Raw genomic sequence first — 113023 nt, 5'->3', positions numbered from 1 at the left:
TGCCCGGCAGGATCGGCACGTCGCAGCCGGCGGCGTCGACGCGGTCGCGGAGCCGGAAGTAGTCCTCGGCCCGGAAGAACATCTGGGTGATCGCGTAGTCGGCGCCGGCCCGGCACTTCTCGATGAAGTGGCGGGTGTCGCTCTCGATGTCGGGCGAGCGCGGGTGCTTGTAGGGGAAGGCGGCCACGCCGACGCAGAAGTCGCCGTAGGCGCGGATCATCCGGACCAGGTCGGCGGCGTACTCGACGCCGTCGGGGTGCTTGACCCACTCCCCCATCGGGTCGCCGGGCGGGTCGCCGCGCACGGCGAGGATGTTGCGCACGCCCGCGGCGGCGAACCGCCCGATCAGGTTGCGCAGCTCGGCCTGCGAGTGGTCGACGGCGGTGAAGTGCGCGACGGGGGTGAGGGTGGTGTCGGTCGCGATCCGCTCGACGATGTCGACGGTCTTGTCCCTGGTGCCGCCGCCCGCGCCGTAGGTCACCGACACGAAGGTCGGGTGCAGGGGCTCCAGCTCGCGGATCGTCCGCCACAGGTTCCGGGCGCCCTTGTCGGTCTTGGGCGGGAAGAACTCGAACGAGAACGAGCGGCGGCCGGTGGCCAGCAGCTCTCGGACGGTGGGGGGCCGGTCGAGGCGTGCGCGCATCCCCCAAGCCTACAGAAGGGCCCGGAACCGCCGATCCGCGTGACGCTCGCCACAGGACACGGGCGTTATGTACCTATTTCCGAAGATCGAGTGACTTCTCACGTTTTCGCGGTGAGGTGAAAACCGCCCAGGTGGATACGATCGCCGCATGTCGACCAGCCGTATCCGCAAGGAGGTCGACGAGGCGCTGCTGGGCTTCGTCGACCGGCAGCGCCCCGCCCTGCTCACCATCAGCGACGACCTCGCGCCCATGCTGTCCGCCCTGGACGCGCTGCTGGGCGGCGGGAAGCGGCTGCGTCCCGCGTTCTGCTACTGGGGGTGGCGCGCCGCGGACGGCGAGGACGTCCCCGGCATCGTGGCCGCTGCCGCGTCCCTGGAGCTGCTCCAGGCGAGCGCGCTGATCCACGACGACGTGATGGACTCCAGCGACACCCGGCGCGGCCAGCCGTCCGCCCACCGCAGGTTCGAGGCCATGCACGCCGCGCAGGACTGGCCGGGCGACGCGGAGGCGTTCGGCGGCGGCGCCGCGATCCTGCTCGGCGACCTGTGCCTGGCCTGGTCGAGCGAGATGTTCGAGACGTGCGGGCTGGACGGCGAGAGCCGCCGCCGCGGCCGGGCCGTCTACGACCTGATGCGCACCGAGGTGATGTGCGGCCAGTACCTCGACATGCTGGAGGGCACCCGCCGGGAGGCCAACGTCGCCACGGCGCTGCGCGTGGTGGAGTACAAGAGCGCCAAGTACACGATCGAGCGCCCGCTGCACCTCGGAGCGGCGCTGGCCGGCGCCCGCCCCGGCGTGACGGCCGCGCTCACCGGCTACGGGCTGCCCCTCGGCATCGCGTTCCAGCTCCGCGACGACGTGCTCGGCGTGTTCGGCGACCCGGCCGAGACCGGGAAGCCCGCCGGCGACGACCTGCGCGAGGGCAAGCGGACCGTGCTGGTGGCCCTCACCCTGGAGCGCGCGTCCGCGGCCCAGGCCGCGGCCCTGAGGGCCCGGCTCGGCGATCCGGCCCTGGACCGGCCGGGCGTGGACGGGCTGCGCGCGATCATCGAGGAGACCGGCGGCCTCGCCGCCTGCGAGGCCATGATCGAGCGGTACCTGCGGGAGGCGGAGGAGGCGCTGCGGGCGGCCCCGATCACCGCCGAGGCGCGGCAGGCCCTCGCTGACCTCGCCGTCGCCGCCACCACCCGCATCACCTGAGCCCCGTTGGCACGATCCGGCCACCTTTCCCCGGCGGTCTAGAACTTTCCCACTGATTGGTGGCAGAAATGTCGCCATGTGCGCCGACAGCCCCGCGGACCGCGTGCCGCGCGTCGACCCGCTCCCCGAGGAGGAGTGGGACGACGTGCTCAAGGCCGTGGTCGCGACGACCGGGCCCCTGAACCTCTTCACCACGCTGGCCCGCCACCCGGGCCTGTTCCACTCCTGGATCGGGTTCGGCTCGCTGCTGCTGATGCGGGGGACGCTGCCCGGCCGGGACCGCGAGCTGGCGATCCTGCGGACGGCGCACCACCGGTCCTGCGGCTACGAGTGGGAGCACCACCGCGGGCTCGGGCTCGCCGCGGGGCTGACCGAGGCCGAGATCGCCGCCGTCCGGCTCGGCCCGGACGGGCACGGCTGGGGCCGCGGCGACCGGATGGTGCTGACCGCCGCGGACGAGCTGCACGAGCACGGGACGATCGGCGACGCGACGTGGGCGGAGCTGTCCGCCCGGTTCGGGGAGCGCGAGCTGATCGAGCTGGTGATGCTGATCGGCCACTACCACATGGTCGCGTTCACGCTGAACGCCCTCCGCGTCCAGCCCGAGGAGGGCACCGGCCCCGGAGAGGGGCGCTGATGCGGACGGGACGGTGGCTGCCGGCCGCGGCGGCGCTCGCGTCCGCGCTGGCCCTGGCGGCGGTGCCGGTGCCCGGTGAGGCGCGGGCGGCGCTCGGGCGCTGCGGCGACCCCGCCCAGCGGCCGTGGTGCGACACCGCGCTGACGCCGGAGCGGCGGACCGCGCTGCTCATGCCGGAGCTGACCGGCGACGAGAAGATCGCGCTGCTCGCGTCGGACGACCCCTTCGGCGGCCCGCTCGGCGGGTTCTTCGAGACGGCGCACGCGGACACCGCCGAGGGCATCGAGCGGCTCGGGATCCCGCCGGTGTACATGGCCGACGGCCCGGCCGGCGTGCGGCAGGGCAAGGCCACGGCGCTGCCCGCGCCGATCGCGCTCGCGGCGGGCTTCGACCGCGAGGCCGCCGGCCTGTACGGCGGGACGGTCGCGTGGGAGGCCCGGCACCGGGGCAACGACCTCGTCTTCGGGCCGACCGTCGACGTCCTGCGCACGCCCCGCAACGGCCGGACGTTCGAGGGCTTCGGCGAGGACCCCCACCTGTCGGCGACGCTGGGCGTGCCCTGGATCAAGGCCGCGCAGGACCGGGGCGTGATGACGTCGGTCAAGCACATGGCCGTCTACACGCAGGAGACCGACCGGTTGTCGCTCAGCATGAACGTCGACCCGCGGACGCTGCGGGAGATCTACCTGCCGCCGTTCGAGGCCGCCGTGAAGGACGGCGGCGCGGCGACCGTGATGTGCGGGTTCGGGAGGCTGAACGGCCGGTGGGCCTGCCAGGACGGCACCGTCCTGAACGGGATCCTGCGGTCGGAGTGGGGCTTCGAGGGCTTCGTGCCGTCCGACCACACCGCCGCGCAGGACACGGCCGACGCCGCCAACGGCGGTCTCGACATGGAACTGCCGATCGGCATGAAGTACAACGCGTTCCTGCTGAAGACGGCCGTCGCGCAGAAGAAGGTCACGCAGGCCGCCATCGACGGGCACGTCCGGAACATCCTGCGGACCATGTTCAGGTTCGGGCTGTTCGACCGCCAGGCGTACCCCAACGACCTCACTCGCATCGACCGGACGGAGAGCCGGACCGCCGCCCGGCGGATCGCGGAGGGCGGCATCACGCTGCTGAAGAACGACGGCGTGCTCCCGCTGAGGGCGCCGCGCTCGATCGCGCTGATCGGGCGGGCCGCGCGGGAGAGCCCGAGCGGGTTCGGCTCGGCGAAGGTCGTCCCGTTCACGGCCGTCAGCGCGCAGGACGGCATCACGCGCCGCGCGGGGGCCGGCGTGACGGTGACCTACACCGGCGGCGACGATCGCGCGGCGGCCGCCGCCGCGGCGCGCGGCGCCGACGTCGCCCTCGTGTTCGCCACCGACAGCCAGGGCGAGTTCTTCGACAAGTCCTGCCTGACGCTGGAGTGCGGCGAACCGCTCCGGGGCGACCAGGACGGGCTGATCTCCGAGGTCGCCGAGGCCAACCCGAACACGATCGTCGTCCTGAACACGGGCGGGCCCGTGCTGACGCCCTGGGCCGGACAGGTGAAGGGCGTCATCGAGGCCTGGTATCCGGGGCAGGAGGCGGGGAACGCCCTGGCGCGGGTCCTGTACGGGGACGTGGACCCGGGCGGACGGCTTCCCGTGACGTTCCCGGTCGAGGAGAACGACGCCCCGGCCGCCGCGAACCCCGCGCAATACCCCGGTGTCGGCAAGACCACGACGTTCTCCGAGGGCGTGTTCGTCGGCTACCGGCACTACGACGCCAAGGGAATCGCGCCGCGGTTCCCGTTCGGGCACGGCCTCTCCTACACCACGTTCGCCTACAGCGGGCTCACCGCGAGCACCAAGGCCGTGCAGGTGACGGTCATCAACACGGGTCAGCGGACCGGCGTCGCGGTCCCGCAGCTGTACATCGGCATGCCGTCGCCTGGCGTGGACGTCCCGCAGCCGCCCAAGCAGCTCAAGGGCTATGCCAAGGTCACGCTCGCGCCCGGCGAGAGCACGAAGGTGACGTTCCCTCTGTCTCCACGCTCGTTCGCCTACTGGAACGAGGGCGCGAAGGCATGGAAGGTCGCCGGCGGCTGCTACAAGATCATGGTCGGCTCGTCCTCCCGGCGGATCGAGCGCACGGGGACGCTCGGCGCCTGCGGCTGACGAGGAAGATCGAGGTTCCGCTGCCGTACCCGCCGGTTACGCGGTACAAATGAGGAAATCTTCGTCCGTCCCCGCCGAGTCGGAGTCCCCCAGTGCCGCACGACACCTCCCGCGGGAGGACGACCGTCCATCCCGCACGCGCCGCCGCCCGGCCCGGGCGCCCGGCCCAGCCCCACGGCGGCCGCGCCGGGCGTCCCGGCAAGCCGCGCCCCTCGCAGGCCCGCTCCGGGCAGGGGCGCGCCGGGCCGCCGCGCCCCGCGCAGAGCAGCCGGTACCTCACCGGCGGCGAGGCCGACGGCCCGCGGCTGCAGGAGGTGGTCGACGCCCGCGGCCCGCTCTCCGGGCCGCGGCTGCGCAAGGTCGCCGCGCGCACCGCCGCGGCGCTCGCGGCGATGCACCGCGCGGGGGTCGTGCACCACGACTTCAAGCCCGCCAACGTCCTGCTCGGCCCGGACGGCGCCAAGGTCGTCGACCTCGGCGCCGGGCGCCTCGCCGACGCCGCCGGGACGCCCGCCTACATGGCGCCCGAGCAGATCGAGGACGAGCCCGCCGGGCCGCCCGCCGACGTCTTCGCGTGGGGCGCGACGATGGTGTTCGCCGCGACGGGCCGGCCGCCGTTCGGCACCGGGCCGAGCACGGCCGTGATGCGGCGCGTCACGTCCCGCCGGCCCGACCTCGGCGAGATGCACGGCCCGCTGCGCGACCTCGCCGTCCGCTGCCTGGACAAGAACCCGGCCGCGCGGCCGACCGCGCCGCAGGTCGTCCGGGCGCTGCGGGAGGGCCAGGGCCCGGCGCCGAAGCCGCGCCCCACGAAGATCCCGCGCTACCGGTGGCGGATGATGGTCGCGCTCGGCGCGGTCATCGCCGCCGGGTTCGCGCTCGGCATGCTGTTCTGAGCGGCCCTCACCAGTGCGGCGGCCGGTCCTCCAGCAGGCGGGAGTCGTCGTCGCCGGCGCGCCACTCGCCCCATCCGGTGTCGGTGTCGTCGGACGTCTGGTCCGGCAGGATCTCCAGGTCGTCGTCCAGGTCGACCGGGCGGTCGTCGTCGGGTCCCACGTTCATGATCCCCATTGTCGGCGATCGGACCGGGCTGCCGCACCGTGATCCAGGTCAAACCCTGACCGCCCCCCGGGCGGCCGCCGGCGGGCTCAGCGGGCCAGCCGGCGGGCGAACTCCGCCGCGGCGGCGCCCGGGTCGCCGGCCTCGGTGATCGCCCGGACGACCACGACGCGGCTCGCGCCCGCGGCCAGGACCTCGTCCAGGTTGCCGAGGTCGATCCCGCCGATCGCGAACCAGGGCCGCGCGACCCGCTGCCCGGCGACGTACTCCACCAGCTTCGGGCCGGGGGCGGGGCGGCCGGGCTTGGTCGGGGTGGGCCACACCGGGCCCGCGCAGAAGTAGTCCGCGCCCGGCTCGGCGGCCGCCGCGGACGCCTGCTCGGGCGAGTGCGTCGACCGGCCGATCAGCATGTCGCCGCCGATGATCTCGCGGGCGGCGGGGACCGGCAGGTCGTCCTGGCCGAGGTGCAGCACGTCCGCGCGGACGGCGTGCGCCACGTCGGCGCGGTCGTTGACCGCCAGCAGCGCCCCGTGCCGGTCGCAGGCCGCGCGGAAGATCTCCAGGTAGGCCATCTCCTGCCGGGCCTCCAGGCCCTTCTGCCGGAGCTGGACGATGTCGACGCCGGCGCCGAGCACGGCGTCCAGGAAGCCGGGCAGGTCGCCGTGCCGCTCCCGCGCGTCCGTGCAGAGGTAGAGGCGGGCTCGGCTGAGCCGCTCGCGCAGCTCGACGGCGCGCGCGGAGGGCAGATGCCTGGACACGGCGGCGGACGTCCTTTCTCGCATGCGGTCGCGGGGCCGCGCGGCGGCACGGTGCCGGCGCGCGCGACCCCGCGATGGTGTCACGTGCGTTGCCGCCGGGCGGACCCGGCCCGCGGCCGCCTAGAAGGCGAGCGCCTGGGCGCGGCGGCGGACCTCGGTACCCCGGTTCTCCGTCAACGCCTCGACGGGAGTCCCCGGCAGGGTGTCGTCGGCGGTGAACAGCCACCGGATCGTCTCGACGTCGTCGAAGCCGGCGTCCGACAGCAGCGTCAGGGTGCCGGGAAGTCCCTTGACGACCTGGCCGTCCTTGACGAAGGCGGCGGGCACCATCGGCTCGCCGCCGCGGCGCACGGCCAGCAGGCGGTGCTCGCTGATGAGCTGCTTGATCCGGTTGGGCTTGATCCCGAGACGGTCAGCGGTCTCCTTCAGAGAGAGCCATTCGCCGGCGAGGGCGTCGGTCCGGGGGTCGAGTGCGCTGTCAACGGTTGCGTGCATCTGCGTCACGCCCCCTTGCTACCACGCCTTCGGAAGCCTCAAACCCCCTGCACAACCGTTAAGTGCCCTCGCCGATCGCTATCCGCGAACGGCCTGCTTGACGGGCACGTCCGGGTCGGCGATCGCCTCCGGATCCACCGGCGTCCCGGCGGCGATCACGCGCCTCGCCTGCACCAGGTCGCGGGGCCTGCCGACGGTGAGGATCGCGTCGAGGCGGTCGCCGGTCAGCCACGCCACGGCCCATTTCGGTCCGGCCGGGTCGCCGCGGTGGACGAGCCGCTCGGACACGGCGTGGCTGCCCGCGTACTGGACCATCCGGCCGAACTGCTCCGACCAGAAGTACGGGGCGGCGTCGTAGACGGCGTCCTGGCCGAGGAGGGCCGCGGCGGCCACGTCGGGGGCGTTGAGGGCGGTGTCCCAGTGCTCGACGAGGAGCCGCCGCCCGTACCGCCGCGACCACCAGGCCGCGCAGTCGCCGGCGGCCACGACGTCCGGGCGCGGGGAGCCGGGGTCCTCCTCGCCCGTGCAGGCGCGGAACGAGCCGTCGGTGACCACGCCGCGCTCCAGCAGCAGGCCGGAGCCCTCCAGCCAGTCCAGGACGGGCCGGACGCCGACGCCGACGACCACCTCGTCCGCGTCGATCCGGCCGCCGCCGGCGAGGGCGAGCCCGCCCTCCCGGACCTCCGCGACCTTGACGCCGGTGCGCAGCTCGACGCCGGCCTCGGCGTACCAGGGGGCGGTCAGCGCGCCGACCTCGGGCCCGATGGCGTTGGCGAGCGGGGTGTCGGCCGCTTCGACGACCGTGACCCAGCAGCCCTTCTTCGCCGCGGTCGTGGCGACCTCCGCCCCGATCCAGCCCGCCCCGACGATCACGATCCGGGCGCCGGGGACGAGCCGGGCCCGCAGGTCGCGGGCGTCCTCGATGGTGCGCAGGACGTGCTGGCGGCCGTCGCCCGGCAGCGTGATCGGGGCCGCCCCGGTCGCGATCACCAGGCCGTCGAAGGGCAGGTCGCCCGCCGTGGACGCGACGACGCCGCCGCGTCCGGGCGCGTCCAGCCGCAGGCCGGTGGCGCTCTCGCCGAGCAGCAGCTCGCAGCGCAGCGCGTCCCAGTCGGCGTCGACCGTCGTGTCGTCGGAGTCGCCCGCGAGGACGGCCTTCGACAGCGGCGGCCGGTCGTAGGGACGGTGCCGCTCCGCCGAGACGAGCGTGAGCGCGCCCTCGTACCCCCTGCTCCTCATGGCCTCCACGGCGCGCACGCCGGCAAGCCCGCCACCCACGACGATGACCCTCTGCATGAAGGCAACCCTAACCGGCGCCGGATTCCGGGTGGACACCTGTCCAGGCGAAGGCGCACGGCGACAAGGTCGTAAGGTAGGAGGCGGACAAAGAGCACAGAGCGCGGGAGTCCGGTACGACCGGGCTGAGAGGGCGGCTGAACGGGCCGCCGACCGCCAGACCTGATCCGGATCATGCCGGCGAAGGGAGCGCGCATGCAGATCGTCATCATCGGCGCCGGGGTCATCGGTCTCGCCACGGCCTGGCGGGCCGCCGCCGGCGGCGCCGCCGTCACCCTGGTCGACCCCGAGCCCGCCGGAGGCGCCTCGTCCGTGGCCGCCGGCATGCTCACCCCGGTCAGCGAGCTGACCTACGGCGAGGAGCCGCTACTGCGCCTCGGCCTCGCGTCCCGCGACCGGTACGGCGCGTTCGTCGCCGAGCTGGAGGAGCAGACGGGCCTGGAGACCGGCTACCGCACCGACGGGATCATCGAGGTCGCGTTCGGCCCCGACGACCTGGCCTACCTCGACGACCTGCGGCGCTTCCAGGAGAGCCTCGGGATCCCCGTCGAGACCCTGTCCGGCCGGGAGTGCCGGCGGGCCGAGCCGATGCTCGCGCCCGGCGTGCGCGGCGGGCTGCTCGCCCCCGAAGACGGCTCGATCGACCCGCGCCGCCTCACCCCGGCGCTGCTGGCCGCGGGCGAGCGACTGGGCGTCCGGCTCGTCCGCCGGCGGGCGACCGGGGTCGTGACCGAGCGCGACGCGGCGACCGGGGTGCGGCTGGACGACGGAACGGTCCTCCGCGCGGACCGGGTGCTGCTGGCCGCCGGCCCGTGGTCGGACGGCCTCGACGGCCTGCCCCCCGGGACCGTTCCACCCGTCCGCCCGGTGAAGGGGCAGGTGATCCGGCTCCGCGGCCGCACGCCCTTCCTCCGCCGGTCCACCCGCGGGCTCGTGAAGGGCTCGTCGGTGTACCTCGTCCCGCGCGCCGACGGCGAGGTCGTCCTCGGCGCGACGCAGGAGGAGCTGGGCTTCGACACCCGCGTCACCGCCGGCGGGCTCTGGGAGCTGTTGCGGGACGCCCGCGAGCTGCTGCCCGGCGTCACCGAGCTGGAGTTCGCCGAGGTCTCGGCCGGGCTGCGCCCCGGCTCCCCCGACAACGCGCCCGTGATGGGCCCGACCGCGCTGCCCGGCCTCTTCGTGGGGACGGGGCACTTCCGCAACGGCGTCCTGCTCACCCCGGTGAGCGCCGACATCCTGTCCGCGATGCTGCTGGACCGGCCCGTCCCCGAGCTCGCCGGGCCGTTCGCCCCCGACCGCTTCTCCCCCGAGGTGACCGCATGAAGGTGATCGTCAACGGTGAGCCGCGCGAGCTGCCCGACGGCGCGAGCGTGGCCGAGGTCGTCGCGACCGTCACCGCCGCCGCGTCCGGCGTGGCGGCGGCGCTGAACGACGAGGTCGTCCGGCGGGCGGAATGGGAGGCGACCGCGCTGCGCGAATCCGACCGCCTCGAAGTACTGACCGCCGTGCAGGGAGGCTGACCATGGCGACGACCACCGACCCGCTCGTCATCGCGGGCACCGAGCTCGGCTCCCGGCTGATCATGGGCACCGGGGGCGTGCCCAGCATGCGGGTGCTGCGGGAGGCGCTCACCGCGTCCGGGACGGAGCTGACCACGGTCGCGATGCGGCGGGTGGACCCGTCCGCGCGCGGCTCGGTGCTGGACGTGCTGAACGACTGCGGCATCCGGGTGCTGCCGAACACGGCGGGCTGCTTCACCGCCGGGGAGGCCGTCCTGACGGCCAAGCTCGCCCGCGAGGCACTCGGCACGGCCTGGGTCAAGCTCGAAGTGATCGCGGACGAGCACACGCTGCTGCCCGACCCGATCGAGCTGGTGGAGGCCGCCGAGCAGCTCGTCGCCGACGGGTTCACCGTGCTGCCGTACACCAACGACGACCCGGTCCTCGCGCAGCGCCTGGAGCGGATCGGCTGCGCCGCGGTGATGCCGCTCGGCTCCCCCATCGGCTCCGGCCTCGGCATCCGCAACCCGCACAACATCGAGCTGATCGTCGAGCGGGCGGGCGTGCCGGTGATCCTGGACGCGGGGCTCGGCACCGCCTCCGACGCCGCCCTGGCCATGGAGCTCGGCTGCGACGCGGTGCTCCTCGCGACGGCCGTGACCCGCGCGCGGCACCCGGACCGGATGGCCGCCGCGATGCGGCACGCGGTGGAGGCCGGGCGCCTCGCCCGCCTGGCCGGGCGGATCCCGAAGCGCCGCTACGCGCAGGCGTCCTCCCCCTTCGAGGGCCTCTCCACCTCGTAGCGACGCTAAAGGTTCCCCTGTAGAAGTATTCGCTGGACCTGAACACTCCGTGCCGTGAGACTGGGCCGGTCCACCGACGGCCCTGCCGCAACCCGGCAGGTCGCTTCGGTGTTCATGGAAACGACCCGAACCTAAAGGTGCGAGACATGCAGCAGGACAGCGGACGCGTCGACAAGCGCGCCATGGCGGCCGCCACGATCACGGTGGTGTTCTGGGCGTCGGCCTTCGTCGCGATCCGCAGCGCCGGCGCCGAGTACAGCCCGGGCGGCCTCGCCCTCGGCCGGCTCCTCTCCGGGACGGTCGTGCTCGGCGCGCTCCTGCTCGTCCGGCGCGAGGGACTGCCGCCCAGGGGCGCCTGGCCCGGCATCGTCACGGCGGGCGTCCTGTGGTTCGGCGCCTACATGGTCGCCCTGAACTGGGGCGAGCAGCTGGTGGACGCGGGGACCGCCGCCCTCGTCGTCAACATCGGGCCTATCCTCATCGCGCTCCTCGGCGGCTGGCTGCTGAAGGAGGGCCTTCCTCCCCGGCTGCTGGCCGGCATGGCCGTCTCCTTCGCCGGCGCCGCCGTGGTCGGGCTGTCGATGTCCGGCGAGGGACGCGCCTCCGTCGGCGGGGTACTGCTGTGCCTGTTCGCGGCCGTCACCTACGCGGCGGGCGTCGTGAGCCAGAAGCCCGCGCTGCGGCACGCCTCGGCGCTGCAGTTCACCGCGTTCGCGTGCGCGATCGGCGCGCTGGCCTGCCTGCCGTTCTCCGGGCAGCTGGTCTCCGAGGCCGCGCGCGCCCCGGCCGGCGCCACCCTCAACATGGTCTACCTGGGCGTCTTCCCGACCGCGATCGCGTTCACGACCTGGGGATACGCGCTGGCCCGCACGTCCGCGGGGAAGATGGGGGCCACCACCTACGCCGCCCCCGCCCTCGTCGTCGCGATGTCGTGGCTGTTCCTCGGCGAGGTCCCCGGCCTGATCACGCTGGCCGGAGGCGTCCTGTGCCTCGCGGGCGTGGGCGTCTCCCGCAGCACCCGCTCCCTCCGCCGCCGCGTCCCGCCCGTCACTCCGGAACCGGCCGTCCCGGCGAAATCCCCCCCGGGGCTCATCGATGCTCATACTCGCGAGTGATGAGAACCTCGCCGGTTCGGCCGTAAACTCGCACCGATGGACGCGACGGTTGCCGATCCACTCGTCGGGCGCGTGCTCGACGGGCGCTACCGCATTGAGTCCCGCATCGCGCGCGGCGGCATGGCCACGGTCTACGTGGCCCGCGACATCCGGCTCGACCGGGTCGTCGCGATCAAGGTGATGCACGCCGGGCTCGCCTCCGACGAGGACTTCGTCGCCCGCTTCATCGGCGAGGCCAAGGCCGCCGCGGCGCTGTCCCACCCGAACGTCGTCGCGGTCTACGACCAGCGCACCGACGGCGAGCACACCTTCCTGGTCATGGAGTACGTCCCGGGCCACACGCTCCGCGACGCGCTGAACTCGCTCGGCCGGCTCGGGCCGCGCGCCGCGCTGGAGATCATGATGCCGGTGCTGGCCGCCCTCGGCGCCGCGCACCGCGCCGGGCTCGTGCACCGCGACGTCAAGCCGGAGAACGTGCTGATCACCGAGGACGGCCAGGTCAAGGTCGCCGACTTCGGCCTCGCCCGGGCCGAGACCGCGAGCAAGATGACCAAGACCGGCATGATCATCGGTACGGTCGGCTACCTGGCCCCCGAGCAGGTGCTGGCGGGCAACGCCGACGTCCGCTCCGACGTGTACGCGGCCGGGATCATGCTGTTCGAGCTGATCACCGGGCACCTCCCCCACCAGGGCGACACGCCGCTCGCCGTCGCCTACAAGCACGTGAACGAGACCGTCCCGCCGCCGTCCAGCGTCGTCCCGGCCCTGCCCCCGCAGGTGGACGCCCTGGTCACCGACGCGACGAGCCACGACCCGGCGCGCCGCCCGCACGACGCGAACCAGTACCACGCCGAGGTCGCCGAGGTGTTCGGCGGCCTGCCCCGCGACTTCGACCGCCGCGTCGAGGAGGCCTCGCGCAACCCCACCAGCGTGTTCGAGGCGCCGCCCCAGGGGCGCACCGCCGTCCTCGACGCGACCACGATGCCGGCCGAGACACCCCGGCGCACCCGCACCGACCGCGCCATCGGGGTGCTGACCGGCCGGTACGTCCTGGTCGCCATCGGCACGCTCGCCGCGGTGATCCTCGGCTGGGCGGTCTGGTACCAGACGTCCGGCCAGTACGAGCACGTCCCGTCGTCGATCATCGGGATGAAGCTCGCCGACGCCCGCGACCAGCTGGAGTCCTCCGGCCTGGAGGTGCGGACCGCCAAGGCGGTCTACGACGACCGCATCCACAAGGGCGGCGTCGCCAAGTCCGACCCGCCCGCGGGCTCCCGCATCGCCAAGGGCGAGCCGGTCACGCTGACGCCCTCGAAGGGCATCACGCCGATCGAGGTGCCCGACGTCCGGGGCAAGACCCTCCCGGAGGCCACGCAGACCCTGGAGGACAAGGGCTTCAAGGTCGGCCGGACGAGCAACAGCCCCTCGCAGACGGTCGCCAAGGACAGGGTCATCGGCACCGACCCCGACGCCGGCGAGAAGCGCTCCCCCGACGACCCGGTCGCCGTCGTCATCTCCAGCGGGATGTCGATGCCCGACCTCGTCGGCGAGAACGGCGACGCCGCCGCCAACCAGCTGCGCTCGATGGGCCTGGACGTCACCGTCAAGAAGAGGCAGGTGGACGGCAAGGAGCCGAACACGGTGATCGAGCAGGCCCCCGGCGAGGGGACCGGCGTCTCCCGCGGCGACGACGTCACCATCGTCGTCAACAAGCGCGACTGCATCGTCGACGCGGGCCCCTTCCAGTTCGGCTGCGACGACGGCGAAGAGAAGAAGGTCCCCGTCCCGGACATGACCGGCCGCAGCGTGGACGACGCGAGGCGCGCCCTGGAGGACTCCGGCTTCCGGGTCAACGTGGCGGGCTTCGGCGGCGACAGGGTCCGGTTCCAGTCCCCGAACAGCGGCGAGGCCCCGCGCGGCTCAACCGTCACGATCTTCCGGGGCCCGTGACCGGCTAGGCTGAACCGGCCATGACCTCACCGAAGAGCCCCGTCGGGGCGCACGTTCCCGTGGCCGGCGGCCTCGCCACCGGCGGCCTGAAGTACGCCGCCGAGATCGGCGCCGAGGCGATCCAGGTCTTCGTCGCCAACCCGCGCGGCTGGGCCCTCCCCGAGGGCAAGCCCGCCGAGGACGCGAAGCTCCTGGAGCAGGACGTCCCCGTCTACGTCCACGCCCCGTACCTGGTGAACTTCGGCTCCCCCACGCCCGAGACGCTGGCCAAGTCCCTCGCCACGGTCCGCCATTCCCTCACCCGGGGCCGCGCCATCGGCGCCCGCGGCGTCGTCGTCCACACCGGTTCCGCGGTGACCCAGACCTACGACGCGGCCATGGCGCAGATCCACGAGCACGTCCTCCCCCTCCTCGAAGAGATCCCCGAGGACGGCCCCGACCTCCTCCTGGAGCCCATGGCGGGCCAGAACAACATGCTCTGCGCCAAGGTCCAGGACCTCGGCCCCTTCTTCGAGAAGCTCGAACACCACCCGAAGCTGGGCGTCTGCTTCGACGCCTGCCACGCCTTCGCCGCGGGCCACGACCTGGCCGCCCCCGGCGGCGTCAAGGACACCCTCGACGCCCTTGTGGCCACCGTGGGCGAGGGCCGCCTCAAACTGATCCACGCCAACGACAGCAAGGACCCCTGCGCCTCCGGCCGGGACCGCCACGAGAACATCGGCGCCGGCCAGATAGGCGAACCGCCTTTCGCCGACCTCTTCCGCCACCCCGCCGCGGCAGGCCTCCCCTTCCTCATCGAAACCCCAGGCCGAGCCCCCGCCCCCCACGCGAAAGACATAAAAACCCTGAAACACCTACGCGACACCTGACCCACCAGGCCCGGGGCACAAGTGCCAGGGCCAGAGCGCCAACCTTGAGCCCCCGGTCCCCTGGTCTAGCCGCAAGGGGCGAGCCAAGCGATCCGGACCACCCCGCCCCCCGCCACGCCGACCGCGCCCACTCAACAACCTCAGAGGTTGCGATCGCGCCCGAAGCCAGGGGCGAGCAAAGCGAGACCCGATCGCGCAGCGAGCCGCAAGGCGAGCCGAAGCGATCGGATAACCCGCACCCGCGGAACCACCAGCACCCACTACTGCACCGCCCCCAGCCCCCACCGCAACCACGCGACAACCTTGGGGCCGCGATCGCGTCCGAAGGCAGTTTCGAGCGAAGCAAGAAACTGATCGCGCAGCGAGCCGCAAGGCGAGCCGGAGCGATGCCAGCGATCGCCCGCTTTTATCGACGATGGAGGGCGCCCAGCGCCCGAAGGAGGAGAAAAAAGCAATAAATACGAGCTCGGGCGCCGCTGGACAACCCCCCGACTGTTCAGCGACGCCCGAGCCACAGGCCGCCGGATCCCACCCCCCCGGTACGGGATCCCGCGACTCACGATCCGGGTGAACCGGATCTCCGGATTTGCTCTTGCGGGAGGGTTCGCGGCCGGGGGCCGCCCGCCCCTCCGGAGCGGTGTGTCATTGAGAACACTAGAGGTGTGATGCCACGGTTGGACCCCTGGGAAGCACAAGGCTCGGTAAACGGTGCGTAGTCATAGACATGCGTAGCGTAGTCACGCGGTGAGCGGTCGGTTCGGGGGGACGAGCGGCCGCCGTGCTTCAGTGCGCGGGCGCGTCCTCGGGGAGGTGCAGCTTTCTCAGGGCGCGGTCGGCGCCGCGGGGGACGCGGTGGCGGGTCAGCAGGGACACCGCGACCATGGCGGTGAAGGCGGCCGGGACGACGATCAGGGCGGGCGCGGTGACGAGGGCCGCCGTCCAGCCCGTGCCGGCGCCGTGCAGCAGGCGGACGATGCCCGCGGTGACGGCGGCGCCGGCGCCGAGGACGAGTCCGGCGGCGGCCCCGGCGGCGGTGAGGCCGCGCCACCAGATGCCGAGGACGAGCAGCGGGCACAGCGTGCACGCCGAGACGCAGAGCGCGGTGGTGACGAGGCCGGCGGCGCTCTGCGGGCCGATCCTCGGCAGCAGGACGAGCGGTGCGCCGAGCGCGAGGACGACGCCGGCGCGGAAGGCGGTGATCCCGCCGCGGCGGACGCCCTGCGCGATCGTCCCGGCGATGGCGACGGCGAGCCCGCAGGACGTGGAGATGAACGCGGCGAAGGCGCCGGCCGTGATGAGGCCGGTGAGCAGGGCGCCGGCCGGTCCGGGCGTCATCCGCTGCGGGAGGAGCAGGACGGTCGCGTCGGTGTCGCCGGTCATCAGCAGCTCGGGCGCGTAGACGCGTCCCAGTGCCGCGTAGACGGTGGGGAAGACGTAGAACAGCGCGAGGAGGACCGGGATGAGGGCGGCCGTGCGGCGCGCGGCGCTCCCGCAGCCGTTGGTGTAGAAGCGCATCAGGATGTGGGGCAGCCCCATGGTGCCGAGAAGGACGCCGAGGAGCGCCGAGTAGGTGCCGAACAGCTCGTGGTCCTCGTCGCGGCCGAACGGCGTCGCCCACGCGTCGTCGGCTTGCAGGGGCAGGCGTTCGGCATGGGGCACGGCCGCGCCCTCGGGAAAGACCACCTCGGTCTCCCTGCCGATGGTGTGCCGGCCCTCGGTGAGGGTCACGGGCTCGCCATGGCGGCGGAGGCCGTCCAGCCTGCCCCGCGCGGTGACGGTGACCGGCACGGGGACGGTCACCGCGACGTCGGTGCGCACGTGGACGCGCGTCGTCCGGTCGAACCGCGGCGGGCCGTCGCCGAGGGGGGTGGGGGCGCCGTGCAGGTGCCAGGCGCCGAGCAGCGCCGCCGCGGACACCGCCACGGCGGCCAGCTTCACCCAGAACTGGACGGCCTGGACGGAGGTGATGCTCCGCATCCCGCCGCCGGAGCCGACGAGCAGGAACGTGACCGCGACCACGACGGCCCAGCCGACCCAGACCGGGGCGCCGGTCAGCACGCGCAGGGTGACGCCCGCCCCCTGGAACTGCGGCAGGAGGTAGAACCAGCCGATGCAGCAGACGCAGCAGGTGACGATGCGCCGCACGGCCGGGGAGCCGAGCCGCCATTCGGCGAAGTCGGAGACGGTGTAGGCGCCGGACCGGCGCAGCGGCGCCGTCACGAACGCCAGGAGCAGGACGTACCCGGCGGTCGCCGCGACCGGGAGCCACAGCATGTCGGCCCCGTAGGCGAGCACCAGCCCCGCGGTGCCGAGGAACGCGGCGGCGGAGATGTACTCGCCGCCGACCGCGGAGGCGTTCCACCAGGGGCTGACGCCCCGCGAGGCGACCCGCAGGTCGGACGTGGCGCAGGCCGAGCGGCGGGCGTGCGCGCCGAGGACGGCGGTCATGCCCAGCAGGGCGGTGAGCGCCGCCGCCGCGGCCGCCGCGGTCACCGCGGTCCCGCCGTCCCGGTGAGCTCGCGCTCGGCGCGTTCGGCCCGTCTCAGCTGGTGGAACGCCACCGCGATCCAGACCGGCTGGATGCCGAGCGCCAGGACGGCGCAGGACAGCGGGACGCCGCCCACGCGCGCCCGCGCGACCGCCGGGACGAGCGCCAGCAGCGCGGGCAGCCCCGTCACCACGGCCATGACGAACGCGCCGGTGCCGAGGGCGATCCGCAGCTGGGCGCGGATCAGGGCGCGCGCCTCCGCCTCCCCGGTCCGCGGACCGGGCGGCGCGCACGGCCGGCCGGGATGGGACGGGTCGCCCGGGTCGGCCCCGGACGGCTCCGGAGCGGTCGCCGGAGCTTCCGGCGGTGCGCCGCCGGAAGCTCCGGCGGTCACGGCGCGGCGCTCATCGCCCATCGCCGGCCTCCCCCGGGAGCGCGCCGTCCTCGCCCGGCTGGTGGAACCGGCGGACCAGCAGGTCGCGCACCTCGCGGGTGTGGCGGCGGCTGACCTGCAGCAGCTCGTCCCCGATCTGGACGGCCGCGCGGCCCCCGTCGAAGCGCAGCTCGGTGATGTGCGCGGACGCGACCAGGGTGCTGCGGTGGATGCGGATGAACCCGGCGCCCTCCCACCGCTTGGTCAGCACCGACAGCGGCATCCGGACGAGGTAGCCGCCGTCGGCGGTGTGCAGCCGGACGTAGTCGCCCTGCGCCTCGACGTGCGTGACCGTCCGGCGGGAGACGAGCCGGGTCCGCCCGCCGAGCTCGACGGGGATCATCTCGTCGGCGGGGTCGGGGGCGGCCTCCTCGGCGGGCGGGGCCGGGCGGTGCGCGGCCGCCGCCACCCGGCGGACCGACTCGGCGAGCCGCTCCGGCCGGACGGGCTTCAGCAGGTAGTCGAGCGCGCCCAGCTCGTAGGCGGTGACGGCGCAGTCGTCGTGCGCGGTCACGAACACCACGTGCGGCGGCTCGGCGAAGCCGGTCAGGAGCCGGGTGAAGTCGAGCCCGTCGAGGCCCGGCATGCGGATGTCCAGGAACACGGCGTCGAGGTGCTCTCCCTCCACGAGCATGCGGCTCAGGTCGCGCAGCGCGGACGAGGCGTCCCCCGCGCCAGTGACCCGCCCGATCCGAGAGTCCCTGCGGAGCAGGTACGTCAGCTCCTCCAGGGCGGGGCGTTCATCGTCGACCGCGAGGACGTGAAGCATGGGGGTGACTTTGCCGCGATTACCGTCTGTCCGCAATCGATTCCATGAAGTGAGTACCGCCCCCGGCGGCGGGGCGTCATTCCGGAAACACGCCGGGACGATACTTCGGGACGCGCAGATTGACCTTGGTCCCCGCACCGAGAGCGGTCTCGACGGTGAGCCCGTACTCGTCGCCGTAGACCTGGCGCATGCGCTCGTCGACGTTCGCGAGCCCTATGCCGGGGCCGCCGTCCTGCCGGGCCCGGGTCACCACGCTGCCCCAGCCGGTCGGGCCGGGGCGGCCGAGCGGCGCGGAGAGGATCTCCTGGAGCCGCTCGGGGTCCATGCCGACCCCGTCGTCCTCGACGCTGATCGCGGCCTCGGCGCCCGAGTCGCGCGCCACGATCGAGATGTGGAACGCCTCGCGCTCCCCCGCCATGCCGTGCCGGATGGCGTTCTCCACGAGCGGCTGGAGGGCGAGGAACGGGACGGCGACCGGCAGCACCTCCGGCGCGATCTCGACCCGGCAGCGCAGCCGGTCGCCGAACCTGGCCCGCTCCAGCAGCAGGTAGCGGTCGAGGGAGCGCAGCTCGTCGGCGAGGGTGGTGAAGTCGCGGGGGTTGCGGAAGGAGTAGCGGGCGAAGTCGGCGAAGTCGAGCAGCAGCCCGCGGGCCCGGTCCGGGTCGGTGCGGACGAACGAGGCGATCGTGGTCAGCGAGTTGTAGACGAAGTGCGGGGAGATCTGGGCGCGCAGCGCCCGCCGCTCGGCCTCGGCGAGCCGGACCCGGGCGGAGTCGAGCCCGGCCAGCTCCAGCTGCCCGGTGACGAGGCGGGCGGCCTCGCCGACCGCGCGGACGCGCGCCGCCGACGGGCCCTCCCAATAGGCGGCGAGCGCCCCCTCGACGCGTCCCTCGACGGTGAGCGGGGCGACCATCGCCGCCCGGACGCGGCACCCCGCGGAACCGCAGGCGAGCACCTCGGGCGCGATGACGCGGGGCCGCGCCGACGCGAGGACGGGCAGGACGTGCCCGACGGCGTCGGCGGCGTGGGCGCCGCGGCCCGCGCCGTCCCAGGCCAGCAGCCGGGGCGCGTCCCGTCCCGCGCCCTCGCCGGGGCCGGCGCCGCCGTCCGGGCCGGCCGGGGGGCGCACCGCGACGAGCGCGACCGCCTCGGCGCCGAGCAGCGCGCGGAGCCGCCGGGCCGCCGGGCGCGCCGCGTCCTCCGTCAGCCCGGCGCGCAGGGACGGGGCGGCGCGCGCCACCAGGTGGAGCGCGGCGAACGCCGCCGCCTCGCCCGGATCGGCGTGCGCGCGGCGCGGCGGGGGGAGCCGGCGGCGCAGCGCCCCGACCCCGGCGGCACCGGCGGCCGTGGCGCTCGCGACGGCGTCCGCGACGGACGGTATGCCCATGGCAACGTACGGTAACGGCTGCCGCCCGTCCAGGAGCGGTCGTTGCCCATTTACGAAGGTCTCGGATCGGCCACGGCCGCGCCCCGGCGGGCCCTCCGTCACAGCGGGGGCGACTCGCCCTCGTCCTCCTGGTAGGAGTAGCGCTGCTCGTACCACGGGTCGGCGACGTTGTGGTAGCCGCGCTCCTCCCAGAAGCCGCGCCGGTCCTTCACCAGGTACTCGACGCCGCGGACCCATTTCACGCTCTTCCACGCGTACAGGTGCGGGACGACGATGCGGACGGGGAAGCCGTGGTCGGGGCTGAGGCGCTCGCCGTCGCGGTGGGTGGCGAACATCGTCCCGTCGGCGAGGAAGTCGCTCATCCGGATGTTGGCGCTGTAGCCGTACTCGGCCCAGACCATCACGTGCGTGACGTCCGGCGCGGGCGGTGCCAGCTCCACGAACGCCGTGCCCGGGACGCCCTCCCACTCGTTGTCCGGGATCGTGAACTTGGTGACGCAGTGGAAGTCGGCGACCGACCGCTCCCTCGGCAGGGCGTCGAACTCGTCCCAGCTCCAGCGGTGCTGCTCCCCCGACTCGGTCGCGCCGAAGACCCGGAAGTCCCAGTCGTTGGGACGGAACTTCGGCACGGGGCCGTAGTGCAGGACGGGCCAGCCCCGGGGGACGTACTGGCCGGGCGGCAGATCGCGCGGCCGCGGTGCGGGCTGTTCGGGGTTGGTCATGACGCGGCCATCCTGCCATCCGGAGTGAGCTGAGCCATATCCGGGGGTCCGTGCGGGCCCCCGTCCCGGCGATCGGCTACGCTGAACCCGTGCGCAACGTCGTGTATCTGTTTTGGTTCGACCAGCCCGGACGGCTGGTCTGCCAGACGCTGCGCTGACAGACCACAGGCGAAAGCCCCGGGCCGGCCGGCCCGGGGCTTTCGTCGTCCCAGGGGCGGAGCCGGGTTCCCGGGCGTAGAGGAGAGGCAGCACACCCATGGTCGTCGTCATGGCCCCGGAGGCCAGCGAAGCGGATATCAAGGCCGTCGTCTCACTGGTCGAGACGGCGGGAGGCGACGCCTTCGTCAGCCGCGGGGTGGAACGGACCATCGTCGGGCTGGTCGGCGACGTCCAGCAGTTCGGCTCGCTGAACCTGCGCGGGATGCGGGGCGTCAGCGACGTCATCCGCATCTCGGCGCCGCACAAGCTGGTGAGCCGCGAGAACCACGCCGAGCGCTCGGTCGTCCGGGTCGGCGGCGTGCCGATCGGCCCCGGAACCATGACGCTGATCGCCGGCCCGTGCGCGGTGGAGACCCCCGAGCAGACCCTCGGCGCCGCGCAGATGGCGCAGGCCGCGGGCGCGACGCTGCTGCGCGGCGGCGCGTTCAAGCCGCGGACGTCGCCGTACGCGTTCCAGGGGCTCGGCGAGGCCGGGCTGCGCATCCTCGCGGACGTCCGCGCGGAGACCGGCATGCCGATCGTCACCGAGGTCGTGGACGCCGCCGACGTCGAGCTCGTCGCGTCCTACGCGGACATGCTGCAGATCGGCACCCGCAACGCGCAGAACTTCGCGCTGCTGCAGGCCGCGGGCGAGTCCGGCAAGCCGGTCATGCTGAAGCGCGGGATGAGCGGGACGATCGAGGAGTGGCTGATGGCCGCCGAGTACGTCGCGCAGCGGGGCAACCTCGACATCGTGCTGTGCGAGCGGGGCATCCGCACGTTCGAGCGGGCGACCCGCAACACCCTGGACATCTCCGCGGTGCCGGTGGCGCAGCGCCTCTCCCACCTGCCGGTCATCGTGGACCCGTCCCACTCGGGCGGCAGCCGCGACCTCGTCCTGCCGCTGACCCGCGCCGCCATCGCGGTCGGCGCCGACGGCGTGATCATCGACGTGCACCCGCACCCGGAGACCGCGCTGTGCGACGGGCCGCAGGCGCTGGTGGACGGTGATCTGCGCGAGCTGGCCAAGGTGGTCCGCGACCTGCCCCCGCTCGTCGGCCGCACCCTCACCCAGGCCCAGGACCCGGACGCCGTCCCCGCCTGATCCGCCGCCGCGGTATCGTCCCTTCCATGGCTTACTGGGCACCTGATTGCGGGCCGCCGCGCTCCTGACGGGGCGCGGCGACCGCAACTCCGCTGACGACCGGCACGGCCCGGCGCCGATCCGCGCGCCCGGCCGCGTCGTCCTGCGCCCCGGATCCGGAACCCCCTTCCGATTCGAGCTCAGGAGCCTTCTCCGTGTCACAGCACACGTCTCTTCGGCGTGCGACCGAAAAGCACGCTTCCTCCCGTAACCGGCGCGGCGGCGCCGACGTCCTGCTGGCGGCGTCCCTGTGGGGGACGACCGGGACCGTCCGCACCTTCGCCGACGGCGCGTCCCCGTACTCGATCGCGGCGATCCGCATCGTCGTCGGCGGCCTGCTGCTGCTCGGCCTCGCCGCGTCCACGCGCCGCGGCGCCGGGCTGCGCCGGCTGCTGCGCGAGCGCCGCAACCTGCCGCTCATCGGGCTGGGCGCGGTCGCGATCAGCGTGTACCAGACGGCCTTCTTCGTCGCCGCCGGGCGGACCGGCGTGGCGGTCGGCACCGTCGTCACGATCGGCGGCGCGCCCGTCTTCGCCGGCCTGATCGGGCTGGTCGTCCGGCGGTCGGCGCCGACGGGCCGCTGGATGCTCGCGACCGCCGGCGCCGTCGCGGGGTGCGCCCTGCTCGTGGGCGGCGGCCGGGACGCGGGCGCCGAGCCGCTCGGCATCGCGCTGGCCCTGCTGTCCGGGCTGTCGTACGCGGTGTACGCGACGGTGGCGTCCGTCCTCATCACCCGGGGCGAGGAGGACCGGGCCGTCGCCGGTGCCCTGTTCGGCACCGCGGCGGTCCCGCTCTTCGGGGTGCTGCTGGCCGGCTCGACGAGCTGGCTGGCGACGGGGACGGGCGCGCTCATCGCGCTCTACCTCGGCGTCGTCACGACGGGCGGCGGCTACCTGCTGTTCGCCCGGGGCCTGCGCACGACCCCCGCCACCACGGCGACGACGCTGACCCTGGCGGAGCCGGCGGTGGCCGCGGTGCTCGGCACCGCCGTGCTGGACGAGCGGCTCGGCGGCGCGGCGCTGGCCGGTCTCGTGCTGCTGGCGGTGAGCCTGGTGGTCCTCGTCGCGCCCGTCCGGCGGCGTACCACCGGAAAACGCGGCGGTAACGAATTGGTCTGAACCATTGGCCGGGCCGGGCGCGGCGAGGATGATGGCCGGCATGACAACGGGCGATGGTGACGCCGGGGGGCGGCTGTTCCCGGAGGATCTGGACGGCGTCGACCCGGTCGCCGCCGTGATGCTGGCGGACGCGTGCCGCGCCGCGTCCGCCTACCCGGAGCCGGTGGTGGTGGGCGCGCTGTTCACGGCCGCCGAGCGCGTCCCCGGCGGCTGGCAGATCGTGTGCCCGTGCGACCCGCTGCCGCAGGGCGCGCGGGAGCTGCTCGCCGTCCATCTGGAGGACCTCGCCGCGCTGTGCGGCGGCGCCGAGGCGCGCGTCCTGCTCGACGCGGCCCGGACGCTGCAGCGCGCACCGTCCGACGAGGTCGTCGCGGGCGCGCGGCGGTTCCGGATCGTGCGGATCGAGCAGCTGGTCCGCACCGGCCCGGACGGGCCGGAGCCGCCCCGGCCGACGGACCTGGACCCGCTGCCCGCCCGCCGCGTCCCGCTCGGCCGCCCGTACGACCTGCTGCCCGACGACGGCCCGGCGGCCGGCGGCGCGGCGGCCGAGCTGCTCCACCGGGTGCTGGACACGGCCGCCGCCGGGGGCGCCGAGCCGCCCGGCGCCTTCCTCACCCCGGTCGCGCTGGCGCCGGTCTTCACGGTCGCCGAGCGCGGCGAGAAGCGCTGGCGCCCCGTGGGCCGGCTGTACGACGCGCCGCAGCAGGCCCGCGACTCGCTGGTCACCTACTTCCGGCACGTGGTCCCGGCGGTGGAGAGCCCCGCCGCGACGGACCTCGAACGCTTCGCGGAGGCGGCGGAGCTGATGGAGGCCGAGACCCGCCGCAACGGCATCGCCGTCGCGGGCCGCCGCTTCCGCATCGTCCGCATCGAGCGCATCACCCTGATGGGCCCGGACGGCCCCGAACCCCCGCGCGCATCGGACTTCGACGCCCGCTGAGCGACGGGCGGAGCGGAGCGCCAGCGAAGCGGAGCCCGCCGCTCAGCGGGCTGCTCTTCCCCGGGGGGTGTGGGGGGTCGCCCCCCACAATGAATCGCTGAGCGACGGGCGGAGGCAAGCGCCAGCGGACCGGAGCCCGCCGCTCAGCGGGGCCGCTCTTCCCCAGGGGGTGTGGGGGTCGCCCCCCACAATGAATCGCTGAGCGGGTGTGTTCAGGCGGGTTGGTCGGTGTAGGCGGGGCGGTGCTCCTGGACGGACTCGGCGAGCTGGTCGGCGAGTTCGCCGACGTCGAGGCGCTTCTCGATGCGGTGCAGGTCGTCGATCTTGGCGCGGGTCTCGGCGCGGCGGGGCGCGAGGATGGTGCAGCAGTCCTCGTCGGGCAGCTCGGAGATCGACAGGGTGCGGATGCGGCGGGCCTGGTCCATGATCTCGATCTTGTCCATGCCGACGAGCGGGCGCAGGATGGGCAGCTCGACGGCGTCGTCCAGCGCGGTGATGTTGGCGAGGGTCTGGCTGGACACCTGGCCGAGCGCGTCGCCGGTGATCAGCGCGGAGCCGCGCAGGCGGCGGGCGAGGACCTCGCCGGTGCGCAGCATCAGCCGGCGCTGGGCGATCACCGCGAGCCGGTCGGCGCCGGACGACTTGATCTGCTGCTGCGCCTTGCCGAACGGCACGACGAACAGCCGCGACCCGCCCTGGAACTTGTCCAGCTCGCGGACGAGCGCGTACGCCTTGTAGATCGACTCGGGGCCGGTGAAGGGCATGCCGGAGAAGTGCAGGTAGTCCACGCGCAGGCCGCGCCGCATCATCCGGTACGCGGCGACGGGCGAGTCGATGCCGCCGGACATCAGCACGAGGGCGCGGCCGCTCATCCCGACCGGCAGGCCGCCCTGGCCAGGCAGGCCGCCGGAGTAGACGAACACCTCGTCCCGGTCGACCTCGATCGACAGGGTGTGCTCGGGGTCCTTGAGCTTGACGGGCTGGCCGTAGCGGGCGGCGACGAGCGCGCCGACGTGCCGGTCCAGCTCGGTGGAGGTCATCGGGAAGCGCTTGTCGCGGCGGCGGGACCGGACGGCGAACGTCCCGGTCCGGCCGTCCATCAGCTCCAGGGCGGCGCGCTCGACGCTGGCGAGGTCCTTGCCGACCCGCCAGGCGCGGTGCGCCCAGACGATGCCCATGACGTCGGTGATCCGCTGCGCGACCCGCTCCATGGTGGCCAGGTCGGCGTCGTGCTTGCGGACGATGAACACGCCGTGGCGGCGGACGACGTCGACGCGGGCGATGGGGCGGACGGCGTTGCGCACGTTGTCGGCGAGGCGGCGTTCGAACTGCTCGCGGTTCTTGCCCTTGAGGACGACCTCACCGAGCTTGAGCAGCACACACGGCTCGCCGTCCACGGGCGACTGCTCCCGGACGTCCGCCGGCGCGGTGTCGAGCGTGGTCATGCGTGGTCCTCCTGGCGGGAACAAGTCGGGGTCGAAGCCAGTGTCGCCCAAAAAGGCCGACACCGCGAACGGGTAACGGCGCGCGCGAGGCGCGGCATTCCCGCCAGGAGGGCCGCGGTCAGCCGAAGAAGACCTCGGACTCGGAGTAGCGCTCCAGCGGGACGGTCTTCAGCTCCTTGGTCGCCTGGTCCAGCCCGACGCGGACGATGTCGGTGCCCTGCAGCGAGACCATCTTGCCGTAGTCGCCGTCCTTGACCGCGTCGATGGCCTGGAGGCCGAAGCGGGTGGCGAGGACGCGGTCGAACGCGGTGGGCGTGCCGCCGCGCTGGATGTGCCCGAGCACGGTGGCGCGGGCCTCCTTGCCGGTGCGCTTCTCGATCTCGTCGGCGAGGGCCTGGCCGATGCCGCCGAGCCGGACGTGCCCGAACGCGTCGCGCTCGCCGGTCTGCAGCTGCATCTGCCCGTCGATCGGGTGGGCGCCCTCGGACACCACGATGATCGGCGCGTACCGGGTCTTGAACCGGCTCTCCACGTACTGGCAGACCTTCTCGATGTCGAAGGGCCGCTCGGGGATCAGGATGACGTTGGCGCCGGCGGCCATCCCGACGTGCAGCGCGATCCAGCCCGCGTGCCGGCCCATGACCTCGCAGATCAGCGCGCGGTGGTGGCTCTCGGCGGTGGTGTGCAGCCGGTCGACGGCCTCCATGCCGATGTTCACCGCGGTGTCGAACCCGAAGGTGTAGTCGGTCGCGTTCAGGTCGTTGTCGATCGTCTTGGGGACGCCGACGACGTTGACGCCGTTGGCGTACAGCTCGCGCGCGACGCCGAGGGTGTCCTCGCCGCCGATGGCGATCAGCGCGTCCACGCCGAGCCCGGCGAGGTTGTCCTTGATCCGCTCGATGCCGCCCTCGACCTTGACCGGGTTGGTCCGGGACGAGCCGAGGATCGTCCCGCCGCGCGGCAGGATCCCGCGCACGGCCTGGACGTCGAGGGCCACGGTGTCGCCTTCGAGGGGGCCGCGCCAGCCGGCCCGGAAGCCGACGAACTCGAAGCCGTACTCCTGCACGCCCTTCCGGACGACCGCGCGGATCACCGCGTTCAGCCCGGGGCAGTCGCCGCCACCGGTCAGCACTCCGACGCGCATGCCGCCACCTTCTCCAGACACCGCTCTCCTCCCTCGATCGACATGCTCAGACTAGCCGCCGGCATGCGGCGGCGCGGGCTTTCGCCGGGTGTCCCCGGCGCGCCGCCATTGGTCTAGACCATAGCCCGTCCGCGGGGCCGCCGGCACACCCTTCGGCCGCACGGCCCGAGGTCAGCCCCGCGAGCCGTCGCGGAACGTCCGGACCCGTCCGCGGAACTGCACCGCCACTCCCCCGCCGACCCGCCGGACGGCGAGCCGGCGCGGCCGCGGCGGGGACGCGCCGTCGTACGACCAGCGGGCCTCGGCGAGAGTCAGTTCCCGCGCCGCGTCCTCGGAGAGATCGTCGCGGTGCGACCGCGCGAAGTCGAAGCCGTCCCGGAAGGACCCCCGGGTGGGCCGCTCGGCCGCCCAGCGGGCGAAGACGGCCATCCAGGACGTCCCGTACGAGCCCGCCAGCGCGGGCCAGGCGCGGGCCGCCTCCCCCGCGCGCTTGAGCAGGATCCCGTGCGCGGCGGCCCGGACCGCCCCGGCGTCGAACCCGGCCGGCATGGGCCCGCCGGCCGTCATCGCCCGCACGAGCGCCTCCTGCGCCGCCGCCAGGTCCGCGTCGAAACCGCTCATGTGACCGGCCGCGCCCCGGAGGCGGCGGCGATGGCGTCCAGTTCGGCCTGGAGCTCACCGGCGGGCGGGTAGCGGCCGTCGCGCTCCAGCAGGAAGCCGGGCGGGCGGTGCCGGGCGCACAGCTCGCCGATCAGGTCCAGCACCTCCGGCGGGACGGCGGCGGCGTGCGTGTCGTGGTAGCGCCCGCCCTCCTCCGACCCGCCCGCGACGTGGCAGTACGCGATGCGGTCGAGGGGCAGCCGGTCGAGGAGGGCGGCGGGGTCCTCGCCGCGGTTGCGCGCGTTGGCGTACACGTTGGCGACGTCCAGCAGGAGGAGGGCACCGGTGCGGTCCAGCAGCTCGGTCAGGAAGTCGCCCTCGGTGTACTCGGCGTCCGGCCAGTCGAAGAGCGTGGCGATGGGCTCGACGGCCAGCGGGACGGGCAGCTCGGCCTGCGTCCGGCGGATGTTGGCGGTGAGCGCGTCGAGCGCGGCCCGGGTGCGCGGCACCGGCAGCAGGTGCCCGGCCTCGATGCCGCCGGCCCGCACGAACGCGATGTGCTCGCTGACCAGCGGGGCGCCGAGCGCCTCCGCGCAGGCGGCCAGGTGCGCGACCCGCTCGGCGGCGACCGGCTCGGCGCCGCCCAGCGACAGCTTCACCCCGTGCGGGACGACTCTCACCCCGCGGTCGCGCAGCGCGAGCAGGTCGGGCGCCGGATGCGCCGGGTGCACGGACTCGGCGATCACCTCGGTGAAGCGCAGCCCGGGCACCGCGCCGACGAACCCGGCGATCTCCGGCCGCCACCCGATCCCGACGCCGAGGTCCGGCAGGTCAGCCGCCGCCACCGCAGCCTCCTCCCCCTCCTCCGCCGCCGCCACCGCAGCTCCCGCCGCCGCCACCGCCGCAGCTCCCGCCGCCGCACGAGCCGCCACCGCCGCAGGACGACGACGAGCACACCGAGGCGGTGGACGAGCAGGACGAGCCCACGTACCCGCCCGAGGTGGCCGCGACGCCGGTCAGCTCCAGGTACCGGCCCAGCCCGGCGCTCTGCGCGAACATCGGGTCGAACGCCATCAGCGCGGCCGTGCCGAACAGCGCGACGCCCATCAGCACCGCCGGCGCGGCGATCCCGGCGTACACCGGCGTGATCGCCGGGTCGAGGTGCGGGTTGGACTCCTTGACGCGTTCGACGGCCCGCGCCCCCTCCTCCGTCCGCTCGTCGCCGGAGCCGAGCATGACGCCCCCCGCGATGGCGAGACCGAGCAGCGCCGCGATGGGGAGCAGGACGCCCGGGAACCCGCCGAACACGTCGGTCATGACGAAGCTCCCGAAACCGACTAGAACCCATCCGTAGAGGACCGGCGGGAAGATCCGCAGCCGGCGCCGCGCGCCCTCCGGGACCACCATGCCCTGCGCGACCAGCCCGTCCCGGAGCTGGTCGAGCGCGGCGCGGACGCCGGCGTCCGCGGTGAGCCCGGCGAGCGTGGAGCCGCCGCCGACGATCGCCGCGTAGACCGCCGCGTCCAGCGGCTTGCCCGCGGCGCGCGGGCCGTCGCCGACCGGCGCGGTCGCCACCAGCCCGCCGTCGGCGTAGGCGTCGACCGCGCGGTCGAGCCGCAGCGCCGTCACCGACGCGGCGATCGCGTGCCGCCCGCCGCCGTGCAGGTAGGCGACCTCGTAGGGGTGCAGCTCCCGGCTCGGAGGCCCGCCTTGGATCAGCTCGGCCCGCATCCTCCGCAGGACCGCCAGCAGCACGAGGCCGACCAGGATGTGGGCCGCGAGGAACCCCAGGCCAAGCCCCCAGATCTCGTCCATCATGGCGTGCTCCCGTTCCGACGCACGTTCGCATGATCAGACGCCCGCGCCGCCGCGCAGGTTCATCCCGGCCCGCTACTCCTCCTCGTCCAGGCCCTTCTCGATGGCGTAGCGGACGAGTTCGACCCGGTTGTGGAGCTGGAGCTTGCCGAGGGTGTTCTGCACGTGGTTCTGCACCGTCCGGTGGGACAGGACGAGGCGCTGCGCGATCTGCTTGTACGTCAGGCCCTTCGCGACGAGCCGCAGCACCTCGGTCTCGCGCTCGGTCAGCCGGGGCGCGTCGTCGTCCTCGCGGGCGGGCGCGGCGGCGAGGCGGCGGTACTCGCCGAGGACGAGCCCGGCGAGCCCGGGGGTGAAGACGGCGTCGCCCTCGCCGGTCCGCCGGACGGCGTCCAGGAACTCCTCGCGGGCGGCGGACTTGAGCAGGTAGCCGGTGGCGCCCGCCTTGACCGCCTCCAGGACGTCCTGCTGCTCGCCGCTCGCCGACAGCACCAGCACCCGGACGGGCGGGTCGGCCGCGGCGAGGCGGCGGGTCACCTCGACCCCGCCGATGTCGGGGAGCTGCAGGTCGACGACGGCGACCTGCGGGCGCGCGGCGGCGGAGACGCGGACGGCGGCGCGGCCCTCCCCGACCGCCGCGACCACCTCGTGACCGGCCTCGGCGAGGTCGCGGGCCACCGCCTCGCGCCACATCGGATGGTCGTCCACGACCATGACCCGGAGGGGAACGTCGCTCACGGTCACACCCTAGGCCGGGACGGCCGGGCGCGGCACGGTCATCTCGATCTCGGTCCCCTCGCCCTCCGCGGTGAAGACCGTCACCGTGCCGCCGAGGTCGGCGATCCGGCCCCGGATGGACTGGGCGACGCCGAGCCGCCCGCCGGCCGCCGCCTCCTCCAGCCGCCCGGCGGGCATCCCCGGCCCGTCGTCGCGGACGCTGACCGTGACCCCGCCGTGGCCGTCCTCCAGCAGGACCCACGCGCGGGCGCCCGCGCCGCAGTGCCGCCGGACGTTGTCCAGCGCCGCCGCCACCGCCGCCTCGATCTCGCGGGCGGCGTGCGCGGGCAGCCGGACCTCCGTCGCCGGCGTCGACACCGTGACGGACGTGGACGCGTGCCCGGTCAGCAGCGGGCGCAGATCGGTGTCGCCGCCCGGCCGCGCCGGCGCGGGCGCCGCGGGGCCGGCGCCGATGAGGGACCGCAGCGCCGCCTCCTGCTCACCCGCCAGCCGGCCCAGCTCGGCCGCCTCGCCGCCGAGCTCGCCGCCGCGCCGCTGCACCATCGCCAGCACCTGCAGCACCGAGTCGTGGATGCGGCGGGCCAGCCGCTCCCGCTCCCGGGTGGCCGACTCCAGCTCGACCGCGCGCGCCAGCCGCGCCTCCGCGTCCAGCGCCAGCCGGACGACGTGCCCGACGACGAGCCCGGCGAGGAACAGCAGCACGATCCCGTTGAACGTGGTGGTGCCGATGCCGCCGCTCGTCCCGGCGAACACGTGCACCAGCAGGTTCGCGGCGGCGAGGACGAGCGCCGCGGCGATCCCGCGCCGCCGCCCGCCCGCGACCGCCCACGTCAGCACCGCCGCCGCCACCCACGACACCGGCAGCGTCGGCCGGCCGGCCGCGATGTTGGCCGGCGTCTCCACCCATGCCGTCGCCAGCACGCAGCCCGCCGCGACCGCGAGATCGGCGGCCAGCAGCGGCCGCCCGCGGCGGCGCGGATCGCTGAAGGCGAACACGGCGTAGCCCGTCCACACCGCCATGACGGCGAGGACCGCCCACCCGCCGAGCGGATGCGCGTACTCGCCGGAGTTCATCGCGATCACGACGGCCGCGTAGCAGAGGGCGAGCCCGCGGTAGACCGCCACGGCCCGCCACAACGCCGTCTCCAGGCCCATCAGCCCCGGCACGGACGTTCCCCGATCCACTCCGCTCATCCCGACTCCCCGCGAGGGGCCCCCACCCCCCGGCTCGCCTCGCTCAACCCGATCACTGTGGGGGGACGACCCCCCACACCCCCCGATTCGCTCCGCTCAACCAATCACTGTGGGGGGACGACCCCCCACACCCCCCGATTCGCTCCGCTCTTTCAACCCCGGTCGGCCAGGCCTCCGTCGTCCTCCTCCGGCCGTACCTCCTTGCCGGACATCTCCGCCTTCACCTCGGCGGCGTACCGGTCCACGTACTCCTGGCCGGACAGCTCCCTGATCGTCCGCATGATCTCGTCGGTGATCTCGCGGAGCACATCGTGGTCGTCCTCCTGCCCGTAATAGCGGGAGAAGTCCATCGGCTCGCCGAACCGGACACCGGGCCGGACGCCGAGCCGCGGGTACGGCCTGCCGGGCGGCATCAGCGCGAACGTGTTGATCATCGCCATCGGGATCACCGGGACGCGGGACTTCAGCGCCAGCCGCGCCACCCCCGTCTTGCCGCGGTACAGCCGCTCGTCGGGGGCCCGGGTGCCCTCCGGGTAGATGCCGAGCAGCTTGCCCTCGCCGAGGATCCGCAGCCCGGTCTGCAGCGCCGCCTCCGCCGCGTCCCCGCCGGTCCGGTCGACCGGCACCACGCCCACGCCGGTGAAGAAGCCCTTGCTGATCAGGCCCTTGATCCCCCGGCCGGTGAAGTACTCGCCCTTGCCGATGAAGTAGATCGGCCGCATCAGCGGCAGCGGCCCGAAGAAGTGGTCGGCGAACGACAGGTGGTTGCTCACCATCAGCGCCGGGCCCCGCTTCGGGACGTTGCGCATCCCCCGGTTCCGCGGCCACCATCCGAGGTACAGGATCGGGGACAGGACGATCCTCAGCAGGATCCAGAACCAGAGCATGCGGGCACCTTCCTCGGACCGGGCGCCCTGGGGGCGGGCACGCTTCCGGTCCTGGCCGACGGGGAGATGATGGGACATCCTCCCACTCCCCGTCCCGCCTATCTACCGGCCGGTACCGCGCGGCGGAACCCGGCCGCGCCCCGGCGGCGGGCCGGGAATGAACGTAGGCTCTGAACGGTAGAACTCAATCGGATGCGCTCGAGGGCTTGTCCCGGGCGGCGCAGCGAATACCGTGGGACACACGTTTCGGGGTGTCCGGGAGTGTCTCCGCCAGCGGAGCGCGACCGGGCATCACATGTCAATGGGGGGAGCGGAGGCCGTCATGCCGGTGCTGTCGGTCACGCCGGAGTCGTCGAAGGAGCCGGCCCCGTGAATCGCCGTGGCAATGGACTGTCAGCGGAGACCTACGCCCCACTGGTCGACCTCGCGCCGCATCTGGCGGACGCGATGCTGGCGGCCCTCGGCGAGGCGGGCGTCGCGGCCTACGCGGCGTCGCCGTCGGGCCTCCCGGAGCTCGCCGAGCCGGCCGCCGAGCCGGTCGCCGGCGACGTCCTCGACCGGCTGTACGTCGACGTCGACATGAAGCCGGCGGCCGAGGGCATCCTGCGCGTCCACCTCGCCCGGCTGCGCGAGGCGTCCGCACGCGGCGCGGACGCCGACCGTCCCGACACCGACCGTCCCGACACCGAGCGCACCGACCCGGCCGAGCGCACCGAGACCGGCCTGGCCGACCCCGGCGGCGCCGGCGGCCGGCTGCCGGACGAGCAGGCGGGCGGCGCCGCCGAGCGCGACGAGGACGCCATCTGGGCCGAGATCGTCGCCGGGTTCGACGACGTCCCCGAGGGCGACGACGTGCCGTGGCCGGACGAGGAGAACCTCCGCGAGCCCGATCCCCGGGAGGAGGGCGAGGACCGGTCCGGGCGCCTCCCCCGCGCCCGGGTGATCAAGCCGGCCGACGAGGTGCCGGAGTTCCCGCCGGAGGAGGACCTGGAGGGCCACTACGTCCCGCCCCCTCCCCCGCCGCTGCCGTCCGCGGACCCGCTCACCAAGGGCGCCTGGATCGCGCTGATCGGCGGCCCCCTCTACCTGCTGGTCACGGTCATCCTCGACTGGGAGGTCCCCGGCTGGGCCGCGTTCCTCGCCGTGGCGGCCTTCATCGGCGGCTTCGTCACCCTCGTCCTGCGCATGGGCGACGAGCCCCGCGACCCCGACGACGGCGCCGTCGTCTGACCCGGGCGCCGGGCGCGGGTCAGTCCGGGCCGGGGATCCGCAGGTCCGCCACCAGGGGCCGGTGGTCGGTCGCGAGGACGTAGTCGTCGCCGCCGGGCGGCACCCCGCACCCGATCACCTCGACCTCGGGGTCGGCGAAGACCGCGTCGATGCGGCGGCGCGGATCGCGTGCGGAGAAGGTGAGCTCCTCGCCCGCCGGGCGGACCGCGTAGGCGTCCCGGAAACGCCCGGTGAGCCGCGACCATGACCCGCCGCCCGGCTCCTCGTTGACGTCGCCCGCGAGGACCACCGGGGCGCCGTGGCGGTCGCGGGCGCGGTCCAGATGGGCGAGGATCTCGTGGACGTGCCGCAGGCGCGGGCCGTCCCGCAGGTCCAGGTGGGTGCTCGCGGCGACGAGCCGGCGCCCGCCGATCTCCAGGACCGCGACGGCCAGGGCCCGGCGGTGCAGGCCCGGATCCGGGGTCAGCAGGTGGAACTCGCGGGCGACGCGCCGGACGCGCGGCGCGGCCAGGACGGCGAGCCCGCAGGCCCGCCGCCCGGCCGCGATCCTCAGCCCGCAGGCGTCCGCGAGGCGGCGGCGCTGGAGCCGCCAGCCCCAGAACCGCGGGACCTCCTGGAGGCACACCACGTCCGGGCCGATCGCGCGGACGACGCGGGCCACCGCCGCCGGTTCGTCGCGCAGCGACCGGACGTTGTAGCTCAGCAGGCGGACGGGCGCCACGCCTAGACGATCACGTCCCGGAAGGGGCGGACGCGGGCCAGGTCCGCGGCGCCGACGATGCCCGCCGCCGAGCCCAGCTCGGCGATGCGGATGTCGGGCAGCGGCCGGTGGCCGCGGCCGGTGAGGGCGTCCTCGAACGCGGCGCGGATCGGGTCGAGCAGCAGGTCGCCGGCGTCCGACAGGCCGCCGCCGATGATGAAGGCGCCCGGGTCGAGGATCGCGCTGAGGTCGGCCAGGCCCTGGCCCGCCCAGTGCGCGATCGTCCGGAAGCACTCCAGCGCCGCCTTGTCGCCCTCCCGGGCCGCCTGCGACACCTCCGGGCCGCTGATGCCCTCGGGCCGGCCGTCGCCGAGCTCCAGAAGGCGCCCCGCCATCGCGGGCGCCACCCGCGCCAGGTCGCGCGCCTCGTGCACGAGGGCGTTGCCGCTGGCGTACTGCTCCCAGCACCCGCGGTTGCCGCAGCCGCAGCGGCGCCCGTCCGGGACGACCCGGAAGTGGCCCATCTCGGCGCCGATCCCGAACCGGCCCCGGTACAGCTCGCCGTTGATGATGATGCCGCCGCCGATGCCGGTGCCGAGCGCCACCAGCACGAGGAAGTTCTCGCCCCGGCCCGCGCCGAACCGGGCCTCGCCCCACGCGGTGGCGTTGCCGTCGTTCTCCACCACGACCGGCAGCCCGACGAGGCTCTCCACCTTCTCCTTGATCGGCTCGTCGCGCCAGGCCAGGTTCGGCGCGAACAGCACGGTGGAGCGGGTCTCGTCGACGAAGCCCGCGGTGCCGAGCCCGACCGCCGACACCTCCTCGTACTTGCCCTTCAGCAGGTCGACGACCTCGGCGATGGTCTCGGCGGTCTCCTTGGGGTTCGTCGAGGGCGTCGGCCGGCGGACCTTCTCCAGGATCGTCCCCCGGTCGTCGACGACCCCGGCGGCCACCTTCGTGCCGCCCACATCCACGCCGATGGTCAGGGCCATGTAACGCTTCCTCCTCCTCGCGCCGCCCCGGCCGGGGGCGGCTACCACGAGCCACTACCCGATGTCGATGGGGCCGCCGCCCGTGGCGGCCGACCACGGATCGCCCGGCTCCGGGCGTCCCGACCGCTCGGACGTACCCGCCCGCGCGCCCCGCGACGCCTCCGCGTCCGCCGGAGGCGGGTTCCCGGCCGCGCCGGCGCCGCCGCCGCGCGGGCGCGTCCGGTCGAACGCGCCCACCACGTCCAGGGCGGCGGCGAGCAGCGACTCCCCGGCCTCCCGCAGGTGGCGGGCCACGTCGCCGCCGGACTCCCGCTTCATCGCGATGGCCCGGCAGACCGGGCAGTCGCGGCACTCCGGCGCGCCGGTGGCGATGCGCGGCCCCGGTGCCGCCTCCTCGCCGGTCCGCGCGGCGGAGTCCTCGCGTGTGGCACGGTCCCACACGTCGTCCGCGGGCTCGTCCCGCGGCGCCCGCCCGTCCCCGCCGCCGGCTCCGCTCACCCGCCTGATCAGCGCGTCGAAAAGCTTGGCGGCCTCGTCGAGGGCGTCGCCCGGTCGGTCGCTCATGGCTCCATCTTCCATCCGTTTTCGGCGTGAACGGTAGCGCCTCCGTGCCGGGCCCGCGCACCGGTGAGGCGGTCAGCCCTCGATGTGCCGCTTGAGGCCCTTGAGGGCGGAGTCGATGATCCGCTTCTCGCCCTTGCGCTTCACCATGCCGATCATGGGGACGCGGACGTCCACGGCGAGCTCGTAGGTCACCTCGGTGACGCCGTCCTCCTCCGCGAGGCCGTAGGTGCCGTGCAGGCCGGTGACGACCGTGCCCGGCTCCACCAGCTCCCAGGTCACCCGGTCGTCGCCCTCCCAGGTGTAGGCGAGCCCGACGGTGTCGCTGAACGGGCCGCCGTCGAACGTCAGCCGCGCGCGCACGGCGCGGCCGTCCTCACCCGTCTCCTGCACGGTGAACTCGCGGATGCCGCTCGCCCATCCCGGATAGGCCTCCAGATCGGCGATCACCGCCATGATCTCGGCCTTCCCCGCCTTGACCGTGATGGAGGAACTCGTGCGGTCCGCCATCTGCGTCTCCCTCCGGCTCGCGCACGGGCCCGGCGGGCCCGATGTCGTAACGAAGGTATCCTCACACCGTCAGGACGTACGGCACTCCGCGCGCGCGGAAGTGGCCGACGTTCACGCATTCGGTGCGGCCGATGCGCATCCGGCTCGCGAGCGGCTGGTGGACGTGACCGAACAGCATGTACTTCGGCTGCGTCCGGTGGACGGCGTCCAGGATCGCCTCGCTGCCCCGCTCGAACCGGCGCGCCACCGTGTCGTACAGCAGCTCCGGGACGGCGGGCGGGATGTGGCAGCACAGCACGTCCACCTCGCCGACGGCGGCGACCTTGGCGGCGTAGGTCTCGTCGTCCAGCTCGTAGGGGGTGCGGTACTCGGTGCGCAGCCCGCCGCCGACGAACCCGAACCGCAGCCCGCCGATCTCCGTGGTCTCGCCGTCCAGGACGTGGTGGCCGTCGCGCAGGTGCGCGCCCCACATGCGCGGCACGTCGACGTTGCCGTAGGTCAGGTACGCCGGGGTGGGCATGGCCGCGAACAGCTCCGCGTACTGCCGGTCGACGGCGCGTTCGATGTGCGGCCAGGCGTCGCCTTCGAGCGAGGCCCACAGGCCCTTGGAGAACGCGCGGGCCTCCTCGAAGCGCTTCTCGGTCCGCAGCGCGATGAAGCGGTCGGCGTTCTCCTGGCCGAACAGGTCGGCGAAGATGCCCTGCCCGTGGTCCTGGTAGTCCACGAACAGGATCAGGTCGCCCAGGCAGATGAGCGCGTCCGCGCCGTCCGCCGCGCCCGCCAGCGCGTCCGCGCGGCCGTGGACGTCGCTCACCACATGGATCCTCATGAACCGACTGTAATAGGGCGTACCGCCCGGAAGAACGGGCGGCTCAGGCGGTGCCGGCTCAGCCTGGATCAGGCGGCGGCGGCTCAGGCGGTGGCCGCCGCCACGAGCGCGCGCCACTCCCGCACCAGGGCGGCGTCGACCGGGGCTTCCCAGTCGCCGTCCGGGCGCACGGCCGTGCCCACGTGGAACGCGGTGACGCCCGCCGCGGCGAGCAGGGCGACGTGCTTGCGGCGCAGCCCGCCGCCCGCCATGATCATCCCGGCCGCGGCGGGGCCCTCGGCTGCGCGCCGGGCGAGCACGCCGACCCCGGCGTCCACCCCGCGCGGCGACCCGGCCGTGAGCACCGTGTCGAGGCCGCCGCCGAGGTCGCGGACGACCCGCCACGCCTGGGCGGGGTCGGCCGCGTGGTCCAGCGCCCGGTGGAACGTCCAGGGCAGCGGGGCGGTCTCGGCGGCGAGCTTGCTCGTGGCGCCGGTGTCGACCTGCCCGGCCGAGTCGAGGAAGCCGAGCACGAACCCGTCCGCGCCCGCCTCGGCGAGCCCGGCGGCGGCGCGGCGCAGCCGGTCCAGCTCGGCGCCGGTGGTGCGGAACCCCGCGTTGGCGCGCAGCATCACCCGCATCGGCAGGGGCGTGGCGTCGCGGATCGCCGCGACGAGGTCGGGATCGGGGGTGAGCCCGTCCGCGGCCATGTCGGCGACGACCTCGATCCGGTCGGCGCCGCCGTCCCGCGCCGCCCCGGCGTCGGCCACGGTCAGCGCGATCACTTCGAGCAGTGACATGGCGTTCCCCCGAACGGCGTCCGTTGTGCGACCGGACACAAGCGTAGGCGACCCGGCGGCGCGCGCCAGGGGGCGACGGCCGGTCTTTGCCGTGCCGTTAACCCGCGGTTGCGGGGGCGGACTTCCTACTCGTGGGTATCATGCGGCAGCGGAGAAGTCTTCGTTCTTCCCCGCCGACCACGAAGATCGACTACAGGAGTGGGCCGTGCGCGAGTTCAGCGTCCCCGCGATGGTGGAGGTCCCCGACTCCGCCACTCTGACCGACGCGCCCTTCACCCGGGCGGCCGAGGAGCCCGGCAGGATCGTGGCGCGCCGCAACCGCGGCGGCGCCTGGAGCGCCGTCACCGCGGCCGAGTTCGCGGCCGAGGCCGCCGGCGTCGCCAAGGGGCTCGTCGCCGCCGGCGTCGAGCCCGGCGACCGGGTGGGCCTGCTGTCGAAGACCCGGTACGAGTGGACGGTCCTCGACTACGCGATCTGGGCGGCGGGCGCGGTCTCCGTCCCCATCTACGAGACGTCCTCCGCCGAGCAGATCGAGTGGATCGCCGGCGACTCCGAGACCAAGGCCGTGTTCGCCGAGACCGCCGAGCACGTCGCGACCGTCGACGGCCTGCGGGACAAGCTCCCCGCGCTCGCGCACGTGTGGGGCATCGACGCCGGCGCCGTGGACGAGGTCACCGCGCTCGGCGCCGACGTCGGCGACGACGCGATCGAGGAGCGCCGCCAGTCCCGCACCGCGTCCGACGTCGCGACGCTCATCTACACCTCCGGCACCACCGGGCGCCCCAAGGGCTGCGAGATCACGCACGGGAACCTCGTGTCGACCGCCCGCAACGCCGTGCAAGGCGCGATCGCCGAGGTCGCCGTGGAGGGCAGCTCCACGCTGCTGTTCCTGCCGCTCGCGCACGTCTTCGCCCGGCTGATCGAGGTCGCCACCATCGAGGGCGGCATCGTCCTCGGGCACAGCGACGTCCCGAACCTGCTGCCCGACCTCGCGTCCTTCCAGCCGACGTTCCTGCTCGCCGTCCCGCGTGTCTTCGAGAAGGTCTACAACGGCGCCGAGCAGAAGGCCGCCGCGGACGGCAAGGGCAAGATCTTCAAGGCGGCGGCCGAGACCGCGGTGGCCTACAGCCGGGCGCTGGACGCCGGCGGGCCGGGGATCGGGCTCAAGGCCAAGCACAAGGTCTTCGACGTGCTGGTGTACGGCAAGCTCCGCGCGGCCGTCGGCGGCAAGGTGGAGTACGCGGTGTCGGGCGGCGCCGCGCTCGGCGAGCGCCTCGGGCACTTCTTCCGGGGCGTCGGGATCACGATCCTGGAGGGGTACGGCCTCACCGAGACGACCGCGCCCGCCAGCGTCAACCGGCCCACCGCCCTCAAGATCGGCACGGTGGGCCAGCCGATCCCGGGCGTCGACCTGCGCATCGCCGAGGACGGCGAGGTGCTCGTCCGGGGCGTCAACGTCCTGCGCGGCTACTGGAACAACGAGGCCGCCACCAAGGAGGCCATCGAGGACGGCTGGTTCCACACCGGCGACCTCGGCTCCCTGGACGACGACGGCTTCCTGAAGATCACCGGGCGGAAGAAGGAGATCCTGGTCACCGCGGCGGGCAAGAACGTCGCGCCCGCCCCGCTCGAGGACAGGCTCCGCGCGCACCCGCTGATCAGCCAGTGCCTCGTCGTGGGCGACGGCCGCAAGTTCATCAGCGCCCTCGTCACCCTGGACGAGGAGGCGCTCGGGCCGTGGAAGGCCCGGCACGGCAAGCCCGCCGCCATGACGGTGGACGAGCTCCGCCGCGACGCCGACCTCGTCGCCGAGATCGACGCCGCGGTCGCCGACGCCAACCTGTCCGTCAGCCACGCCGAGGCGATCAAGAAGTACGTCGTCCTCGGCGTCGACTTCACCGAGGAGGCCGGGCACATGACGCCGAGCCTGAAGGTGAAGCGCAACGTCGTGCTGAAGGACTTCGCCGACGAGATCGAGGAGCTCTACTCCGCCTGACCCCCGCGCAGGGCGGCCACGGCCTCGGCGACCGGGGTCGTGCCGCCCAGCAGGTCCAGGGTGCGGCGGCGGACGTCGCGGGCGCCGAGCAGCGCCGCGATGACCGCCGCCACGTCGTCGCGGGTGACCGGGCCGTGCCCGATCGGCGGCTCGGCCAGCGTCACCAGGCCGGTGCCCGGGTCGTCGGTGAGGCGGCCCGGGCGCAGGATCAGCCACTCCAGGGCGGTGCGGCGCCGGAGATCGTCCTCCGCCTCGCCCTTGGCCCTGATGTAGGCCTCCCAGACCTCGCCGCGGCCCGGCGCCGGCGGCTCGCCGGCGCCCATCGCGGAGATCTGCACGAGGTCGCGGACGCCCGCCCGCTCGGCGGCGTCCGCCGTCAGCACCGCCGCGGCCCGGTCGACGGTGTCCTTGCGCGCCGCGCCGCTGCCGGGCCCCGCGCCCGCGGCGAACACGGCCGCGCCGGCGCCGGCCAGGTGCCCGGCGACCGTGTCCGCGTCCGCGGACTCCAGGTCGCACACGACCGGCCGGGCCCCGGCGTCCTCGACGTCGCCGGCGTGGCCGGGATTGCGGATGAGGCTCCGCACGGTGTCCCCCCGTGCGGCGAGCAGCCGGGCCAGCCGCAGCGCGATCTGCCCGTGCCCGCCCGCGATCACGATGTCCATGCCGCGATCGTAGGACGCCGGAGACCCGGACGCGCGCGCGGCGCGCGTCCGGGTCCCGGACTCGTGCGGTGGGTCAGCGGCGGTAGCGCGGCCGCTTGATCTTGGTGCCGGAGCGGGTGCCGGCGCCGCGGTTGATGGCGTTGACGGCCTTCTGCATGAGCGCCTCGTCCATCACGTTGATGAGGTCGCCGTGGTCGGTCACCGGGTCGTGGCCCGACTCGGGGAAGCTGTCCAGCGCGAACTTCAGCGGCTCGGCGGGCACGTCGTACGCCAGCGTCATCCGCAGCTGCGGGACCGCCTTGGTGCCCTGCGGGCAGGCGCCGGTGCGCGGGTCCGTGAACTTGATGTGGTCGCGGTGGTTGGCGCTGTCGGTGTTCTGCCCGTCCCAGCAGCTCGGGAAGTTCAGCACGCGCAGGACCTGGCTGCCCTCGGGGCAGAGCGGGTACTTGTCGGTGAACGCCCGGTTCTCGAAGCCCGTGCACGTCCAGCTCGCGTGCGCGTTCGCCAGGCCGTTCGTCACGGCCTTGGCGTCACCGGTCGCGACCCGGATGAACCGCGGCATCGCGACCACCTTGCTGCGCGCGTTGCCGAAGTACTGGAGCTTCACGCTGGACGGGGTGACGATGCTGCCGATGTTGCCGTCCGCGGTGCTCTGCTCGGCGCGGTCGGAGTCGTCCTGGCCGTCGCGGAGCCGGATCACCGGCCAGAAGTAGGCCGACTTGTCGCCGTTGGTGCAGGTCGTCCCCGCCGCGGCGAAGGTCTCGTCGGTCGAGAAGGCGTTCGTGTCGAGGTTGCCGACGTAGTCGTGGATGTGGTGGGCGCCGTTCACCACGCCGGGCGCCGCGAGCACGTTGTCGGGGTTGCTGTGGGCCTGGCCCTCGTTCACGCCGCAGTTGGACGCGAACACGCCCGTGGAGGCCTGCCGGCTCTGGCGGGGCTGCCGGACGCGCGGCGCCTGGCGGATGCTGACGTACTGGTCCGCGCGCAGCTCGGGAATCGGCGGCGCCTCGTTCCCGCCGTCCTGGCCGTCGCCCTGACCGCCGTCCTGGCCGTCGCCCTGACCACCGTTCTGGCCGTCGCCCTGACCGCCGTCCTGGCCGCCGTTCTGGCCGTCGCCCTGACCGCCGTCCTGGCCGTCGCCCTGGTCGCCGCCCGCCGGGGGCGGGCTCTCCTGCTCGCCGCCGCCGTTCTGGCCGCCGTCCTGGCCGCCGCCCGCCGGGGGCTCGCCCGTCTGGCCGCCGTCGCCGCCCTGACCGCCGCCGCCCGCGGGCGGTGCGCTGGTCTGGCCCCCGCCCTGCGGGTCCTGCGGGTCCGCGCCCGGCAGGTTGGGGGCGCCCGCGTTCTTGCCGCCGGCGGGCTCGGCCGGGTAGGCGGCACCGGCCGCCTGGGTGGTCGCGGGGGCGTACGGCTGCTGCGCCGCGGCGCCGGGGTTCTCCTGACAGGCCGTCGCGACCAGAGCGAGCGCCGGGATCATCGCGGCGAAGGCCTTCTTCTTCCGAATCATGTGAAAAGTGCTCCCTTTACGGGGGGTGTAGGTCAGTGCAGGGCACGCCTGGGAACCAGGCCCGTGCTCTCCAGTAGCGACATGTGCGTGTTGACGAACTTCATGCACCGTTCGGCGTACGCGCGGATCTCGCTGTTCTCGGTCTGCGCGCGCACCTTGGCGATGACGGTGAAGACCTGCCCGTGAGCGGCACGCAAACGCAACACGAACGTCTTGTCATAATCGGCGCCGTACTTGCCCGACATCTCCCTCAGGTAGCTCTTCTGGGTGCCGTTGGGCTCGTTGGGAAGAAGGACGCCGAGTTTCTGCGCTTCGGCGCGGGTGTCGGCGTCCAGCTGCATGTGCTGGCGCATGATGATCTCGCCGACCTCCTTGACCCGGGGGCTGGAGGCACGCTGTGAAGCCTGCTGACCTGCGGGAATCTCCCACAGGCCGGCCTGCCTCACCTTGACCAGCAGCTGCCGGTCCAGGGTGCTCAGCTTCCCCCATCGGGTGTTCACGGTGCCGCCAAGGTTCGCCGCGCCACTGGCTGGCACGCCGACCGGATTCATGACGACCGCGAAGGCCGCCACGACGGCCGCCACGGCCGCGAGAATCAGCAGGACACGCCCCTTGCCAAAGCGCGGGAGCCTGCGCTTCTCTGCGCTGCCGTAGGATTTCCTCAAGGGAATTCATTCCTCCTTTCGAGGAGCTCTCGACGGACCCGGCGCGGGTTTTGCCGTTGATACGCACCGCACCGTCCGGAGGGTTCAACGATGTCCGGCGGATTTTCAATTTTCTGGGCGTCCGGAAATCACCGGCGCGATGATGCTCCGGGTACTCCGTCGATGACGCGCAGTGCCAATGCAGGGCACATCGCGACCGCTTTCTGCACGTCCTTCTCCATCCACGACGGGATCTCGGTGCCGAGCACCACGGGGAAGCCGTACCGGTCGAGCTGGATCAGCTCCGGGACGAGGTAGGCGCACAGCCCGTGCCCGTCGCACCGGCTCCAGTCGATCGCCACCCGCCCCTCCGAGCCGTCCGGCACCGGGAGCGGGAGCACGCCGTAGGTCGACAGGCCGCAGCCGCCGCCCCACCGGTGCGCGTCGATGTCGGCGCCGAACGCCTCCATCGCCGACAGGACGAACTTCGCCGTCCCGTCCGGGTGGGTGCAGGCGCCGCGGCCGCGGCCGACGCCGGCGGCACGGCGGACGTCCTCCACCGTCCCGGCCCCCTCGGTGAGCGCGTTCAGCGACCGGACGACGTCGGGCAGCCCGAGCCGGCACGGCCCGCACTGCCCGGCGGACTGCGCGGCGAGGTAGGAGGCGATCCGGGTGACCTCGCCGAGCGGGCAGGTGCCCTGGGTGAGCGGCAGGATGATGCCGGCGCCGACCGTCCCGCCGACGCGCCGCATCCCGGAGCGCGACAGCACGGCCCGCGACACCCCGGCCGGGTCCAGCCACATCCCGTGGTAGCCGCCGACGAGCACGCCCGGGGACGGCGGCACCTTGCAGTGGTCGAGGACGGCCCGCAGCGGCGTGCCGAGCGGCGCCTCGACGACCTGGGTCCCGCCGATGGTGAGCAGCGTGGTGCCCGGCTCCTCCTCCGTCCCGGCCGAGGCGTACAGGTCGGGACCGAGCGAGACCAGCACCGCCAGCTGCGCGAACGTCTCGGTGTTGGACAGCAGCGTCGGGAATCCGTCCACCCCGGAGTCGGAGGCGCGGACCTTGACGCCCGGCGGGATCGGCGTCTCCCCGTTGATCGCGCGGATCACCGCGCCGCTCTCCCCGGAGATGAACCGCTCGGTCAGCCGGACGACCCGGGCCGGCATCCGCCGCTCGCTGATCGCGGCGCGGACCGACCGGGCCGCCTCGTCGCTCTCCACGGCCAGCACGATCCGCTGGGTGCCGAGCGCGTTCGCGGCGATCTGGGCGCCGTCGAGGACCAGGTGCGGGGCCCGGCCCAGCAGGACCTTGTCCTTGGAGCTGCCGGGCTCGCCCTCCGCGCCGTTCACCACGACGACGACGTCCTCGCTGGAGCCGCGCTCGTTGCCCTTCTCGCCGGGCAGCAGCGCGGTCTGGTCGGCGGTCGGGTAGTTGACCCGCGCCGCGACCGCCATCAGCTTGCGCGCGAACGGGAAGCCGGCGCCGCCGCGCCCGCGCAGGTCGACCTGCTCCGCCATGCGGACCAGGTCCTCCAGCACCGGCGCGCGCAGCTTGCCGTGCACGGCCAGGTGCCGGTCGAGGTCGAGCCGGTCGAACCGGTCGAACCCGAGCGTCAGCCTGGGCCCGCCGATGTTCGAGACGGTGACGGTCGAGGTCATCGGATGACCTCGGTGTCACCCGGCCCTGTCACGGGCATGCCGCGGGGGTCGGACACGGTCCGGCGCGGGTCGTCGAACCCGCGGGAGCCGTAGTCGCGCGGGTCGGCGAAGTCCCGGTCGAAGTCGCGGTCGCCGTAGTCGCGGGGGTCGCCGAGGTCGCGCGGGTCGTCCAGGCCGCGCGGGTCGCCGAACCCGTCCCGGGCCTCGGCCGCCCGGCCGCGGGCCATCGCGGCGACGCGTCCCTCCTCGTGCTCGCGCGCCGCCATGGCGCGCCGGTCGCGGCGCCGGCCGGCGCCGTCGGGCCGCGTGAACGAGTCGACCTCGTCGCCCGCCAGGTGCACGTCCCGCGGCTTGATCACCACGACCATCCGGGTGATCAGTGCCAGCACGACGAACACCACGCTCATCACGTAGCTGAGCACCACCCACGGCGCGGCCGCCCGGCCGGTGATCAGGCCGTGCACGATCGCGAACGGCCACGAGATGTAGGCGAGCGCGTGCATCGAGCGCCACACCCAGGCCTTGCCCTTGAACGCGAACCGCGCCCGCATCGCACCGGTGATCACGATCAGGATCATCAGGTCGAACGCGATCGTGCCGAGGCCGACCGCGCCGCCGTCCGGGACGACGACCTGCACCGGGAGGGCGAGGCCGTTCATCACCTTCACCGTGACGTGCGCGACCAGCATCGCGGTCGCGACGACCGCGGAGGCGCGGTGCAGCGCCTGCGCGAGCACGCGGTGGCGGATCTTCAGGATGAGCCGCTCGGTCGCCAGCAGCCCGCTCATCACCGCGGTGGTCAGGGCGACGAGGGCGAAGACGCCGGCGTAGAAGTTGAGGAAGTACTGCACGTTCGCGACCGCGACGGCGCCCTGCGGGGTCGCCGCGCCGACGAGGACCACGACCGCGCCGGCGAGCACCACGCGCAGCACCCAGCTGGGCACCGCGGGATCATCACTGTTGCGAATTCGCACCGCTCGGACTCCTCTTCTAGGTTGCGGCCGGCGCCGGAGCGCCGGCCGATCCGGCGCCGTCCTTCGGCGTCGCGCCGGGGGAGGGCGATGACGACGGAGAGTCGTCCGCGGCGGGGACCGGGCCGAGGTTGGCCAGCAGGCCCCCGGTGAGCACCTGCAGGACGCCCCGTTCGGCGAAGCCGAGCAGCGGGTTCGCCCGCTCCTGGAACGTCCAGCCGCCGATCACGGCGCCGGCCAGCGGGACCGCCTCGGCGCCGCGGCGCAGCCCGAACCCGACCTGAGCGCGGGGCGCCTCGGCGCCGCCGCAGGGCCGGCCGGTGCCGGTGCGGCCGAGCGCCTCGCCCCGCTTGACGACGCTGCCGTCGCGCAGCCGGGGCACGTTCCGCAGGTGGTAGTAGGTGGTCGCGAGGCCGCTCGGGTGGATCACCATGACCAGCGCGCCGGCGTTGCTGGAGCAGAACCGGTAGAGGCGGCCGTCGCCGGCCGCGACGACCCGCCCGTCGCCGCCCGCGAACGCCAGCGCCCCCAGCGGGCGCGCCGCGCCGTCCGACGTCGTCATCGACCAGGCCTGGCCGATCTTCCACGGCAGCATCAGCCCGTCGCCGGCGCGCGTGCCGTTGACGAGGGCGGTGGCCTGGCCGGCGGTGAGCGCCCCGTACTTGTTCAGCAGCCGCGCCTCCGACGCCGACATGACCTTCGCGGGGACGTCGCCGAGCAGGCCGCCGAACGCCCGGTTGCCCGACAGCCCGACCTGCCACTCCTTGCCGGTCCAGTGGGCGGCGTAGAAGGCGACCTCGGGGTTGGCGGTGCTGGACGCCGGGACGGGGATCGCGCTCGTGCCGAACACCCAGGTCTTGTCGGCGCTGGTCCGGATGGCGTCCACGAGCGGCGCGGCCGTCGGCGCGGCGCCGTAGGCCTGCCGCGCGGCGGCGCCCCGCTGCGCCAGGGTCAGCTTCCGGACCTGGGCGGCGAGCACCCCGAGGTCGGGTCCCGCCGGCGGGGCGGCCGCGCCGCCGCCGCCCGGCTGCTGCGGGGCCGGCTGCTGCGGCTGGGCCGCCCCGCCCGAGCCGCCCTGCTTCGGCGGCTTGATCTGGCGCTGCGAGCCCACGGCGCCGGACGAGCCGCCGAGGGGGCCGCCGTCCAGCAGGGCCCGCTCGGCGATGCCGAGCAGGGAGAGGCCGACGGCGGTGGACAGCACGATCGCGCCGATGCTCAGCCGGTCGGCGGGGCGCCGGCCGCGGCGCGGCGTGGCCTTCGGGCCGGGACGCGGCGTCGACGGGCGGCGCCGCGGTTCCGGGCGCGCCGGCTGCCGCTGCTCGGACCGCCGGTCCGGGCGGCGCTGGGCGCGCGGCCGCTCGGGCCCGCGGGCCCGCCCGCCGCGCTGGGGGAAGTCACGGGACCGGTCGCGCTCGGGCCGCCCCGCCCGGCCGCCGAATCCCTCGGTGCGCGCGTCGAACTGCCGCGTGCGCGCGTCCTGTTCCATGCGCGCGTCGAACCGCCCGGCCCGGGGGTCCGGCCGCTCCGCCCGGGGAGCAGGCCTCTCCCGCTGAGGGGCGGGTCGCTCCTGCCGGGGAGCCGGCCGCTCCTGCCGGGGAGCCGGCCGCTCCTGCCGGGGGGCGGGCCCTTCCGGGCGCGGAGCGGGCCGCCGGTTCCGCTCGCCGAACGGCTCGGCGCCGGCCGGCCCGTTGCGCGCGCCGAAGCGGTCCGTCCGCGCGTCGTCGCGCTGTGCGGGCGGCGGCTCAGGCCACCGCGCACGCTGCCGCGGACGCTCCTCGCGCTCGCCGGACCGCGGCGCGCGAGACCTGCCCCCGCGCCGTTTCGGTTCGCGCCGTTTCGATTCGCGCCGGGACGCCTTGCGTCCCCGCTCGGACCAGTCCGGCTGCTCCGACCACCAGGACCCTTCGGGCCACTGGGGATCCTCGGACAGGAGCCCCTGCTTGGGCTCCCGCCTCGAGGACGGGCGCGCGGGCGTCTCCGCCCACGGTGAAGCATGCGTAGAGCTCCGGGACGCATGCCCGTAATCGCGTCGCGCCATGCCCTCTCCTGTGGAGGAGACGGAGAGCTCGCGAACGCCGTTTCGGCTCCGCACCGCCGGGCTTGCGCCCGGCGGCGGGTCCCGCTTGAGACATTGCCGGAATCACGGTGTCGGAGCCCGCTCGCTCCCACCGCGATCCCTGGACGGATTCTCTCGAACCCGCCCGATCACTCCGGGAGCATACGCCCCAGGAGCCACTCGGATGACCGTTGCCGCCGAATTTTCTGCGATTCTTCTGTTCGGCGGTTCTGCTCTCCACTGCTGTACGCGCCGAAGGCACGGGACGTTCACGCACCCGGGCAACGGATTGCGCGGCCGCCATTCCTCTGCCGAAATGCGCGGCCACCTGCGACATCGCGATAGCGCTCGGAACAAGCCCGGAACGATCAAAACCGTCCGGGCGCATCGGACGTCGCCTCCGCCACCCGCCGGGCGGGGGCGAGAAAAAAATCTCGCCGGGCCGCACCCGGTCAGCCGGCCGCCTTCAGGAAGCGGGCGGCGAGCGGGGCCGCCACCTTCGGGCCCGAGCCGCCGGCCGAGACGAAGACCGCGAAGGCGACGTTCGCCCGGTAGCCGATGAACCAGGCGTGGCTCCCGCCGCCGAACTCGGCGGTCCCGGTCTTGCCCGCCACCGCGTCCGGCAGCCCGGCGCGCGCGGCGGTGCCCTCGGTGACCACCGCCCGCATCATCGTGCCGAGCGCGGGCGTTCCGGGCACCGGGCGGGGGCGCGGTCGCTCTCCCCCGTCCTCGCGGACCAGCTTCTCCGGCAGCAGCCTCGGCGCCCGCCAGGAGCCGTCCGCCACGGCCGCGGCGACCGTAGCCATCAGCAGCGGGCTGGCCTGGACGCGGCCCTGCCCGATCGACGCCTCGGCCAGTTCCGCGCCGCTCCGCGGATCGGGGAAGCCGCCCCGCGCGGCCCCGACGCCCGGGGCGATCGGGGCGCCGAACCCGAAGCGGCGGGCGCTCGCCGCCAGCTTCGCCGCGCCGAGCCGCTCCACGCCGAGCCGGGCGAACGTCGTGTTGCAGGACGCGGCGAAGGCGCCGCGCAATGTCGTGCGCCCGAGCGCGTGGTCGTCGTCGTTGCGGATCGTCCGCTGCGCGGTGACCACCGAGGCGGGGCAGTCGGCGCCGGTGCCGGCCCCCGCCCCGTCCGCGACGAGCGCGCCCGCGGTGACGACCTTGAACGTCGAGCCGGGCGGGTAGAGGCCGGTGAACGCGCCGAGCCCGCCGAGTTCGTCCGCCACCGCGAGGATCTCCCCGCTGGACGGCCGGACGGCCACGATCGCGGCCTGGCCGGGCGCGGCGGCGACCGCCTTCTCCGCCGCCGCCTGCAGCGACCGGTCCAGCGTGGTCCGGATCGTCCGGCTCTTCTTCACGCCGAACACCTTCACCAGCTGCAGCGGCCTGCCGCCGTCGCGCAGCTCGACGGCCCACCCGGCCTGGTCCTCGTCCTCGCCCAGGTTCGCCATGATCTCGGCGAGGTAGGGGGCGAGCGGCCCGTCCTCGGGCAGCGGCCGGCCGTCGTGCGCGGTGAGTCGCACGGCGGGGACGCGCACCTGGCCGAGCGACCACGCCCCCTTCCCCTTGAGCCCCGGGTAGAGCGTGGACGGCGACCACAGCACCCGCCACCGGCCGTCCACCCGGCCGAGCCGCAGCACCGACCGGAACGACCAGTCGCCGTGGTCGGCCAGCGAGCGGGTGACCGTGAACTCCGCCGCCGCCGCGTCCCGCCCGGACGCGGTGACGGGACGCGGCTCCAGCGCGATCGCGTTGACCCGCAGCCCGCGCGACAGCGTCCGGTGCTGGGCGGCGAAGTCGGCGGGCGGATCGGCCACGAGCTCGCGCATCTCCTCCAGGTCGCCGTCCCGCCAGGCGGCGAAGTAGGCCTCGGCCACCCCCGCCGCGCTGCCGCCGCGGCCCCGCCGCAGCAGCCAGCCGGTCGTCAGGCCCGCCACCAGCACGACCGCCAGTGTCCCCGCCAGCACCACAAGTCCCCGCGAGCGCATGCGCCCTCCTCCCGCCACCCACCCGGAGCTTGATCCTTTCAGCGTCCGATTGCTCCGTACATGCACGACTTGCCGGTTTCCCTGGCCGGAACCGGAAGGCGGCTTAGCGACGGATGATCCGCCCCTTAAACGCGCTTTAAGGGTGGTGCCGTCCCGCCGGGCGGGCCCTAACGTCGAGAACGTCAACGACCGAGGACGCAGCAGCGGCAGGAGGTGGCCCCGATGACACGATCACCGCGACAAGGGATCAGCCCAGGGGCACTGACAGGCCTCCCGCGCGTCCACGGTCGGGCACCGTCGCGGGGCCGGGCCCCAGCGGTGCCGGATGCCGGGGCCGTGCCCCGCGCTCCCGACCACACGGACACGATCCGACCCCGCCGGCCGGCCCACGCGGCGCGCCCATCTCCAGGTTCTCCCCCACAGGGGCGCCGGGCCGCTCGGCAGCGGATCACACCGACCCCACCTCGGCAGGGGCGTCCGCGTGGAACCGGTCTCCGGGGGCGGGGCTGTGTCTCCGGCGTTGGTTTGGGTTGGGGCGCTTGGGGCGCCCCAACCCAAACCAACGCGCTGTGTTCATTGCAGTGCCCTCCTCCTTCGGGCCTTGGCGGCCCTCCATCGTCGGGCACTGGGCGATCGCTGCATCGCTCCGGCTCGCCTAGCGGCTCGCTGCGCGATCAGGTTCTCGCAAGCTCGAACCTGCCTTCGGACGCGATCGCGACCATTGAGGTCGTCGCGTGGTTGCGGCGGTGGCTGCGGTAAGTGCGCATGGACCGTACTGGTCCATGTGAATCTGCCGCCCTTTTGACCGCCGGTTTCGGGGCGGGGACCTGCCTACGGCGCGGGGGCGGGTCCTTGTCCCGGAGCCGGTGAATTCACGTGAGCAGTTCTTCCAGGCGGTTTGCCTGGATCTCCCAGCGCCATTCGCGTTCGACCCACGCGCGCCCCTTTTCGCCCATTGCGCGGGCGTGGTCGGGGTTGGTGAGCAGGGTCGACACGGACTCGGCGATGCGCCGGACGGAGCGGCCGTCGACGACCATTCCCGTTTCGCCGTCCAGGACGGCGTCAGGGGCGCCGCCCGAGTCGCCCGCCACCACCGGCAGGCCGGTCGCCGACGCTTCCAGGTAGACGATGCCGAGGCCCTCGACGTCGAGGCCGCGGCGGCGGGTGCGGCACGGCATCGCGAAGACGTCGCCCGCGTCGAAGTGCGCGGGCAGTTCCTCCCAGGGGACGCCTCCGGTGAAGACGACCGAGCGCGTCACGTCGAGGGACTCCGCCAGGCGTTCCAGGTCACGGCGGTACGGGCCGCCTCCCACGAGAAGGAGCGCGGCGTCCGGTGCCTCGCGGAGGATGTGCGGCCAGGCGCGGATCAGGGCGTCCTGGCCTTTGCGCGGCACCAGGCGGGACACGCAGACCACGACCGGGCGGTCGGTCAGGCCGTGCCGGGCGCGGACGTCCGCGCCGCCGGCGCCCGGGTGGAAGAGTGTCTCGTCCACGCCGGGGGCGAGGCGCGCCATCCGCGCCGCCGCGTCCGGCGGCAGGACGCGCGCCATCCGGGACCTCGTGTACTCGCCCAGGTAGGTCAGGACGTCCAGGTTGTCTCCGATGCGCCCGAGCACGGTCCGCGCTACCGGCAGCGTCGCCCAGGCCGCCTCGTGGCCGTGGGTGATCCCGACGAGGCGGCCGGCGCCGCGGCGGCGCAGGGCCGGGGCCAGGAGGCCGAGCGGCGCCGCCGCGCCGAACACGACGGAGTCGCAGCGCTCCGCGCGCAGCACGTCCGCCGCCCGGCGCAGCACCCCCGGCTCCGGCAGCATCAGCGAGCCCGGATGCCGGACGACCGGGAACGGCTGCGCCGCGTCGAACTCCGCGGCGCCCTTCCAGGCCGGGGCGTAGACGACCACCGAGCCGGGCGGGCGGCGCACGGCGAGGCCGTGCACGAACGCCTGGATGCCGCCGGGGCGGGGCGGGAAGTCGTTGGTGACGATCAGGGTCCGGGTCATCGTCCGGCCAGCATACGGACCGCCCGGCACGCGGAAGGGCCCGCCACCGCCGGTGCGGTGACGGGCCCTCGCCGATCGGCGGTCAATGCCTGATCTCGTGCGACGTCGCGCCGCTCTCGAGCTCCCTGTGCTCCTCGTGGCCGTCCCCGTGCTCCTCGACCGGGATGTCGTCGAAGGTCCAGGCGCGGTTGAGCCGCGAGCGCAGGTGCCCGAGCGGGCCCTTGGCGCCGGGCGCCGGGATCCCGGCGGCGTCGCGCGCCGGGGCCTCCGGCCGGGTGTTCTCCTTGGAGAGGATGACGACCTTCTCCTCCTCGCGGGCCGCCTCGTGCCGCTCGGAGAACTTCCCGTCCGGCGACATCATGATCACGCCGCTCTCCACGCCGTGCCCGATGATGTCCGCGTCCTTGCGCTGCAGCCCCAGGCAGATGCGCTTGGTGAAGACGAACGCCAGGAACGGCCCGACGAAGAACGCGACCCGGAAGAACCATGTCGTCGCGAACAGCGAGACGTGGAACTTCTCCGCGAGGACGTCGTTCGCGCCGGCGAGCCACAGCAGGCCGTAGAAGGCGACCGCCGCCATTCCGGTCGCCGTGCGGACGGGGGCGTTGCGCGGCCGGGTGTTGACGTGGTGGTGCCGCTTGTCGCCGGTCACCCACTGCTCGACGAACGGCCAGGCCGCCGCGCCGCCGAACACGATGCCGAGCGGCACCAGCGCCGGGATCAGCACGTTGAGGCTCAGCGTGTGGCCCCAGGCGCTGATCTCCCAGTTCGGCATGATGCGCAGCGCCCCTTCGAGGACGCCCATGTACCAGTCGGGCTGGGAGCCCGAGGAGATCGCGCCGGGATCGTACGGGCCGAACAGCCAGATCGGGTTGATCTGGGCGAACGCGCCGAGCAGCGCCAGGACGCCGAACGTGAACAGGAAGTAGGCGCCCGTCTTGGCCATGAAGACCGGGTAGAACGGGTAGCCGTACACCTGCTGCTCGGTCTGGTTCTTCACCGGCATCGCCGTGTGCTTCTGCACCCACATGATCATCATGTGCGCGGTGACCATGCCGAGGAGCAGCCCCGGGATCAGCAGGATGTGCAGCACGTAGAGGCGGGGCACGATGTCCTGGCCGGGGAACTCGCCGCCGAACAGGAACATGTAGAGGTAGGTGCCGACGACCGGGATCGACTCCGCCACGCCCTGCGTGATGCGCAGCCCGGTACCGGACAGCAGGTCGTCGGGCAGCGAGTACCCGAACAGGCCCTCCAGCATGCCGAGCGTGAACATGCCGATGCCGATCAGCCAGTTCAGCTCGCGCGGCTTGCGGTAGGCGCCGGTGAAGAACACCCGCAGCATGTGCGCCAGGATCGACGCCATGAACAGGATCGCGGCCCAGTGGTGGATCTGCCGCATCAGCAGGCCGCCGCGCACGTCGAAGCTGATGTGCAGCGTCGAGGCGTAGGCCTCGGACATCTTCACGCCCTGGAGCTTCGTGTACGAGCCGTCGTACACGACCTCCATCATGCTCGGCTTGAACCAGAACGTCAGGAACGTCCCGGTCAGCAGGAGGATGACGAAGGAGTACAGGGCGATCTCGCCCAGCATGAAGGACCAGTGGTCCGGAAAGACCTTCTTCATGTTCCGCTTGAAGAAGGTGGTGGAACCGAGGCGGTCGTCGAGGAACGTCAGCGGGGCCTCGACCGCCTTCGGAGCTGTCGCCTCGCTCATCCGCGCTCCCAGAAGCTCGGGCCGACCGGTTCGTGGTAGTCGCTCGTCGCGACGATGTACCCGTCCTCGACGGCCAGCGGCAGCTGCGGCAGCGGCCGGGCGGCCGGGCCGAAGATGACCTTCGCCGCGTCGGTGGCGTCGAAGGTGGACTGGTGGCACGGGCACAGGATGTGGTGCGTGGTCTGCTCGTACAGGGCCGCGGGGCAGCCGACGTGCGTGCACACCTTGGAGTAGGCGACGATCCCGTTGATGTGCCAGTTCTCCCGGCCCTTGGCGGGCTTGAACTGCTCCTGCGGGACGTTGATCAGGATCGTGACGGCCTTGGCGTTCTGCGTCAGCACCTGCTCCTCGGGGACGTCGTGCTCGATCCCCTCCGGCAGCACGGTGATCATGCTGCCGGGCGTGGAGAAGTCGCTGACCCGCAGCGGCCTGTTGGTGCCGTCCACCACCAGCCGGACGCCCCTCTTGCCCTCGGCCTGCGCCTTCTTGACGGCCTCGCCCCAGAAGGTGTGGCGGAGCCGCTTCTCCGGCAGCGGGCCGAGGTCGCGCAGCAGCACCAGCGGGGCCAGCCCGAGCGGCGCGGCGGCGAGCAGCAGCGTGCGGCGCAGCAGCGGCCGCTTGGTGATGCCGCTGTCCTCGGCGCCCTCCAGGAAGTCCTCGGTGAAGGCGGTCCTGGTCTCCTCGTCGGCGGCCATCTCGTGCCGCTCCTGGACGATGGGCTTGCTGGTCATCAGCCGGCGCACCCAGATGGTGACGCCGATCGCCATCGCGAGGAACGACAGGGCCATCGTCCCGCCGAGCCAGAAGTTGGACTCGCGGGCCCGCACCACGCCGTGCATGCCGCCGTCGCGGCCGCTCCAGCCGATGAAGTAGGCGATGAACGCCACGCTCGCGGCGAACGCGACGAGGAACAGCGTCGCGACGATCCGCTCGGCGCGCTTGGCCGACTCCTCGTCGAGCTGCTCCCCCACGCCCGCGGGCGCCGAGATGTCGTCCTCGGCGAGGAGCGCCTTCTCCCTCGCCGGGGACGGCGTGCCGATCACGCGTTCGCGCCGGCCGCCGTCCTCCTCGCCGGAGCCGGGGCGGCCCGCGGTGTCCTTGTTGTCGTCGCTCATGACTTCTTCAGCTTCTTCGGCTTCTTCGCGGTGATCCACATGGCCGCCAGGACCAGCAGGCCGATCCCGACCAGCCACCCGGCCAGGCCCTCGCTCACCGGGCCGATCCGGCCGAGGCCGTTGCCGCCCGGGTTCGGCTCCTCGCGGGTCTGGACGAGGTAGGCGATGATCGCCTGCTTGTCCTTCGGCGTGAGCGTGGTGTCGTTGAACACCGGCATCGCCTGCGGGCCGGTCAGCATGGCCTCGTACATCTGGGTGGGCGTGACGTCGTCCCCGGACAGCGACGGGGCGTACTTGCCGCCGGTCAGGGCGCCGCCCTGCCCGGTGAAGTTGTGGCACTGGGCGCAGTTGGTGCGGAACAGCTTCCCGCCGAGCGCGACGTCTCCGGTCTCGGGGTCGACGGCCGACGCCGGGGGGACCTCGGGGCCGCCGCCGAGCGAGGCGACGTAGGCGCGCAGGTCGGCCAGGTTCTTCTCCGCCTCGGCCTTCTGCCGCTCGGCCTCCGCCCGCTCCTTCGGGTCCTCGTAGTCGGTCTTGATCGAGGTGTTGAAGGCGGGGACCGGCTCCTTGCGCGGAATCTGCGCGCCAGGGTTCGCCGCGGGCATGCGGCCTGTGCTGACCTGGAAGTCGACGGCCGCGGCGCCCACGCCGATGAGGCTGGGGGCGACCGGATTGCCCTTGGCGTCCTTGGTGCCCTCGCCGTTCAGCCCGTGGCAGCTCGCGCAGTTCTTGTTGAACAGCTCCTGGCCGTGCTTCAAGTCCTGCGCCGCCTGGGCGGCGCCCTGCGCCTCGGCGCGGTCAGTGTTCGGCGAGAAGCCGGCGTAGATCACGCCGATCGCCGCCAGGGCCGCCAGCACGACGGCGTAGCCCGCCCACGGGCGCCGTCGCCATGCGGTGATCCTTTTCACGGAAATCCCCGTTCGGGTCATGTCGTCGGGTAAGTCGGTCGGGTGGGTCGGTGGGTCAGAGGTCGAGCAGGTAAACGACCGAGAACAGGCCGATCCACACCACGTCGACGAAGTGCCAGTAGTAGGAGACGACGATCGCGCTCGTCGCCTGCTCGTGCGTCCACCTCTTGGCGGCGTAGGTGCGCCCGAGGAGGAACAGGAAGGCGACGAGGCCGCCGATGACGTGCAGGCCGTGGAAACCGGTGGCCAGGTAGAAGACCGAGCCGTAGGCCGAGGACGAGAAGGTCAGGCCGTCGTGGACGACCAGGTTGTAGTACTCGAACCCCTGCCCCGCGACGAAGTAGGCGCCCATGAGGAACGAGAGGACGTACCACTCCCGCAGCCCCCAGCGCGCCACGTTCAGCACGCCGCCGTCGCGCCCGACCTTTCCGGCCTCGGCCTTGAACACGCCCATCTGGCAGGTCACCGAGGACAGCACCAGGATGGTCGTGTTGACGGCGGACAGCGGCAGGTCCAGCGGGGCGCCCGGCCACGCGTCGTGGCCGGACTGGCCGATCGTCACAGAGCGGATCGTGAAGAACATCGCGAACAGCGCCGCGAAGAACATCAGCTCGGACGACAGCCAAACGATCGTCCCCACGCTGACCAGATTGGGACGGTTCGCCCGTGCGTGAGGTGTTGTCTCTATCGCGGATGCTGTCACGGGCAGCATTATTGCGCCCCCATCCCGTGAGTGACGCATGACCCCCCTCCTAGAGTTCCCCGCGCGTGTCCGCGGGCGCCCGACCCGGTACCCTCACGTCCATGAGCACCGCCCCGGAGAGCCCGATGAGGGTTCTCGTCTACAGCGACGACGCGAACACGCGCGCACAGATCCGGATGGCGGTCGGCCGCCGCCCCGCCGCCGACCTCCCGAAGGTCGAGTTCGAGGAGTGCGCGACGCAGCCGGCCGTGGTCGAGCGGCTCGACCGCGGCGGGATCGACGTCCTGGTCGTGGACGGCGAGGCCCAGCCGGCGGGCGGCCTCGGCGTGTGCCGGCAGGCCAAGGACGAGGTGTACGACTGCCCGCCCGTCCTCGCGGTCATCGGCCGCCGCGACGACGGCTGGCTGGCCACCTGGTCCCGGGCCGACGCGGTCGTGAGCCTGCCCATCGACCCGATGGCCCTCGCGGACGCGGTCGCCGGCCTGATGCGCCGGCGCCTGGAGAACCGCCTCCCGGCCCTGTAGCCGCAGGCCCTCGGCAGCCAACCCGGACGATCCGCCCGACCCGGTAGGGACCCATGGACGCGCGCACCACCTGGCCCGCACTGCTCAACGCCCTCGTGTCGGGCGAATCGCTGTCCAGCGAGGAGACCTCCTGGGCCATGAACAGCATCATGGCCGGGGAGGCCACCGACGCGCAGATCGCGGGCTTCGCGGTCGCGCTGCGCGCCAAGGGCGAGACGGTGGAGGAGGTCACCGGCCTCGCCGAGGGCATGATGGACAACGCCACCCGCATCGCCGTGCCGGGGCCGATCGCCGACCTCGTCGGGACGGGCGGCGACCGCGCCCACACCGTCAACGTCTCCACGATGGCCGCGGTGGTCGCGGCGGCGGCGGGCGTCCGGGTCGTCAAGCACGGCAACCGGGCCGCGTCGTCCTCGTGCGGCGCCGCCGACCTGCTGGAGCACCTCGGCGTCGCCATCGACCTGCCCCCGGAGGCCACCGCGCGGGTCGCCGATGAGGTCGGCATCACGTTCTGCTTCGCGCCCCTGTACCACCCGGCGCTCAAGTACGCCTCGCGCACCCGCAGCGAGCTCGGCACGCCCACGGTCTTCAACTTCCTCGGGCCGCTGACGAACCCGGCGCGCCCCGCCGCCCAGGCCGTCGGGGTGTTCCACCCGCGGATGGCGGGCGTGATGGCGGGCGTGTTCGCGGCGCGCGGCTGCTCGTCCCTGGTGTTCCGCGGCGACGACGGGCTGGACGAGCTGACCACCACCGGCACCTCGACGGTGTGGGTCGTCCGCGACGGGACGGCCACGGAGACGACGTTCGACCCGGCCGACCTCGGCATACCGCCGGCGAAGCCGGAGGACCTGCGCGGCGCCGACGCGGCCTTCAACGGGCGGGTGGCGCGCGAGACGTTCGCCGGGGGGCCGGGACCCGTCCGCGACATGGTGCTGCTGAACGCCGCCGCCCTCATCACCGCCTACGACGGCACGCCGGCCCCGGACGAGCTGACCGCGCGGCTGCGCGGCGCCTACGAGCGTGCCGCCGCCGCGGTCGACTCCGGCTCCGCCGGCACCCTCCTGGACCGCTGGATCGACGCCTCCCAGAGCCTGCGGCCCTAGTCACGTGACGCTGCGGGCTCCCGACGACACGCGCTGGGCGATGTAGATCGGGACGACCGAGAGCACGATCAGGGCCGCCGCCAGGACGTTGACGACGGGGGCCTGGTTGGGGCGGAACAGGTTGCTGAAGATCCAGATCGGCAGGGTCTGCGCGCCCGGCCCGGCGGTGAACGTGGTCACGATGATCTCGTCGAAGGACAGCGCGAACGACAGCAGGCCGCCGGCGACCATCGCCGAGCGCAGCGCCGGGACCGTCACGTACCAGAACGTCTGGAACGTGTCGGCGCCGAGGTCGGCGGACGCCTCCTCCAGGCTGGTGCCGGTCCGGCGGAGCCGCGCGAGCACGTTGTTGTAGATGGTCACGACGCAGAACGTCGCGTGCCCGACGATGACGGTGAACAGGCCCAGGCCGATGCCGAGCGGCTGGAGCACGACCTGGAAGGCGTTGCTCAGCGCGATGCCGGTGACGATGCCGGGCAGCGCGATCGGCAAGACGACCACCAGCGACACCGTCTCCCGCCCGAAGAACCGGTACCGCGACACCGCGAACGCCGCCATCGTGCCGAGGACGAGCGCGATGGCCGTCGCGCCGAGCCCGGCCTTGACGCTGGTGAGGACGGCCTGCCGGGCGCCCTCGTTGTCCAGCGCCTGCGACCACCACCGACCGGTGATCCCGGTGGGCGGCCAGCCGAACGTCCGGTCGGCGTTGACGGAGTTGACCAGCACGACCAGCAGCGGCACGTAGATGACGGCGAGGCCGAGGGCCATCAGGGCGCGCAGCGCGGCGCGCGTGGCCGGCGAGAAGATCATCACAGCTCCCTGAGCGCGCCGGTGCGGCGGGCCGCGGCGAGGTAGCCGAGCATCACCACCACCGGGATCGTGGCGACCGCGGCGGCGAACGGCAGGTTGTTGGCGGCGCCGATGTTGTCGTAGACGACGTTGCCGAGCAGCTGGCTCCGGCCGCCGACGATCTTCACGGTGATGTAGTCGCCGAGCGACAGCGAGAACGTGAAGATCGACCCGGCCACCAGCGACGGGAAGACCAGCGGCAGTATGACGGACCGGAACGTGCGCAGCGGCCGGGCGCCGAGGTCGCCGGACGCGTCCAGCAGTGAGTCCGGGAGCCGCTCCAGGCCCGTGTAGACGGGCAGGATCATGTACGGCAGCCAGAGGTAGGACAGGACGAGCACGGTCGCCGGGAGGCCGTACCCGGGGCTGGAGAGCCCGAGCGGCCCGAGCACCTCGTCGACGATGCCGCCCTGCGACAGCATCACCCGCCACGCGTAGGCCTTGACGAGGTAGGCGGCCCACAGCGGGGCCAGGATCGCGATCATCAGGTACGGCCGGTGCCGCGGCCTGGCGACCTTGGCCATGTACAGCGCCATCGGGAAGCCGATCACGGCGTCGATGGCGGTGACGGCGACCGCGACGCCGAGGCTGCGCAGTGCGACCGTCCGGTAGACCGGCTCGTCCAGGAGGGTCTGGAAGTTGGCGAGCGTGAACCGCCGGACGACCTCGCCGGTGAAGACGTCGGTCGACCAGAACGCGGTCAGGAAGATCGCGGCGAGGGCGCCGAGGTAGACGACGACCAGCCAGGCGAGCGGCGCGGACAGCAGCAGCGACAGCCGCAGCCGCGGCCGGCGGTGCAGCAGGGCCGCCGCCCGGCGCCGGGGTCCCGGCGCCGGGCGGCCGTCCGCTCCGCCCTTCCGGGCGGGGGCGGTCATCCCTTGATCGTGGTCCACGCCTGGGTCCACTTGGAGTAGTCGACGCACGTGACGTTCTTGCGCCCGTCGAGGCACTGCGCGATCGGCGTCGTCCAGAAGTGCACCTTGGAGAAGTAGGTCTCGTCGGTGGCGTGGAAGATGTCGCAGTGGTCCTTGGCCGCGGTCTCCCCGCACGCCTTGGCGTTGGCCGGCGCCTCACCGAACCACTCGGCGACCTGCGCGTTCACCTTCGGCGACACGATCCAGTCCAGCCATTTGTAGGCGCAGTTGGGGTGCTTGGCCTTCGCGCCCACCATCCAGGTGTCCGACCAGCCGGTGGAGCCCTCCTTGGGCAGCGTCACCTTGACCGGCGCCTTCTCGGCCTCGGCGAGGTTGGCGATGACCTGCCACGTCGTCCCGAGGACGGAGTCGCCGCTCTTGAACGCCTGGACCTCCTTGGTGTAGTCCGACCAGTACTCGCCGACCAGCCCCTTCTGGGTCTTCAGCAACCCGACGGCCGCGTCGAACTGCTTCTGGTCGAGCGCGTACGGGTTCTTGATGCCGAGCTCGGGCTTGGACGCCATCAGGTAGAGGGCGGCGTCGGCGATGTAGATGGGCGAGTCGTACGCGGTGACCTTGCCCTTGTACGGGGAGTTCGCGTCGAACACCGCGCCCCACGAGTCGGGCGCGGTCTTCACCTTGTCGGTGCGCCACATCAGCAGGTTGGCGCCCCGGCCGTGCGGGATGCCGTAGGAGACGCCGTTCACCGAGTTCCACGGCTTCATCTTCAGGCCCGCGAAGACGTCGGCGTAGTTCGGGACGAGCCCGGTGTTCACGGGCGCGACCGTGCCGGAGGCGATCAGCCGCAGCGAGGCGTCGCCGGACGCGGAGACCGCGTCGTACTCGCCGGTCTTCATCAGCGTCACCATCTCGTCGGACGTCCCGGCGACCTTGGTGTTGACCTTGCAGCCGGTCTGCTTCTCGAACGGGGTGACCCAGTCCACCTTCGGGTCGTTCGAGCCGTCCTCGGCGTAGCCGGCCCAGGCGACCAGGTTGACCTGGCCCTCACCGGCGCCGAGCGACTGCCGCATCGGGACCTTGGGGACGGTGAAGCCGCCCTGGCCGGCACCGCTCGCCTTGTCGCCCGAGTCGCCGCCGCAGGCGGCGGCCGTCAGTCCGATCGCCAGCGTCGCCGCGGCGGCGAGCGCCATGCGCGTGGACCACATGGGGAACTCCTTATTTGGGGGATTTGGAGGTTCTTGCGGGTGATTCAGGAAGCGGGCGCCGGCGCGGTGCCGGCGCCCGCCACGTGGAACTCGTGCGCCTCATGCCAGCCGACGCGGACGCGCGCGCCGCGGTGGGCCATCACGTCCATGGAGGAGGTGCGCAGGTTCTGCTGGAGCGCCGTGACCCGGTCCCCCGACTCCAGGTCGATGACGAACCGGGTCACGGCGCCCGCGTAGACGACCTCGGCGACGGTGCCGAACGCCTCCCGGTCCCCCGTGCCCGGCCCGTCCGGCGGCTCCGGCCCGCCGTCCGCGAGGCCGACGTGGATCTTCTCCGGCCGGACGCAGACGTCGCCGATGCGGTTGGACGTCCCGACGAAGCCCGCCACGAACTCGGTGGCGGGACGCTCGTAGACCTCGGCGGGGGTGCCGACCTGCTGGATCCGGCCGCGGTCGAGGACCGCGACCCGGTCGCTGAGGGTCAGCGCCTCCTCCTGGTCGTGGGTGACGAACACGAACGTGATGCCGGCCCGCCGCTGGATGCTCTTCAGCTCGACCTGCATCTCCTCGCGCAGCTTCAGGTCGAGCGCGCCGAGCGGCTCGTCCAGCAGCAGCACCTTCGGCTCGTTGACCAGCGCGCGGGCGAGCGCGACCCGCTGGCGCTGGCCGCCCGACAGCTCGGCCGGACGGCGCGACTCCATGCCGCCGAGCCGGACGCTGCGCAGTGCCTCCAGCGCCCGTTCACGGCGCCTGGCCTTCGGCACCCGCCGCACCTTGAGGCCGTACTCGACGTTGCGGAGCACGTCCAGGTGCGGGAAGAGCGCGTAGTCCTGGAACACGGTGTTGACGTCGCGGTCGAACGGGGCGAGCCCCGTCACGTCCGCGCCGCCGAGCTCGATCGTCCCGGCGGTGGGCCGCTCGAAACCCGCGATGAGCCGCAGCACGGTCGTCTTCCCGGACCCCGAGGGGCCGAGCATCGAGAAGAACTCGCCGTCCCCGATGTCGAGGTCGACGCCCGCCACCGCATCGACGGCACCGAAGGTCTTGCGCAGATCGCGGATCCTCACCGCTGAAGCCGGCATGAACGGAAACATATGGAGTCATAGGTTTTAGTTCAAGTGATGTTCCGGTATCACTGTGTGAACACCGGGAGGGGGCCCATGGACGACGCGCACCTTGTCGTGTTCGCTCCCGTCGACAACACCGCACGGGTGCACGCGGTCGTACGGCGGCTCACCGACGCGATAGGGCTCGGCCTGCTCGGGGACGGCGAGCAGCTGCCGAGCGAGACCGACCTCGCGGCCTATCTCGGTGTATCCACGGTCACACTACGCGAAGCGCTGATGGCCTTGCGTCAGCAGGGGCTCATCGAGACGCGCCGGGGACGGGGCGGCGGCAGCTTCGTCCGGGCCCCTGCCAGGCCCTTCGACCTTGAGGAAAGGCTGCGTTCGCTCAGCGCTGAAGAGCTCCGCGACCTCGGCGACCACTACGCCGCCATCGCCGGGGCCGCCGCCCGCCTGGCCGCGGCCCGGTCGCTGCCCGGCGACGTCCGGCGGCTGCGCCGCACGCTGGAGGAGATGGCGGGCACCGGGGCCGGCGACGGCATGTGCCGGCTGGAGGGCCGGCTGCACCTGGAGGTCGCGGCCGCGTCCCAGTCGGGCCGGCTCACCCGCGAGGAGATCCGGCTGCAGGCCGAGATCGGGCCGCTGGTCTGGGCCGTGCACGACCTGCCGGACCGGCGCGGCCGCGTCGACGCCGAGCACGCCGGCATCGTGGCCGCCATCGAGGACGCCGACGAGGCCCGGGCCCGCGATGTAGCTGAAAGTCACGTCTTGAATGCGGTAGAACGTCTGATTGAACGACGGCTCGCACTCTGACCCCGAGGGGGACCCCATGCCCGCCGAGCCACCGGCGATCGGCGCGGCCGCGGCACACGTCCGCGCGACCCTGGACGGCGTCTTCGAGACCGTGACCCTGGTACGCGACGCGACGGCCCGGTGCCTGGAGGACGTCCGCCGCGGTGGCCGCGCCCCCGTCCGCGCCGATCTCGCCGAGCTGCGCCCGCTGCTGGCCGCGCACCTCGGCCTGCTCATCTGCGGCATCGGGTTCATCGCCGCACCCCAGCTGCTCGCCGACGCCGCCTGGTACCTGGAATGGTGGCAGGCCGGCCCCGCGGGGAGCCCCGTCCAGCTGCTGCGGGACCTGAACCCCGAGAGCAACGCCCTGTACGACTACACCGAGTGGGAGTGGTTCACCGGCCCGGAGAGCGGCGCCGAGCGGACCGTCTGCGGACCCTACGTCGACTACCTGTGCAGCGACGAGTACGTCCTCACCCTGTCGGCGCCCGTGCTCGTCGCGGGCGCCTTCGCCGGCGTCGCCGCGGCCGACGTGTTCGCCCGGACGTTCGAGAACGAGGTGGTCCCGGCGCTGCGCGAGATCCCCGCGCCCGCGTTCGTCGTCAACGCCCCGGGCCGCGTGATGGCGTCCAACACCGCCAGCTGGCCCCCCGGCGCCGTCTACCGGGGAGGCCGCGGCTACGCGGCCCGCCCGTGCAGCGCCGACGGCGTCGGGCTCGTGGTCGCGCGGTGAGCGGACGGCCCGGCGCCGGCCGATCGGCGTCGTCCGGCCGGCGCGGGTTGAGCGGCCTTCGCTAGTCGGCGTCGGGCAGGCCGAGGGAGAAGGCCTGCTCCAGGTCGTGCTGGGAGTAGGTGCGGAACGCGACGTGCGTCTCGGTGCCGACGATGCCGGGGACCTTGTTCAGCCGGCCCGGGATGATGTCGTTCAGCTCCTCGTGGCGGCGCACCCGGACCATCGCCATGAGGTCGTGGTCGCCGGTGATGGAGTAGACCTCGCTGACGCCGTCCAGCGCGGCGATCGTCTCGGCCACCTCGTGGATGCGCGCGACGTCGGCCTTGACGAACACGATCGCAGTGACCACTGCACCCTCCCTGAGATCGGACCCTCCGACCCTACCGGGGGGCGGGCGGCCGCTCAGCCGCGGCTGAGCGCGGCCAGGCGGCGGGCCGGGCCGGCGCGGCGGGCGAGGAGCGCGAACACCAGGCCGGCCACGAAGCCGTAGATGTGCGCGGTGTAGGCCACGTTGCTCTCCTCGTCGCCCAGCGACAGCCACTGCAGGACGAACCAGTACCCGAGCACCACCCACACCGGCAGCCGGATGAAGATGATCGGCGGCACCCAGCTGACGACGCGGCCCCGCGGGTTGAGGATCACGTAGGCGCCCATCACGCCGGCGATCGCGCCGGACGCGCCGATGAGCGGGACGGTGGAGTCGGGCGAGGTCCAGGCGAACCCGTAGACGGCGACGAGCCCGAACAGCAGGTAGCTGAGCAGGAAGCGCCATCGCCCGAGCCGGTCCTCGACGCCCATGCCCACGACGAACAGGAACACCAGGTTGCCCAGCAGGTGCAGCGCGCCGGAGTGCAGGAACATCGAGGTGAACGCCGCCGTCCAGGGCGCCTTGTCGAAGGACGCGGGCCCGCAGTCGTTCACGACCTCCGACGGCAGGGGCTGCTTGTCGCCTGTGGTCAGCTCCTTCGGCACGGCGCCGTACTCGAAGGTGAAGTGCGTCGCCTTGCACTCGCGGACGGAGCCCTCGCCGTACCAGGCGGCGAAGTTGGACATCGGCGTGAGCAGGAAGACGACCACATTGACCGCGATCAGCAGGTACGTCACCCACGGGACGCGCCGGGCCGGCTGGCTGTCGTACAGAGGCAGTGCCACGTCGTCACCTTAGTGGGCGGCCAGCCCCGCGACGGGACGTCTCCCGCCGCTCGTAGCCGGTGTCGTAGGCACGGTCGATCCACTCGCGCAGCCCCTCGGCGCCGTGCGCCGGGCACGTCCACGCCCCGTCGACCTCGACCAGCCGGACGCCGGGGAGGTCGAGCCAGCGCAGCACGCACTCCATCTCCTCGGCGGTGGCGCCGGCCGACGGCGGCGCGCCGAGCGCGACGCCGCCGGGCGCCTCGCCCGCGGGCGGGAACACCGTCTCGGCGGTCGCGATGAGCGCGTCGACGTAGGGGCGGGGGCGGGCGTGCGGCGGGACGGTCCCCGCCGCGGCGAGCCGGCCGTACCGCACGACCGACAGCTCCCACCCGCCGTCGAAGGCGGGGCGGGCCGCCACCAGCTCGGGGAGCCGGGCGAGCGCGGCGAGCCGCTGCCCGCGCGCCGCGGCGCGGACGAACGCGGCGAGCCGGTCGCGCTGGGCGGCGGCCTCCTCGTAGCGCAGCTCGGACGCGAGCCGGTCGATGCGGACCTGCGCGGCGGCCACCACGGGACGCACGTCGCCCTCCATGATCGAGCGGGCCGTCCCGGCGTGCACGGCGTAGGCGTCGGCGGACTCGCGGCCGTCGCACGGCGCGCCGCAGCGCCCGATCTCGGCGAGCGCGCACACGCGTGCCGTGCCGCGCTCGATCAGCCGGAGCGTCAGCCGCTGCGTGCACTGCCGCAGCGGGACGGCCTCGTGCAGCGCCGCGCGGGCCTCCTCGGCCTGCCGGCGCGAGGAGATCGGCCCGAGGTAGCGGGCGCCGTCGGCGCGGCACTCGCGGACGATGGACAGCCGCGGGAACGGCTCCACGGTCAGCTTGAGCCAGATCGCCCGCTCGGGGAACTTGGAGCGGCGGTTGTAGCGCGGCTTGTGCTCGGCGATGAGCCGCAGCTCGCGGACCTCGGCCTCCAGCCCGGTGGCGCACTCGATCGTGCGGACGTTCTCGGCGAGCCCGACCATCTCGCGGACCCGCCACCGCGTCTCGGACCCGGTGAAGTAGTTGCGCACCCGCGAGCGCAGGTCGCCGCTCTTGCCGACGTACAGGACCTCGCCGGCGTCGTCCTCGAACAGGTAGACGCCGGGGGCGGACGGGACGTCGTCGGCGAGGTGGCGCTTGCGCCGCTGCTCCGGCGTGGGGGCCTTGGCGAAGCCGCGCATCTCCTCCAGCGAGGTGACGCCGAACGAGCCGATCCGCTCGATGAGGCCGTGCAGCACCTCGACGGTGGCGCGGGCGTCGGCGAGGGCCCGGTGCGTCGGCTCGTGGGACGTCCGGAAGAAGCGGGCCAGCGTGCCGAGCTTGCAGTTGGGCACCTCGTCGCGGGACAGCACGCGCCGCGCCAGGTCGACGGTGTCGACGACGGGGAACGCGGGCCAGGCGTAGCCGTGCGCGGCGCAGGCGGCCTTGAGGAACCCGATGTCGAACGAGGCGTTGTGCGCGACGAGCACGCAGCCGCGCGCGAACTCCAGGAAGGCCGGCAGCACCGACTCGATCGGCGGGGCGGCCGTCACCATCGCCGTGGTGATGCCGGTCAGCGCGGTGATGAACGGCGGGACGGGCCCGCCCGGGTCGACCAGCGTGCCGAGCTCGCCGAGCTCCTCCCCGCCGCGCACCTTGACCGCGCCGATCTCGGTGATGGCCGAGTCCGCGGCCGAGCCGCCGGTGGTCTCCAGGTCGACCACGACGAAGGTGACCTCGTGCAGCGGGGTGCCGAGGTCGTCCAGGGTGCCCTGTACACCGGCCCCCTGAACGCCGTGCGCAGCCGTCATGAGCGCGACCGTAGAGGACCCCACCGACAGAACCGCGTGCCGCTAGGGTTGAGGTGCGCCGGCGCGTCACGCGTCCGCCCTGGTTAGGGCATTGGGTGCTCGGGAAACACACAGGCCACCGGCGGCCCGGAAGGAGCGGGATCATCGACAGCGGCCCCGAAGCGACTTCCGGCGGCGAGGCGCCCGAGCCGTCCGGTGCCGAGCGGCTGCGCCGGCCGATGCCCGAGGCCGTGCGGCAGGGGGTGGTGGAGGTCGCCGCCGACCTGATCGGGACGCTGCCGGCCGAGGAGGTCCCCGCGCCGCTGCGCCGGTTCGCGCGGTTCGAGCGGCGCAAGCGCGCCAAGCTGGCGGGCCAGCACATCGCCGCGATGCTGGAGAAGGACGCGGGGTTCCGGCGGCGGGTCGCCGGGCCGCTGCGCGAGGCGCAGGCCGATCTCGCCGAGGCGGTCGAGGACGGCGACGTGCCGCCGGCCGCCGACCCGGTGCGGGTCGCGGTGCTGGGCTACCTCCTGCGTCCCGCGGGCTGGACCGGGCTCGTGGAGGCCGCGCGCGAGGAGCTGGAGCGGTCCGCCACCGCGTCGGAGGAGGAGGCCGCCGAGCGCCGCGTCGCCGCGCTCAAGCAGGAGCTGGCCGCCGCCCGCGCCGCCCGCGGCGCCGAGCTGGACAAGCTGCGCGGGGAGCTGCGCGAGACCAAGGCCGAGGTGGCGGAGCTGCGCCGCAAGCTGCACGAGGCGCGCACGCGGTTCCGGGCGGCGGAGGAGCGCGCGGACGCGGTCGCGGCGGAGGCCGGCCGCGAGCTGGCCGCCGCGCGCGAGTCGACCGCCGCGTCCGAGAAGGAGCTGCGCAGGCTGCGCGCCCGGACCGCGCAGGCGGAGGCCGCGGCCGAGGCGGCCAAGCGGGCGGCGCGCGAGGGGCGCAACGTCGACGACGTCCGGCTGCGGATGCTCCTCGACGCGCTCGTGGACGCGGCGCAGGGCGTCCGCCGGGAGCTGGCCCTGCCCTCCACGATCGGCCGCCCCGCCGACGCGGTGGGCGGGCTGGAGCCGGACCGCCCGGCGCACCGCGCGCTGCCGGGCCGGGCGCTGTCGGACAACGACCCGCAGCTCCTGGACCGGCTGCTGACGCTGCCGCAGGTGCACCTGGTGGTGGACGGCTACAACGTCACCAAGACCGGGTACGGGGAGCTGCCGCTGTCGGACCAGCGCAGCCGGCTGCTGTCCGGGCTCGGCGGCCTCGCCGCGCAGACCCGGGCGGAGGTGACGTGCGTGTTCGACGGCGCGGAGCTGGACGCGCCGGTGGCGATCGCGGCGCCGCGCGGCGTCCGGGTGCTGTTCAGCCGCCCGGGGCAGACGGCGGACGAGCTGATCGGGGAGCTGGTGCGGGCGGAGCCGCCGGGCCGTTCGGTGGTCGTGGTGTCGTCCGACCGGGAGGTGGCCGACGCGGCGCGCCGCGCGGAGGCGCGGCCGTGCCCGTCCTCGCTGCTGCTGCGCAGGCTGGGCCGGTCATAAGGTCCCCATAAGCCTCTCATAAGGGAAGCCTCGCACTAAGTGATCATGACGTCACGAAAAGTGGACACTCTTCGCAGATGTCAATCAAAGAGTGACGAATCGGTTGTGACGGCTGTTGCCCGTCGCTAATGTCGTCCGCTGACGTCGTCGACGAGAGGGGCGAGACCGACCGTGGCCAATGATCTCATCGGGGTACCAGCGCGCGGGCGTGACCGGAGGGGCGGCTCGGCGATTCGGGGCACCTCCCGCCGCCTGGCGGCCGTCGCCTGCCTGACCGTGACGGCCTCCCTTACCTACGCCCCGGTGGTGGCGCACGCAGACCCCAAGCCGACCCGGGCGCAGGTCCAGAAGAAGCTCGACAAGCTCGGCGAGCAGATGGACCACAAGGTCGAGCAGTTCAACCAGCTCAACGAGAAGCTGAAGATCGCCAAGAAGAAGTACGAGAGCGCGACCAAGGCGAGCAAGCAGGAGCAGGCGACCTTCGAGGAGCAGCGCACCGCGATCGCCAAGATGGCCGCCGCCGCCTACAAGAACGGCGACTCCGCGGACGTGACCGGCTTCGTCGGCAGCAACGACCCGCAGGCCATCCTCGACCAGGCGGCCGTCTTCTCGCACCTGTCGCAGGAGCGCAGCTCCCAGCTCACCCAGTTCCTCGCCACCGCCCAGCGGCTGCGCCGCGAGGAGGCGCAGGCCAAGGCGGCCTACGACGACGTGAAGGCGAAGACCAAGGAGCTGAGGGAGCAGAAGCAGAAGCTCGACAAGGAGGTCGCGAAGCAGAAGGCGCTGCTGCGGCGGCTCGGCGGCGGAACCTCCTCGGGCGGCGGCGGTGGCGGCATCGGCGGCACCTACACCGGGCCCGCGAGCGGCTCGGCCCGCACGGCGCTCAACTTCGCCTACGCCCAGCTCGGCAAGCCCTACTCCTACGGCGCCGAGGGGCCGAACTCCTACGACTGCTCCGGCCTGACCATGAAGGCGTGGGGGGCCGCGGGCGTCAGCATCACCCGGACCACCAACTCCCAGTACGCCGCGACCAAGCGCGTCGCCAAGAGCGCCCTCCAGGAGGGCGACCTGGTGTTCTTCAACAGCCTCGGCCACGTGGGCATCTACGTGGGCGGCGGCAAGATGATCCACGCTCCCCGCACCGGCAAGAACGTCGAGATCGTGAGCATCACCTCGGGCTACTACCTGAGCAACTACTACGGCGCCGGGCGCCCCTGACCCCGCGCCCTCCGGGCCCGCCGCGGCGGCGCACCGGAGCCTCCACCGACAACGGACCAGGCTTGACCTGGTCCGTTGTTGATTTTGGGGGGGTTTGCCTTCTGTTGGGGCTTTGGTACCTTGTCACCACTCACGGCGCCCTCCAGGCGCCATGGCCCCGCGGCGCCCACCAGGCGCTTCGGTCCCACGCGGCGCATCCAGCCGCCGCGTGACGGCGGCGCGAGCCACGCGTCGCTCCCCCCGAGGACGGCGCGCTCCACGCGTCGTCCGGCGGCACCCGAGAGTGCCGCGGCGGTCTCCACGCGAGACCCGGCCGTTCCCGTTCCCCCGTGCGCACGCCCGCAGCGTGCATGGCGCTGAGAGCGCTGCCACGGCGGTGTCCGCGGGCGGCCCCCGGACGGCCCCCGGCGACGGGCCGCCGTCCGCAGCACAACACACAGGCGCCGCGCGTTCGCACGCGGGAGACAGGTCCCGCGCCGGGCCCCATATCGCCCCCAGGATCGCAGCGGCAGCGCCGAGTCCGCCTCAGCGCGGAACCGGGGACCCACGCCGGCGGGGTCCGGGAACCCTCCCGGACGAGTCCGGCACCCGGGGTGAATCGGTGCGTCTCTTCCGGCCCCGTTCCGGTGGAGCCCGCCGTAGGGCCACTTCCACGCCCGAACCCGTCAGCTAACCCGGTAGGCGTCTGGAAGAAGCGAAGGAGTGAGTTCCGCAGCATCACCTGGGCGTGGCCGCCCATCGTGCGGCCACGCCCCACTTCCCCCTGCTCTCCGCGGGCACCCGCGCCGACGCGCGCCGCCGGGCCCGCGGCCCCCCATCCGAACCGGCGCGCCCGCCCCCGGGGGCGCCACCGCCGAGTCCGCGGACCGCCGTGCCCCCATGCGCGGCCGACGCGGAACCGGGGACCCATCACGTCCTCATCGGGGTGAATCGGCCTGCCCGCGGGCCGTAGGGCGGCTTCCACGCCCGAACCCGTCAGCTAACCCGGTAGGCGGCATGGAAGTCGAGGAGAACCCCCGCGTGCCAGGCGCACACCGCAAGAAGACCCCGGGCAGGCATCGCAAGGTGAGCTCCCTGCCCCTCACCGGGCGGACGACCGGCGGCCTCATCGTCGGCGCCGCCGTGCTCGGCACCGCCGCCGCCACCGCGCAGGCGTCGGTCCTGCCGTTCGGATCCGCCCCCGCCGCGTCCACCTCGGCGGACGCCCCGGGCAAGAAGCCCCCCGGCGGCTCGTCGAAGGACTCGTCCAAGGACGGGGCCAGGAAGGCCGCCAAGAACGCCCCGGGGAAGAGCGTGCCGAAGAAGCCGGCCGCGAAGGCGCCCGGGAAGCCGTCCGCGAAGCCCTCCGGCGCGTCGCGGCCGACCGCCGCCGAGGCCATCGAGCTCGCACGCTCCCAGGTGGGCGTCGAGGAGGACCGCGGCGGCGAGACCAAGTTCCAGAAGTGGTACATGGGCACGTCGCGCGCGAAGGAGACGCTCGCGCGCGACGGCGGCTCCCTCGCCGGCTACGGCGACGCGAACTGGTGCGACATGTTCGTCTCCTGGGTGGGCGAGCAGATCGGCTTCGGCGACCAGATCGGCAGCGACGCCTGGACGGTCGCGCACGCCCGCTGGTTCAAGGAGCACGGCCGCTGGGGCACCGAGCCGCGTCCCGGCGCGATCGTCTTCTACGCCTGGGACGGCGGCAAGGACGTCACCGACATCCGGCACGTCGGCATGGTGATCAAGAAGATCGACGCCGGCGCCATCGAGGCGGTCGAGGGCAACACCGGCAACGCCGTGCAGATCAAGAAGCGGTCGGCCGACGACGTCGTCGGCTACGGCTACCCCGGCTACCGGTCCTCATGACACGGTCCTCATGACACGGCCCTTACCACCGGCTGCATAGGATCGCCCGCGTGGAGGAGCGCGCCGAGCGGACCGGGCCCGTGACGCGCCGCAGGGCCCTCGCCCTGGGCGCGAGCGGGGCCGCCGTGATGCTCGCCGGGGGCGCCGGCCTGCTCGCCCCGCCGTCCGGCGGCGGGACGCCCCGCGCCGATCCGTCCGGGGCCGGGACGCCCGCCGCCGGGACGTTCGGCGCGGCCGGGGCGCTCGACCCGGCCGCGGCCGCCGCCGTCCTCGCCAACCGCGCCCGGGCCGTGCGCGACGGCGACCGCATGGCGTTCCTCGCCACCGTGGGCGACGCGCCCGCCGAGTTCCGGGACGCCCAGTCGCGCATGTACGACAACCTCCGGGCGCTTCCGCTGGAGGGATGGCGCGAGCGCGTCGCCGGCACCCAGGCCATGAACACGGGGGCCATGAACACCGGGGCCATGGACGAGGAGCACGCCATCGTCCGCGTCGAGGTGCGCTACCGGCTGCGCGGCTTCGACCGGGGCGAGGTGGCCCGCACCCGCTACCTCGCGCTGGCCCCGCGCGGCGGGACGTGGACGATCGCCGGCGACGGGACGTCCCGCGGGCTGACCGACGACGCCGACATCTGGGACGCGGGCCCGCTCGCCGTCGCCCGGGGCCGGGCCGCCCTCGTCATCGGCGATGCCGCCGGCCTCCGCGGCATCGCGGCCCGGCTGGACGCCGCCGTGCCGGACGTCACCGGAGTCGTCGGCGCGGGCTGGGCGCGGCGCGTGGTCGCGCTCGTCCCCGCCGACCCGGGCCTGGCCTCCGCGCTCGCCGGCCCCGGGCAGAACCTCGGCCAGATCGCGGCCCTCGCCACGGTCGCCCCGGCGCCCTCGTCCGGGGGCCGGGGCGAGGACCGCATCGTCGTCTCCCCCACCGCCTTCGGCAGGCTCAACGACCTCGGCCGCACGGTCGTCCTGACGCACGAGCTGACCCACGTCGCCACCGGCGGCGCCCGCGACCGCAGGACGCCGCTCTGGCTCATCGAGGGCTTCGCGGACTACGTCGGCTACCGGCACGTCGAGATCGGCGTCCGCGCGGCGGCCGGCGAGCTGCGCCGCGAGGTCGCGGCCGGGCGGGTGCCCGCCGCCCTGCCCGGGGCCGCCGCCTTCGCCGGCGGCTCCCCGCGCCTCTCCCAGGCCTACCAGGAGGCCTGGCTCGCCTGCCGGATGGTCGCCGGACGGTACGGTGAGGCGACGCTCGTGCGGCTCTACCGGGCCGCCGGGCACGCCTCGGAGGCCGCCGCGCTGCGGGACGTGCTCGGCCTCACCCGGGAGCGCTTCACCGGCATGTGGCGCGACTACGTGAAGAAGGAGCTCACGTGAGCGATACGGAGACCGGCGAGGGCGCCGCGCGCGAGAGCCGGGCCGCCGGCGGCACCGGGGCACCGGACGGCTCCCGCCCGCCCCGGATCGCCGCGGCCGTCACCGGCGGCGTCCTGTTCGCCGCCGTCGCCGCCGTCCTCGCGCTGACGACGCCCTGGAACCCGCTGCCGGGGCACGTCCCCGGCGGGCACGCGAAGGCCGACCCCGCGCTGGACTTCACCTCCGCCGAGATCGCCCGCTCGAAGGCGTTCGACTCGGCCCTCGCCCCGCCCGCCTACGCCGGGCTCGTCACCGGCCTCGCGCTGATCCTCGTCCTCGGCCTCACCCCGCTGGGCGCCCGCTTCATCGGCTGGGCCACCTCCCGCACCGGCCGCCGGCCGCTGCGCATCGTCATCGCCACCGCCGCGGTCACCACCCTCCTGCGCGTCGCGGGGCTCCCCTTCGACGTCTGGCACGAGTCGGTGCTGCGCCGCTACGGGCTGTCCACGCAGAGCTGGCCTTCGTGGCTGGTGGACCAGCTGAAGTCCCTCGGCCTCACCTGGATCATCTACACGGTCGCCCTGCTGCTGCTGTACGCGCTGATCCGCCGCTTCCCGCGCTACTGGTGGACGGGCGCCGCCGCGGGCGGCTTCCTCCTCGTCGTCCTGGTGTCGTTCATCTACCCGGTCGCCGTCGAGCCGGTCTTCAACAAGTTCCACTCGCTGCCGCAAGGGCGGTTGCGCACCGACCTGCTGGCGATGGCCGAGCGGGACGGCGTGCCCGTGAAGGACGTCCTCGTCGCGGACGCCTCCCGCCGGACCACGTCGCTGAACGCCTACGTGTCCGGGTTCGGCTCCACGCGGCGCATCGTGCTGTACGACACGCTGCTGAAGTCGCCGCCCGCGCGGATCGAGTCGATCGTCGGGCACGAACTGGGCCACGCCAAGCGCGACGACGTCCTGCACGGCACGCTGGTGGGCGCGCTGGGCATCGCCGGGGCGGTGTGCGTCCTGTACCTCCTGATGACCTCTCCGCGCCTCCTGCGGCGTGCCGGGCTCGATCCCGGCGGCACGGCCGGAGCCGGGGCCGCCGGGCCGGGAGGCACGTCCGGCTCCCGCGGCGGGGCGGCGGACCCGAGGTCCATCGCGCTCCTCCTCGCGCTCGTGACGGTGGGGACGCACCTCGCCGCCCCCGTCCAGAACCTCGTGAGCCGCCGCATCGAGGCGCGGGCCGACGTGCACGCCCTCGACCTCACGCGCGATCCGTCGACGTTCGTGTCGATGCAGCACGAGCTGTCCGTGCGCAACATCTCCGACCTGAACCCGGACGGCCTGGAGTACCTGCTGTGGCTAACGCACCCCTCCGGCCCCGACCGGATCGCCATGGCCCGGGACTGGTCGCGCATGCACCACGTCCAGGTCCCGCCGCCCCTGCGTTAGGGAGACACGGCGCTGGCGGGACGCCGCGTCAGTCGCCCTCGGCCCGCTGCTTCTCCGGGGCCTTGGCGCCGGCGCCCTGCTGCTGAGCGGACAGCGTCGCGGCGTCCCGGTGCGGAGCCGTCGTCACCGACCGCTTCAGCGCGCTGCCCTTCACCCAGTCCTTCCACTTGAGCTGCCAGTAGCCCCAGCCGTTCTCCGGCTCCAGCTCGCGGTTGCTCCCCGTCACCTTCACCGGGTCGCCCCGCTGGGCCAGCCTGTAGAACCACTTCGCGTTGGACGGGCTGATGTTGATGCACCCGTGGCTCACGTTGGTGTGCCCCTGGGAGCCCACCGACCACGGTGCGCTGTGGACGTACTCGCCGCTGTCGGAGATCCGCACGGCCTTGTAGACGGTGAGGCTGTAGTACCCGGGGCAGCCCGGACCGCAGCCCTCCCAGTCCGACGACATGATCGTGGGGTCCTCCTTGTCCATGGTCAGGTGGATCCCGTTGGTGGTGGTGTACTTGCGGACGCCGCCGCGGCCCATGCTGGTCGGAATGGTGCGGGCCTTCTTACCGTTGACCTTCACCACCATCTTGTGGCTGTCCTCGCCGGCCGTGGAAATGTGCGAGTCGCCGATCTTGAAGTCGAGGGCGTGGTTCTTTCCGCCGTAGACGTCCCCGCCGGTGCGGACGCCGCTGATGTGCGCCCGGAACGACACCTTCGTGTGCGCCGGCCAGTAGGCCTTGGGCCGGAACACGACCTCCTGGTCGCCGAACCAGTGCCAGGCGCCCTCGACGGTCTTGTCGGCCGTGACCTCCAGGCCGCGCTCCACCGCGGCCCGGTCCTTCACCTTCCGGTCGAAACGCATGATGATCGGCATCCCGACGCCGACGGTCTCCTTGTTGTAGGGCGCCTCCAGCGTGACGCGGTTCGTCTTCTTCACCCTGGCCGTGGAGAAGGCGCTGCGGACGGTGCGCGTCCGCCCGTCCTTGCCGAGCGCGGTCGCGTCGACCGTGTACGCCGTGCCCGGTTCGAGCGTCCAGCGGGACCGCCACCGCGTCCGCTCCGCGTTGAGGTCGCCCTCGACCGGGCGGCCCTTCGCCGTCACCGTCACGTTCTCGATCGTGCCGCGCGCCGCCTCGACGGCGATGGGGCTGTCGGGCCGCAGCTTCCCGCCGCCCCCGCCCGGCGACACCGCCAGCCGCACGGCCTCCCGGGCGGCCGGTTCGCCGCCCCCCGAACACGACGCGGCACCCGCCGCCAAGCCGGCGCCGACGAGCACGGCGGCGGTGCGCCGTCCCCGGTCGCCCGGTCCTGAGCCACCCACCCGCATATGGACCCCCCGGTCGTCCTCCTGGGCGATCGGTCCGCCCCCAGCCCGGTCGCTGGAAACGGCGCCCAGTATTCGAAAGGGCCGGTACCCGCAAAAAAGCGGACACCGGCCCCCGATGGGGTTCTTTTACTGATCAGTGGGCGAAATGACCCCGGTAGTACTCGAAGACCAGACCGATCACCGACAGAATGGCGGCGGCGGCGCCGAGAATGACCAGCCACCAGCCGAACACGACACCGAGCGCCACGCCCGCGGCCGACAGCCCGACGAACAGCGGCCACCAGCTGTGCGGGCTGAAGAAGCCCAGCTCGCCCGCCGCGTCCGCGATGTCGCCCTCCGGGTCGTCCTCGTACAGCGGCCCCGCGTTGGCGCGCTCGAGGCGCCGGACGGTGAAGTGGATGTAGAACCCGATGAGCCCGGCCAGGCCGACCGACAGCCCGAGCGCCGTCGTTCCCGTCCAGTCCTTCGACCAGAGCCAGTACACGACGTCGGTGGCGAGGAAGAAGACCGCGCACCCGTAGAACATGAACGCCTGGACGCGCATCGGCTACTCCCCCTTCGCCCCGGCCAGCTCGCCCTTGGCCCCCACGTGCGGGTGGTGCAGGTCGAACGCCGGCCGCTCGGAACGGATCTTCGGGATCGAGTTGAAGTTGTGCCGCGGCGGCGGGCAGGACGTCGCCCACTCCAGCGACGAGCCGTAGCCCCACGGGTCGTCGACCTCGACGCGCTTGCCCCGCTTCCACGTGATGTACACGTTGTAGAAGAACGGCAGCATCGAGGCGCCGAGCAGGAACGAGAAGACGGTGGAGACCTCGTTCATCCCCTGGAACTCGCTGGCGTAGTCGGCGTACCGGCGCGGCATGCCCGCGGCGCCCAGCCAGTGCTGGATCAGGAACGTGCCGTGGAAGCCGATGAACAGCATCCAGAAGTGGATCTTGCCGAGGGTGTCGTTCAGCATCTTGCCGGTCCACTTCGGCCACCAGAAGTAGAACCCGGCGAACATCGCGAACACCACGGTGCCGAAGACGACGTAGTGGAAGTGCGCCACCACGAAGTAGGAGTCCGACAGCTGGAAGTCCATCGGCGGCGACGCCAGGATGACGCCGGTGAGCCCGCCGAACAGGAACGTCACCAGGAAGCCCAGCGACCACAGCATCGGCGACTCGAACGTCAGCTGCCCTCGCCAGATCGTCCCCACCCAGTTGAAGAACTTCACCCCCGTGGGCACCGCGATGAGGAACGTCATGAAGGAGAAGAACGGCAGCAGCACCTGGCCGGTGACGAACATGTGGTGCGCCCACACGGTGATGGACAGGCCCGCGATGCTGATCGTCGCGAACACCAGGCCGATGTAGCCGAAGACGGGCTTGCGGCTGAACACCGGGAGGATCTCCGTCACGATGCCGAAGAAGGGCAGCGCGATGATGTAGACCTCCGGATGCCCGAAGAACCAGAACAGGTGCTGCCAGAGCAGCGCGCCCCCGTGCGCGGCGTCGAAGATGTGCGCGCCCAGTTTGCGGTCGGCCTCCAGGGCCAGCAGCGCCGCGGCGAGCACCGGGAAGGCCAGCAGCACGAGGATGGACGTCAGCAGGATGTTCCACGTGAAGATCGGCATCCGGAACATCGTCATGCCCGGCGCCCGCATGCACAGGATCGTCGTGATGAAGTTGACCGCGCCCATGATCGTGCCGAAGCCCGACATGGCGAGGCCCATCACCCACATGTCGCCGCCGACGCCCGGCGAGCGGACCGCGTCCGACAGCGGGGCGTAGGCGAACCAGCCGAAGCTCGCCGCGCCGCCCGGGGTCAGGAAGCCCGCGATGACGATCAGGCTGCCGAACAGGAACAGCCAGTACGCCAGCATGTTCATCCGCGGGAACGCCACGTCCGGCGCGCCGATCTGCAGCGGCATCACGACGTTGGCGAAGCCGGCGAACAGCGGCGTCGCGAACATCAGCAGCATGATCGTGCCGTGCATGGTGAACAGCTGGTTGAACTGCTCGTTGCTGACGACCTGCAGCCCCGGCTCGAACAGCTCGGCGCGCATGACCAGCGCGAGCACGCCGCCGAACAGGAACATCACGAACGAGGTGATCAGGTAGAGGTAGCCGATCACCTTGTGGTCGGTGGACGACATCCACGAGGCGAGGATGCGCCCCTTGCTCGTCCGCGGCGCGGCGAGCGGCGTGCTCGGAGCGTGACTCGTCGCGGTCACCTGGCACCTCCCGCGGCCAAAGCCTGCTTCGAATCGGCGATGTACTTGTCGAACTCCTGGGGCGTCACGACCTTCAGCTGGAACAGCATCCGGCTGTGGTCGACGCCGCACAGCTCGGCGCAGCGGCCCTCATAGGTGCCGAGCTTGTTCGCCGTGAACTCGAACTCGTTGTCGTAGCCCGGCATGACGTCCTTCTTGTAGATCAGCGCCGGGACCCAGAACGAGTGGATGACGTCGTTGGAGTGGAGCCGCACGCGCACCGTCTCACCCGAGGGGATCGTCATCACCGGCTTGGCGGGGGCGGGCCCGTTCGGGGCGACGGGCTGGCCGACGACGGAGGCGACCGTCTGCTCCTTGCCCGCGGCGTCCTTCTCCTTGTAGTCGAACTGCCAGCTCCACTGGAACGCCGTCACGTCCACGACCACCTGCGGGTTCTTGGTGGTCTTCTCGACGAAGTTCTCGTCGCGCGCGGTGAAGTAGAACAGGACCGCGATGATGACGAACGGGACCGCCGTGTAGAGGATCTCGATCGGCATGTTGTAGCGGACCTGCGGCGGCAGGTCGTCGGAGCGCTTGCGGTGGAACAGCACCGCCCAGATGATGAGGCCCCAGACGACGGCCCCGACCGCGAACGCCGCGATCCAGGAGCCCTGCCAGAGCTTCAGCATGCGCTCGCCCTGGACGCTGATCGGCTCGGGCATGCCCAGGCGGCTGCCGCTGCACGCGGTGGCGGACAGCGCCAGCAGCGCCAGCGCACCGGCGCTTCTCAATGCGCGGCGACTGCGCACAGGCGTACGCCGCTCCCTAGAGCGGGTCGGACTCACGGAATGCCTTCCCCACGGATGAAAGCCCGGTCGGCCGGGCGGTGAGATCAGTGTTTACACGTGTGGTGGACACCCTAGCGCGAGGGTCGCGCGAACCCCTGATCGGGTGCCCGGTTAGTGTTCTCGCGTGGCCCGACCGAGCACGCCGAGCGGCTACTTCGACGCCGCGTCCACCGAGCCGCCCCACCCGGCGGCCCGGTCCGCGCTGCTGGAGGCGATGGACGCGGCGTGGGCCGACCCCGCGCGGCTGTACGGCACGGCGCGCGCCACCCGGATGCTGCTCGACCGGGCCCGCGCGCGGGTGGCCGGCGTCCTGGGCTCCCGTCCCGACGAGGTGTCCTTCACCTCCTCGGGCACCCAGGCGGTGCACCTGGCGGTCCTCGGGGGGCTCCAGGCGCGCCGGCGCACCGGACGGCACCTCGTCGTGAGCGCCGTGGAGCACTCCAGCGTGCTCCACGCCGCCGAGATGAACGAGCGCGACGGCGGCGAGACCACCGTGGTCGGCGTCGACCGGGCGGGCCGCGTCGACCCCGCGGAGTTCGCCGCGGCGCTGCGCCCGGACACCGCGCTCGCCTGCCTGCAGTCGGCCAACCACGAGGTCGGCACCGTCCAGCCGGTCGCCGAGGCCGCGCGGGCGTGCCGCGCCGCCGGCGTGCCGCTGTTCGTGGACGCGGCGCAGTCCCTCGGCCGGGCGGACGTGCCGGGCGGCTGGTCGCTCCTCGCCGGAAGCGCCCACAAGTGGGGCGGGCCCGCGGGCGTCGGCGTGCTCGCCGTCCGCAAGGGAACCCGGTGGCGCTCGCCGCTGCCGGCCGACGAGCGGGAGGCGCGGCGCGTCCCCGGGTTCGAGAACGTCCCGGCCATCGTGGCGGCGGCGGCCGCGCTGGAGGCGTACCGTGCGGACATGGCGGCGGAGGCGCCGCGCATCTCCGCGCTGGTGGACCGCATCCGCACGGAGGTCCCGCGGGACGTCCCCGACGTCGAGGTGGCCGGCGACCCGGTGCGGCGGCTCCCGCACCTGGTGACGTTCTCGTGCCTGTACGTGGAGGGCGAGGCGCTGCTGACCGAACTGGACCGGCTGGGTTTCGCGGTTTCCTCCGGCAGCTCGTGCACGGCGGATACGCTGCGTCCAAGTCACGTGCTGGAGGCGATGGGAGTGATTACCCATGGGAACGTGCGGGTATCGCTGCCGCGGGGCGTCCGTTCGGAGGACGTCGGCCGGTTCCTCGCCGTGCTGCCCGATGCCGTCGCCCGCCTGCGCCGGACGACGATGAACACCTTCGAGACAGGGAGGCGGTCGCGCCCATGAGGTTCCGAGGCCGCGCCAAGGCAGGGCCGCCGCCCGGCGACGCCGCGCCGCCCCCCGCCGTGCCGGAGGGCCCGCCGCCGGTGCTGGTCATCGACGCGCTCGGCCGCAAGTGCCCCATCCCGATCATCATGCTGGCGGAGCGGATCCGCGAGGTGCCCGTCGGGCAGGTCGTGGCCGTCCTCGCCGACGACGCCGCCGCCCGCACCGACGTCCCCGCCTGGTGCCGCATGAAGTCGCAGGACTTCGTCCGGGAGGAGACCCTGCACCAGGGCGGCTGGGGCTTCCACATCCGCCGCACGTACTGAGCCGGCACGCCGGAGGGCCGCGCCGTCGTCCGGCGCGGCCCTCCGGCGTCGCGGTCCCGCTACGGGACCGGGCAGGACAGGTGGGGCTCGATGTCGGCGGCGGAGGAGGAGCCGTAGACCGCGCCGAAGCGGTCGAGGAACGCCTGGCGGCCGAGGGTGTACTCCTGCGGGCCGGCGGCCTCCAGGGCGTGCGCGGCGATGGCGTTGCCGACCTGGGCGGCGCGCTCCAGCGGCAGCTCCCACGCGGTCGCCGACAGGAAGCCGGCGCGGAAGGCGTCGCCGACGCCGGTCGGGTCGACGATGTTCTCGACGGGGACGCAGGGGACGTGCACGCCCTCCTCGCCCTCGCGGTCGATCACCACGCCCTTGGCGCCGAGGGTGGTGACGCGGACGCCGACGCGGGACAGGATCTCCTCGCCCGTCCAGCCGGTCTTCTCCTCGGCGAGGGCCTTCTCGTACTCGTTGCTGAACAGGTAGGCGGCGCCGTCGATGAGGCGGCGGACGTCGGCGCCGTCCATGCGGGCGAGCTGCTGGGACGGGTCGGCGGCGAACGGGATGCCGCGGGTGCGGCACTCGTCGGTGTGCCGGAGCATCGCCTCGGGGTCGTTGGGGCTGATCACGACGAGGTCGAGGCCGCCGACGCGGTCGGCGACCGGCCGCAGCTCGATGGAGCGGGCCTCGCTCATGGCGCCGGCGTAGAACGTGGCGATCTGGTTCTGGTCCTGGTCGGTGGTGCACAGGAACCGCGCGGTGTGGTGGATCTCGGAGACGTGCACCGACGCGGTGTCGACCGCGTGCCGTTCGAGCCAGGAGCGGTAGTCGGCGAAGTCGTCGCCCACGGAGCCGACGAGGATGGACTCCTTGCCGAGGCTGCCCATGCCGAAGCAGATGTTGGCGGCGATGCCGCCGCGGCGGATGTCCAGCTCGTCCACCAGGAAGGACAGCGACACCTGGTGCAGCTGGTCGGGCAGGAGCTGGTCGGTGAACCTTCCGGGGAAGGTCATCAGGTGGTCGGTCGCAATGGAACCGGTCACGGCGATGCGCACGGCGTCGCTCTCCTCGCGTGGTCGTCCGGCTGTTCACCGGCTGTTTCGAACCCGGGAAAGACTACTTGCCCATCGCACCACAGAACGCAACCCCTGCGCGGGCCCCTGACGGAAAGGGGCGGCGGGGCATGATGCCCCGCCGCCCCTGGCACGGATCAGCCGGCCGCCGCGGGCGGCCGGTCACCGCGGACGATCAGTTGAAGGAGTCGCCGCAGGCACAGGAGCCCGAGGCGTTGGGGTTGTCGATCGTGAAGCCCTGCTTCTCGATCGAGTCGACGAAGTCGATGGTGGCGCCGGTGAGGTAGGGCGCGCTCATCCGGTCGACGCGCACCGCGAGGCCGCCGAAGTCCTGGATCTGGTCCCCGTCCATCTCCCGCTCGTCGAAGAAGAGCTGGTAGATGAGGCCGGAGCAGCCGCCCGGCTGCACGGCGACACGCAGCGCAAGGTCATCGCGGCCCTCCTGCTCGAGCAGGCCCCTGGCCTTCTCGGCGGCGGCGTCGGTGAGGATGACGCCCTGCTGCGTGGTCTCCTGCGTGGTCTCGCCTGAAACCGTCATGTGTTCAGCTCCCGGGTCTCGCTGCGCCGCGGTGCGGCGGACTGTCGCTTGTCCTGGAGGACGTCGTACGCCTCTTCCCGTAGGACAACGTACCTCGACACAAGGCCATTCCGCTTATCGGCCATGTTTAACGCTAAGGGACGGTGCGGTCTACGTCACATCACCATCGGGCCGGGGATGTGCCATCATTAGTCGTCAAAGCGACGATAAGTCCCGTCGCGAAGGGAGACACCGCCGTGACCACCCCAGTGCGCGACCTTCCGCTGCTGCTGCTCGGCAGCGGCGCCGACCCCGCGAGCGAACGCGGCGTGGACTGTCCGGGCGAGCTGCCGCCGGCCTCCGACCCGGCCCTGGTCGAGCGGGCCCGCGCCGCCAAGGCGGCGCTCGGCGACCGGGTGTTCGTGCTCGGCCACCACTACCAGCGGGACGAGGTCATCCGGTTCGCCGACGTCACCGGCGACTCGTTCAAGCTGGCCCGGCAGGCGGCGGCGCGTCCCGAGGCGCCCTACGTCGTGTTCTGCGGCGTCCACTTCATGGCGGAGTCGGCCGACATCCTGACCGCCGCCCACCAGCGGGTGATCCTGCCCGACCTCGGCGCCGGCTGCTCCATGGCCGACATGGCGACCTTCGACCAGGTCGAGGAGTGCTGGGACGTCCTGGAGGACGCCGGCGTCGCCGACGACGTCGTCCCGGTCACCTACATGAACTCCTCGGCCGACATCAAGGGCTTCGTCGGGCGGCACGGCGGCGTGGTCTGCACCTCGTCCAACGCCAGGCGCGCCCTGGACTGGGCCTACGGCAAGGGCAAGAAGGTCCTCTTCCTTCCCGACCAGCACCTGGGGCGCAACACCGCCGTCCTGGAGATGGGCTTCTCGCTGGACGACTGCGTCGTCTACAGCCCGCACCGCCGCGAGGGCGGCCTGACCCAGCAGCAGCTCAAGGACGCCAAGATGATCCTCTGGCGCGGGCACTGCTCGGTGCACGGCCGGTTCACCAAGGAGTCGGTGGACGACGTCCGGGCGCGCGTGCCCGGCGTGAACGTCCTCGTGCACCCGGAGTGCCGGCACGAGGTCGTCACGGCGGCCGACCGGATCGGCTCGACCGAGTACATCATCAAGACCATCGAGGCCGCCGAGCCCGGGTCGGCGTGGGCCGTCGGGACGGAGCTGAACCTCGTCCGGCGGCTCGCGAACGCCCACCCGGACAAGAACGTCATGTTCCTCGACAAGACCGTCTGCTACTGCTCCACGATGAACCGCATCGACCTGCCGCACCTGGTGCTGTCGCTGGAGTCGCTGGCCGCCGGCCGGGTGGAGAACGTCATCGAGGTGGACGAGGAGACCGCGCACTACGCCCGCGTCGCCCTCGACCAGATGCTCGCCCTCCCGTAGGGCTCGCCGCTCAGAGGCCGGGCGCGTCCCAGAGGGGGAACCACCGGGCCGTATCCGGCTCCATGGGCAGTTCTGCCGCGAGCGCGTCCCTGGCGTGCGCCTCGACCAGGTTGTTGCGGCGGTTCTCGCCCGGGACGTCCGGCGGGCGGGGGGCGAACGGGTAGAACGTCCCCCGGACCGGCGAATGGACGATGAACAGCCGCTGCGGCCCGTCTCCCCGGTGGAAGCAGACGGCCGTGCACAGCAGGTAGGGCCCGTAACCGGCCGCGTCCAGCGTCGCGTTGAACGTGTGCAGATCGCCGACGAGGCGTTCGAGCCCGTCCGGCGGACCGGTGACGCGGGCCCAGCCCCAGCCGTACGGCCCGGCGCTCATCCCCACCTCGTGCCCCTCGCCGCCGCCCAGCAGCCGGACGGCCTCCCGCTGCGCGCGGGCGAACCCGCCGAACGCGCCGCCCTCCACCATGCGGTGGCAGACGCCGCCCGACCCGGCCGGCGCGAATCCCGTCTCCGCGGCGAGCGCCGGCGCGGCGGCGGGCAGCGCGAACAGCCGGTCGAGCTCGGGCGCGGCGGGCGCGGGACGGCCGAGCAGCCCGTCCTTGATCCCCACGTCAGCCCCCGCGCGCCAGCCGCCAGGACACGGCCTCCAGCCCGGCCCGGCGCCGCCGCAGCGTCGGATGCGAGGACAGCATGTCCGCCACGCCGCCGCCCGCGGCCGCCCGGCGCGCCCGGACCACGCAGAGGGCGCTGACGGGGCGCAGCCGCCGCAGGTCGTCCCGGGAGGCGTCGCGCACCGCGTCGCTGATCTTGTCGAGGGCGGAGGAGAGGTCGGAGGGGCGTCCGGTCAGCAGCGCACCGGTGGTGTCGGCGCACAACTCCCGGTGCCGCGACAGGGCCAGCCACGTCAGCGTTCCGACGGCGTACAGGACCGCCGCCGCCACCCCGGCGGGCAGCAGGACGATCCCGCAGCCCACGGCGGCGGCGCGCCCGGCTCCGTGCCGGTCCCGGCCGGTGATCAAGCCCGTCCACCAGCCGAGGAGCAGCCCCGCGCACAGGCTCGGGAACGACGCGACCGCGCCGACGAGGACGTCCCGGTTGGCGACGTGCGCGGTCTCGTGGGCGAGGACGGCGGCGACCTCGGCCGGTTCGAGCCGGGAACGCAGCCCGGCGGTGACGCACACGACCGCCGAACCGGGTCCGGAGCCGGCCGCGAAGGCGTTCGGCGCGTCCAGGCCGGAGACGGCGAGCCGCGGCTTCGGCAGCCCCGACGACATGCACAGCCGGTCCAGGACCGCGTGCAGCTCCGGCTCCTCGGCCGCGGTGACCTGCCGGGCGTCCAGCGCGCGCAGCGCCAGCCGGTCCCCCGCCCGCGCCGAGAAGAGCGCGAAGGCCATGGCGGCGGCCACCGCGGCCGCGCCCCAGACCGGTCCGGCCAGGAACGCGGGCAGCGCGGCGGCCGCGTAGACGAGCGCGACCAGGATCACCGTGGCGAACATCCGCCAGGTCAGGCCCGGCTCGGGTGCATCGCGGGAGGGCGCCATGGGATCAAGTTAAAACGGTCGGAAGCGTCTCTCCGCGTCATATGGCACAAAGTGGCCGGGCACGCCGGGGCGCCGGCTCACAGGCCCGGCGCGCCCCAGACGGGGAACCAGCGGCCGAGGTCCTCCTCGAACGGCAGGTCGGCGCCGATCGCGCCGCGCACCTGGAGTTCGAGGGCGTTGTCCCGCCTGGGGGGTGGCGGGGCGTAGCCATGGGGGTGAGACACAGCTCCGGGCAGCGGCGCGAACGGGTAGAACGTGCCGCGCTTGTACAGGTAGACGAGCGCGAGCCGGCGCCCGTCCGGCCCCTGGAAGCCGGCCAGGGAGCACAGCAGGTGCGGTCCGAACCCGCCCGACTCCAGCGTCGCGTTCACCGCGTGCAGGTCGGTGACGAGCTCCGGCAGCTCCTCCGGCGGATGCTCGGCGAGCAGCCACGTGTAGCCGTAGGTGTCGGTGCTGATCTGGACCCGGGGCCCGGCATCGGCGTCCAGCAGTTCCTGGACGTCGGCCTGCAGCCGCGCGAACGCCCCGCCCTCGGCCGCGCGGAAGCACACCGACCCGAGCCCCGTCGGGGTGAAGCCGGTCGCCGCCTCCAGCGTGACCGCCGCCGTCGACAGCCCGAAGATCTGGTCGAGGTCGGGCTTGGCCGGCTTGGACCGGCCGAGGAGGGTGTCCAGGAAACCCACGGGTCAGACTCCCCTGCTGAGCTGTGCGGAGATCTTCGAGAGCTGCGCGAGCCGCTTGTCCAGCGTCGGGTGGGTGGAGAACAGCGACGAGACGCTGAAGCCCTTGCCGAACGCCGGGGTGAAGAAGAACGCGTTGAACGCCTGCGCGGACCGCAGGTCGTTGGTCGGGATCCGCGCGATCTCGCCGGTGACCTTCGTCAGCGCGCTGGCGAGCGCGGACGGGCGGCCGGTCAGCAGCGCGGCGGCCCGGTCGGCGGACAGCTCGCGGTACCGCGACAGCGCCCGGGTGAGCAGGAAGGAGACCGCGTAGGCGAGCGCGCTGGCCGCGACGACGGCGAGCAGGATCAGCCCTGTGTTCTGGTCGTTGCTGCGGCGGCCGAACCCGCCCCACAGCCCCCACTGGAGGCCGAACCGGGTGATCAGCCCGGCGCAGATGCCGAGGAAGGAGGCGATCGTCATGACCGCGACGTCCCGGTGCGCGACGTGCGCCATCTCGTGCGCGAGGACGCCCTCAAGCTCGACCGGGTCGAGCCGGCGCAGCAGGCCGGTGGTCACGCAGACCACGGCCTTCTTCTGGTTCCGCCCGGTGGCGAAGGCGTTCGGCACGTCGGTGTCGGCGATCGCGACGCGCGGCTTCGGGGCGTCCGACATCGCGCAGATGCGGTCGATGACGCCGTGCAGCTCGGGCGCCTCCTCCGGCGTGACGACGCGGCCGTGCATCGCGAACAGCGTCATCCGGTCGGAGAAGAAGTACTGGGCGATCAGGAAGATCACCGCGACGGCCAGCGCGACGCCCGCCCACTCGGGCACGAAGACGAAGAAGGCCCCCACGAAGACGACGTACACCAGCCCCAGCAGGAACATCGTCACGAGCATCCGCGATGTCAGCCCCCGGTCGGAGGCGTACCGCGTCTTGGCCATGCCACCACCCCCCGGTACATGTTCTATTCACTTGTAGGAACGCACGAGACCCGGGTTTTGTGCCTGGATGTCCAGAACCGACCCGGGGCCTCGTGCGCGTCAGTCTGGAATGAGCCCTTCGTCCCCGAGCATCGAGCGCACCTCGTCGATGTGCGCGTCGGCGGGGGGCAGGATCAGCTCGGACGGCTCCAGGCTGTCCGGCGGGAGCGGCCGGCCGACCTTGCGGACGTTGTCGAGCAGGGCGTGCAGGGCGGCGCGGAACGCCGTCTCGTCGCCGGACTCGATCGCCGACTCCAGCTCGCCGTCGAGGATGTTCAGAGCGGACAGATCGTCCTCGGCCACGTCGAGCTGGCCCTCGCCCATCAGGCGGACGATCACTGGGCACCCCCGGGGTTCTGCGGCCACGGGGCCTGCTGGGGGGTGTCCTGCTGCTGCTGCTGTTGCGGCTGCGCCGTCGGCGTGCCCTGGTTCAGCTCCTTGGGCGCGGGACCCTGGCCGAGTTCGGCCTTGAGCTGCTCCAGCTCCAGGTCGACGCCGGGCCCGGAGCCCATCCGGTCGAGCTCGGCCTGGATGTCGTCCTTCGGACCGGAGAAGTCCTCCAGGGCGCCGGAGGCCAGCAGCTCGTCGATCGCCCCGGCGCGGGCCTTCATGGTGTCGGTCTTCTCCTCGGCACGCTGGATCGCCAGGCCGACGTCGCCCATCTCCTCGGAGATGCCGGAGAACGCCTCGTTGATCTTGGTCTGCGCCTCCGCGGCGGTGTACGTCGCCTTGATCGTCTCCTTGCGGGTGCGGAAGGAGTCGACCTTGGCCTGCAGGCGCTGGGAGGCGAGCGTGAGCTTCTCCTCCTCGCCCTGCAGCTGCTGGTACTGCCCGCGCAGGTCGTTGAGCTGGCCCTCCAGCCCGGCCCGGCGGGTCAGGGCCTCGCGGGCCAGGTCCTCGCGGCCGACCTGCAGCGCCTTCTTGCCCTGGTCGGTCAGCTTGCTCTGCTGCTGTTCCAGCTGGTTGATCTGCAGTTCGAGACGCTTGCGCGAGGTGGCGACGTCGGCGACCCCCCGACGGACCTTCTGCAGCATCTCCAGCTGGCGCTGGTAGGAGTAATCGAGGGTCTCCCGAGGATCTTCCATCCGGTCCAGGGCCTTGTTCGCCTTGGACTTGAAGATCATCGACATTCGCTTCATCACGCTCATCGCGCGGCGCCGGTCCCTTCGTGCTGTCGCCTCAGTCGTGAACTGGGCTCAATGACCACTGCTGGGGTTCTTATCACCCTACGCGTTAACGCGCGAGGCAGCCACGATGTTCGCAGCCGGTAGGCTGATCCCTGTGTTCAAGCGTCGTACCCCGGAGGCCCCGGCGGATCCTCCTCAGGTAGTAAAGCCGGATGGCAAGGGCCGTCCCACCCCCAAGCGGAGGGACGCCGAGAAGCTCCGCCGCCAGCCGATCACGGCTCCGGCCAGCCGCAAGGAGGCCTACAAGAAGGTCAGGGAGCGGCAGGCGGCCGAGCGCGCCAAGGCGCGCCAGGGCATGGCCAAGGGCGACGAGAAGCACCTGCTCAAGCGGGACCGGGGCCCGGTCCGCAAGCTCGCCCGCAACTACGTCGACTCCCGCCGCACGGTCGGCTCGTACCTGATGTACGCGATGTTCGCGATGGTGCTGCTGAGCATGCTGCCCATCCCGGCCGCGCGGCTGCTGGTGCTGTTCGCGCCGCCGCTGCTGCTCGTCGTGGTGTTCGCCGAGGGCTTCATGCTCAGCCGCGGCATCAAGCGGCTGGCCGCCGAGCGCTACCCCGCCGAGGACACCAAGGGGGTCGGCATGTACGCGGCGATGCGCGCCATGCAGATCCGCCGGCTGCGCATCCCGAACCCGCAGGTGCGGATCGGCGAGAAGGAAAGGGTCTGACGGCGGCGCGTCCGCCCTCCCGGCACCGATCGCCGCCCGGCTAGGGTCGGGTGTCATGGAGTTCCGAAACCTGGGCCGGAGCGGTCTGAAGATCAGCGAGATCGCGTACGGCAACTGGCTCACCCACGGCTCCCAGGTCGAGGAGGACGCCGCGCGCGCGTGCGTGCGGGCGGCCCTCGACGAGGGGATCACCACCTTCGACACCGCGGACGTCTACGCCGGAACGCGCGCCGAGGAGGTCCTCGGGCGCGCGCTCAAGGGGCAGCGGCGCGAGGGGCTGGAGATCTTCACCAAGGTCTACTGGCCCACCGGGCCCGGCGCGAACGACCGGGGCCTGTCCCGCAAGCACGTCTTCGAGTCGATCAACGGTTCCCTGCGCCGCCTCGGGACGGACTACGTGGACCTCTACCAGGCCCACCGGTTCGACTACGAGACCCCCCTCGAAGAGACCATGCGCGCGTTCGACGACCTCGTCCGGCAGGGCAAGGTCCTCTACGTCGGCGTCTCGGAGTGGCGGGCGGAGGAGATCGAGCGGGCCCTCAAGATCGCCGACGAGATGGGGTTCGACCGGATCGTCTCCAGCCAGCCGCAGTACTCGATGCTGTGGCGGGTCATCGAGGAGGAGGTCGTGCCGCTGTGCGAGCGCGAGGGGGTCGGCCAGATCGTCTGGTCGCCGATCGCGCAGGGCGTGCTGACCGGCAAGTACCTGCCCGGGCGGCCGCTGCCGGAGGGGTCGCGCGCCACCGACGACAAGGGCGGCGCCGACATGATCAAGCGCTACCTGAACGACGACCTGCTGACCCGCGTGCAGAACCTCAAGCCGGTCGCGGACGACCTCGGGCTGTCGATGGCGCAGCTCGCGATCGCGTGGACGCTGCAGAACCCGAACGTGTCGGCGGCGATCGTGGGCGCGTCCCGTCCGGAACAGGTCGCCGACAACGTCAAGGCCGCCGGGGTGAAGCTGGAGGCCGACGTGTTGAAGCGGATCGACGACATCCTGGGTGACGTCGTCATCCGCGACCCGGCCAAGACGGCCAGCCCGCGCCGCCGTCCCTAGCCGCGTGCACGAGGGCCGCGGAGCGTCGCGCTCCGCGGCCCTTTCGCCTTTCCCCGGTCACTCCGGGTCGTGCAGGCTCATCCCGTACACGATCGTCTCGCCGTCCAGGAGGGTCACCTTGTCGACCTCCTCGGCGCGCAGGCCCCGCCAGTTCTCCCCCAGCCAGCTCTCCGCGTCCGCCTGGGTGGAGAAGGTCTCCTCCGACATGCCGGCCGCGCTCCCGTCGGCCTTCTCCAAACGCCAGCTCCACGCCATCCGCTCGACCTCCCTCGTCGCGGTGAGACTAGCGGGCTTCCCAGCCCGGTCCCGTCAGGACGCGGCCTCGATGGCGCGGCGCAGCGCCTCCGGGCTCCCGGTGTCGGACGAGTCGAGCGTCCGCCCGTTGATCCGCACGCTCGGCGTGCCCCGGACCCCGGAGGATATGTAGCCCTGGCTGACGGTCTTCACGCTGTCGGCGTGGCTCTGCTCCTTCACGCAGGACGTGAAGTCGTCGCCGGTCAGTCCCAGCGGCTTCGCGTTGGAGAGCAGCTCGTCCGTCGTGTAGCCCGTGGTGTTCTCGCTCGCCGGCTGGTGGGCGTAGAGGGCGTCCTGGTAGGAGAGCCAGTGCGCGCCGTCGCCGACGCAGCGCAGCGCCGCGGCGGCCCGCAGCGAGTTGTCGTGCGCGGGCTGGACGCTCTCGCCGAAGATCAGCATCGGGTGGAACACGACCTTGGCGCGGCCCGCGACCGCCAGCTGCTTCAGCATCGGGTCGTGTTTGCGGTCGAAGGCGCCGCAGGGCGGGCAGGCGAAGTCCTCGTAGATGTCGACGACGGGCGCGGTGACGCCCGGCCGGGCCATCTCCAGGCTCCCGTCCGCGAGGGGCCGGGCCTCCGCGCCGCCGGCGATCTTGCCGACCCGCAGCGGCACCTCGGTGCCGCCGCCCCCGCCGCCTCCTTCGTCGTCGCCGCCCTGGACGACCAGCACGACGGCCGCCACCAGGACCAGCACCAGGACCAGGCCCCCGCCGACCAGCGCGACCACCAGCCCGCCGCCGCCCTTGCGCGGCGGCGGGGGCGGGCCGGGACGCCAGCCGGGACCGCCGGGCATGCCGGGTGCGGGCCCGCCCGGCGGGACGGGCGGCGGTCCGTAGGGCGGCTGCGGCCCACCGGGGCCCGGCTGGCCCGGCCAGGGCGGGTTCGGGGGGTTGCCCACCGGCGTTCCTCCTGATGGTGACGCTGTGATCCGTAGGGGTGAGCGTAGCCGTAGAGTTCCGACCGAGTTGACTTCCTCCCCGCCTGAAGGCGGGGAATTCCAACCGTCGCCGGTTGGGCTTCCTGCTTCACAGCCGGCCGCCTCGTCCGAGAGGACTCTCGTTGAGGTCTTACGCCAGCTCCACAGGCGTTTCAGCTCTCCGCCAGCCCGGCGGCGAGCACGTTCCTGGCCGCGTTCACGTCGCGGTCGTGGACCGCGCCGCAGGCGCATTCCCACGTCCGGATGCTCAGCGGCATCTTCTCTTGCAGGATCCCGCACGCCGAGCACAGCTTCGACGACGGGAACCACCGGTCGACCGTGACCAGTTCGCGCCCGTACCAGGTGCACTTGTACTCCAGCATCGACCGCGGCTCACGCCAAGCCGCGTCGGAGATAGCGCGGGCCAACGAGTGGTTCCGGACCATGTTGCGGACGGTCAGGTCCTCGATCTTCTCCCCGGTGGACAGCGTCACCAGCGCCGTGACCCCCGCATCCACCCCTACGGCGGACTCGACCGGGGCCAGCGGGCGGATCTCCTCCTCGACCAGGATGGACACGAACCAGCGTCCCGCGCTGTGGCGCGGGACCGTCACGGTGGACGACTCCGCACCCTCTGGGAGGGGACGAGACCACACGATGTCCAGCGGGCCGTACATCTTGGCCAGGTGCAGTTGCCCGTCCTTCCAGCGGAAGGCGCTGCGGGTGTACTCGACCGACGCGCGGGACTTCTTCTTGCTCTTGAACGTCGGGTACTTGGCCCGCTTGGCGAAGAAGTTCGCGAACGCGGCCTGCGGGTGGCGAAGCGCCTGCTAAAGCGGCACCGAGGACACCTCGCCCACGAAGGCCAGTTCCGCGGTCCGCTTCCACGCCGTCAGCATCGCCGACGTCTCCACGTAGGAGATGCGGCGCCCTTCCAGCGTGTAGGCGCGGGTGCGTTCTTCCGGAGCCTTGTTGTAGACGAGGCGGACGCAGCCGAACGTCCGGGCAAGCTCTTGGGCTTGTCCGGGGGTCGGGTAGAAGCGGTACTTGTAGGCCCGCTTCACGATCTGCGCCATGAATCGCCTGTCCCTGTCCTGCTCCGCAGGGGTCTGATTCCTTCCCCGCCTGAAGGCGAGGGTCTCCTCGGATGTTTCCGATGAACATCGAGGTCAAGGGAATCGCCTCCGCCCAGGGCTGGCCGGCGCCGGAGTGCCGGTGCGCGTCGTGCGGCCGGCTGCGCGCCGCCGGCGTCCGGCTCGATCCGTTCGAGGCCGTGGTGGACGGGGTGGCGCTGGATGATCTGCCGCGGACCGACGTGCCCGGCGGGTACGAGGTGCGCGCGCCGGGCGGAGGGCGCGTGCTGGTGGCGTCGGGTCCGGGCGGCACGCCGGAACCGCAGGACGGCGTCGAGTACGAGGCCGTCCTGCTCGACCTGGCGGGCTCCCCCGATCATCTGGGCCTGCTGCGCCGCACCGGGGCCGTGACGCCCGGGACGGAGGTCCTCGCCGTCCATGCCGACCACCGCCTGCCCTCGCCGTCCGAGCTGGAACGCCGCATGGCCTTCTGGAAGCGGCCTCGGCAGGGGCCGTTCCGGACGCTGCTTCTCGGCGGGTCCCGCTCGGGCAAGTCGGCCGAGGCGGAGCTGCGGCTGGCGGCATGCCCCGACGTCCTCTATGTCGCCACGGGTCCGGTGCGGGACGACGACCCGGAATGGACGGCCCGGGTCGCCGCGCACCGGCTGCGCCGTCCCGCATGGTGGGGCACGGTCGAGACGACCGACCTCGCGGGCGTGCTCGGGTCCGCGACGGGCCCGGTCCTGGTGGACGGCATCGGCACGTGGCTGGCCGCCGCCATGGACGAGACCGGCGCCTGGGAAGACCCCTCCCGGGTGCGCCCGCGCCTGGACGCCCTCGTCGAGGCATGGCGCGGCACGCGGGCGCGGGTCGTCGCGGTGAGCGAGGAGGTCGGCCTGTCGCTGGTGCCGGCGACGGCGTCCGGGCGGGCGTTCGGCGACGCGCTCGGCCGGCTCAACCAGCGCCTCGCGGCCGAGTCCGAGGAGGCGGCGCTGGTGGTGGCGGGACGCGTCATGGACCTCCCGTGATCGCGGGGCTGCGGCTGGCGGTCACGCTGCTCACCGTCGTGCCGTTCGGGACCGGCCGGGCCGACCGGGACACCGCGCGGTGGGCCATGCTGCTCGCCCCCGCTGTGGGCCTGGTCAGCGGCGGCGCCGCCGCCCTGGTCCTGCTCGCCGGCGACCTGCTCGGCCTCTCCGCGCTCCTGGCGGCGGCGCTCGCGGTGGCCGCGACCGCGGCGGTCACCCGCGCCCTGCACCTGGACGGCCTCGCCGACCTCGCGGACGGGCTCGGCAGCGGCCGGCCCGCCGCCGAGGCACTGGCGATCATGAAGCGATCCGACATCGGCCCGTTCGGCGTCGTCACGCTGCTGCTGACCCTGCTGATCCAGGTCGCCGCCCTGGCCTCGGCGCCCCAGCCCGCCGTCGCGGTGCTCGTCGCGTCCGTCGCCGGCCGGCTGGCCCTCCCCTGGGCCTGCCGGACGGGCGTCCCGTCCGCGCGCCCCGGCGGCCTCGGCGCGCTGGTGGCGGGTTCGGTCCCGGCGGGCGCGGCGCTCGCCGCCACCGGCGCCGTCCTGGTGGCCGCCGGCGCCGCCGGGACGGCTTCCGGCGGCCTCGGAGGCGCGCTGCACGGCGTCGCGGCGGTGGCCGCCGCCCTGGCCGCCGCCGCCCTCGTCCTGCACCGCGCCGTCCAGCGCCTGGGCGGCGTCACCGGCGACGTGCTCGGCGCGCTGGTCGAGGTCGCCACGACGGCCGCCCTGGTCCCCCTCGCCGCGCTCCGCTGAAGCCGTACCGGGGCGTGGCCGCCTCCGCCGTGGCGGGCAGGATCTCGACCGGCTCCCGCAGCGCGGCCGCGGCGGCCCGCCGCACCGGGGCAGGACGCCGCTGCGGAAGTCGCCGTAGAGCACCTGGCGGCGCAGCAGGTCCGCCACCTGCCGAGCCCGGTCGGCGCGCAGCCGCCGCGCCTCCGCCTGCGTCGCCGGGCGATGTCTCTCCTGGTCACGCCGTAACCTGTTAAATCGATCGGAATAGGTGATTAGCGCCTCTGATACGCCGGCCGGCCCCGCTCCGACCTGCGCGGGGACGCGCCGCGGGCCGAGTTCCGCCACCCGCGCGGGCGGCCGGGCGGCGCCGCCCGGCCGCCACCGGTGCATTGCGAGCCCCGCCGGGGGGACTCCCGGGCAGGGCAATGCTTGATCCAAAAGGGCGAAACCGGTCACCGGGAGGACTACCATCGGGCTACGTGACGAGCATCAGCCTTGACAGCGCAGACCTGGCCGGCGTCGACGTCGGCGCGATCGTGATCGGCGTCAGCCCCGGAGAGGCCGGTGCCGCACCGGCCGCCGGAGCGGACGCGCTCGACCGCGCGCTGGACGGCGGGCTCGCGGACGCGCTGACCGCGCTCGGCGCCACCGGCAAGGCCGGAGAGGTCACCAAGCTGCCGTCGCTGGGCGCCGTCGCCGCCAAGGTGATCGTCGCCGCCGGGCTGGGCGAGGACCCGACCGCCGAAGACCTGCGCCGCGCCGCCGGCGCCGCCGTCCGCTCCCTCGCGGGCACCGCCCGGGTCGCCGTCGCGCTGCCGGCCGAGAGCGCCGAGGACGTCGGGGCCGTCGCGCTGGGCGCGCTGCTCGGCGCCTACTCCTTCGACTCGTTCCGCACCGGCGACGGCCGCAAGAGCCCCGTCGAGGAGATCCTCCTCATCGGGCCCGCGTCCGAGGAGGCGGCCGTCGCGCGGGCGCGCACCCTCGCCGCGTCGGTCGCGCTCGTCCGCGACCTGGTCAACACCCCGCCGTCCCACCTGTCCCCCGAGGACCTCGCCGGCGAGGCCGAGCGGGTCGCCGCCGACAGCGGGCTGGCCATCGAGGTGCTGGACGAGAAGGCCCTCGTCGAGGGCGGCTACGGCGGCATCGCGGGCGTCGGGCAGGGCTCGGTCAACCCGCCGCGGCTCGTCCGCCTCGCCTACACCCACCCCGAGGCGTCCAAGACCCTCGCCCTGGTCGGCAAGGGCATCACCTTCGACTCCGGCGGCCTGTCCCTCAAGCCGACCGACGCGATGGACTGGATGAAGTCCGACATGGGCGGCGCCGCCGCGGTGCTCGGCGCGCTCGCCGCCATCGCCGAGCTCGGCCCCGAGGTGAACGTCGTCGGCTACCTGGCCATCGCCGAGAACATGCCGAGCGGAACCGCGCAGCGCCCGTCCGACGTGCTGCGCATCTACGGCGGCAAGACCGTCGAGGTGCTCAACACCGACGCCGAGGGCCGGCTCGTCCTGGCCGACGCCCTCGTCCGGGCCGGCGAGGACTCCCCCGACCTGATCGTGGACGTCGCCACGCTGACCGGCGCGCAGCTCGTCGCGCTCGGCACCCGGACCACCGGCGTCATGGCCAACGACGACGGCGTCCGCGAGAAGGTGGTCGCGGCGGCCGAGCGCGCCGGCGAGCCGTCCTGGGGCATGCCGCTGCCGGCCGAGCTGCGCAAGGGCCTCGACTCGGCGGTCGCCGACATCGCCAACATCAGCGGCGAGCGGTGGGGCGGCATGCTCGTCGCCGGGACGTTCCTGAAGGAGTTCGTGCCGGACGGCGTCAAGTGGGCCCACCTCGACATCGCCGGCCCCTCGTTCAACAAGGGCGAGCCCTACGGGTACACGCCGAAGGGCGGCACCGGCGCCGCGGCGCGCACGCTGGTCCAGATCGCCGAGGACGTCGCCGCGGGCGTCCTGTAGGGGCGGCGGGAATTCTGCGGGGGACCCGCCCGCTGTGAGCGGGCGGAGAACAGAATAGATTTCTCGTGGCGGCGGGGCGCCCGGTGACCGGCGCGCCCGCCCCGCCCACGGGCGCCGTGATCCACGCGGCGCCACAACCGGGGAAAGGGAGCCTCCAGTGGCCAACAACGGCCCCTTCGACATCGTCGTCCTGGGTGCCGGCAGCGGCGGGTACGCGTGCGCGTTGCGCGCCGCCGAGCTCGGCAGGTCCGTCGCGCTGATCGAGCGGGACGAGTCCCTCGGCGGGACGTGCCTCAACCGCGGCTGCATCCCCACCAAGGCGCTGCTGCACGCGGCCGAGGTGGCGGACCAGTCCCGCGAGGCGGCCAAGTTCGGCGTGAAGACCACCTTCGAGGGAATCGACGTCGCGGGCGTGAACGCCTACAAGGACAAGGTCGTCTCCACGACCGTCAAGGGCCTCACCGGGCTCATCAAGTCGCGCGGCATCGAGGTCGTGCACGGCACCGGCCGGCTGGCCGGCCCGACCACGGTCGAGGTCGCCACCGCCGACGGGACGCGCACCATCGAGGCCGGGCACATCGTGCTCGGCACCGGGTCGGCGCCCAAGTCGCTGCCGGGCCTGGAGATCGACGGCGAGCGCGTCATCTCCAGCGACCACGCGCTGCGGCTGGAGCACGTCCCCGGCTCGGTCGTCATCCTCGGCGGCGGCGTCATCGGCGTCGAGTTCGCCAGCGTGTGGCGCTCGTTCGGGGCCGACGTCACGATCGTCGAGGCGCTGCCGCACCTGCTGCCGCTGGAGGAGGAGAGCAGCTCCAAGCGGCTGGAGCGCGCCTTCCGCAAGCGCGGCATCAAGTACGAGCTCGGCACCCGCTTCGAGAGCGCCAAGACCACGCAGGGCGGCATCTCCGTCACCCTCGAAGGCGGCACGACGATCGACGCCGAGCTGCTGCTGGTCGCGGTGGGGCGCGGCCCGGTCTCCGACGGGATCGGGCTGGCCGAGGCCGGGGTCGAGACCGAGCGCGGGTTCGTCAAGGTCGACGAGTACTGCCGGACGAGTGTCCCCACCATCTCGGCGGTCGGCGACCTGATCCCGACCCCGCAGCTGGCGCACGTCGGGTTCGCCGAGGGCATCCTCGTCGCCGAGCGGCTGAGCGGGCTCACCCCGCCGCCGATCGACTACGACGGCGTCCCGCGCATCACCTACTCCGACCCCGAGGTGGCCTCGGTCGGCATCACGTCCGCCGTGGCCCGCGAGCGCGGGTACGAGATCAAATCGGTCACCTACGACCTCGCGGGCAACCCCAAGAGCAAGATCCTGGGGACGCAGGGCGAGGTCAAGGTGATCGCGGCCGTGGACGGCCCCGTCCTCGGCCTGCACATGGTCGGCGCACGCGTCGGCGAGCTCATCGCGGAGGGGCAGCTCATCTACAACTGGGAGGCCCTGCCCGGCGAGGTCGCCCAGCTGATCCACCCGCACCCGACCCAGTCCGAGGCGGTCGGCGAGGCACATCTCGCCCTCGCCGGCAAACCACTGCACGTGCACGGCTGAACGCCGCACAAGTAATACGAAGGAGTCGCTGAGACATGCCGGTCTCCGTCACCATGCCCCAGCTCGGCGAGAGCGTCACCGAGGGCACCGTCACCCGCTGGCTCAAGAAGGAGGGCGAGCGCGTCGAGACCGACGAGCCGCTCCTTGAGGTGTCCACCGACAAGGTCGACACCGAGATCCCCTCGCCCGCCTCGGGCATCCTGACCAGCATCACGGTCGCCGAGGACGAAACCGTCGAGGTCGGCGCCGAACTGGCCGTCATCGGCGACGAGGGCGACGCGCCGTCCGGCGGCGGCGCCCCGGCCGCCGCCGAGCAGGCGCCCGCGCAGGAGGCGCCCGCCCCGCAGGCCGAGCAGGCCGCACCGCCGCAGGAGGCGCCCCAGCAGCAGGCACCGCAGCAGGCACCGCCGCCCGCCGCCTGGCCGCCGCCGGCGCAGCAGCAGCCCGCCGCCCCGCCGTCCCCGGCGCCCGCCCCGGCCCCGCAGCAGCCGGCGCAGCCGCCCGCCCCCGCCCCGGCGTCCCAGCAGGCCCAGCCGCAGGCGGAGCCGGGCGACGGTCCGTACGTCACCCCGCTGGTGCGCAAGCTGGCGTCCGAGCACAACGTGGACCTCGCCACGGTCAAGGGCACCGGCGTCGGCGGCCGCATCCGCAAGCAGGACGTCCTGGAGGCGGCCCGCGCCGCGCAGCAGGCCGCCCAGCAGGCCGCCGCCCCCGCGGCGCCCGCGCCCGCGGCCCCGGCTCCGGCGCAGGCCCCCGCGGCGCGGCCCGCGGCCCCCGCGCCCGCCGCCGCCCCCGCCGAGCAGCTCGCGCTGCGCGGCCGGACCGAGAAGATGTCGCGGATGCGGCAGACGATCGCCCGCCGCATGGTCGAGTCGCTTCAGGTGTCGGCGCAGCTCACCACCGTGGTCGAGGTGGACATCACCAAGATCGCGCGGCTGCGGGAGCAGGCCAAGGCCGACTTCCAGGCCCGTGAGGGCGTCAAGCTGTCGTTCCTGCCGTTCTTCGCGCTGGCGACGGTCGAGGCCCTCAAGGCGCACCCGAAGCTGAACGCGGTCATCAACGGCGAGACCAACGAGGTCACCTACCACGACGTGGAGAACCTCTCCATCGCGGTGGACGTGCCCGAGCGCGGCCTGATGGTCCCCGTCGTGCACAACGCGGGCCAGCTGAACCTGGGCGGCCTCGCGCAGCGGATCGCCGACCTCGCCGAGCGCACCCGCACCAACAAGGTGAGCCCGGACGAGCTCGCCGGCGGCACGTTCACGCTGACCAACACCGGCAGCCGCGGCGCGCTGTTCGACACCCCGATCCTCAACCAGCCGCAGGTCGGCATGCTCGGCACCGGCGCCGTCGTGAAGCGCCCGGCCGTCATCGACGACCCCGAGCTGGGCGAGGTCATCGCGGTCCGGTCGATGGTCTACCTGGCGCTGACCTACGACCACCGCCTGATCGACGGCGCGGACGCCGCCCGGTTCCTCGCCACGGTCAAGCACCGCCTGGAGGAGGGCAACTTCGAGGCCGAACTGGGCCTCTGACCTCTCCCGCGACGACGCGGGCACCCCGCCGCCCCGACAGGGCGGCGGGGTCTTCGCGTGTCCGGGGAAACGCGGGACCCGGCTGAGAATCTCACCGCTCGGTGGGGTGATCGCCCTAGGCTGGAGTCATGAGGGTCACCGTCACGGGCTCGTCGGGCCTCATCGGCTCGGCGTTGGTGCGATCACTTCGAGCGGACGGCCACGAGGTCGTCCGGCTGATACGGCGGGAGCCGTCCAGACCCGACGAGGCGCGCTGGTCGCCCGCGGACGGGTGCGTCGACAAGGCGTCCCTGGAGGGCGCGGAGGCCGTCGTGCACCTGGCGGGCGCCGGGATCGGCGACCGCCCGTGGACCAGGGCGTACATGCGGAAGATCCGCGACAGCCGGCTCGCCGGCACCCGGACGCTCGCGGAGGCGATCGCGACCGCGGCCCCGCGGCCCCGCGTGCTCGTCTGCGGGTCGGCGATCGGGTACTACGGCGACACCGGCGGCACGGAGGTGGACGAGAAGGCGGCGCGCGGGCAGGGCTTCCTCGCCGACCTCGTCCGCGACTGGGAGGCCGCCGCCGCGCCCGCCCGGGAGGCCGGGGTCCGGGTCGTCCACCCGCGGACCGGCGTCGTGCTGGCCCGCGAGGGCGGGATGCTCGGCCGCACCCTGCCGCTGTTCCGGCTGGGGCTCGGCGGCACGCTCGGCGACGGCCGGCAGTGGACGAGCTGGATCTCCCTCGCCGACGCGGTCGCCGCGCTGCGGTTCCTCATCGACCACGAGATCGCCGGACCGGTCAACCTCACCGCGCCGAACCCCGTCACCAACGCGGAGTACACGCGGGCGCTCGGCCGCGTCCTGCACCGGCCGGCGCGGCTGCCGGTCCCCCGGTTCGCGCTGCGGGCGGCGCTGCGCGGGTTGGCCGACGAGGGGCCGCTGATCAGCCAGCGGGTCCTGCCGCGGCGGCTGGAGGAGACCGGGTTCCGGTTCGCGCACGAGGACGTCGAGGCGGCCCTGGCCGCAGCCTTGTGACCGCCGAGATTCTCGTGACCGCCAAGAATCGTCAAAGTCCAGCCCGGTTCCGTTCCGTGGCCATACGGTGACACAGAGGCGACCCGGCCTACGAGGAGGGGTGGAATGAGCACCGACGGACAGCCGCACATCCTCGCGATCGGCGGGGGCTCGTTCGTTCCGGACGGCCGGGACGGATTCCTGCCGAGCCCTCTGCTGCGCTACGCGTTCGACCTGACCGGGCAGGACCGGCCCCGGGTCTGCGTCATCACGACGGCCATGGGCGACGGCCTCCAGGCCATCGCGCGCTCCTATGCGGCGTTCTCCTCCATGGACGCCGAGGTCAGCCACCTGGCCCTGTTCCCGATGCCGAACATCGCCGACATGCGCGCGCACCTGCTCGCCCATGACCTCGTCTACGTGGGCGGCGGGAGCGTCGCGAACCTCCTGGCGCTGTGGCGGCTGCACGGGCTCGACGAGATCCTGCGGGAGGCGTGGCAGGAGGGCGTCGTGCTGTCCGGGCAGAGTGCGGGGGCGCTGTGCTGGCACGTCGGCGGCAACACCGACTCCTTCGGCCCGCAGCTTCGCCCGATGACCGACGGGCTCGGCTTCCTGCCGTACTCGTGCGGGGTGCACTACGACAGCGAGCCGCAGCGGCGCCCGCTGCTGCAGCAGCTCGTCGGCGAGGGCACCCTGCCCGGCGGCTACGCGGCCGACGAGAAGGTCGCGCTGCACTACGTCGGCGCCGAGTTCGTCCAGGCCGTCTCGTACCGGCGGGAGGCGGGCGCCTACCGCATCGAGCCGGACGGGCCCGGGACGGCGAAGGAGTACCGGCTGGAGCCCCGGCTGCTCGCCGCCCTCTGACGCGCGGACCGGGACGTCCACGGCATAAGCTGGCAGGCGTGAGCGATGTGGACGTACGCGAGCTGGTGATGGTGCACGCGGGGTTCGGCACGGCGGCCGTCCCCTACGAGGAGGGCTGGGAGCTGCAAAAACGCACCCACGCCCTGCGGGTCGACGACCAGATCCCCGACACCGTCCTGCTGATGGAGCACCGGCCCGTCTACACCGCGGGCAAGCGGACCGCGGCGCTCGACCGGCCCATCGGCGACCCGGGCGCCCCGGTCGTGGACGTGGACCGCGGCGGCAAGATCACCTGGCACGGCCCGGGGCAGCTCACCGGCTACCCGATCGTGCGGCTCCCCGACCCGGCGGACGTCGTCGGATACGTGCGGCTGCTGGAGCAGATGATGATGGACGTCTGCGCGGAGCTCGGCCTGAAGACCGCGACGGTGGAGGGCCGCAGCGGGCTCTGGGTGCCCGGCTCCCCCGACCGCAAGATCGGCTCGATCGGGATCCGGGTGGCGCGCGGCGTCGCGATGCACGGCTTCATGCTCAACTGCGACAACGACATGGGCTGGTTCGACAAGATCGTCCCCTGCGGGATCCGGGACGTGGGGTCGACGAACCTCAGCCGGGAGCTCGGCCGCGAGGTCACGGTCGCCGAGACCGTCCCGCTGGTCGAGCGGCATCTCGCGGCGGCCCTGGGCGCGGCGGAACCGCTCCACCGCACCACGGCGCAACTGGCGCTCTGACATCGCGGGGGCGACCCCCGCCGGCGCTCGGCGCCGGACGGTCAGGCCATCACCTTGTAGACGGCCTGGCCTTCGGTGGCGGCCACCTGGAAGAACTCGGTCAGCCCCTTGTAGGCGGGCTTGAGGACCTTGTCGCGGGCGGCGCCGTCGAGCCGTCCCGCGTCCTGGACCCCGGCCCGCCCCATCGCCGCCGGGTCGTAGCGGCCCGCGACCTTCGCGAACGGCGTCGCGGCCAGGTGGTCGGCGGTCGGCTTGACCCGGTCCGGCGCCAGGTAGATGACGTCCATGCCCAGCTCGTCGGCGCCGTCCTCGGTGAGCAGCCGCCCGCCGCACACCACGTCCGCCTCGGGCTGCCGGCCGTCCCACGGGTCGCCGGTGACGAGGTAGTGCATCGCCTGCCACGCCCAGCCGAGGTCGAACAGCTCCGCGGAGCCGCGCCGGCGCCAGTTCGCGTCACCGAAGACATGGCGGGCGATCCGGCCGGGATCGGGCTCCCCCTCCAGCACGGGCGGCACCCTGAGGTACGACATTGCCAGACCCACGGTGGTCCTCCTGCTGACGCTGTTGCGTGACGACAGGGAGTCACCCTAGAGAGGTCCACAGTTGGACATGGCCGAAACACGCGAATCGGCTGCACGATCGGGGTACTGTCATACGTTCGAGATCGGTCCGATACGGCTTCGAAGCCCTCGGAGGCCGGGCCCGGCGGCGGGCGGCCGGTGTGCCGGCACCGGAGATCGCGACGTAGTCTGGGACGCGTGACGACGGTGACACCCGAGGGACGCAGGCTCCTGCGCGTCGAGGCGCGCAACAGCCAGACCCCGATCGAGCGCAAGCCCGAGTGGATCAAGACACGGCTGAAGATGGGCCCGCAGTACCGCGAGCTCACCGGCCTGGTGAAATCCGAAGGCCTGCACACGGTGTGCCAGGAGGCCGGCTGCCCCAACATCTACGAGTGCTGGGAAGACCGCGAGGCCACGTTCCTGATCGGCGGCGACCAGTGCACCCGCCGCTGCGACTTCTGCCAGATCGACACCGGCCGGCCCGCCGAGCTCGACCGCGACGAGCCCCGCCGCGTCGCCGAGTCCGTCGCCACGATGGGCCTGAAGTACGCGACCGTCACCGGCGTCGCCCGCGACGACCTGGAGGACGGCGGCGCCTGGCTGTACGCCGAGACCGTCCGGCAGATCCACGCGGCGATCCCGGGCTGCGGCGTCGAGCTGCTGATCCCCGACTTCAACGCCGTCCCCGAGCAGCTCGCCGAGGTCTTCTCGTCCCGGCCGGAGGTGCTGGCGCACAACGTGGAGACCGTCCCGCGGATCTTCAAGCGGATCCGCCCCGGGTTCCGGTACGAGCGGTCCCTGGAGGTCATCACCCGGGCCCGCGAGGACGGCCTGGTCACCAAGTCCAACCTCATCCTCGGCATGGGCGAGACGCGCGAGGAGGTCTCGCAGGCGCTGCGCGACCTGCACGAGGCGGGCTGCGAGCTGGTCACGATCACCCAGTACCTGCGGCCGAGCCCCCGCCACCACCCGGTGGAGCGGTGGGTGAAGCCGGAGGAGTTCGTGGAGCTGTCGGCGGAGGCCGAGGAGATCGGCTTCGCGGGCGTCATGTCAGGCCCGCTCGTGCGCTCCAGCTACCGCGCCGGCCGCCTCTACCAGCAGGCGATCTCCGCGCGCGAGGGGTGAACCCGCGACCGCCCCGGCCGGACTATCCTTGTATTCATGTCGAAAAAGCCCACGGACGGGGCCCAGGAGAGTCCGGGTCGCCTCAAGCAGATCCGCATGGTCGCCCAGGTGCTGCGCCAGGCCGACCCGAAGGCGCTGCCGATCGTGTTCGCGTCCGCGATCGGGACCCTGGTCGTCGTCATCCTCATCGGGCTGATCATCGGCCAGCTGTGGTTCTTCATCCCGCTGGGGATCCTCGCCGCGGTCGCCGTCGGCATGATCGTCTTCGGGCAGCTGGCGCAGCGCGCCCAGTACAAGGTGATCGCCGGGCAGCCGGGCGCGGCCGCCGCGATCCTGAAGAACATGCGCGGCAACTGGACGGTCACCGAGGCGGTCAGCGGCAACCGCAACCTCGACATGGTGCACCGCGCGGTCGGGCGCGCCGGCGTGGTGCTCGTCTCGGAGGGGCCCCGCAGCCGGGTCGGCCCACTGCTCGGCGCCGAGAAGAAGCGCATCTCCCGCGCCGCCCAGCAGGTGCCGATCTATGACGTGCAGGTCGGGGACGACGAGGGCCAGGTCCCGGTCGGCAAGCTCCAGCGCCACCTGATGAAGCTGCCCCGCAACCTCACCAAGGGGCAGGTCGCGGAGCTGAACGACCGCCTCCAGGCCCTGCCCCGCTCGATGCAGATGCCGAAGGGCCCGATGCCGCGCGGCGCGAAGATGCCGAAGGGCCCGAAGCCGAAGACGCGCTGACGGACGCGAGAAGAGCGCCCCCTCGGGGGCGCTTTCTCGTTTCCGGCCTGCTCGGGTCCGGCCTAGATGGTGACGACGACCGTGTTGCCGGCGCGGTCGTGCAGGCCCCGGTAGTCCCGGTCCCAGATCAGGGCGGGGACGACCAGGAGCAGCAGGAGGGTCCGGACGAGGGCCCGGACGAGCCCGACGGGCCGCCCGTCCAGGCGGGCGACGCGGATGCCGCACAGCCGCTTGCCGATCGTCGTGCCGAGGAACGCGGTGAGCACCCACGCCTGGACGCCGAAGACGAGCAGCGTCGCCATGCTGCGCTCGGCGGGCTCCCAGCCGAGCGAGCGCGCGAGCAGGCTCGCCACCAGCATCGACAGGCCCCAGTCGACGAACAGCGCCACGAGCCGCCGGCCGTAGGACGCGACGGCGCCGCTGCCGCCGGCGGGCAGCCCGATCCGCTTCCCGGGCTCGCCGAGGTCGGCCCCGGCGGAGCGCGCCCCGCCGAGCCAGGTCTGCGTCCACCGCGGCGCGGCCGCCTCCCGCCGCCCCTTGCCACCGCTCATGGCCCCTACGCTATCCGGTCCTCCGCCGCCGCCCGACGCGGCTCCCCCGGCAGGCCCGGAGTGACGCGTAACACAGCGGAAACATACGAGACATGGCCGGGAAACGGCGTGGCCATAGCGTGCTGGGAGCCAAGAACCGCCCTGAGGAGGCTGGATGTTCAGCAGCGCCGAAGAGGTCCTGAGCTACATCAGGAACGAAGGTGTGCGTTTCGTCGACTGCCGGTTCGTGGACCTGCCGGGCAAGATGCAGCATTTCACGTTCCCCGTCGAGAGCTTCGGCGAGAGCGTCTTCACCGAGGGGCTCATGTTCGACGGCTCGTCGGTCCGCGGGTTCCAGGAGATCCACGAGTCGGACATGCTCCTGCTCCCGGACCCGGGCACCGCGGTCGTCGACCCGTTCCGCCAGCACAAGACGCTGATCCTCAACTTCTTCGTGCACGACCCGCTGACGGGCGAGCCCTACAGCCGCGACCCGCGCAACGTCGCCAAGAAGGCCCAGGACTACCTGCGCGGCACCGGCATCGCCGACACGTGCTTCTTCGGCCCCGAGGCCGAGTTCTACATCTTCGACGACGTCCGCTTCGAGACCAGGCAGAACGCGGGCTACTACTACCTCGACTCCGTCGAGGGCGCCTGGAACACCGGGCGCGAGGAGGCCGGCGGCAACCTCGGCGCGAAGCCCCCCTACAAGGGCGGCTACTTCCCCGTCCCGCCGATGGACCACTACACCGACCTGCGCTCGGAGATGGTGTCCCAGCTCATCGCGTCGGGCATCCAGGTGGAGATGCAGCACCACGAGGTCGGCACCGCCGGCCAGGCCGAGATCGACTTCCGCTTCGACACGCTGCTGAAGACGGCCGACAACCTGCTGCTCTACAAGTACATCGTCAAGAACGTCGCGCGCGCCGAGGGCAAGACCGTCACGTTCATGCCGAAGCCGATCTTCGGTGACAACGGCTCGGGCATGCACTGCCATCAGTCCCTGTGGAAGGACGGCTCGCCCCTCTTCTACGACGAGGTCGGCTACGCGGGCCTGTCCGACAACGCCCGCTACTACATCGGCGGCCTGCTCAAGCACGCGCCGTCCCTGCTGGCCTTCACCAACCCGACGGTGAACAGCTACCACCGCCTCGTCCCCGGCTTCGAGGCGCCGGTCAACCTGGTCTACTCGCAGCGCAACCGGTCGGCGTGCATCCGCGTCCCGATCACGGGCTCGAACCCGAAGGCCAAGCGCATCGAGTTCCGCGTGCCGGACCCGTCCTGCAACCCGTACCTGGCCTTCTCCGCCATGCTGATGGCCGGCCTGGACGGCATCAAGAACAAGATCGAGCCCGCCGAGCCGGTCGACAAGGACCTCTACGAGCTGCCGCCGGAGGAGGCCCGCGCCATTCCCCAGGTACCCGGCAGCCTCCCCGAGGTCCTCGCCGCCCTGGAGGCCGACCACGACTACCTGCTGGAAGGCGGCGTCTTCACGCCGGACCTCATCGAGACCTACATCACGATGAAGAACGAGTTCGAGATCGACCCGATCCGCCTGCGCCCCCACCCGCACGAGTTCGAGCTCTACTACGACATCTAAGATCGCAGGTCAGCGCGGCTCTCCGCGCTGACCTGGCCGGCTGGGCCGCCGGCCGTGCCCTTCCTCACCGGAGGGCGCGGCCGGCGGCCTTTCCGCTTCGCGGCCCGGCATCGGGAGGCTCCGCGATCGGGACGACGTGCGCGGCAGGACCGCCGGGGCGGGCCTGATGACGGCTCCCTGTCGGGTGTCGGTGAGGGCTGGCATTATGTCCGCGGAGGGGCGGGATGACCAAGCACGCCAAGCGCGTCCTGCGGGACATCGAGGTGCTGCAGCGTGCCGCGCGTGAGCTCGCGGCCGAGTACCGGCAGGTGTGCACCGAGGTGGGGGCGGCGGCGGTGCCGTTGCGGAGGGCGGCGGCCAGGGAGTGGCTCAGGTCCGTTCCGGTCGCCCGGCTGAAGCAGGTCGCGGACGGGCCGATCCGGTTCGGCGCGGTGCGGGGGGCCGAGTTCGTCGCGGTCGCGGACGTGCTCGACTCGACTCCGGACGGGCTCCTGCTGCTGCGCGGGATCGGGCCGGAGACCGCCGATCGGCTCCACGCGGCGACGGCCGGGCTGGTCGAGACGGCGACATGGTCGGCGAGCCTGCGGGTCGAGATCGTCCCGCGGGACGAGGCCGCGGAATCGCTCGTGGTCGCGCTGCACCGCCTGGTGAACGGGAGCGTGGGCCTGCGGCGTGCCGTGGAGTTCGCCGAGTGGGTGGAGACGTCCTACCACAGGCACATTTGGGACGCGAGGCGGGCGGTGGGGTGGCGGCGGGTGTTCCTGCCGCTGCTCGCGCGGTATCTGGCGCGGGAGGCGCTCGCCGAGCTGTCGCGGCTCGTGGAGAGTCCGAGCGCCGCACTGCTGAGGTCGCCTGGCCTGATTGGGGCCCGCGTACCGGCGGACGAAGCCTGGAGCGACTTCCAGCGGGACCCGGACGGCTACCATGCCGAGCTCGCCGAAGTGGCGGGCCTGGAAACCGAAGCGAAGGCCGCCGAGGGTTTCCTGCCGGAGGACCTGGCGGCGGACGTCTGGGATGAGCCACTCGACGACACCCACCTGAAGGTGTCGCTGCGGGAGTACCAGTCGTTCGGGGCGCGGTTCGCGCTTCTGCGGAGGCGCGTGATCCTGGGGGACGAGGCGGGGCTCGGCAAGACGGTCCAGGCGATCGCCGCCATCGCGCACCGGCGGGGTGAGGGCGCGACGCATTTCCTGGTGGCCTGCCCGGGGAGCGTACTGCTCAACTGGGTCCGCGACATCGAGACCTTCAGCTCGGTCGAGGCGCATCTGATCCAAGGCCCGGACCGGGACGCGGCGCTGGAGAGGTGGACCGGCGGGGGCGGCGTCGCCGTGGCGCCCCTGGATTGGCTTCCCTACATGGAGGACCGCCCCGGCCTCGGGATGTTCGTGGTGGACGAGGCCCACCAGACGAAGAACTCCTGGACGCTTCGTGCGAGGGCGGTCGCCCGCCTGTGCGAGGAGACGGAGCACGTCATGCTCCTCACCGGGATGCCGATGGAGGACCGGGTGGAGGAGTTCCGCAGCCTGGTCGGCCATCTGCCGCCCGATGCGGCGGAGGGGATCCGCCCGCAGGAGGCGGCGCTGGGGTCGCGGGCGTTCCGGGTGGCGGTCGCGCCCGTCTACCTCAGACGCGACCAGCGGGACGTGCTCGCGGAGCTGCCCGACGTCGTGCGCGTGGACGAGCTGGTGGCGCCGGGCCGCGGGTCGGCCAAGCTCCGGCGGCTGAAGGAGCTGGTCAGGGAGGCCGAGGCCAATGGGCAGAAGGTCGTCGTCCACTCCTGTTCCCCGGACGTGCTCGCCGCCGTCCGGAAGGTGCTCGCGACCGGTGGGAGGCAGGTGACCGCGGAGGCGTTCGCCGCCGAGGACGGGCACGCCGTGCTGGTGGCCGGGCTGGAGGCGGACGGGCCGAGCCCGCGGGGCGCGTCGGTGGTGATCTTCTGCGAGCCGCAGGAGGACCCGGACGCGGAGGCCCGCGCTGTGGGGCGCGTGCTCGGGGCCGGCCCGGCCGGGATGCTGCGGGTGCACCGGCTGGTCGCGCCTGGCACCGTGGACGAGTGGATCGGCGAGGGACCGGGATGACGGACGACGCCAAGGACGTCCTGCGGGGCGGATACGCGCTGCTGGGCGCCGCGCGCGACCTGGGCGCCGATCATCGGCGCGCGCTCGCGGAGGTGCACGGGGCGCTCGCGCCGCTGCGGGCGGAGGCGGCGCGGGAGCAGCTCGGGTCGATCCCGCTGGCGCGGCTGAAGGACGTCACGGACGGGCGGCTGCGGCTCGGGCCCCTGGAGGACGCGGGGTACACGACCGTCGCGGACGTCCTGGACGCCACCCCGTACCGCCTGCAGCTGCTGCCCGGGATCGGGCCGCAGACCGCGCGGCAGCTCCACGCGGCGGCGGAGAGCCTGCGGGAGGCGGCGGAGCGGTCGGCGGCGGTCCGGGTCGACGTCGACCGGCGGGACGAGACCATGACGCCCGTCGTCGCCGCCCTGCACCGGCTGGTGAACGCGGGGCCGGAGCTCCCGCGCGCGCGGGCCGCCGCCGACGGCGTGGACGAGCGGTTCGGGCCGCTGGTGCACGACGCGCGGCCGGCCGGGTCGTGGTGGCGGCGGATCTTCACGCGGGCCTCCCGGCGGGAGCGGGCGCGGGAGGCGGTCGGCGAGCTGGCGGAGGCCCTGCGGACCGAGGAGTCCCGCGGGACCCGGCTGCTGATGGCGCAGGCGTCGGTGGACCTGCTGCGGCCCGCGGTGTCGCCGGACGAGGCGTGGATCGACTTCGAGCTGCGCGCGTCCGACTACCAGACCCTGCTGGCCGAGCTGGCGGCGCTGGATCCCGAGCGGGACGCCGCCCAGGGCTTCCTGCCGGGCGATCTCGCCGCCCGGGTCAAGGCGCAGCCTCTCGACGACGCCCACCGGCGGGTGTCGCTGCGCGGGTACCAGGCGTTCGGGGCGCGGTTCGCGCTCGTCCAGCGGCGGGTGATCCTGGGCGACGAGATGGGGCTCGGGAAGACGATCCAGGCGATCGCCGCGATGGCCCATCTGCGTACGGAGGGCGCCACCCACTTCCTGGTGGCGTGCCCCGCGAGCGTGCTGATCAACTGGGTGCGGGAGATCGAGACGCGCAGCACGATCGCCGCGCACCCGCTGCACGGGTCCGGGCGCGCCGCCGCGCTGCGCAAGTGGGCCGGGGACGGCGGGATCGCCGTGACGACGCTCGCCACGCTGCACAGCCTGGACGTCCCGGACGACGTGCGGGTCGGCATGTTCGTGGTGGACGAGGCGCACTACGCCAAGAACCACGAGACCCGCCGCTCCCGTGCCGTCGGCGCGTGGTGCCGCCGGACCGAGCATGTCCTGTTCCTGACCGGGACGCCGATGGAGAACCGGGTCGAGGAGTTCCGCAGCCTGGTCGCGCACCTGCGTCCCGGGCTCGCCAAGGAGGTCCGGACGAGCGACGCGGCGATGGGGGCGCGGGCGTTCCGGTCGGCGGTCGCCCCGGTGTACCTGCGGCGCAACCAGCGGGACGTGCTGGTCGAGCTGCCCGAGGTCGTGCACGTGGACGAGCTGGAGGAGTTCAGCCGGGCCGACGCGCGGGCCTACCGGGACGCGGTGGCGGAGGGCAACTTCATGGCGATGCGCCGGGCCGCGTACGCCGTCCCGAAGAAGTCGGCCAAGCTCGCCCGCCTGGTGGAGCTGGTCGAGGAGGCGGACGCCAACGACCTGAAGGTCGTGGTGTTCTCCTACTTCCGGGACGTGCTCGCCGCCGTCCAGGACGCGCTCGGCCCGGCGGCGCGCGGCCCGATCTCGGGCGGGACACCGCCCGTGCGGCGGCAGGAGATCGTGGACGCGTTCACCGCCGAGCCCGGCCACGCCGTCCTGCTCGCCCAGATCCAGGCGGGCGGGGTCGGGCTCAACCTCCAGGCGGCCTCCGTCGTGATCCTGTGCGAGCCGCAGGTGAAGCCGACCATGGAGACGCAGGCGGTCGCCCGCGCGCACCGGATGGGGCAGGTCCGCACGGTGCAGGTGCACCGGCTGCTGACACCCGGCGGCGTGGACGCCCGGATGCTGGAGATACTGCAGGTCAAGACGATGCTGTTCGACGAGTACGCGCGCCGCAGCGATCTCGCCGAGCAGACTCCGGACGCGGTCGACATCTCCGAGCAGGCCCTGGCGGCGCAGATCGTGGCGGAGGAGCAGGAGCGCCTCGGGATGTAGGGAAGAACGTCCGGGGCGCCCGTGTTCAGGTGGGCGAGACCGGACGATCAAAGGGGATGTCATGGCCGAGGTCAGGGTGGAGCGCACCGAGGACGGCTTCCGGGCCGTCAACGGGCGGGGCGCGAGCGTCGCCATCGGCGACGGGGACGCCGAGGGCGTCTTCACGCCCGTCGAGCTGCTGCTGGCGGCGCTCGGCGGCTGCGAGCTGGTCACCGTCGAGCCGCTGACGGCCAAGCGCGGGCACCGGATGGCGCGGCTCGCCGCGACCGTCCAGGCCGACAAGATCGCGACGAGCACGCTCGGCACGATCACCGTCACCTATGACGTCGAGCTCCCCGAGGGGGACGCCGAGGCCGGGGACGTCCTGAAGGCCGTGGCCGGGCGGGTCCACGACAAGTACTGCACGGTCGGCAGCGCGCTGCGGGAGCCGATGAAGGTCGAGCAGGTCGTCTAGCCGCAGGTCGTGCCGGACGGGGGCACGCTTCCGCGCAGGAGGTAGGCCTCGACGGCCCGGCGGACGCAGCGGTCGCCGGTCGCGTAGGCGCCGTGGCCCTCCCCGCGGAGGGTGAGGAGCGTGGCGGCCCCGCCCAGCCTCCTCGTCAGCTCGGACGCCCACGCGTACGGGGTGGCGGGGTCCCCGGTGTTGCCGACGACGAGAATCGGGGCGGCGGACGGCGCGGACACCTCGCGCGCGTCGTCGTCGCCCTCCACCGGCCAGCCGGTGCACTGCGTCAGCTGCCAGGCCATCGCCGGCCCGAAGATCGGCGAGGCGGCGCGGAACCTCGGCAGCAGCTCCCGCACGTCGTCCGCGGTGTAGCGGTCCGCGCCGTCCGCGCAGGTGATGGCGGTGTTGGCGGCGGAGAAGTTGCTGTAGACGCCGTTCCCGCGCCGCCCGTTCTGCAGGTCGGCGAGCAACAGCAGCAGGGAGCCGTCGCGGCGCTTCACGGCGTCGGACAGGCCCTGCGCGAGGTACGGCCAGGCCTTCCGGGAGTACAGGCCGGCGGCGACCCCGGTCGTGCCGAGGCTCTGGGTGAGCCTGCGGCCGGACGACGTGCGGAGCGGTCTGCGGTCGAGGCCGGCCAGGATCCGGCCGATCGACGCGACGGCGGACGGCCCGTCCTTCCCCAGCGGGCACAGGACCCGCCCCAGGCGGGCGCACGCCGCCGCGAACTCGCCGAGGGCCTGCTGGAACCCGGCGGCCTGGCCGAGCGCGAGCGCGGCGGGGTCGTTGCCGGTGTCGACGGCGCCGTCCAGCACGGCCCGTCCCACCCGGGCGGGGAACCGGTGCGCGTAGCCGCCGCCGAGCCAGGTGCCGTAGGAGACGCCGAAGTAGTGCAGCCTCCGCTCGCCGAGCGCGGCGCGGATCAGGTCGAGATCGCGGACGGCGTCCAAGGTGCCGACGTGCGGGAGCAGCCGCCCCGACCGCGCCTCGCACGCCCGCGCGTACGCGGCGCGGCGGGCCATGTACGCCTTCTCTTCGGCGGCGGTGTCGGGGCTGTCGTCCGCGGCGGCGAGCCCGTCCATCCGCCGGTCGTCCACGCAGGTCACGGGGGTGCTGCGGCCGACGCCGCGGGGGTCGAACCCGATCAGGTCGTAGCGGGTGCGCAGAGCCGCGTAGTCGCCCGCGGTCTGCGCGAGCGTGTCGACGCCGTCGCCGCCGGGCCCGCCGAAGTTGAACACCAGCGAGCCGATGCGGTGGCGCCGGTCGGTCGCGGGCAGCTTGATCAGGGCGAGGCCGATCCGCCGGCCGGACGGGTCGGCGTGGTCCAGCGGAACCTGGAGCGTCGCGCAGCGGAACCCGGTGCGCGGGGTCCCGCTCCCGTGCACCGCGGGCGGCAGCCCGGTGCAGCGCTTCCATTGGAGCGGCGGGACGGCCGGGGACGGGGCGCCGAGGGCCCCGCGGTGCTCGGCGGTCACCGTCCGGGGGACGCGCGTCCCTCCCGCGAGGGACAGGGAGATCAGTCCGAAAACGGCCAGTGACCCAGCCATGAGCGGCATTACGCCCGGTATACCCGGATACCTGGCCATTCGTCCCCCCGGTCGACTCGCGGGGGGCGCCCTGGACCTACCCAGGGCCTCCTATGCTGACTCCTGATCAACTCCATAGGCTCCGCGCTGCGGGGTAGGTGACCGGGGTCCACCCACCGTCCCCGGGCCCCTCCCCCGAAAGTCCGGATACCGCATCAGGGTCGTACTACTCAAGTCTGAGATGAAGACCATTCGCCGCGGTGATCTCATTCAGGGGGCCCTGAGGCAAAGATAGGTAGCATGGCTCAACCCGCCCCCCCAACGGCCCGCAGAGGCGAGGCCGGCGCCACGACACTACGGCGCCGCGTCCTCACCGCGCCCCCGGTCTGGCGTGAGCTGCTCCTGGTCGTCCTCTTCTACACCGGCTATACGCTCACCCGCATCGTCCTGGTTCAGGACGGCACCGGGCCCGCGTTCGCGCACGCCGACGAGATCCTGCGCGTGGAGCGCTACCTGGGGCTGGACGTTGAGCTGCACCTCAACCAGACGCTGCTGTCGGTGCCGTGGCTGGCGCGCACCGCCAACGTCTTCTACGCCACGATGCACTTCATCGTGACCCTCGGCATCGTCGTCTGGCTGTACCGCTACCGGCCCCAGCACTACCGGTGGCTGCGCGCCTCCATCATGATCGCCACGGCGGTGGCGCTGATCGGCTTCTGGCTGTACCCGCTGGCGCCCCCGCGGTTCCTGCACAGCGAGGGCTTCGTCGACCCGGTGACCGCGCTGCACTCGCTCGGCCTGTACGCCAGCGACGCCTCCGGCAGCCTGACCAACCAGTACGCGGCCATGCCGTCCATGCACGCCGGATGGTCGCTGTGGTGCGGGGTGATCCTGGTCAGGCTGGCGACGCAGAAGTGGGCCAAGATCCTCGGTGTGCTCTACCCCGCGACGACCGTGTACGTGATCCTGTCCACCGCCAACCACTACGTGCTGGACGCGGTGGCCGGGATGGCGCTGATCAGCGGGGCGCTCTGGGTGTCCTACGTCCTCTACACGCGGTGTCCCGCCTCGCTCCTCGTCGCGCGGGCCCGCGTCCGGCACCGCCTCGCCCAGCGCCCGGGACGCGGCACGGGCCGCTCCGGCGCCGGCTCCGCCGCCGCGGGCGGCGCCGGCCGCTCCTGACCCGCCTACGACTCCGGGAGTAGCCGGGTCATCCTCCGGGATCAGTCCGCCCCGTAGAACACGCGGTCGACCACGGCGCGGGCCCGGCGGGCGTGGCGGCGGTAGTCCTCCAGAAGGTCACCGGTCCCCGGATAGCCGAGGACGCGGGTGACGGCGCTGCGCTCCCGGTGGTGGTCGGTGGGCAGCAGGTCGGACGCGCGGCCCCGCACCAGCATGATCGACCCCCGGATGCGGGTCGCCAGGCACCACGCGTCCTCCAGCACGGCGGCGTCGCCGGCGTCCAGCAGCCCGGCCCCGACGGCGGCGTCGAGCGCGTCCAGGGTCCGGGTGGTGCGCAGCCCCGGGACGTCGTGCGCGTGCCGGAGCTGGAGGAGCTGCGCGACCCACTCCACGTCCGCGAGGCCGCCGGGGCCGAGCTTGATGTGCAGCCGCCGCTCGACGCCGCGCGGGAGCCGCTCGGACTCCATCCGCGCCTTCAGCCGCCGGATCTGACGGACGGCGTCGTCGTCGATGCCGTCCTCCGGCCACCGGACGGGGTCGATCAGCGCGCGGAACCGGTCCCGCAGGCCCTCGTCGCCGATCAGCGGGTCGGCGCGCAGCAGCGCCTGCGCCTCCCAGGGCTCCGACCAGCGGGCGTAGTAGGCGGCATAGGACGCGAGGGTGCGCACCAGCGGCCCCTGCCGCCCCTCCGGCCGCAGGTTCGGGTCGATCTCCAGCGGCGGGTCGGGGGCGGGCAGCGCCAGGAGGCGGCGCAGCTCCTCGGCGACGGCGTGCGCGGCCCGCCCGGCGGCCCGCTCGTCCGCGTCCGGCAGCGGGTCGTGCACGAACATCACGTCGGCGTCGCTGCCGTAGCCGAGCTCGTGCCCGCCGAACCGGCCCATCGCGACGACGGCCATCCGGGTCGGCAGCGGCTCCCGCGACTCCAGCTCGATCTTCTTGACGGCGGCCCGCAGCGCCGCCTCCACGGTGACGGCGGCGATGCCGGTGAGGGCCTCGCCCACCGTCCGGACGTCCACCAGGCCGAGCAGGTCGGCGACCGCCACGCGGAACAGCTCGCGGCGCCGCAGGCCCCGCACCACCGCGGTCGCCTCCTCGGCGGGGGCGGCCGCGGCCGCCCGCTCCCCCGCGGGCGCCGCGGTGAAGTCCCAGTGCCGGCGGACGGCGGCGAGGGCCTCCGAGCGCAGCGCGCGGGCCGGGCGCGGGGCCAGGTCGGCGTCGCTGCCGAGCATCCCGACCGCCTCCGGCGCCCGCAGCAGCAGGTCGGTGGCGTAGCGGCTGGAGCCGAGCACCCACGCCATCCGCTCGGCGACGGCGACCTCGTCCCGCAGCAGCCGCAGGTACCAGGGCGTGGTGCCGAGCGCGTCGCTGACCTGCCGGAACCCGAGCAGGCCCGCGTCGGGGTCCGGCGCGTCGGCGAACCAGCCGAGCATGACCGGCAGCAGCGTCCGCTGGATCGCGGCGCGCCGCGACACCCCCGAGGTCAGCGCCTCGATGTGCCGGAGCGCGCCCGCCGGGTCGCCGTAGCCGAGGGCCTCCAGCCGGGTCCGGGCGGCCTCCGGGGTGAGCCGCGACTCCTCCCCGGGCAGCCGGGCGACGGCCCGCAGCAGCGGCCGGTAGAACAGCTTCTCGTGGATGCGGCGGACCTCGCGGGCGTGCCGCCGCCACAGCGCGGTGAACTCCCCCACCGGGTCGGTGCGCAGGCCGAGGGCGCGGCCGAGGCGGCGCAGGCCCGCCTCGTCATCGGGGACGAGATGGGTGCGGCGCAGCCGGTGCAGCTGGACCAGGTGCTCCACGCGCCGCAGGAACCGGTAGGCCGACGCCAGCACCGCCGCGTCGTCGCGGCCGACATAGCCGCCCTGGGACAGGTCGGCCAGGGCGTCCAGCGTGGTCGGGCTGCGGAG

The 113023-nt window shown here is 73.5% G+C and carries 105 protein-coding genes, 1 pseudogene and 3 riboswitches (2 of these 109 only partly in view); of the genes and pseudogenes, 44 read left to right on the top strand and 62 right to left on the bottom strand.

Annotated features, from left to right (window positions below):
* A protein-coding gene (gene metF, locus BM339_RS03245) for a methylenetetrahydrofolate reductase [NAD(P)H] (protein WP_021599838.1) crosses the window boundary here: on the bottom strand, positions 1 to 643 show its 5' portion. It extends 290 nt beyond the left edge of the window; only the first 643 of its 933 coding nucleotides appear in the window; it begins with the start codon at positions 641 to 643; its stop codon lies off the left edge, out of view.
* Between the two features lie 148 nt (positions 644 to 791).
* On the opposite strand from metF, the gene BM339_RS03240 reads away from it, so the two are divergent.
* The 4 genes from BM339_RS03240 (at position 792) to BM339_RS03225 (ending at position 5518) form a co-directional block, all read left to right on the top strand.
* Positions 792 to 1844 (top strand): polyprenyl synthetase family protein, encoded by a 1053-nt coding sequence (locus BM339_RS03240; protein ID WP_021599839.1) that lies wholly within the window; start codon positions 792 to 794, stop codon positions 1842 to 1844.
* Between the two features lie 76 nt (positions 1845 to 1920).
* Positions 1921 to 2481: a carboxymuconolactone decarboxylase family protein gene (locus BM339_RS03235; protein ID WP_021599840.1), complete on the top strand. Its 561-nt coding sequence runs from the start codon at positions 1921 to 1923 to the stop codon at positions 2479 to 2481.
* Entirely contained in the window at positions 2481 to 4622 is a 2142-nt protein-coding gene (locus BM339_RS03230; protein WP_075019839.1) for a beta-glucosidase family protein, read from the top strand. Before BM339_RS03235 ends, BM339_RS03230 begins: the two co-directional genes overlap by 1 nt.
* 92 nt (positions 4623 to 4714) lie before the next feature.
* Positions 4715 to 5518 (top strand): protein kinase domain-containing protein, encoded by an 804-nt coding sequence (locus tag BM339_RS03225; RefSeq protein ID WP_024936409.1) that lies wholly within the window; start codon positions 4715 to 4717, stop codon positions 5516 to 5518.
* A 7-nt stretch (positions 5519 to 5525) separates the two neighbouring features.
* Here the strand turns inward: BM339_RS03225 and BM339_RS49565 are convergent, their stop codons facing one another.
* From BM339_RS49565 to BM339_RS03210, 4 genes are all read right to left on the bottom strand, one after another.
* Positions 5526 to 5684, bottom strand: a complete 159-nt coding sequence (locus tag BM339_RS49565; RefSeq protein ID WP_177287611.1) for a hypothetical protein — start codon at positions 5682 to 5684, stop codon at positions 5526 to 5528.
* Between the two features lie 86 nt (positions 5685 to 5770).
* The gene (gene thiE, locus BM339_RS03220) at positions 5771 to 6439 is read right to left on the bottom strand and encodes a thiamine phosphate synthase (RefSeq protein ID WP_075019838.1); all 669 of its coding nucleotides are present in this window, start codon (positions 6437 to 6439) and stop codon (positions 5771 to 5773) included.
* Positions 6440 to 6559: 120 nt separating this feature from the next.
* Positions 6560 to 6934: an Rv2175c family DNA-binding protein gene (locus tag BM339_RS03215; protein ID WP_033333815.1), complete on the bottom strand. Its 375-nt coding sequence runs from the start codon at positions 6932 to 6934 to the stop codon at positions 6560 to 6562.
* 78 nt (positions 6935 to 7012) lie between these two features.
* Positions 7013 to 8230: an NAD(P)/FAD-dependent oxidoreductase gene (locus BM339_RS03210; protein ID WP_075019837.1), complete on the bottom strand. Its 1218-nt coding sequence runs from the start codon at positions 8228 to 8230 to the stop codon at positions 7013 to 7015.
* A 93-nt stretch (positions 8231 to 8323) separates the two neighbouring features.
* Positions 8324 to 8436, top strand: a riboswitch (TPP riboswitch).
* Here BM339_RS03210 and thiO point away from each other — a divergent pair.
* The 6 genes from thiO to BM339_RS03180 all read left to right on the top strand — a co-directional run bounded on the left by thiO (position 8426) and on the right by BM339_RS03180 (position 14466).
* Positions 8426 to 9553 (top strand): glycine oxidase ThiO, encoded by a 1128-nt coding sequence (gene thiO, locus BM339_RS03205; protein ID WP_075019836.1) that lies wholly within the window; start codon positions 8426 to 8428, stop codon positions 9551 to 9553. (Overlaps the previous riboswitch by 11 nt.)
* Positions 9550 to 9750: a sulfur carrier protein ThiS gene (thiS, locus tag BM339_RS03200; protein ID WP_021597177.1), complete on the top strand. Its 201-nt coding sequence runs from the start codon at positions 9550 to 9552 to the stop codon at positions 9748 to 9750. Before thiO ends, thiS begins: the two co-directional genes overlap by 4 nt.
* A 2-nt stretch (positions 9751 to 9752) precedes the next feature.
* Positions 9753 to 10532, top strand: coding sequence for a thiazole synthase (locus tag BM339_RS03195; protein ID WP_021597176.1), 780 nt, complete (start codon positions 9753 to 9755; stop codon positions 10530 to 10532).
* Between the two features lie 146 nt (positions 10533 to 10678).
* Positions 10679 to 11647 carry a DMT family transporter gene (locus BM339_RS03190; RefSeq protein ID WP_083597211.1) on the top strand — a complete coding sequence of 323 codons (969 nt, stop codon included), beginning with the start codon at positions 10679 to 10681 and terminating at the stop codon, positions 11645 to 11647.
* Positions 11648 to 11683: 36 nt separating this feature from the next.
* A complete protein-coding gene (pknB, locus tag BM339_RS03185) occupies positions 11684 to 13597 on the top strand; it encodes a Stk1 family PASTA domain-containing Ser/Thr kinase (RefSeq protein ID WP_075019835.1) in 1914 nt (637 codons plus the stop codon).
* A 20-nt stretch (positions 13598 to 13617) separates the two neighbouring features.
* A complete protein-coding gene (locus BM339_RS03180; protein ID WP_024936411.1) occupies positions 13618 to 14466 on the top strand; it encodes a deoxyribonuclease IV in 849 nt (282 codons plus the stop codon).
* 783 nt (positions 14467 to 15249) lie between these two features.
* Here the strand turns inward: BM339_RS03180 and BM339_RS03175 are convergent.
* The 5 genes from BM339_RS03175 to BM339_RS03155 form a co-directional block, all read right to left on the bottom strand.
* A complete protein-coding gene (locus tag BM339_RS03175) occupies positions 15250 to 16959 on the bottom strand; it encodes a sodium:solute symporter family transporter (protein ID WP_256255189.1) in 1710 nt (569 codons plus the stop codon).
* Positions 16956 to 17369, bottom strand: a complete 414-nt coding sequence (locus BM339_RS03170; protein ID WP_075019834.1) for a hypothetical protein — start codon at positions 17367 to 17369, stop codon at positions 16956 to 16958. The genes BM339_RS03175 and BM339_RS03170 overlap by 4 nt, the downstream gene beginning before the upstream one ends.
* Positions 17359 to 18156 carry a LytR/AlgR family response regulator transcription factor gene (locus BM339_RS03165; RefSeq protein ID WP_021597170.1) on the bottom strand — a complete coding sequence of 266 codons (798 nt, stop codon included), beginning with the start codon at positions 18154 to 18156 and terminating at the stop codon, positions 17359 to 17361. Before BM339_RS03165 ends, BM339_RS03170 begins: the two co-directional genes overlap by 11 nt.
* A gap of 76 nt (positions 18157 to 18232) precedes the next feature.
* Positions 18233 to 19543, bottom strand: a complete 1311-nt coding sequence (locus BM339_RS03160; protein ID WP_075019833.1) for a sensor histidine kinase — start codon at positions 19541 to 19543, stop codon at positions 18233 to 18235.
* Positions 19544 to 19641: 98 nt separating this feature from the next.
* Complete coding sequence (locus tag BM339_RS03155) at positions 19642 to 20265, bottom strand: sulfite oxidase-like oxidoreductase (protein ID WP_021599989.1); 624 nt, start codon at positions 20263 to 20265, stop codon at positions 19642 to 19644.
* A 256-nt stretch (positions 20266 to 20521) separates the two neighbouring features.
* Here BM339_RS03155 and aroF point away from each other — a divergent pair, with 256 nt between their 5' ends.
* The 3 genes from aroF to BM339_RS03140 all read left to right on the top strand — a co-directional run bounded on the left by aroF (position 20522) and on the right by BM339_RS03140 (position 23665).
* On the top strand, positions 20522 to 21568 hold the full coding sequence (gene aroF / locus BM339_RS03150; RefSeq protein ID WP_021599990.1) for a 3-deoxy-7-phosphoheptulonate synthase: 1047 nt from the start codon (positions 20522 to 20524) through the stop codon (positions 21566 to 21568).
* 194 nt (positions 21569 to 21762) lie between these two features.
* Positions 21763 to 22725, top strand: coding sequence for a DMT family transporter (locus tag BM339_RS03145; protein WP_021599991.1), 963 nt, complete (start codon positions 21763 to 21765; stop codon positions 22723 to 22725).
* A gap of 40 nt (positions 22726 to 22765) precedes the next feature.
* Positions 22766 to 23665: a DUF5954 family protein gene (locus BM339_RS03140; protein WP_075020133.1), complete on the top strand. Its 900-nt coding sequence runs from the start codon at positions 22766 to 22768 to the stop codon at positions 23663 to 23665.
* Between the two features lie 212 nt (positions 23666 to 23877).
* On the opposite strand, the gene thiI is transcribed toward BM339_RS03140, so the two are convergent.
* The 8 genes from thiI to BM339_RS03100 all read right to left on the bottom strand — a co-directional run bounded on the left by thiI (position 23878) and on the right by BM339_RS03100 (position 31488).
* Positions 23878 to 25110 carry a tRNA uracil 4-sulfurtransferase ThiI gene (gene thiI / locus BM339_RS03135; RefSeq protein WP_021599911.1) on the bottom strand — a complete coding sequence of 411 codons (1233 nt, stop codon included), beginning with the start codon at positions 25108 to 25110 and terminating at the stop codon, positions 23878 to 23880.
* Positions 25111 to 25228: 118 nt separating this feature from the next.
* On the bottom strand, positions 25229 to 26254 hold the full coding sequence (locus tag BM339_RS03130; RefSeq protein ID WP_021599910.1) for a 6-phosphofructokinase: 1026 nt from the start codon (positions 26252 to 26254) through the stop codon (positions 25229 to 25231).
* Between the two features lie 171 nt (positions 26255 to 26425).
* Positions 26426 to 26875: an SCO6045 C-terminal-like domain-containing protein gene (locus tag BM339_RS03125; protein ID WP_075019832.1), complete on the bottom strand. Its 450-nt coding sequence runs from the start codon at positions 26873 to 26875 to the stop codon at positions 26426 to 26428.
* Entirely contained in the window at positions 26872 to 27699 is an 828-nt protein-coding gene (locus BM339_RS03120; RefSeq protein ID WP_256255188.1) for an MbnB/TglH/ChrH family RiPP precursor modification enzyme, read from the bottom strand. Before BM339_RS03120 ends, BM339_RS03125 begins: the two co-directional genes overlap by 4 nt.
* Complete coding sequence (locus BM339_RS03115; RefSeq protein ID WP_075019831.1) at positions 27686 to 28672, bottom strand: TIGR04222 domain-containing membrane protein; 987 nt, start codon at positions 28670 to 28672, stop codon at positions 27686 to 27688. The genes BM339_RS03120 and BM339_RS03115 overlap by 14 nt, the downstream gene beginning before the upstream one ends.
* Before the next feature lie 72 nt (positions 28673 to 28744).
* Complete coding sequence (locus tag BM339_RS03110; protein WP_081842893.1) at positions 28745 to 29383, bottom strand: response regulator; 639 nt, start codon at positions 29381 to 29383, stop codon at positions 28745 to 28747.
* Between the two features lie 33 nt (positions 29384 to 29416).
* On the bottom strand, positions 29417 to 30601 hold the full coding sequence (macS, locus tag BM339_RS03105) for a MacS family sensor histidine kinase (RefSeq protein WP_235206564.1): 1185 nt from the start codon (positions 30599 to 30601) through the stop codon (positions 29417 to 29419).
* Positions 30602 to 30753: 152 nt separating this feature from the next.
* Entirely contained in the window at positions 30754 to 31488 is a 735-nt protein-coding gene (locus BM339_RS03100) for a lysophospholipid acyltransferase family protein (protein WP_021600358.1), read from the bottom strand.
* 369 nt (positions 31489 to 31857) lie between these two features.
* Here BM339_RS03100 and BM339_RS03095 point away from each other — a divergent pair, with 369 nt between their 5' ends.
* Complete coding sequence (locus tag BM339_RS03095) at positions 31858 to 32718, top strand: hypothetical protein (protein ID WP_024936418.1); 861 nt, start codon at positions 31858 to 31860, stop codon at positions 32716 to 32718.
* A 19-nt stretch (positions 32719 to 32737) separates the two neighbouring features.
* Here BM339_RS03095 and BM339_RS03090 read toward each other — a convergent pair whose 3' ends face one another.
* From BM339_RS03090 to BM339_RS03065, 6 genes are all read right to left on the bottom strand, one after another.
* Positions 32738 to 33439 carry an endonuclease/exonuclease/phosphatase family protein gene (locus BM339_RS03090; protein ID WP_075019830.1) on the bottom strand — a complete coding sequence of 234 codons (702 nt, stop codon included), beginning with the start codon at positions 33437 to 33439 and terminating at the stop codon, positions 32738 to 32740.
* 2 nt (positions 33440 to 33441) lie between these two features.
* Positions 33442 to 34410 (bottom strand): ROK family glucokinase, encoded by a 969-nt coding sequence (locus BM339_RS03085; RefSeq protein WP_024936420.1) that lies wholly within the window; start codon positions 34408 to 34410, stop codon positions 33442 to 33444.
* 54 nt (positions 34411 to 34464) lie between these two features.
* The gene (locus tag BM339_RS03080; protein ID WP_024936421.1) at positions 34465 to 34974 is read right to left on the bottom strand and encodes a hypothetical protein; all 510 of its coding nucleotides are present in this window, start codon (positions 34972 to 34974) and stop codon (positions 34465 to 34467) included.
* Between the two features lie 72 nt (positions 34975 to 35046).
* On the bottom strand, positions 35047 to 35481 hold the full coding sequence (locus tag BM339_RS03075; protein WP_021600455.1) for an SRPBCC family protein: 435 nt from the start codon (positions 35479 to 35481) through the stop codon (positions 35047 to 35049).
* A 61-nt stretch (positions 35482 to 35542) separates the two neighbouring features.
* A complete protein-coding gene (locus BM339_RS03070) occupies positions 35543 to 36310 on the bottom strand; it encodes a metallophosphoesterase family protein (protein WP_024936422.1) in 768 nt (255 codons plus the stop codon).
* Positions 36311 to 36393: 83 nt separating this feature from the next.
* On the bottom strand, positions 36394 to 37089 hold the full coding sequence (locus tag BM339_RS03065) for a copper homeostasis protein CutC (protein WP_075019829.1): 696 nt from the start codon (positions 37087 to 37089) through the stop codon (positions 36394 to 36396).
* 205 nt (positions 37090 to 37294) lie between these two features.
* On the opposite strand from BM339_RS03065, the gene BM339_RS03060 reads away from it, so the two are divergent.
* On the top strand, positions 37295 to 39085 hold the full coding sequence (locus BM339_RS03060) for an AMP-dependent synthetase/ligase (protein WP_075019828.1): 1791 nt from the start codon (positions 37295 to 37297) through the stop codon (positions 39083 to 39085).
* Here the strand turns inward: BM339_RS03060 and BM339_RS03055 are convergent.
* The 12 genes from BM339_RS03055 to ctaE all read right to left on the bottom strand — a co-directional run bounded on the left by BM339_RS03055 (position 39073) and on the right by ctaE (position 55020).
* Positions 39073 to 39747, bottom strand: a complete 675-nt coding sequence (locus tag BM339_RS03055; RefSeq protein ID WP_075019827.1) for an NAD(P)H-binding protein — start codon at positions 39745 to 39747, stop codon at positions 39073 to 39075. The genes BM339_RS03060 and BM339_RS03055 overlap by 13 nt on opposite strands.
* Positions 39748 to 39820: 73 nt before the next feature.
* The gene (locus BM339_RS03050; RefSeq protein WP_024936789.1) at positions 39821 to 41251 is read right to left on the bottom strand and encodes a DUF1996 domain-containing protein; all 1431 of its coding nucleotides are present in this window, start codon (positions 41249 to 41251) and stop codon (positions 39821 to 39823) included.
* Between the two features lie 32 nt (positions 41252 to 41283).
* Complete coding sequence (locus BM339_RS03045) at positions 41284 to 41916, bottom strand: DUF4142 domain-containing protein (RefSeq protein WP_250361530.1); 633 nt, start codon at positions 41914 to 41916, stop codon at positions 41284 to 41286.
* Between the two features lie 128 nt (positions 41917 to 42044).
* Positions 42045 to 43556, bottom strand: coding sequence for an NADH-quinone oxidoreductase subunit NuoF family protein (locus BM339_RS03040; protein ID WP_075019826.1), 1512 nt, complete (start codon positions 43554 to 43556; stop codon positions 42045 to 42047).
* Positions 43553 to 44500 (bottom strand): ferric reductase-like transmembrane domain-containing protein, encoded by a 948-nt coding sequence (locus tag BM339_RS03035; RefSeq protein ID WP_075019825.1) that lies wholly within the window; start codon positions 44498 to 44500, stop codon positions 43553 to 43555. The genes BM339_RS03040 and BM339_RS03035 overlap by 4 nt, the downstream gene beginning before the upstream one ends.
* Positions 44501 to 44546: 46 nt before the next feature.
* Entirely contained in the window at positions 44547 to 46013 is a 1467-nt protein-coding gene (locus tag BM339_RS03030) for a M23 family metallopeptidase (protein WP_075019824.1), read from the bottom strand.
* A gap of 1022 nt (positions 46014 to 47035) precedes the next feature.
* Entirely contained in the window at positions 47036 to 48571 is a 1536-nt protein-coding gene (locus BM339_RS03025; protein WP_075019823.1) for a penicillin-binding transpeptidase domain-containing protein, read from the bottom strand.
* 872 nt (positions 48572 to 49443) lie between these two features.
* A complete protein-coding gene (locus tag BM339_RS03020) occupies positions 49444 to 50568 on the bottom strand; it encodes a glycosyltransferase family 4 protein (protein WP_075019822.1) in 1125 nt (374 codons plus the stop codon).
* An 82-nt stretch (positions 50569 to 50650) separates the two neighbouring features.
* Positions 50651 to 52285, bottom strand: coding sequence for a cytochrome bc1 complex cytochrome b subunit (gene qcrB / locus BM339_RS03015; protein ID WP_075019821.1), 1635 nt, complete (start codon positions 52283 to 52285; stop codon positions 50651 to 50653).
* The gene (gene qcrA / locus BM339_RS03010) at positions 52282 to 53400 is read right to left on the bottom strand and encodes a cytochrome bc1 complex Rieske iron-sulfur subunit (protein WP_021597596.1); all 1119 of its coding nucleotides are present in this window, start codon (positions 53398 to 53400) and stop codon (positions 52282 to 52284) included. The genes qcrB and qcrA overlap by 4 nt, the downstream gene beginning before the upstream one ends.
* Positions 53397 to 54308: a cytochrome bc1 complex diheme cytochrome c subunit gene (gene qcrC, locus BM339_RS03005; protein ID WP_021597597.1), complete on the bottom strand. Its 912-nt coding sequence runs from the start codon at positions 54306 to 54308 to the stop codon at positions 53397 to 53399. The genes qcrA and qcrC overlap by 4 nt, the downstream gene beginning before the upstream one ends.
* 55 nt (positions 54309 to 54363) lie before the next feature.
* Positions 54364 to 55020, bottom strand: coding sequence for an aa3-type cytochrome oxidase subunit III (gene ctaE / locus BM339_RS03000; protein WP_024936751.1), 657 nt, complete (start codon positions 55018 to 55020; stop codon positions 54364 to 54366).
* 92 nt (positions 55021 to 55112) lie between these two features.
* Here ctaE and BM339_RS02995 point away from each other — a divergent pair, with 92 nt between their 5' ends.
* Both BM339_RS02995 and trpD read left to right on the top strand, forming a co-directional pair.
* Positions 55113 to 55535 (top strand): response regulator transcription factor, encoded by a 423-nt coding sequence (locus tag BM339_RS02995; RefSeq protein ID WP_024936752.1) that lies wholly within the window; start codon positions 55113 to 55115, stop codon positions 55533 to 55535.
* A 53-nt stretch (positions 55536 to 55588) separates the two neighbouring features.
* A complete protein-coding gene (gene trpD, locus BM339_RS02990; protein ID WP_021597600.1) occupies positions 55589 to 56638 on the top strand; it encodes an anthranilate phosphoribosyltransferase in 1050 nt (349 codons plus the stop codon).
* On the opposite strand, the gene BM339_RS02985 is transcribed toward trpD, so the two are convergent.
* From BM339_RS02985 to BM339_RS02970, 4 genes are read right to left on the bottom strand one after another with little or no spacing between them, the layout of a single operon-like run.
* Positions 56639 to 57448 (bottom strand): ABC transporter permease, encoded by an 810-nt coding sequence (locus BM339_RS02985; protein WP_075019820.1) that lies wholly within the window; start codon positions 57446 to 57448, stop codon positions 56639 to 56641. It lies immediately after the preceding gene.
* Positions 57448 to 58362: an ABC transporter permease gene (locus BM339_RS02980; protein WP_021597602.1), complete on the bottom strand. Its 915-nt coding sequence runs from the start codon at positions 58360 to 58362 to the stop codon at positions 57448 to 57450. Before BM339_RS02980 ends, BM339_RS02985 begins: the two co-directional genes overlap by 1 nt.
* Positions 58359 to 59567, bottom strand: a complete 1209-nt coding sequence (locus tag BM339_RS02975; protein ID WP_021597603.1) for an ABC transporter substrate-binding protein — start codon at positions 59565 to 59567, stop codon at positions 58359 to 58361. The genes BM339_RS02980 and BM339_RS02975 overlap by 4 nt, the downstream gene beginning before the upstream one ends.
* Before the next feature lie 44 nt (positions 59568 to 59611).
* A complete protein-coding gene (locus tag BM339_RS02970) occupies positions 59612 to 60649 on the bottom strand; it encodes an ABC transporter ATP-binding protein (protein ID WP_024936753.1) in 1038 nt (345 codons plus the stop codon).
* A 78-nt stretch (positions 60650 to 60727) separates the two neighbouring features.
* Between BM339_RS02970 and BM339_RS02965 the strand changes: the two genes are divergently transcribed.
* Together BM339_RS02965 and BM339_RS02960 are read left to right on the top strand one after the other, a co-directional pair.
* The gene (locus BM339_RS02965; RefSeq protein ID WP_075019819.1) at positions 60728 to 61444 is read left to right on the top strand and encodes a FadR/GntR family transcriptional regulator; all 717 of its coding nucleotides are present in this window, start codon (positions 60728 to 60730) and stop codon (positions 61442 to 61444) included.
* 16 nt (positions 61445 to 61460) lie between these two features.
* Positions 61461 to 62156, top strand: a complete 696-nt coding sequence (locus BM339_RS02960; RefSeq protein WP_021597606.1) for a PDC sensor domain-containing protein — start codon at positions 61461 to 61463, stop codon at positions 62154 to 62156.
* 61 nt (positions 62157 to 62217) lie between these two features.
* Here the strand turns inward: BM339_RS02960 and BM339_RS02955 are convergent, their stop codons facing one another.
* From BM339_RS02955 to BM339_RS02945, 3 genes are read right to left on the bottom strand one after another with little or no spacing between them, the layout of a single operon-like run.
* Entirely contained in the window at positions 62218 to 62505 is a 288-nt protein-coding gene (locus tag BM339_RS02955) for an Lrp/AsnC family transcriptional regulator (protein WP_021597607.1), read from the bottom strand.
* A 53-nt stretch (positions 62506 to 62558) separates the two neighbouring features.
* Positions 62559 to 63308, bottom strand: coding sequence for a rhomboid family intramembrane serine protease (locus tag BM339_RS02950; RefSeq protein WP_021597608.1), 750 nt, complete (start codon positions 63306 to 63308; stop codon positions 62559 to 62561).
* A gap of 4 nt (positions 63309 to 63312) precedes the next feature.
* Positions 63313 to 65118 (bottom strand): DEDD exonuclease domain-containing protein, encoded by a 1806-nt coding sequence (locus tag BM339_RS02945; RefSeq protein WP_075019818.1) that lies wholly within the window; start codon positions 65116 to 65118, stop codon positions 63313 to 63315.
* A gap of 95 nt (positions 65119 to 65213) precedes the next feature.
* Here BM339_RS02945 and BM339_RS02940 point away from each other — a divergent pair, with 95 nt between their 5' ends.
* The 5 genes from BM339_RS02940 to BM339_RS02920 all read left to right on the top strand — a co-directional run bounded on the left by BM339_RS02940 (position 65214) and on the right by BM339_RS02920 (position 72483).
* On the top strand, positions 65214 to 66626 hold the full coding sequence (locus BM339_RS02940; protein WP_024936556.1) for an NYN domain-containing protein: 1413 nt from the start codon (positions 65214 to 65216) through the stop codon (positions 66624 to 66626).
* 276 nt (positions 66627 to 66902) lie between these two features.
* Positions 66903 to 67844: a C40 family peptidase gene (locus BM339_RS02935; protein ID WP_021599987.1), complete on the top strand. Its 942-nt coding sequence runs from the start codon at positions 66903 to 66905 to the stop codon at positions 67842 to 67844.
* A 502-nt stretch (positions 67845 to 68346) separates the two neighbouring features.
* Positions 68347 to 68543: riboswitch (cyclic di-AMP (ydaO/yuaA leader) on the top strand.
* Between the two features lie 176 nt (positions 68544 to 68719).
* Positions 68720 to 68854, top strand: a riboswitch (cyclic di-AMP (ydaO/yuaA leader).
* Positions 68855 to 68864: 10 nt separating this feature from the next.
* Positions 68865 to 69692 (top strand): CHAP domain-containing protein, encoded by an 828-nt coding sequence (locus BM339_RS02930; RefSeq protein WP_256255186.1) that lies wholly within the window; start codon positions 68865 to 68867, stop codon positions 69690 to 69692.
* Between the two features lie 50 nt (positions 69693 to 69742).
* Complete coding sequence (locus BM339_RS02925) at positions 69743 to 71065, top strand: hypothetical protein (RefSeq protein WP_177287610.1); 1323 nt, start codon at positions 69743 to 69745, stop codon at positions 71063 to 71065.
* Entirely contained in the window at positions 71062 to 72483 is a 1422-nt protein-coding gene (locus BM339_RS02920) for a M48 family metallopeptidase (protein ID WP_021599304.1), read from the top strand. The genes BM339_RS02925 and BM339_RS02920 overlap by 4 nt, the downstream gene beginning before the upstream one ends.
* A gap of 28 nt (positions 72484 to 72511) precedes the next feature.
* On the opposite strand, the gene BM339_RS02915 is transcribed toward BM339_RS02920, so the two are convergent.
* From BM339_RS02915 to ctaC, 4 genes are all read right to left on the bottom strand, one after another.
* Complete coding sequence (locus tag BM339_RS02915) at positions 72512 to 73798, bottom strand: L,D-transpeptidase (protein WP_021599303.1); 1287 nt, start codon at positions 73796 to 73798, stop codon at positions 72512 to 72514.
* A 133-nt stretch (positions 73799 to 73931) separates the two neighbouring features.
* Positions 73932 to 74342, bottom strand: a complete 411-nt coding sequence (locus BM339_RS02910) for a cytochrome c oxidase subunit 4 (protein WP_021599302.1) — start codon at positions 74340 to 74342, stop codon at positions 73932 to 73934.
* A gap of 3 nt (positions 74343 to 74345) precedes the next feature.
* Entirely contained in the window at positions 74346 to 76013 is a 1668-nt protein-coding gene (gene ctaD / locus BM339_RS02905; RefSeq protein WP_021599301.1) for an aa3-type cytochrome oxidase subunit I, read from the bottom strand.
* A complete protein-coding gene (ctaC, locus tag BM339_RS02900) occupies positions 76010 to 76801 on the bottom strand; it encodes an aa3-type cytochrome oxidase subunit II (RefSeq protein WP_052357951.1) in 792 nt (263 codons plus the stop codon). The genes ctaD and ctaC overlap by 4 nt, the downstream gene beginning before the upstream one ends.
* Positions 76802 to 76964: 163 nt before the next feature.
* Between ctaC and BM339_RS02895 the strand changes: the two genes are divergently transcribed.
* Together BM339_RS02895 and BM339_RS50570 are read left to right on the top strand one after the other, a co-directional pair.
* Positions 76965 to 78143: a cysteine desulfurase family protein gene (locus BM339_RS02895; RefSeq protein WP_075019815.1), complete on the top strand. Its 1179-nt coding sequence runs from the start codon at positions 76965 to 76967 to the stop codon at positions 78141 to 78143.
* A complete protein-coding gene (locus BM339_RS50570) occupies positions 78140 to 78448 on the top strand; it encodes a sulfurtransferase TusA family protein (RefSeq protein ID WP_021599831.1) in 309 nt (102 codons plus the stop codon). Before BM339_RS02895 ends, BM339_RS50570 begins: the two co-directional genes overlap by 4 nt.
* A 59-nt stretch (positions 78449 to 78507) precedes the next feature.
* Here BM339_RS50570 and BM339_RS02885 read toward each other — a convergent pair whose 3' ends face one another.
* Both BM339_RS02885 and BM339_RS02880 read right to left on the bottom strand, forming a co-directional pair.
* Positions 78508 to 79494, bottom strand: coding sequence for a carbohydrate kinase family protein (locus tag BM339_RS02885; protein WP_021599832.1), 987 nt, complete (start codon positions 79492 to 79494; stop codon positions 78508 to 78510).
* Between the two features lie 193 nt (positions 79495 to 79687).
* On the bottom strand, positions 79688 to 80050 hold the full coding sequence (locus tag BM339_RS02880; protein WP_075019814.1) for a HesB/IscA family protein: 363 nt from the start codon (positions 80048 to 80050) through the stop codon (positions 79688 to 79690).
* Between the two features lie 236 nt (positions 80051 to 80286).
* On the opposite strand from BM339_RS02880, the gene nadA reads away from it, so the two are divergent.
* Positions 80287 to 81441, top strand: a complete 1155-nt coding sequence (gene nadA, locus BM339_RS02875) for a quinolinate synthase NadA (RefSeq protein ID WP_024936550.1) — start codon at positions 80287 to 80289, stop codon at positions 81439 to 81441.
* A gap of 10 nt (positions 81442 to 81451) precedes the next feature.
* Here nadA and pspAB (BM339_RS02870) read toward each other — a convergent pair whose 3' ends face one another.
* The 6 genes from pspAB (BM339_RS02870) to BM339_RS02845 all read right to left on the bottom strand — a co-directional run bounded on the left by pspAB (BM339_RS02870) (position 81452) and on the right by BM339_RS02845 (position 85770).
* Positions 81452 to 82048: a PspA-associated protein PspAB gene (pspAB, locus tag BM339_RS02870; RefSeq protein WP_024936549.1), complete on the bottom strand. Its 597-nt coding sequence runs from the start codon at positions 82046 to 82048 to the stop codon at positions 81452 to 81454.
* Between the two features lies 1 nt (position 82049).
* On the bottom strand, positions 82050 to 82979 hold the full coding sequence (locus BM339_RS02865; RefSeq protein WP_075019813.1) for a M48 family metalloprotease: 930 nt from the start codon (positions 82977 to 82979) through the stop codon (positions 82050 to 82052).
* Between the two features lie 77 nt (positions 82980 to 83056).
* On the bottom strand, positions 83057 to 83662 hold the full coding sequence (gene pspAB, locus BM339_RS02860) for a PspA-associated protein PspAB (protein ID WP_075019812.1): 606 nt from the start codon (positions 83660 to 83662) through the stop codon (positions 83057 to 83059).
* A 3-nt stretch (positions 83663 to 83665) separates the two neighbouring features.
* The gene (gene htpX, locus BM339_RS02855; RefSeq protein ID WP_021599182.1) at positions 83666 to 84583 is read right to left on the bottom strand and encodes a zinc metalloprotease HtpX; all 918 of its coding nucleotides are present in this window, start codon (positions 84581 to 84583) and stop codon (positions 83666 to 83668) included.
* Between the two features lie 99 nt (positions 84584 to 84682).
* Entirely contained in the window at positions 84683 to 84961 is a 279-nt protein-coding gene (gene pspAA / locus BM339_RS02850) for a PspA-associated protein PspAA (protein ID WP_021599183.1), read from the bottom strand.
* The gene (locus BM339_RS02845; protein WP_024936548.1) at positions 84958 to 85770 is read right to left on the bottom strand and encodes a PspA/IM30 family protein; all 813 of its coding nucleotides are present in this window, start codon (positions 85768 to 85770) and stop codon (positions 84958 to 84960) included. The genes pspAA and BM339_RS02845 overlap by 4 nt, the downstream gene beginning before the upstream one ends.
* 133 nt (positions 85771 to 85903) lie before the next feature.
* Between BM339_RS02845 and BM339_RS02840 the strand changes: the two genes are divergently transcribed.
* Together BM339_RS02840 and BM339_RS02835 are read left to right on the top strand one after the other, a co-directional pair.
* Positions 85904 to 86479: a DUF3043 domain-containing protein gene (locus tag BM339_RS02840; protein WP_021599185.1), complete on the top strand. Its 576-nt coding sequence runs from the start codon at positions 85904 to 85906 to the stop codon at positions 86477 to 86479.
* A gap of 55 nt (positions 86480 to 86534) precedes the next feature.
* Entirely contained in the window at positions 86535 to 87536 is a 1002-nt protein-coding gene (locus BM339_RS02835) for an aldo/keto reductase family protein (protein ID WP_021599186.1), read from the top strand.
* A gap of 57 nt (positions 87537 to 87593) precedes the next feature.
* On the opposite strand, the gene BM339_RS02830 is transcribed toward BM339_RS02835, so the two are convergent.
* From BM339_RS02830 to BM339_RS02820, 3 genes and pseudogenes are all read right to left on the bottom strand, one after another.
* Positions 87594 to 87791: a hypothetical protein gene (locus tag BM339_RS02830; RefSeq protein ID WP_021599187.1), complete on the bottom strand. Its 198-nt coding sequence runs from the start codon at positions 87789 to 87791 to the stop codon at positions 87594 to 87596.
* 54 nt (positions 87792 to 87845) lie between these two features.
* Positions 87846 to 88727 (bottom strand): DsbA family protein, encoded by an 882-nt coding sequence (locus tag BM339_RS02825; protein ID WP_075019811.1) that lies wholly within the window; start codon positions 88725 to 88727, stop codon positions 87846 to 87848.
* An 86-nt stretch (positions 88728 to 88813) separates the two neighbouring features.
* Positions 88814 to 89821 (bottom strand): annotated as a pseudogene (locus BM339_RS02820) (RNA-guided endonuclease InsQ/TnpB family protein); the annotation flags it as partial.
* Positions 89822 to 89901: 80 nt separating this feature from the next.
* Between BM339_RS02820 and BM339_RS50565 the strand changes: the two are divergent.
* From BM339_RS50565 to lipB, 8 genes are all read left to right on the top strand, one after another.
* Positions 89902 to 90846 (top strand): bifunctional adenosylcobinamide kinase/adenosylcobinamide-phosphate guanylyltransferase, encoded by a 945-nt coding sequence (locus BM339_RS50565; protein WP_075019810.1) that lies wholly within the window; start codon positions 89902 to 89904, stop codon positions 90844 to 90846.
* Positions 90843 to 91601: an adenosylcobinamide-GDP ribazoletransferase gene (locus BM339_RS02810; RefSeq protein ID WP_075019809.1), complete on the top strand. Its 759-nt coding sequence runs from the start codon at positions 90843 to 90845 to the stop codon at positions 91599 to 91601. The genes BM339_RS50565 and BM339_RS02810 overlap by 4 nt, the downstream gene beginning before the upstream one ends.
* Before the next feature lie 404 nt (positions 91602 to 92005).
* Positions 92006 to 93538 (top strand): leucyl aminopeptidase, encoded by a 1533-nt coding sequence (locus BM339_RS02805; protein ID WP_075019808.1) that lies wholly within the window; start codon positions 92006 to 92008, stop codon positions 93536 to 93538.
* 157 nt (positions 93539 to 93695) lie between these two features.
* Positions 93696 to 95087 carry a dihydrolipoyl dehydrogenase gene (gene lpdA, locus BM339_RS02800; protein WP_075019807.1) on the top strand — a complete coding sequence of 464 codons (1392 nt, stop codon included), beginning with the start codon at positions 93696 to 93698 and terminating at the stop codon, positions 95085 to 95087.
* A 35-nt stretch (positions 95088 to 95122) separates the two neighbouring features.
* Positions 95123 to 96622, top strand: a complete 1500-nt coding sequence (gene sucB, locus BM339_RS02795) for a 2-oxoglutarate dehydrogenase, E2 component, dihydrolipoamide succinyltransferase (protein WP_075019806.1) — start codon at positions 95123 to 95125, stop codon at positions 96620 to 96622.
* 128 nt (positions 96623 to 96750) lie between these two features.
* Positions 96751 to 97638 carry a TIGR01777 family oxidoreductase gene (locus BM339_RS02790; RefSeq protein ID WP_021596561.1) on the top strand — a complete coding sequence of 296 codons (888 nt, stop codon included), beginning with the start codon at positions 96751 to 96753 and terminating at the stop codon, positions 97636 to 97638.
* A gap of 105 nt (positions 97639 to 97743) precedes the next feature.
* Positions 97744 to 98481, top strand: coding sequence for a Type 1 glutamine amidotransferase-like domain-containing protein (locus BM339_RS02785; protein WP_021596562.1), 738 nt, complete (start codon positions 97744 to 97746; stop codon positions 98479 to 98481).
* A 68-nt stretch (positions 98482 to 98549) separates the two neighbouring features.
* On the top strand, positions 98550 to 99212 hold the full coding sequence (gene lipB / locus BM339_RS02780) for a lipoyl(octanoyl) transferase LipB (protein WP_033333236.1): 663 nt from the start codon (positions 98550 to 98552) through the stop codon (positions 99210 to 99212).
* 41 nt (positions 99213 to 99253) lie between these two features.
* On the opposite strand, the gene BM339_RS02775 is transcribed toward lipB, so the two are convergent.
* A complete protein-coding gene (locus BM339_RS02775) occupies positions 99254 to 99754 on the bottom strand; it encodes a YfbM family protein (protein WP_075019805.1) in 501 nt (166 codons plus the stop codon).
* A 216-nt stretch (positions 99755 to 99970) separates the two neighbouring features.
* On the opposite strand from BM339_RS02775, the gene lipA reads away from it, so the two are divergent.
* Both lipA and BM339_RS02765 read left to right on the top strand, forming a co-directional pair.
* On the top strand, positions 99971 to 100900 hold the full coding sequence (gene lipA, locus BM339_RS02770; protein ID WP_021596565.1) for a lipoyl synthase: 930 nt from the start codon (positions 99971 to 99973) through the stop codon (positions 100898 to 100900).
* Between the two features lie 36 nt (positions 100901 to 100936).
* The gene (locus tag BM339_RS02765) at positions 100937 to 101632 is read left to right on the top strand and encodes a DUF4191 domain-containing protein (protein ID WP_024936110.1); all 696 of its coding nucleotides are present in this window, start codon (positions 100937 to 100939) and stop codon (positions 101630 to 101632) included.
* A 62-nt stretch (positions 101633 to 101694) separates the two neighbouring features.
* Here BM339_RS02765 and BM339_RS02760 read toward each other — a convergent pair whose 3' ends face one another.
* Entirely contained in the window at positions 101695 to 102183 is a 489-nt protein-coding gene (locus BM339_RS02760; RefSeq protein WP_075019804.1) for an RDD family protein, read from the bottom strand.
* A gap of 154 nt (positions 102184 to 102337) precedes the next feature.
* Between BM339_RS02760 and glnA the strand changes: the two genes are divergently transcribed.
* From glnA to BM339_RS02740, 4 genes are all read left to right on the top strand, one after another.
* A complete protein-coding gene (glnA, locus tag BM339_RS02755) occupies positions 102338 to 103762 on the top strand; it encodes a type I glutamate--ammonia ligase (RefSeq protein WP_075019803.1) in 1425 nt (474 codons plus the stop codon).
* Positions 103763 to 103986: 224 nt separating this feature from the next.
* On the top strand, positions 103987 to 105840 hold the full coding sequence (locus BM339_RS02750; RefSeq protein WP_075019802.1) for an SNF2-related protein: 1854 nt from the start codon (positions 103987 to 103989) through the stop codon (positions 105838 to 105840).
* Positions 105837 to 107972 carry a DEAD/DEAH box helicase gene (locus BM339_RS02745; protein ID WP_075019801.1) on the top strand — a complete coding sequence of 712 codons (2136 nt, stop codon included), beginning with the start codon at positions 105837 to 105839 and terminating at the stop codon, positions 107970 to 107972. The genes BM339_RS02750 and BM339_RS02745 overlap by 4 nt, the downstream gene beginning before the upstream one ends.
* A gap of 61 nt (positions 107973 to 108033) precedes the next feature.
* Positions 108034 to 108426, top strand: a complete 393-nt coding sequence (locus tag BM339_RS02740; RefSeq protein WP_021596571.1) for an OsmC family protein — start codon at positions 108034 to 108036, stop codon at positions 108424 to 108426.
* On the opposite strand, the gene BM339_RS02735 is transcribed toward BM339_RS02740, so the two are convergent.
* Complete coding sequence (locus BM339_RS02735) at positions 108423 to 109961, bottom strand: alpha/beta hydrolase (RefSeq protein ID WP_218163550.1); 1539 nt, start codon at positions 109959 to 109961, stop codon at positions 108423 to 108425. The two genes, BM339_RS02740 and BM339_RS02735, sit on opposite strands and share 4 nt — an antisense overlap.
* A gap of 279 nt (positions 109962 to 110240) precedes the next feature.
* Between BM339_RS02735 and BM339_RS02730 the strand changes: the two genes are divergently transcribed.
* Positions 110241 to 111122, top strand: a complete 882-nt coding sequence (locus BM339_RS02730) for a phosphatase PAP2 family protein (protein WP_083597201.1) — start codon at positions 110241 to 110243, stop codon at positions 111120 to 111122.
* A 41-nt stretch (positions 111123 to 111163) separates the two neighbouring features.
* On the opposite strand, the gene BM339_RS02725 is transcribed toward BM339_RS02730, so the two are convergent.
* Positions 111164 to 113023 carry the 3' portion of a bifunctional [glutamine synthetase] adenylyltransferase/[glutamine synthetase]-adenylyl-L-tyrosine phosphorylase gene (locus BM339_RS02725; RefSeq protein ID WP_075019799.1) on the bottom strand. The gene runs 1194 nt beyond the window's last position, so only the last 1860 of its 3054 coding nucleotides appear in the window; its start codon lies beyond the right edge, outside the window; its stop codon occupies positions 111164 to 111166.

Origin of the sequence: Actinomadura madurae (genome assembly GCF_900115095.1) — a bacterium.
Lineage (GTDB): Bacteria > Actinomycetota > Actinomycetes > Streptosporangiales > Streptosporangiaceae > Spirillospora > Spirillospora madurae.
Note: the sequence above shows the minus strand (reverse complement) of the source record. Positions and strands in the feature narration are given on the sequence as shown.

Coding starts and splice junctions, on each gene's coding strand:
- BM339_RS03240 (WP_021599839.1), top strand. CDS start 792: ATGTCGACCAGCCGTATCCGCAAGGAGGTCGACGAGGCGCTGCTGGGC.
- BM339_RS03235 (WP_021599840.1), top strand. CDS start 1,921: ATGTGCGCCGACAGCCCCGCGGACCGCGTGCCGCGCGTCGACCCGCTC.
- BM339_RS03230 (WP_075019839.1), top strand. CDS start 2,481: ATGCGGACGGGACGGTGGCTGCCGGCCGCGGCGGCGCTCGCGTCCGCG.
- BM339_RS49565 (WP_177287611.1), bottom strand. CDS start 5,684: ATGAACGTGGGACCCGACGACGACCGCCCGGTCGACCTGGACGACGAC.
- BM339_RS03215 (WP_033333815.1), bottom strand. CDS start 6,934: ATGCACGCAACCGTTGACAGCGCACTCGACCCCCGGACCGACGCCCTC.
- BM339_RS03210 (WP_075019837.1), bottom strand. CDS start 8,230: ATGCAGAGGGTCATCGTCGTGGGTGGCGGGCTTGCCGGCGTGCGCGCC.
- thiO (WP_075019836.1), top strand. CDS start 8,426: ATGCAGATCGTCATCATCGGCGCCGGGGTCATCGGTCTCGCCACGGCC.
- thiS (WP_021597177.1), top strand. CDS start 9,550: ATGAAGGTGATCGTCAACGGTGAGCCGCGCGAGCTGCCCGACGGCGCG.
- BM339_RS03195 (WP_021597176.1), top strand. CDS start 9,753: ATGGCGACGACCACCGACCCGCTCGTCATCGCGGGCACCGAGCTCGGC.
- BM339_RS03190 (WP_083597211.1), top strand. CDS start 10,679: ATGCAGCAGGACAGCGGACGCGTCGACAAGCGCGCCATGGCGGCCGCC.
- pknB (WP_075019835.1), top strand. CDS start 11,684: ATGGACGCGACGGTTGCCGATCCACTCGTCGGGCGCGTGCTCGACGGG.
- BM339_RS03180 (WP_024936411.1), top strand. CDS start 13,618: ATGACCTCACCGAAGAGCCCCGTCGGGGCGCACGTTCCCGTGGCCGGC.
- BM339_RS03170 (WP_075019834.1), bottom strand. CDS start 17,369: ATGGGCGATGAGCGCCGCGCCGTGACCGCCGGAGCTTCCGGCGGCGCA.
- BM339_RS03165 (WP_021597170.1), bottom strand. CDS start 18,156: ATGCTTCACGTCCTCGCGGTCGACGATGAACGCCCCGCCCTGGAGGAG.
- BM339_RS03160 (WP_075019833.1), bottom strand. CDS start 19,543: ATGGGCATACCGTCCGTCGCGGACGCCGTCGCGAGCGCCACGGCCGCC.
- BM339_RS03155 (WP_021599989.1), bottom strand. CDS start 20,265: ATGACCAACCCCGAACAGCCCGCACCGCGGCCGCGCGATCTGCCGCCC.
- aroF (WP_021599990.1), top strand. CDS start 20,522: ATGGTCGTCGTCATGGCCCCGGAGGCCAGCGAAGCGGATATCAAGGCC.
- BM339_RS03140 (WP_075020133.1), top strand. CDS start 22,766: ATGACAACGGGCGATGGTGACGCCGGGGGGCGGCTGTTCCCGGAGGAT.
- thiI (WP_021599911.1), bottom strand. CDS start 25,110: ATGACCACGCTCGACACCGCGCCGGCGGACGTCCGGGAGCAGTCGCCC.
- BM339_RS03130 (WP_021599910.1), bottom strand. CDS start 26,254: ATGCGCGTCGGAGTGCTGACCGGTGGCGGCGACTGCCCCGGGCTGAAC.
- BM339_RS03125 (WP_075019832.1), bottom strand. CDS start 26,875: ATGAGCGGTTTCGACGCGGACCTGGCGGCGGCGCAGGAGGCGCTCGTG.
- BM339_RS03115 (WP_075019831.1), bottom strand. CDS start 28,672: ATGATGGACGAGATCTGGGGGCTTGGCCTGGGGTTCCTCGCGGCCCAC.
- BM339_RS03110 (WP_081842893.1), bottom strand. CDS start 29,383: ATGGTCGTGGACGACCATCCGATGTGGCGCGAGGCGGTGGCCCGCGAC.
- macS (WP_235206564.1), bottom strand. CDS start 30,601: ATGAGCGGAGTGGATCGGGGAACGTCCGTGCCGGGGCTGATGGGCCTG.
- BM339_RS03100 (WP_021600358.1), bottom strand. CDS start 31,488: ATGCTCTGGTTCTGGATCCTGCTGAGGATCGTCCTGTCCCCGATCCTG.
- BM339_RS03085 (WP_024936420.1), bottom strand. CDS start 34,410: ATGGCCCTGACCATCGGCGTGGATGTGGGCGGCACGAAGGTGGCCGCC.
- BM339_RS03080 (WP_024936421.1), bottom strand. CDS start 34,974: ATGAGCGACCGACCGGGCGACGCCCTCGACGAGGCCGCCAAGCTTTTC.
- BM339_RS03075 (WP_021600455.1), bottom strand. CDS start 35,481: ATGGCGGACCGCACGAGTTCCTCCATCACGGTCAAGGCGGGGAAGGCC.
- BM339_RS03070 (WP_024936422.1), bottom strand. CDS start 36,310: ATGAGGATCCATGTGGTGAGCGACGTCCACGGCCGCGCGGACGCGCTG.
- BM339_RS03065 (WP_075019829.1), bottom strand. CDS start 37,089: ATGTCACTGCTCGAAGTGATCGCGCTGACCGTGGCCGACGCCGGGGCG.
- BM339_RS03055 (WP_075019827.1), bottom strand. CDS start 39,747: ATGGACATCGTGATCGCGGGCGGGCACGGGCAGATCGCGCTGCGGCTG.
- BM339_RS03050 (WP_024936789.1), bottom strand. CDS start 41,251: ATGATTCGGAAGAAGAAGGCCTTCGCCGCGATGATCCCGGCGCTCGCT.
- BM339_RS03040 (WP_075019826.1), bottom strand. CDS start 43,556: ATGACCTCGACCGTCACCGTCTCGAACATCGGCGGGCCCAGGCTGACG.
- BM339_RS03030 (WP_075019824.1), bottom strand. CDS start 46,013: ATGGAACAGGACGCGCGCACGCGGCAGTTCGACGCGCGCACCGAGGGA.
- BM339_RS03025 (WP_075019823.1), bottom strand. CDS start 48,571: ATGCGCTCGCGGGGACTTGTGGTGCTGGCGGGGACACTGGCGGTCGTG.
- BM339_RS03020 (WP_075019822.1), bottom strand. CDS start 50,568: ATGACCCGGACCCTGATCGTCACCAACGACTTCCCGCCCCGCCCCGGC.
- qcrB (WP_075019821.1), bottom strand. CDS start 52,285: ATGAGCGAGGCGACAGCTCCGAAGGCGGTCGAGGCCCCGCTGACGTTC.
- qcrA (WP_021597596.1), bottom strand. CDS start 53,400: ATGAGCGACGACAACAAGGACACCGCGGGCCGCCCCGGCTCCGGCGAG.
- ctaE (WP_024936751.1), bottom strand. CDS start 55,020: ATGCTGCCCGTGACAGCATCCGCGATAGAGACAACACCTCACGCACGG.
- BM339_RS02995 (WP_024936752.1), top strand. CDS start 55,113: ATGAGCACCGCCCCGGAGAGCCCGATGAGGGTTCTCGTCTACAGCGAC.
- trpD (WP_021597600.1), top strand. CDS start 55,589: ATGGACGCGCGCACCACCTGGCCCGCACTGCTCAACGCCCTCGTGTCG.
- BM339_RS02985 (WP_075019820.1), bottom strand. CDS start 57,448: ATGATCTTCTCGCCGGCCACGCGCGCCGCGCTGCGCGCCCTGATGGCC.
- BM339_RS02980 (WP_021597602.1), bottom strand. CDS start 58,362: ATGACCGCCCCCGCCCGGAAGGGCGGAGCGGACGGCCGCCCGGCGCCG.
- BM339_RS02975 (WP_021597603.1), bottom strand. CDS start 59,567: ATGTGGTCCACGCGCATGGCGCTCGCCGCCGCGGCGACGCTGGCGATC.
- BM339_RS02970 (WP_024936753.1), bottom strand. CDS start 60,649: ATGCCGGCTTCAGCGGTGAGGATCCGCGATCTGCGCAAGACCTTCGGT.
- BM339_RS02965 (WP_075019819.1), top strand. CDS start 60,728: ATGGACGACGCGCACCTTGTCGTGTTCGCTCCCGTCGACAACACCGCA.
- BM339_RS02960 (WP_021597606.1), top strand. CDS start 61,461: ATGCCCGCCGAGCCACCGGCGATCGGCGCGGCCGCGGCACACGTCCGC.
- BM339_RS02945 (WP_075019818.1), bottom strand. CDS start 65,118: ATGACGGCTGCGCACGGCGTTCAGGGGGCCGGTGTACAGGGCACCCTG.
- BM339_RS02915 (WP_021599303.1), bottom strand. CDS start 73,798: ATGCGGGTGGGTGGCTCAGGACCGGGCGACCGGGGACGGCGCACCGCC.
- BM339_RS02910 (WP_021599302.1), bottom strand. CDS start 74,342: ATGCGCGTCCAGGCGTTCATGTTCTACGGGTGCGCGGTCTTCTTCCTC.
- BM339_RS50570 (WP_021599831.1), top strand. CDS start 78,140: ATGAGGTTCCGAGGCCGCGCCAAGGCAGGGCCGCCGCCCGGCGACGCC.
- BM339_RS02880 (WP_075019814.1), bottom strand. CDS start 80,050: ATGACGGTTTCAGGCGAGACCACGCAGGAGACCACGCAGCAGGGCGTC.
- BM339_RS02865 (WP_075019813.1), bottom strand. CDS start 82,979: ATGGCGCCCTCCCGCGATGCACCCGAGCCGGGCCTGACCTGGCGGATG.
- htpX (WP_021599182.1), bottom strand. CDS start 84,583: ATGGCCAAGACGCGGTACGCCTCCGACCGGGGGCTGACATCGCGGATG.
- BM339_RS02845 (WP_024936548.1), bottom strand. CDS start 85,770: ATGAGCGTGATGAAGCGAATGTCGATGATCTTCAAGTCCAAGGCGAAC.
- BM339_RS02835 (WP_021599186.1), top strand. CDS start 86,535: ATGGAGTTCCGAAACCTGGGCCGGAGCGGTCTGAAGATCAGCGAGATC.
- BM339_RS02830 (WP_021599187.1), bottom strand. CDS start 87,791: ATGGCGTGGAGCTGGCGTTTGGAGAAGGCCGACGGGAGCGCGGCCGGC.
- BM339_RS50565 (WP_075019810.1), top strand. CDS start 89,902: ATGAACATCGAGGTCAAGGGAATCGCCTCCGCCCAGGGCTGGCCGGCG.
- BM339_RS02805 (WP_075019808.1), top strand. CDS start 92,006: ATGCTTGATCCAAAAGGGCGAAACCGGTCACCGGGAGGACTACCATCG.
- sucB (WP_075019806.1), top strand. CDS start 95,123: ATGCCGGTCTCCGTCACCATGCCCCAGCTCGGCGAGAGCGTCACCGAG.
- BM339_RS02790 (WP_021596561.1), top strand. CDS start 96,751: ATGAGGGTCACCGTCACGGGCTCGTCGGGCCTCATCGGCTCGGCGTTG.
- BM339_RS02785 (WP_021596562.1), top strand. CDS start 97,744: ATGAGCACCGACGGACAGCCGCACATCCTCGCGATCGGCGGGGGCTCG.
- lipB (WP_033333236.1), top strand. CDS start 98,550: ATGGTGCACGCGGGGTTCGGCACGGCGGCCGTCCCCTACGAGGAGGGC.
- BM339_RS02765 (WP_024936110.1), top strand. CDS start 100,937: ATGTCGAAAAAGCCCACGGACGGGGCCCAGGAGAGTCCGGGTCGCCTC.
- BM339_RS02760 (WP_075019804.1), bottom strand. CDS start 102,183: ATGAGCGGTGGCAAGGGGCGGCGGGAGGCGGCCGCGCCGCGGTGGACG.
- glnA (WP_075019803.1), top strand. CDS start 102,338: ATGTTCAGCAGCGCCGAAGAGGTCCTGAGCTACATCAGGAACGAAGGT.
- BM339_RS02750 (WP_075019802.1), top strand. CDS start 103,987: ATGACCAAGCACGCCAAGCGCGTCCTGCGGGACATCGAGGTGCTGCAG.
- BM339_RS02745 (WP_075019801.1), top strand. CDS start 105,837: ATGACGGACGACGCCAAGGACGTCCTGCGGGGCGGATACGCGCTGCTG.
- BM339_RS02740 (WP_021596571.1), top strand. CDS start 108,034: ATGGCCGAGGTCAGGGTGGAGCGCACCGAGGACGGCTTCCGGGCCGTC.
- BM339_RS02735 (WP_218163550.1), bottom strand. CDS start 109,961: ATGGCTGGGTCACTGGCCGTTTTCGGACTGATCTCCCTGTCCCTCGCG.
- BM339_RS02730 (WP_083597201.1), top strand. CDS start 110,241: ATGGCTCAACCCGCCCCCCCAACGGCCCGCAGAGGCGAGGCCGGCGCC.